Annotated in this window: 103 protein-coding genes (1 of these 103 running past the window's edge); 49 read left to right on the forward strand and 54 right to left on the reverse strand. The window is 73.1% G+C overall.

The features are described 5' to 3' along the window. Positions 1 to 499 precede the first annotated feature (499 nt). Positions 500 to 2,392: a sigma-70 family RNA polymerase sigma factor gene (locus tag IMZ35_RS20570; RefSeq protein WP_199442763.1), complete on the forward strand. Its 1,893-nt coding sequence runs from the start codon at positions 500 to 502 to the stop codon at positions 2,390 to 2,392. A gap of 108 nt (positions 2,393 to 2,500) precedes the next feature. Here IMZ35_RS20570 and IMZ35_RS20575 read toward each other — a convergent pair whose 3' ends face one another. Continuing rightward, on the reverse strand, positions 2,501 to 3,781 hold the full coding sequence (locus tag IMZ35_RS20575; RefSeq protein WP_199442764.1) for a glycoside hydrolase family 16 protein: 1,281 nt from the start codon (positions 3,779 to 3,781) through the stop codon (positions 2,501 to 2,503). A gap of 431 nt (positions 3,782 to 4,212) precedes the next feature. Here IMZ35_RS20575 and IMZ35_RS20580 point away from each other — a divergent pair, with 431 nt between their 5' ends. The 3 genes from IMZ35_RS20580 to IMZ35_RS20590 are packed head-to-tail and all read left to right on the forward strand — an operon-like array spanning position 4,213 to position 7,907. Beyond that, positions 4,213 to 6,504, forward strand: coding sequence for an AbfB domain-containing protein (locus IMZ35_RS20580; protein ID WP_199442765.1), 2,292 nt, complete (start codon positions 4,213 to 4,215; stop codon positions 6,502 to 6,504). A 60-nt stretch (positions 6,505 to 6,564) separates the two neighbouring features. Beyond that, a complete protein-coding gene (locus IMZ35_RS20585) occupies positions 6,565 to 7,164 on the forward strand; it encodes a sulfite oxidase-like oxidoreductase (protein ID WP_199442766.1) in 600 nt (199 codons plus the stop codon). A 26-nt stretch (positions 7,165 to 7,190) separates the two neighbouring features. Beyond that, a complete protein-coding gene (locus IMZ35_RS20590; protein ID WP_199442917.1) occupies positions 7,191 to 7,907 on the forward strand; it encodes a ferredoxin reductase in 717 nt (238 codons plus the stop codon). 5 nt (positions 7,908 to 7,912) lie between these two features. Here IMZ35_RS20590 and IMZ35_RS20595 read toward each other — a convergent pair whose 3' ends face one another. Next, entirely contained in the window at positions 7,913 to 8,488 is a 576-nt protein-coding gene (locus IMZ35_RS20595) for a DUF4232 domain-containing protein (protein WP_199442767.1), read from the reverse strand. Positions 8,489 to 8,697: 209 nt separating this feature from the next. Here IMZ35_RS20595 and IMZ35_RS20600 point away from each other — a divergent pair, with 209 nt between their 5' ends. Then, positions 8,698 to 9,591: a glycoside hydrolase family 16 protein gene (locus tag IMZ35_RS20600; RefSeq protein ID WP_199442768.1), complete on the forward strand. Its 894-nt coding sequence runs from the start codon at positions 8,698 to 8,700 to the stop codon at positions 9,589 to 9,591. Between the two features lie 72 nt (positions 9,592 to 9,663). Here IMZ35_RS20600 and bdeA read toward each other — a convergent pair whose 3' ends face one another. Further along, positions 9,664 to 10,575: a bis(hydroxyethyl) terephthalate hydrolase gene (gene bdeA / locus IMZ35_RS20605; protein ID WP_438816889.1), complete on the reverse strand. Its 912-nt coding sequence runs from the start codon at positions 10,573 to 10,575 to the stop codon at positions 9,664 to 9,666. 298 nt (positions 10,576 to 10,873) lie between these two features. On the opposite strand from bdeA, the gene IMZ35_RS20610 reads away from it, so the two are divergent. Further along, entirely contained in the window at positions 10,874 to 11,701 is an 828-nt protein-coding gene (locus tag IMZ35_RS20610; RefSeq protein ID WP_199442769.1) for an aldo/keto reductase, read from the forward strand. Positions 11,702 to 11,872: 171 nt separating this feature from the next. Here IMZ35_RS20610 and IMZ35_RS20615 read toward each other — a convergent pair whose 3' ends face one another. Next, positions 11,873 to 12,904, reverse strand: a complete 1,032-nt coding sequence (locus IMZ35_RS20615) for a GDSL-type esterase/lipase family protein (RefSeq protein WP_307868489.1) — start codon at positions 12,902 to 12,904, stop codon at positions 11,873 to 11,875. 198 nt (positions 12,905 to 13,102) lie between these two features. Here IMZ35_RS20615 and IMZ35_RS20620 point away from each other — a divergent pair, with 198 nt between their 5' ends. Together IMZ35_RS20620 and IMZ35_RS20625 are read left to right on the forward strand one after the other, a co-directional pair. Further along, positions 13,103 to 14,698 carry an MDR family MFS transporter gene (locus tag IMZ35_RS20620; RefSeq protein WP_199442770.1) on the forward strand — a complete coding sequence of 532 codons (1,596 nt, stop codon included), beginning with the start codon at positions 13,103 to 13,105 and terminating at the stop codon, positions 14,696 to 14,698. 79 nt (positions 14,699 to 14,777) lie between these two features. Further along, positions 14,778 to 15,779 carry an MsnO8 family LLM class oxidoreductase gene (locus tag IMZ35_RS20625; protein WP_307868490.1) on the forward strand — a complete coding sequence of 334 codons (1,002 nt, stop codon included), beginning with the start codon at positions 14,778 to 14,780 and terminating at the stop codon, positions 15,777 to 15,779. Positions 15,780 to 15,926: 147 nt separating this feature from the next. Here IMZ35_RS20625 and IMZ35_RS20630 read toward each other — a convergent pair whose 3' ends face one another. Beyond that, complete coding sequence (locus IMZ35_RS20630) at positions 15,927 to 16,850, reverse strand: proteasome assembly chaperone family protein (protein ID WP_307868491.1); 924 nt, start codon at positions 16,848 to 16,850, stop codon at positions 15,927 to 15,929. Between the two features lie 490 nt (positions 16,851 to 17,340). On the opposite strand from IMZ35_RS20630, the gene IMZ35_RS31815 reads away from it, so the two are divergent. The 3 genes from IMZ35_RS31815 to IMZ35_RS20645 all read left to right on the forward strand — a co-directional run bounded on the left by IMZ35_RS31815 (position 17,341) and on the right by IMZ35_RS20645 (position 20,582). Further along, positions 17,341 to 18,588: a chitosanase gene (locus IMZ35_RS31815; RefSeq protein WP_307868493.1), complete on the forward strand. Its 1,248-nt coding sequence runs from the start codon at positions 17,341 to 17,343 to the stop codon at positions 18,586 to 18,588. Positions 18,589 to 18,724: 136 nt separating this feature from the next. Further along, entirely contained in the window at positions 18,725 to 19,948 is a 1,224-nt protein-coding gene (locus IMZ35_RS20640) for a PP2C family protein-serine/threonine phosphatase (protein ID WP_307868494.1), read from the forward strand. 4 nt (positions 19,949 to 19,952) lie between these two features. After that, complete coding sequence (locus IMZ35_RS20645; RefSeq protein WP_199442771.1) at positions 19,953 to 20,582, forward strand: adenosylcobinamide amidohydrolase; 630 nt, start codon at positions 19,953 to 19,955, stop codon at positions 20,580 to 20,582. Positions 20,583 to 20,634: 52 nt separating this feature from the next. Here IMZ35_RS20645 and IMZ35_RS20650 read toward each other — a convergent pair whose 3' ends face one another. Then, on the reverse strand, positions 20,635 to 23,112 hold the full coding sequence (locus IMZ35_RS20650; RefSeq protein WP_199442772.1) for a M14 family zinc carboxypeptidase: 2,478 nt from the start codon (positions 23,110 to 23,112) through the stop codon (positions 20,635 to 20,637). A 133-nt stretch (positions 23,113 to 23,245) separates the two neighbouring features. On the opposite strand from IMZ35_RS20650, the gene IMZ35_RS20655 reads away from it, so the two are divergent. From IMZ35_RS20655 to IMZ35_RS20675, 5 genes are all read left to right on the forward strand, one after another. Beyond that, entirely contained in the window at positions 23,246 to 24,202 is a 957-nt protein-coding gene (locus IMZ35_RS20655) for an RluA family pseudouridine synthase (RefSeq protein ID WP_199442773.1), read from the forward strand. Between the two features lie 132 nt (positions 24,203 to 24,334). After that, positions 24,335 to 24,547, forward strand: a complete 213-nt coding sequence (locus IMZ35_RS20660) for a hypothetical protein (protein ID WP_199442774.1) — start codon at positions 24,335 to 24,337, stop codon at positions 24,545 to 24,547. Positions 24,548 to 24,882: 335 nt separating this feature from the next. Further along, positions 24,883 to 25,653: a bestrophin-like domain gene (locus tag IMZ35_RS20665; RefSeq protein ID WP_199442775.1), complete on the forward strand. Its 771-nt coding sequence runs from the start codon at positions 24,883 to 24,885 to the stop codon at positions 25,651 to 25,653. Continuing rightward, positions 25,650 to 26,411 (forward strand): hypothetical protein, encoded by a 762-nt coding sequence (locus IMZ35_RS20670; protein ID WP_199442776.1) that lies wholly within the window; start codon positions 25,650 to 25,652, stop codon positions 26,409 to 26,411. The genes IMZ35_RS20665 and IMZ35_RS20670 overlap by 4 nt, the downstream gene beginning before the upstream one ends. A gap of 153 nt (positions 26,412 to 26,564) precedes the next feature. After that, positions 26,565 to 27,875, forward strand: a complete 1,311-nt coding sequence (locus tag IMZ35_RS20675) for a DICT sensory domain-containing protein (RefSeq protein ID WP_199442777.1) — start codon at positions 26,565 to 26,567, stop codon at positions 27,873 to 27,875. 7 nt (positions 27,876 to 27,882) lie between these two features. On the opposite strand, the gene IMZ35_RS20680 is transcribed toward IMZ35_RS20675, so the two are convergent. Then, entirely contained in the window at positions 27,883 to 28,260 is a 378-nt protein-coding gene (locus IMZ35_RS20680; protein WP_199442778.1) for a DUF4267 domain-containing protein, read from the reverse strand. Positions 28,261 to 28,367: 107 nt separating this feature from the next. Here IMZ35_RS20680 and IMZ35_RS20685 point away from each other — a divergent pair, with 107 nt between their 5' ends. Further along, complete coding sequence (locus IMZ35_RS20685; RefSeq protein WP_199442779.1) at positions 28,368 to 28,973, forward strand: TetR/AcrR family transcriptional regulator; 606 nt, start codon at positions 28,368 to 28,370, stop codon at positions 28,971 to 28,973. An 11-nt stretch (positions 28,974 to 28,984) separates the two neighbouring features. Further along, complete coding sequence (locus tag IMZ35_RS20690; protein ID WP_199442780.1) at positions 28,985 to 29,713, forward strand: ThuA domain-containing protein; 729 nt, start codon at positions 28,985 to 28,987, stop codon at positions 29,711 to 29,713. On the opposite strand, the gene IMZ35_RS20695 is transcribed toward IMZ35_RS20690, so the two are convergent. Further along, on the reverse strand, positions 29,667 to 33,356 hold the full coding sequence (locus tag IMZ35_RS20695) for a glycoside hydrolase family 2 TIM barrel-domain containing protein (RefSeq protein WP_307868498.1): 3,690 nt from the start codon (positions 33,354 to 33,356) through the stop codon (positions 29,667 to 29,669). The two genes, IMZ35_RS20690 and IMZ35_RS20695, sit on opposite strands and share 47 nt — an antisense overlap. 321 nt (positions 33,357 to 33,677) lie before the next feature. Between IMZ35_RS20695 and IMZ35_RS20700 the strand changes: the two genes are divergently transcribed. Beyond that, complete coding sequence (locus IMZ35_RS20700; RefSeq protein ID WP_199442782.1) at positions 33,678 to 34,004, forward strand: winged helix-turn-helix domain-containing protein; 327 nt, start codon at positions 33,678 to 33,680, stop codon at positions 34,002 to 34,004. 14 nt (positions 34,005 to 34,018) lie between these two features. Here the strand turns inward: IMZ35_RS20700 and IMZ35_RS20705 are convergent, their stop codons facing one another. Both IMZ35_RS20705 and IMZ35_RS20710 read right to left on the reverse strand, forming a co-directional pair. After that, positions 34,019 to 34,930 (reverse strand): aminoglycoside phosphotransferase family protein, encoded by a 912-nt coding sequence (locus IMZ35_RS20705; protein ID WP_199442783.1) that lies wholly within the window; start codon positions 34,928 to 34,930, stop codon positions 34,019 to 34,021. Between the two features lie 16 nt (positions 34,931 to 34,946). Further along, complete coding sequence (locus IMZ35_RS20710; RefSeq protein ID WP_199442784.1) at positions 34,947 to 35,414, reverse strand: hypothetical protein; 468 nt, start codon at positions 35,412 to 35,414, stop codon at positions 34,947 to 34,949. A gap of 194 nt (positions 35,415 to 35,608) precedes the next feature. Here IMZ35_RS20710 and IMZ35_RS20715 point away from each other — a divergent pair, with 194 nt between their 5' ends. Then, positions 35,609 to 36,559, forward strand: coding sequence for a GlxA family transcriptional regulator (locus tag IMZ35_RS20715; RefSeq protein WP_199442785.1), 951 nt, complete (start codon positions 35,609 to 35,611; stop codon positions 36,557 to 36,559). A 36-nt stretch (positions 36,560 to 36,595) separates the two neighbouring features. Here IMZ35_RS20715 and IMZ35_RS20720 read toward each other — a convergent pair whose 3' ends face one another. Beyond that, on the reverse strand, positions 36,596 to 37,075 hold the full coding sequence (locus tag IMZ35_RS20720) for a nuclear transport factor 2 family protein (protein WP_199442786.1): 480 nt from the start codon (positions 37,073 to 37,075) through the stop codon (positions 36,596 to 36,598). A gap of 180 nt (positions 37,076 to 37,255) precedes the next feature. Here IMZ35_RS20720 and IMZ35_RS20725 point away from each other — a divergent pair, with 180 nt between their 5' ends. The 3 genes from IMZ35_RS20725 to IMZ35_RS20735 all read left to right on the forward strand — a co-directional run bounded on the left by IMZ35_RS20725 (position 37,256) and on the right by IMZ35_RS20735 (position 42,313). After that, complete coding sequence (locus IMZ35_RS20725; RefSeq protein ID WP_199442787.1) at positions 37,256 to 38,080, forward strand: TetR/AcrR family transcriptional regulator; 825 nt, start codon at positions 37,256 to 37,258, stop codon at positions 38,078 to 38,080. Positions 38,081 to 38,323: 243 nt separating this feature from the next. Then, the gene (locus tag IMZ35_RS20730) at positions 38,324 to 39,406 is read left to right on the forward strand and encodes a glycoside hydrolase family 19 protein (protein ID WP_199442788.1); all 1,083 of its coding nucleotides are present in this window, start codon (positions 38,324 to 38,326) and stop codon (positions 39,404 to 39,406) included. Positions 39,407 to 39,655: 249 nt separating this feature from the next. Further along, positions 39,656 to 42,313 (forward strand): glycoside hydrolase family 3 protein, encoded by a 2,658-nt coding sequence (locus IMZ35_RS20735; protein ID WP_199442789.1) that lies wholly within the window; start codon positions 39,656 to 39,658, stop codon positions 42,311 to 42,313. Positions 42,314 to 42,497: 184 nt separating this feature from the next. Here IMZ35_RS20735 and IMZ35_RS20740 read toward each other — a convergent pair whose 3' ends face one another. Further along, on the reverse strand, positions 42,498 to 43,199 hold the full coding sequence (locus IMZ35_RS20740) for a TetR/AcrR family transcriptional regulator (protein WP_199442790.1): 702 nt from the start codon (positions 43,197 to 43,199) through the stop codon (positions 42,498 to 42,500). Between the two features lie 169 nt (positions 43,200 to 43,368). Between IMZ35_RS20740 and IMZ35_RS20745 the strand changes: the two genes are divergently transcribed. The 3 genes from IMZ35_RS20745 to IMZ35_RS20755 all read left to right on the forward strand — a co-directional run bounded on the left by IMZ35_RS20745 (position 43,369) and on the right by IMZ35_RS20755 (position 48,023). After that, complete coding sequence (locus tag IMZ35_RS20745; protein WP_199442791.1) at positions 43,369 to 46,503, forward strand: AfsR/SARP family transcriptional regulator; 3,135 nt, start codon at positions 43,369 to 43,371, stop codon at positions 46,501 to 46,503. A gap of 279 nt (positions 46,504 to 46,782) precedes the next feature. Then, complete coding sequence (locus tag IMZ35_RS20750) at positions 46,783 to 47,403, forward strand: L-threonylcarbamoyladenylate synthase (protein WP_199442792.1); 621 nt, start codon at positions 46,783 to 46,785, stop codon at positions 47,401 to 47,403. A 92-nt stretch (positions 47,404 to 47,495) separates the two neighbouring features. Further along, complete coding sequence (locus tag IMZ35_RS20755) at positions 47,496 to 48,023, forward strand: hypothetical protein (RefSeq protein WP_199442793.1); 528 nt, start codon at positions 47,496 to 47,498, stop codon at positions 48,021 to 48,023. Positions 48,024 to 48,082: 59 nt separating this feature from the next. Here the strand turns inward: IMZ35_RS20755 and IMZ35_RS20760 are convergent, their stop codons facing one another. Together IMZ35_RS20760 and IMZ35_RS20765 are read right to left on the reverse strand one after the other, a co-directional pair. Beyond that, positions 48,083 to 50,209: a putative bifunctional diguanylate cyclase/phosphodiesterase gene (locus tag IMZ35_RS20760; RefSeq protein ID WP_199442794.1), complete on the reverse strand. Its 2,127-nt coding sequence runs from the start codon at positions 50,207 to 50,209 to the stop codon at positions 48,083 to 48,085. Positions 50,210 to 50,356: 147 nt separating this feature from the next. Then, positions 50,357 to 51,175: an SAM-dependent methyltransferase gene (locus tag IMZ35_RS20765; RefSeq protein WP_199442795.1), complete on the reverse strand. Its 819-nt coding sequence runs from the start codon at positions 51,173 to 51,175 to the stop codon at positions 50,357 to 50,359. 267 nt (positions 51,176 to 51,442) lie between these two features. Between IMZ35_RS20765 and IMZ35_RS20770 the strand changes: the two genes are divergently transcribed. From IMZ35_RS20770 to IMZ35_RS20785, 4 genes are all read left to right on the forward strand, one after another. Further along, positions 51,443 to 52,768 carry a cytochrome P450 gene (locus IMZ35_RS20770; RefSeq protein WP_199442796.1) on the forward strand — a complete coding sequence of 442 codons (1,326 nt, stop codon included), beginning with the start codon at positions 51,443 to 51,445 and terminating at the stop codon, positions 52,766 to 52,768. Between the two features lie 12 nt (positions 52,769 to 52,780). Beyond that, positions 52,781 to 53,794, forward strand: a complete 1,014-nt coding sequence (locus tag IMZ35_RS20775; protein WP_307868501.1) for an alpha/beta fold hydrolase — start codon at positions 52,781 to 52,783, stop codon at positions 53,792 to 53,794. 90 nt (positions 53,795 to 53,884) lie between these two features. After that, positions 53,885 to 54,487 carry a helix-turn-helix domain-containing protein gene (locus tag IMZ35_RS20780; protein WP_199442797.1) on the forward strand — a complete coding sequence of 201 codons (603 nt, stop codon included), beginning with the start codon at positions 53,885 to 53,887 and terminating at the stop codon, positions 54,485 to 54,487. A 122-nt stretch (positions 54,488 to 54,609) separates the two neighbouring features. Further along, on the forward strand, positions 54,610 to 56,007 hold the full coding sequence (locus IMZ35_RS20785; RefSeq protein WP_199442798.1) for an FAD-dependent oxidoreductase: 1,398 nt from the start codon (positions 54,610 to 54,612) through the stop codon (positions 56,005 to 56,007). Between the two features lie 373 nt (positions 56,008 to 56,380). Here IMZ35_RS20785 and IMZ35_RS32280 read toward each other — a convergent pair whose 3' ends face one another. Both IMZ35_RS32280 and IMZ35_RS20795 read right to left on the reverse strand, forming a co-directional pair. Next, positions 56,381 to 56,641 carry a hypothetical protein gene (locus IMZ35_RS32280; RefSeq protein ID WP_199442799.1) on the reverse strand — a complete coding sequence of 87 codons (261 nt, stop codon included), beginning with the start codon at positions 56,639 to 56,641 and terminating at the stop codon, positions 56,381 to 56,383. Positions 56,642 to 56,770: 129 nt separating this feature from the next. Then, positions 56,771 to 58,459, reverse strand: a complete 1,689-nt coding sequence (locus IMZ35_RS20795) for an alkaline phosphatase family protein (RefSeq protein WP_229372791.1) — start codon at positions 58,457 to 58,459, stop codon at positions 56,771 to 56,773. 152 nt (positions 58,460 to 58,611) lie between these two features. On the opposite strand from IMZ35_RS20795, the gene IMZ35_RS20800 reads away from it, so the two are divergent. After that, entirely contained in the window at positions 58,612 to 59,295 is a 684-nt protein-coding gene (locus tag IMZ35_RS20800) for a RibD family protein (RefSeq protein ID WP_199442800.1), read from the forward strand. Here IMZ35_RS20800 and IMZ35_RS20805 read toward each other — a convergent pair. Both IMZ35_RS20805 and IMZ35_RS20810 read right to left on the reverse strand, forming a co-directional pair. Next, the gene (locus tag IMZ35_RS20805; protein ID WP_199442801.1) at positions 59,292 to 59,684 is read right to left on the reverse strand and encodes a DoxX family protein; all 393 of its coding nucleotides are present in this window, start codon (positions 59,682 to 59,684) and stop codon (positions 59,292 to 59,294) included. The two genes, IMZ35_RS20800 and IMZ35_RS20805, sit on opposite strands and share 4 nt — an antisense overlap. Then, a complete protein-coding gene (locus IMZ35_RS20810) occupies positions 59,677 to 60,405 on the reverse strand; it encodes a CDP-alcohol phosphatidyltransferase family protein (protein ID WP_199442802.1) in 729 nt (242 codons plus the stop codon). The genes IMZ35_RS20805 and IMZ35_RS20810 overlap by 8 nt, the downstream gene beginning before the upstream one ends. Positions 60,406 to 60,449: 44 nt before the next feature. On the opposite strand from IMZ35_RS20810, the gene IMZ35_RS20815 reads away from it, so the two are divergent. Further along, the gene (locus IMZ35_RS20815; protein ID WP_199442803.1) at positions 60,450 to 61,430 is read left to right on the forward strand and encodes a zinc-dependent alcohol dehydrogenase; all 981 of its coding nucleotides are present in this window, start codon (positions 60,450 to 60,452) and stop codon (positions 61,428 to 61,430) included. Further along, positions 61,420 to 62,130, forward strand: a complete 711-nt coding sequence (locus IMZ35_RS20820; RefSeq protein WP_307868505.1) for a creatininase family protein — start codon at positions 61,420 to 61,422, stop codon at positions 62,128 to 62,130. The genes IMZ35_RS20815 and IMZ35_RS20820 overlap by 11 nt, the downstream gene beginning before the upstream one ends. Here IMZ35_RS20820 and IMZ35_RS20825 read toward each other — a convergent pair. The 4 genes from IMZ35_RS20825 to IMZ35_RS20840 are packed head-to-tail and all read right to left on the reverse strand — an operon-like array spanning position 62,053 to position 65,316. Beyond that, positions 62,053 to 63,030 carry a lysylphosphatidylglycerol synthase transmembrane domain-containing protein gene (locus IMZ35_RS20825; RefSeq protein ID WP_199442804.1) on the reverse strand — a complete coding sequence of 326 codons (978 nt, stop codon included), beginning with the start codon at positions 63,028 to 63,030 and terminating at the stop codon, positions 62,053 to 62,055. The two genes, IMZ35_RS20820 and IMZ35_RS20825, sit on opposite strands and share 78 nt — an antisense overlap. Then, positions 63,030 to 63,845: a class I SAM-dependent methyltransferase gene (locus tag IMZ35_RS20830; RefSeq protein ID WP_199442805.1), complete on the reverse strand. Its 816-nt coding sequence runs from the start codon at positions 63,843 to 63,845 to the stop codon at positions 63,030 to 63,032. Before IMZ35_RS20830 ends, IMZ35_RS20825 begins: the two co-directional genes overlap by 1 nt. After that, the gene (locus IMZ35_RS20835) at positions 63,842 to 64,915 is read right to left on the reverse strand and encodes a glycosyltransferase family 4 protein (protein ID WP_199442927.1); all 1,074 of its coding nucleotides are present in this window, start codon (positions 64,913 to 64,915) and stop codon (positions 63,842 to 63,844) included. The genes IMZ35_RS20830 and IMZ35_RS20835 overlap by 4 nt, the downstream gene beginning before the upstream one ends. Positions 64,916 to 64,917: 2 nt before the next feature. Next, on the reverse strand, positions 64,918 to 65,316 hold the full coding sequence (locus IMZ35_RS20840; RefSeq protein ID WP_199442928.1) for a 6-pyruvoyl trahydropterin synthase family protein: 399 nt from the start codon (positions 65,314 to 65,316) through the stop codon (positions 64,918 to 64,920). A gap of 91 nt (positions 65,317 to 65,407) precedes the next feature. On the opposite strand from IMZ35_RS20840, the gene ribA reads away from it, so the two are divergent. Continuing rightward, positions 65,408 to 66,055, forward strand: coding sequence for a GTP cyclohydrolase II (ribA, locus tag IMZ35_RS20845; RefSeq protein ID WP_199442806.1), 648 nt, complete (start codon positions 65,408 to 65,410; stop codon positions 66,053 to 66,055). A gap of 47 nt (positions 66,056 to 66,102) precedes the next feature. On the opposite strand, the gene IMZ35_RS20850 is transcribed toward ribA, so the two are convergent. The 4 genes from IMZ35_RS20850 to IMZ35_RS20865 all read right to left on the reverse strand — a co-directional run bounded on the left by IMZ35_RS20850 (position 66,103) and on the right by IMZ35_RS20865 (position 72,910). After that, positions 66,103 to 66,453 (reverse strand): DoxX family protein, encoded by a 351-nt coding sequence (locus IMZ35_RS20850; protein ID WP_199442807.1) that lies wholly within the window; start codon positions 66,451 to 66,453, stop codon positions 66,103 to 66,105. A gap of 261 nt (positions 66,454 to 66,714) precedes the next feature. After that, on the reverse strand, positions 66,715 to 69,036 hold the full coding sequence (locus tag IMZ35_RS20855) for an SseB family protein (protein ID WP_199442808.1): 2,322 nt from the start codon (positions 69,034 to 69,036) through the stop codon (positions 66,715 to 66,717). Further along, the gene (locus IMZ35_RS20860; RefSeq protein WP_199442809.1) at positions 69,033 to 70,007 is read right to left on the reverse strand and encodes a nucleoside hydrolase; all 975 of its coding nucleotides are present in this window, start codon (positions 70,005 to 70,007) and stop codon (positions 69,033 to 69,035) included. The genes IMZ35_RS20855 and IMZ35_RS20860 overlap by 4 nt, the downstream gene beginning before the upstream one ends. Further along, on the reverse strand, positions 70,004 to 72,910 hold the full coding sequence (locus IMZ35_RS20865) for a scabin-related ADP-ribosyltransferase (RefSeq protein WP_199442810.1): 2,907 nt from the start codon (positions 72,908 to 72,910) through the stop codon (positions 70,004 to 70,006). Before IMZ35_RS20865 ends, IMZ35_RS20860 begins: the two co-directional genes overlap by 4 nt. 1,099 nt (positions 72,911 to 74,009) lie before the next feature. On the opposite strand from IMZ35_RS20865, the gene IMZ35_RS20870 reads away from it, so the two are divergent. Beyond that, positions 74,010 to 74,612, forward strand: a complete 603-nt coding sequence (locus IMZ35_RS20870) for a hypothetical protein (protein ID WP_199442811.1) — start codon at positions 74,010 to 74,012, stop codon at positions 74,610 to 74,612. Between the two features lie 172 nt (positions 74,613 to 74,784). Here the strand turns inward: IMZ35_RS20870 and IMZ35_RS20875 are convergent, their stop codons facing one another. The 11 genes from IMZ35_RS20875 to IMZ35_RS20925 form a co-directional block, all read right to left on the reverse strand. Then, positions 74,785 to 75,618 (reverse strand): WXG100 family type VII secretion target, encoded by an 834-nt coding sequence (locus IMZ35_RS20875; protein WP_199442812.1) that lies wholly within the window; start codon positions 75,616 to 75,618, stop codon positions 74,785 to 74,787. A 7-nt stretch (positions 75,619 to 75,625) separates the two neighbouring features. After that, positions 75,626 to 76,120, reverse strand: coding sequence for a YbaB/EbfC family nucleoid-associated protein (locus tag IMZ35_RS20880; RefSeq protein WP_199442813.1), 495 nt, complete (start codon positions 76,118 to 76,120; stop codon positions 75,626 to 75,628). Positions 76,121 to 76,475: 355 nt separating this feature from the next. Beyond that, complete coding sequence (locus IMZ35_RS20885; protein ID WP_199442814.1) at positions 76,476 to 77,702, reverse strand: cytochrome P450; 1,227 nt, start codon at positions 77,700 to 77,702, stop codon at positions 76,476 to 76,478. 43 nt (positions 77,703 to 77,745) lie between these two features. Beyond that, positions 77,746 to 78,537: an ABC transporter permease gene (locus tag IMZ35_RS20890; RefSeq protein ID WP_199442815.1), complete on the reverse strand. Its 792-nt coding sequence runs from the start codon at positions 78,535 to 78,537 to the stop codon at positions 77,746 to 77,748. Beyond that, positions 78,534 to 79,490: an ATP-binding cassette domain-containing protein gene (locus tag IMZ35_RS20895; protein WP_199442816.1), complete on the reverse strand. Its 957-nt coding sequence runs from the start codon at positions 79,488 to 79,490 to the stop codon at positions 78,534 to 78,536. The genes IMZ35_RS20890 and IMZ35_RS20895 overlap by 4 nt, the downstream gene beginning before the upstream one ends. 19 nt (positions 79,491 to 79,509) lie before the next feature. Further along, on the reverse strand, positions 79,510 to 80,358 hold the full coding sequence (locus IMZ35_RS20900; protein ID WP_199442817.1) for a DUF4097 family beta strand repeat-containing protein: 849 nt from the start codon (positions 80,356 to 80,358) through the stop codon (positions 79,510 to 79,512). Positions 80,359 to 80,440: 82 nt separating this feature from the next. Then, positions 80,441 to 80,992 (reverse strand): type II toxin -antitoxin system TacA 1-like antitoxin, encoded by a 552-nt coding sequence (locus IMZ35_RS20905; protein WP_199442818.1) that lies wholly within the window; start codon positions 80,990 to 80,992, stop codon positions 80,441 to 80,443. A gap of 219 nt (positions 80,993 to 81,211) precedes the next feature. Next, entirely contained in the window at positions 81,212 to 81,886 is a 675-nt protein-coding gene (locus tag IMZ35_RS20910; protein WP_307868509.1) for a hypothetical protein, read from the reverse strand. A 153-nt stretch (positions 81,887 to 82,039) separates the two neighbouring features. Then, positions 82,040 to 83,800: an acetyl/propionyl/methylcrotonyl-CoA carboxylase subunit alpha gene (locus IMZ35_RS20915; protein ID WP_199442819.1), complete on the reverse strand. Its 1,761-nt coding sequence runs from the start codon at positions 83,798 to 83,800 to the stop codon at positions 82,040 to 82,042. Continuing rightward, positions 83,797 to 84,009, reverse strand: a complete 213-nt coding sequence (locus IMZ35_RS20920) for an acyl-CoA carboxylase subunit epsilon (RefSeq protein ID WP_199442820.1) — start codon at positions 84,007 to 84,009, stop codon at positions 83,797 to 83,799. Before IMZ35_RS20920 ends, IMZ35_RS20915 begins: the two co-directional genes overlap by 4 nt. Further along, on the reverse strand, positions 84,006 to 85,604 hold the full coding sequence (locus IMZ35_RS20925; protein WP_199442821.1) for an acyl-CoA carboxylase subunit beta: 1,599 nt from the start codon (positions 85,602 to 85,604) through the stop codon (positions 84,006 to 84,008). The genes IMZ35_RS20920 and IMZ35_RS20925 overlap by 4 nt, the downstream gene beginning before the upstream one ends. 152 nt (positions 85,605 to 85,756) lie before the next feature. Here IMZ35_RS20925 and IMZ35_RS20930 point away from each other — a divergent pair, with 152 nt between their 5' ends. Continuing rightward, entirely contained in the window at positions 85,757 to 86,269 is a 513-nt protein-coding gene (locus IMZ35_RS20930) for a flavin reductase family protein (protein WP_199442822.1), read from the forward strand. Positions 86,270 to 86,291: 22 nt separating this feature from the next. Here the strand turns inward: IMZ35_RS20930 and IMZ35_RS20935 are convergent, their stop codons facing one another. Continuing rightward, a complete protein-coding gene (locus IMZ35_RS20935; protein WP_199442823.1) occupies positions 86,292 to 87,212 on the reverse strand; it encodes an MBL fold metallo-hydrolase in 921 nt (306 codons plus the stop codon). Between the two features lie 388 nt (positions 87,213 to 87,600). Between IMZ35_RS20935 and IMZ35_RS20940 the strand changes: the two genes are divergently transcribed. Further along, positions 87,601 to 88,305, forward strand: a complete 705-nt coding sequence (locus IMZ35_RS20940) for an AfsR/SARP family transcriptional regulator (RefSeq protein ID WP_307868511.1) — start codon at positions 87,601 to 87,603, stop codon at positions 88,303 to 88,305. A 150-nt stretch (positions 88,306 to 88,455) separates the two neighbouring features. On the opposite strand, the gene IMZ35_RS20945 is transcribed toward IMZ35_RS20940, so the two are convergent. The 4 genes from IMZ35_RS20945 to IMZ35_RS20960 form a co-directional block, all read right to left on the reverse strand. Continuing rightward, the gene (locus IMZ35_RS20945; RefSeq protein WP_307868513.1) at positions 88,456 to 89,313 is read right to left on the reverse strand and encodes an NmrA/HSCARG family protein; all 858 of its coding nucleotides are present in this window, start codon (positions 89,311 to 89,313) and stop codon (positions 88,456 to 88,458) included. A gap of 124 nt (positions 89,314 to 89,437) precedes the next feature. Further along, positions 89,438 to 90,352 (reverse strand): NADP-dependent oxidoreductase, encoded by a 915-nt coding sequence (locus IMZ35_RS20950; protein WP_199442825.1) that lies wholly within the window; start codon positions 90,350 to 90,352, stop codon positions 89,438 to 89,440. A 29-nt stretch (positions 90,353 to 90,381) separates the two neighbouring features. Next, positions 90,382 to 91,989 carry an MFS transporter gene (locus IMZ35_RS20955; RefSeq protein ID WP_199442826.1) on the reverse strand — a complete coding sequence of 536 codons (1,608 nt, stop codon included), beginning with the start codon at positions 91,987 to 91,989 and terminating at the stop codon, positions 90,382 to 90,384. A 78-nt stretch (positions 91,990 to 92,067) separates the two neighbouring features. Then, positions 92,068 to 92,484: a DUF6069 family protein gene (locus IMZ35_RS20960; protein ID WP_199442827.1), complete on the reverse strand. Its 417-nt coding sequence runs from the start codon at positions 92,482 to 92,484 to the stop codon at positions 92,068 to 92,070. 100 nt (positions 92,485 to 92,584) lie between these two features. Between IMZ35_RS20960 and IMZ35_RS20965 the strand changes: the two genes are divergently transcribed. After that, positions 92,585 to 93,052: a MarR family winged helix-turn-helix transcriptional regulator gene (locus IMZ35_RS20965; RefSeq protein WP_199442828.1), complete on the forward strand. Its 468-nt coding sequence runs from the start codon at positions 92,585 to 92,587 to the stop codon at positions 93,050 to 93,052. A gap of 8 nt (positions 93,053 to 93,060) precedes the next feature. On the opposite strand, the gene IMZ35_RS20970 is transcribed toward IMZ35_RS20965, so the two are convergent. Both IMZ35_RS20970 and IMZ35_RS20975 read right to left on the reverse strand, forming a co-directional pair. Then, a complete protein-coding gene (locus IMZ35_RS20970; RefSeq protein ID WP_199442829.1) occupies positions 93,061 to 93,891 on the reverse strand; it encodes a DUF6081 family protein in 831 nt (276 codons plus the stop codon). A 40-nt stretch (positions 93,892 to 93,931) separates the two neighbouring features. Beyond that, positions 93,932 to 94,717, reverse strand: a complete 786-nt coding sequence (locus IMZ35_RS20975) for an SDR family NAD(P)-dependent oxidoreductase (protein ID WP_199442830.1) — start codon at positions 94,715 to 94,717, stop codon at positions 93,932 to 93,934. 177 nt (positions 94,718 to 94,894) lie between these two features. Between IMZ35_RS20975 and IMZ35_RS20980 the strand changes: the two genes are divergently transcribed. Next, a complete protein-coding gene (locus tag IMZ35_RS20980; RefSeq protein WP_199442831.1) occupies positions 94,895 to 95,323 on the forward strand; it encodes a nuclear transport factor 2 family protein in 429 nt (142 codons plus the stop codon). Between the two features lie 62 nt (positions 95,324 to 95,385). Here IMZ35_RS20980 and IMZ35_RS20985 read toward each other — a convergent pair whose 3' ends face one another. After that, positions 95,386 to 95,724 (reverse strand): antibiotic biosynthesis monooxygenase, encoded by a 339-nt coding sequence (locus IMZ35_RS20985; RefSeq protein WP_199442832.1) that lies wholly within the window; start codon positions 95,722 to 95,724, stop codon positions 95,386 to 95,388. Next, positions 95,721 to 96,872, reverse strand: coding sequence for an acyl-CoA dehydrogenase family protein (locus IMZ35_RS20990; protein WP_199442833.1), 1,152 nt, complete (start codon positions 96,870 to 96,872; stop codon positions 95,721 to 95,723). Before IMZ35_RS20990 ends, IMZ35_RS20985 begins: the two co-directional genes overlap by 4 nt. A 260-nt stretch (positions 96,873 to 97,132) precedes the next feature. On the opposite strand from IMZ35_RS20990, the gene IMZ35_RS20995 reads away from it, so the two are divergent. From IMZ35_RS20995 to IMZ35_RS21030, 8 genes are all read left to right on the forward strand, one after another. Further along, positions 97,133 to 97,822 (forward strand): hypothetical protein, encoded by a 690-nt coding sequence (locus tag IMZ35_RS20995; protein ID WP_199442834.1) that lies wholly within the window; start codon positions 97,133 to 97,135, stop codon positions 97,820 to 97,822. Between the two features lie 200 nt (positions 97,823 to 98,022). Then, positions 98,023 to 99,297, forward strand: a complete 1,275-nt coding sequence (locus IMZ35_RS21000) for a beta-ketoacyl-[acyl-carrier-protein] synthase family protein (RefSeq protein ID WP_199442835.1) — start codon at positions 98,023 to 98,025, stop codon at positions 99,295 to 99,297. After that, positions 99,294 to 100,511, forward strand: coding sequence for a ketosynthase chain-length factor (locus IMZ35_RS21005; RefSeq protein ID WP_199442836.1), 1,218 nt, complete (start codon positions 99,294 to 99,296; stop codon positions 100,509 to 100,511). Before IMZ35_RS21000 ends, IMZ35_RS21005 begins: the two co-directional genes overlap by 4 nt. Positions 100,512 to 100,536: 25 nt before the next feature. Next, positions 100,537 to 100,794, forward strand: a complete 258-nt coding sequence (locus IMZ35_RS21010; protein ID WP_199442837.1) for an acyl carrier protein — start codon at positions 100,537 to 100,539, stop codon at positions 100,792 to 100,794. Beyond that, positions 100,791 to 101,729 (forward strand): aromatase/cyclase, encoded by a 939-nt coding sequence (locus IMZ35_RS21015; protein ID WP_199442838.1) that lies wholly within the window; start codon positions 100,791 to 100,793, stop codon positions 101,727 to 101,729. The genes IMZ35_RS21010 and IMZ35_RS21015 overlap by 4 nt, the downstream gene beginning before the upstream one ends. A 105-nt stretch (positions 101,730 to 101,834) precedes the next feature. Beyond that, complete coding sequence (locus tag IMZ35_RS21020) at positions 101,835 to 102,212, forward strand: PPOX class F420-dependent oxidoreductase (RefSeq protein WP_229372793.1); 378 nt, start codon at positions 101,835 to 101,837, stop codon at positions 102,210 to 102,212. Between the two features lie 46 nt (positions 102,213 to 102,258). Next, positions 102,259 to 102,987, forward strand: a complete 729-nt coding sequence (locus IMZ35_RS21025) for an SDR family NAD(P)-dependent oxidoreductase (protein WP_199442839.1) — start codon at positions 102,259 to 102,261, stop codon at positions 102,985 to 102,987. A gap of 28 nt (positions 102,988 to 103,015) precedes the next feature. Further along, positions 103,016 to 104,047, forward strand: coding sequence for an LLM class flavin-dependent oxidoreductase (locus tag IMZ35_RS21030; protein ID WP_199442840.1), 1,032 nt, complete (start codon positions 103,016 to 103,018; stop codon positions 104,045 to 104,047). 29 nt (positions 104,048 to 104,076) lie between these two features. Here IMZ35_RS21030 and IMZ35_RS21035 read toward each other — a convergent pair whose 3' ends face one another. Both IMZ35_RS21035 and IMZ35_RS21040 read right to left on the reverse strand, forming a co-directional pair. Beyond that, positions 104,077 to 104,553 (reverse strand): SDR family oxidoreductase, encoded by a 477-nt coding sequence (locus IMZ35_RS21035; protein ID WP_199442841.1) that lies wholly within the window; start codon positions 104,551 to 104,553, stop codon positions 104,077 to 104,079. A gap of 39 nt (positions 104,554 to 104,592) precedes the next feature. Beyond that, positions 104,593 to 105,447 carry an SDR family oxidoreductase gene (locus IMZ35_RS21040; RefSeq protein ID WP_199442842.1) on the reverse strand — a complete coding sequence of 285 codons (855 nt, stop codon included), beginning with the start codon at positions 105,445 to 105,447 and terminating at the stop codon, positions 104,593 to 104,595. Between the two features lie 92 nt (positions 105,448 to 105,539). Between IMZ35_RS21040 and IMZ35_RS21045 the strand changes: the two genes are divergently transcribed. After that, positions 105,540 to 106,115: a TetR/AcrR family transcriptional regulator gene (locus IMZ35_RS21045; protein ID WP_229372794.1), complete on the forward strand. Its 576-nt coding sequence runs from the start codon at positions 105,540 to 105,542 to the stop codon at positions 106,113 to 106,115. Positions 106,116 to 106,190: 75 nt separating this feature from the next. On the opposite strand, the gene katG is transcribed toward IMZ35_RS21045, so the two are convergent. Both katG and IMZ35_RS21055 read right to left on the reverse strand, forming a co-directional pair. Then, entirely contained in the window at positions 106,191 to 108,464 is a 2,274-nt protein-coding gene (gene katG, locus IMZ35_RS21050; RefSeq protein WP_199442843.1) for a catalase/peroxidase HPI, read from the reverse strand. Then, the gene (locus tag IMZ35_RS21055; RefSeq protein WP_199442844.1) at positions 108,461 to 108,913 is read right to left on the reverse strand and encodes a Fur family transcriptional regulator; all 453 of its coding nucleotides are present in this window, start codon (positions 108,911 to 108,913) and stop codon (positions 108,461 to 108,463) included. The genes katG and IMZ35_RS21055 overlap by 4 nt, the downstream gene beginning before the upstream one ends. Positions 108,914 to 109,207: 294 nt before the next feature. Here IMZ35_RS21055 and IMZ35_RS21060 point away from each other — a divergent pair, with 294 nt between their 5' ends. Beyond that, complete coding sequence (locus IMZ35_RS21060; RefSeq protein ID WP_199442845.1) at positions 109,208 to 109,702, forward strand: hypothetical protein; 495 nt, start codon at positions 109,208 to 109,210, stop codon at positions 109,700 to 109,702. Between the two features lie 258 nt (positions 109,703 to 109,960). Here IMZ35_RS21060 and IMZ35_RS21065 read toward each other — a convergent pair whose 3' ends face one another. From IMZ35_RS21065 to IMZ35_RS21080, 4 genes are all read right to left on the reverse strand, one after another. Continuing rightward, complete coding sequence (locus IMZ35_RS21065) at positions 109,961 to 111,007, reverse strand: MerR family transcriptional regulator (RefSeq protein ID WP_199442846.1); 1,047 nt, start codon at positions 111,005 to 111,007, stop codon at positions 109,961 to 109,963. After that, positions 111,001 to 111,705, reverse strand: a complete 705-nt coding sequence (locus IMZ35_RS21070; protein WP_199442847.1) for a HEAT repeat domain-containing protein — start codon at positions 111,703 to 111,705, stop codon at positions 111,001 to 111,003. Before IMZ35_RS21070 ends, IMZ35_RS21065 begins: the two co-directional genes overlap by 7 nt. Positions 111,706 to 111,831: 126 nt before the next feature. Further along, complete coding sequence (locus tag IMZ35_RS21075; protein ID WP_199442848.1) at positions 111,832 to 113,166, reverse strand: DUF6297 family protein; 1,335 nt, start codon at positions 113,164 to 113,166, stop codon at positions 111,832 to 111,834. Further along, a protein-coding gene (locus tag IMZ35_RS21080) for an ABC transporter ATP-binding protein (RefSeq protein ID WP_199442849.1) crosses the window boundary here: on the reverse strand, positions 113,163 to 113,494 show its 3' portion. Its footprint extends 295 nt past the window's final position; 332 of the gene's 627 nt are visible here — the last part of the coding sequence; the start codon falls outside the window, past its right edge — the gene reads right to left on this strand; the stop codon is at positions 113,163 to 113,165. Before IMZ35_RS21080 ends, IMZ35_RS21075 begins: the two co-directional genes overlap by 4 nt.

The raw sequence follows: 113,494 nt of genomic DNA on the forward strand, positions 1-113,494 counted from the left end.
CCGACCTGCTGGCCCCTCCCCCCCCGCCCGCTCCCCCCCGGGGCCCTGTCACCCAACCCACCCCCCCCCCGGGGTGGGGGGGGGGGGGGGGGGCCGCCCCCCCCCCCCCCCCCCCCCCCACCCCGGGCTCCGTGGAGCTCGCGAACACCGTCGGGTCCCGGTCGCCCGGCGTCGTGACCGCGACGACCGTCCGCGCTCTCGCGGACCGGGAGCGTCACCCGACGAATCCGCACGGCGTGCCCGCCGTCCGGCTTTCCCGCGCCGCCGCGCCGGTGACGGACTCCGGGAGCCACGACGTCCGCCGGGAGCGGCCGTGCACCGCGCGCCCCGCACCCGGACGTCCTCCGCCGGCTCCCGCGGGGCGCTGACGCGGGACGAACCGCCGCTGTCGTCGTCGCGGACACCGGGGCTTGCGCGCCCGCGCGCCGGTTTGTTGTTATCGCCTGCACGCCGGGCCGTCTCCTGCGCGGAAGCACGAGAAGTGACGAGAGAGGTCGACATGCGGACACCGCAGGAGCCGGGCGTCGCGACGGTGGTCGCCGCGCGCGAGGGTGACCAGCGCGCCCTGGACGAACTGGTGGCGGGATACCTGCCGCTGGTCTACAACGTCGTCGGGCACGCCCTCAGCGGGCACGCGGACACCGACGACGTGGTGCAGGAGACGATGCTGCGCGCCGTGCACGGCCTGTCCGGCCTGCGCGACCCGGCCAGCTTCCGCTCCTGGCTCGTCGTGATCGCGATGAACCAGGTGCGCGACCGGCACCGCGAGCACCTGCACGCGCCCGTCGGCGACGACGCGCTGGCGGACCTGGCCGATCCCGGCGCGGACTTCGTCGACCTGACGATCGTGCGGCTCCAGCTCTCCGGCCAGCGGCGCGAGGTCGTCGAGGCCACCCGGTGGATCGGCGAGGACGAGCGCGAGCTGCTGTCGCTGTGGTGGCTGGAGGCCGCCGGACGGCTGACGCGCGCCGAGGTCGCCGAGGCGGTCGGTCTCTCGCCGCAGCACACCGCCGTGCGGGTGCAGCGGATGAAGGCTCAGCTGGACGCGGCGCGCACCGTCGTGCGGGTGCTGCGCCACACCCCGCGCTGCCCCGGACTGGACGACGTGGTCTCCGACTGGGACGGCCACCCCAGCGCGCTGTGGCGCAAGCGGATCGTCCGGCACAGCAGGGAGTGCGCGCGCTGCGAGCGGGCGTTCACCGACCTCGCCGCGGTGGAGGGCCTGGTGGCGCGACTGCCGCTCGTGCCCGTCCCGCTCGGCCTGGAGGTCCTGCCGCTGCCCGCCGACCCGGCCACGCTCACCGGGATCGCGGCGCAGGGCACGGCGGTCCGGGGGACGACCCACGGTCAGCTCACGGGGTTCGCGAAGTTCTGGGCGTCCTCGGCCGCCAAGCCGATCGCGGCGGCAGCGGCGGCGGCCGTCGTCGCGGGCGTGGTCGTGGTGGTTCCGCTGGTGAGGCAGGACGACGTGGCCACGGCTGCGGCCCCGCTCACCACGGCGTCGATCCCGTCCGCGCCACCGGCCTCGTCGCAACCGGTCAGCACCTCGCCCAGCGCGACGAGCAGCAGCAGCCCCGCGCCGGCGAGCACCACCACGCCCGTTCCCGCGACGACGCAGGCGCCCGTCGTGGCCGCGCCGCCGGTGCGGCCGGTGGCCCGGTCGGCGAAGAAGGGCGTCAGCACGTGGCACTTCGACGGCGTCACGAGGGCGATCGGCGACGTCGGCGCGGGCTGGTACTACAACTGGGCGACCAACCGGGAGAACGTGGCCGCGCCGGACGGCACCGAGTACGTGCCGATGATCTGGGGCGCGAAGACGGTCACGCGGGCGAACCTGGACACCGCGCGGCGCGAGGGCACGACGCTGCTGGGCTTCAACGAGCCCGACCTGGCCGAGCAGTCGAACATGAGCGTGGAGCAGGCGCTGGAGCTGTGGCCGCAGCTCCAGGCCACCGGGATGCGCCTGGGCAGCCCGGCCGTGGCCCACGGCGCCGACACCCCCGGCGGCTGGCTCGACCGGTTCCTCTCCGGCGCGAAGGCGCGGGGGTCGCGGGTCGACTTCATCACCCTGCACTGGTACGGCTCGGACTTCAGCGCGGCGGCGGTGGGACACCTGAAGAACTACCTGGAGGCCGTGCACGCCCGCTACGGCTTGCCGATCTGGGTGACCGAGTACTCCCTGATGGACTTCTCCGGCGGCTCGGTCCGCTACCCCACCCAGTCCGAGCTGGCCGCGTTCGCCCGCGACTCCAGCGCGATGATGGAGGGACTGTCCTACGTGGAGCGCTACGCCTGGTTCGCCCTCCCGGCCGACAAGCCGGGCACGGGCCTCTACCTGCCGGGCGGCACCCCGAACGCGGTCGGCGAGGCCTACCGCTCGACCACGAGTTGAGCGTTCAGGCACGGTGAGTTGAGCGTTCGGACACCACGAGTTGAGCGTTCCGGACACGCGAAAGCCCCCGGCCTCCTGCGGGCCGGGGGCTTTCGCGTCGGTGCTCGCTCAGGCGCGCGGAGCGGTCCACTTCTGGTTGGCGTTGCCCGAGCAGGTCCAGATCTGGAGCCTGGTCAGGTCGGCCGAGGACTGGCCCGTCGCGTCCACGCACTTGTTCGCCTGCGGGTTCACGATGTCGTTCGCACCGCTGTAGACCCACTTCTGGGCGGCACTGCCGTTGCAGTCCCAGAGCTGGAGCTTCGCACCGTCGGCGGTGGAGCCGTTGGGCACGTCCAGGCACTTGCCGAGAGCGCGCACGGAGCCGTCGGTCGCCCAGGTCCACTTCTGCGCGGCAGAGCCGTTGCACGAGTACAGCTGCACGGCCGTGCCGTTGGCGGTGCTCGCGGCGTTCACGTCGACGCACTTGCCGCCGATGCCGGCGATCTGCCCGGTCGGACCGGTGGCGCCACCGCCACCGGAGGTGTCGGTGACCCGGATGTAGTCGACCACGAGCTGCTGCGGGAACTGCGTGCTGCCGTCGGGGCTGCCCGGCCAGTCACCGCCGACCGCGAGGTTCAGGATCATGTAGAACGGCTTGTCGAACACCCAGCGGTCGCCGCCGAGGTCGGCGGGGGTGCGGGTCTGGTAGACGTTGCCGTCGACCGACCAGCTGATCCTGTTGGGCGACCAGTCGACCGCGAAGGTGTGGAACGCGTCGGCGAACGCCTGCCCGCCCGGCAGGGTGTAGCCCGCGCCGACGCCCTCGGCGCCGGAGTAGCCGGGGCCGTGCAGCGTGCCGTGCACGGTGCCGGGCTCCTTGCCGACGTTCTCCATGATGTCGATCTCACCGCTGTTCGGCCAGCCGACGCTGCCGATGTCGGTGCCCAGCATCCAGAACGCGGGCCAGATGCCCTGCCCGCGCGGCAGCTTCATGCGGGTCTCGAAGCGGCCGTAGGTCTGGGTGAACGTCTGCGCCGTGGAGAACTTGGCCGACGTGTACTCGCACTTGCCGAACCAGCAGTCGTACCCGGCGGGGTTCTCCCGCTTCGCCGTGATGACCAGGTTGCCCTGGCCGTCGAGCGCCGCGTTCTTGGTGCCGTCGGTGTAGTACTGCCGCTCGTGGTTGCCCCAGCCGTTGGTCCCGTTGCCGATCTCGTGCTTCCAGCGGGAACCGTCGACGCCGGAACCGGCCGGTCCGTCGAACTCCTCGGTGAACGTGGCCGCCGCCGCGGAGGCCGTGTTGGTCTCCGCGTCGCGGAGACCGACGAAGGCCGTGGCCCCGACGATCAGGGCCGCGACGGCGACGGCGTACGCCACGCGCGACCTGCGCGCCGTTGTCTGCTTCGACATGTGGTGCTCGCCTCTCGTGCAGGGAAGGTGCGGTCGCGCCCGCTCGGCCCGGCGCGGTGCAGGGGAGGCCGGGACGGCGGGTGGCGCGACCGCGCCGGTGGCGACACCACCCGAAGGGGTGGTGATCTCGATGCGGTGCAAACCCTGACTCACGGAATGCGCTTCGGTCAAGCCGTGCGCGGAATTTGCGATCGTGATCTGCGCGAGATAATCAGCGGCGAAAAACCGTTATCCACCGACACCCCCGCGGTCGTACCGGGAAATTGCATTCGCACAGCACCCGACCAGGTGTGATGCGGTTGAAGACCGAGTGATCGGGCACGCTGCGACAACGAGGTCACTTCCGGTCGATCCGTTGACCGGGCATCGGCGGCGGGACTACGGATGAGGTGCGTCTCCAGCGACAACGACGTCCCCTGCGAGGAGCCACGATGGTCACAACCCCGGCGCGGCGATCACCCGCCGCGCTTCTCCTGCTCGTCACCGCACTCCTGCTGGTTCCCCTGGCGCAGCCCGCGGCCGACGCCGTGGAGCCCTGGCGACCGGGCACACCTCCCCTCAGCACGCCGTGGACCTCGCAGGTGGGTCCGGCGAACGCGCTGCCCGAGTACCCGCGTCCCCAGCTCACCCGGCCCGACTGGCAGAACCTCAACGGCGTCTGGGAGTGGGCGCCCGCGTCGGCCGGTGAGCAGCCGCCGATCGGCCGCGCGCTCGACCGCTCGATCCTCGTGCCCTACCCGGTGGAGTCCGCCCTGTCCGGCATCCAGGAGCACCACGACCGCATGTGGTACCGGCGGGCGTTCGCGGTGCCCGACTCGTGGGCGGGACGGCGGGTGAAGCTCAACTTCGGCGCGGTGGACTGGCAGGCCGACGTGTGGGTCAACGGCACGAGGGTCGGCGGCCACACCGGTGGGTACACCGAGTTCTCCTTCGACGTCACCCCGCAGCTGCGCGCCGGGTCCAACGAGATCGTGGTGGGCGTGTTCGACCCGACCGACGCGGGCGGTCAGCCCGTCGGCAAGCAGCGCCTGTCCCCCGGCGGGATCTTCTACACCGCGTCCTCCGGCATCTGGCAGACCGTGTGGCTGGAGCCGGTCGCGACCGCCCACGTGACCAGGCTCGACATCACGCCCGACGTGCCGGGCAACCGGGTGAACGTGATCGTGCGCGCCACCGGCGGCGCGACCGCGACCGTCGCCGTCAGCACGGCCGCCGGCGTGGTCGGCACCGCGAGCGGCGCACCGGGCAGCACCATCTCCGTGCCCGTCCCGAACGCGCGGCTGTGGTCGCCGGACGACCCGTTCCTCCACGACCTGCGGGTCACCCTGACCGGCGGTGACGCGGTCGGCGGCTACTTCGGGATGCGCTCGGTGGGCCTCGGGGTGGTCGACGGCGTGCTCCGGCCGCTGCTCAACGGACGGTTCGTGTTCCAGATGGGCACGCTCGACCAGGGCTTCTGGCCCGACGGCCTGCACACCGCGCCCACCGACGCGGCGCTGCGGTTCGACGTCCAGGCGCACAAGGACCTCGGGTACAACACGATCCGCAAGCACGTCAAGGTCGAACCGGCCCGCTGGTACCACTGGGCCGACCGGCTGGGCGTGCTCGTGTGGCAGGACATGCCGTCGATGACGACCACCCGCGCGCCCGACGCCGCGGCGAGGAGCAACTTCGAGTCCGAGCTGCGCCAGGTCGTCGACCAGCTCCGCAGCACGACCTCCGTCGTGCAGTGGGTGCCGTTCAACGAGGGCTGGGGCGCCTACGAGCCCGCGCGGATCGCGAACCTCGTGAAGGGCTGGGACCCGTCGCGGCTGGTGAACAACAACTCCGGGCGCAACTGCTGCGGCAACGTCGACGGCGGCAACGGGGACCTGGTCGACGACCACACCTACGTGGGGCCCGGCGACACCGTCCGGCCCACGGCCACGCGCGCGGCCGTGCTCGGCGAGTACGGCGGCCTGGGCCTGCGCGTCGCCGGGCGCGAGTGGAGCCCCGGCAACGGCGGCAGCTACGAGATGGAGCCCGACGGACCGAGCCTGGAGAACCGCTACCTCGGCCTGCTGTCGCAGGTGCAGCGGCTGATCACCAGCAACGGCCTGTCCGCGGCGATCTACACCGAGATCACCGACGTGGAGAACGAGGTCAACGGGCTCTACACCTACGACCGCGCGGTCCTCAAGGTGAACGGGACGCGGCTGCGGGACGCGCACCGGGCGCTGCTGGCCGGGACACCGGTCTACGGGCGGGCGGCCGTGCCGGTCGGCGAGCTGCGGTCGTTGCAGGTCACGACGCCGGGCTTCACCGACCGCTACGCGCGCCACCAGGACGGGCGCGGCCTCACCGAGCACGTGGACGCGGCCAGCTCCGCCCTGCTCAAGGCGGACGCGACGTGGCGGCTCGTGCCGGGGCTGGCCGACTCCTCGTGCACGTCGTTCGAGTCGCGCAACTTCCCCGGCGAGTACCTGCGGCACCGCGACTGGGCGGTGCACCGGGAGCGCGACGACGGGTCGGCGCTGCTGCGCGGGGACGCGACGTGGTGCGCCCGGCCCGGCCTGACCGGTTCGGACGTGTCGTTCGAGTCGCTCAACCACCCCGGCAGGTTCCTGCGGCACGTCGACGCGCGGCTGTGGCTCGCGGACAACAGCGGCAGCGCCCCGCAGCACGCCCCCGCCTTCTACGGGCAGGACGCGACCTGGCGCCTGGCGGCACCCTGGGCGCCCTGAGCAGGCACTACGACGTGGCCCCGGCGGTCGTCCGGGGCCACGTCGGCGATACTGACCTGCATGGCGATCGTGTCGCGCGGCTTCCGCGGCCGGCCGAGCAGCGAGGACAAGCCGCTGCCGCCCGGCCAGTACCTCACGCAGGACTTCCCCGTCCTGTCCGCAGGGCCCACTCCCAAGATCGACCCGGAGCGCTGGAGCTTCACCGTCACCACCGAGACCGGTGAGGACACGTCGTGGTCCTGGCGGGAGTTCCAGGCCCTGCCGATGGAGACCCCCACGGTCGACATCCACTGCGTGACGAAGTGGTCCAAGTTCGACACCACGTGGAGGGGCGTCTCGCTGGACACCCTGCTCGCGGGCGTCGACACGGCTGCTGACCACGCGCTGGTGCACTCCTACGGCGGGTACACCACCAACCTGCCGCTGGAGGACCTGCTCGACGGGCAGGCGTGGCTGGTCCACTCCTACGACGGCGAGGAGCTGCACCCCGAGCACGGCGGTCCCGTCCGGCTGCTGGTCCCGCACCTGTACTTCTGGAAGTCGGCGAAGTGGGTGCGCGGCATCCGGCTGCTGCTGGAGGAGGAGCAGGGCTTCTGGGAGAACGTGGGCTACCACGACCACGGCGACCCGTGGCGCGAGCAGCGCTACCAGGGCGACTAGTGGCGACCACCCGCACCCCGGTGAAGATGACGTGGCGCGTCGCCACCGTCGCCGGGTTCCGCGACGAGACGCCGGCGGCCCGCACGCTCGAGCTGGACGTCCCCGGCTGGCCGGGGCACCTGGCCGGGCAGCACGTGGACGTGAAGCTGACCGCCGAGGACGGCTACAGCACCCAGCGCAGCTACTCCGCGGCCGCGCCCGCCGACGGCGAGCGGATCGAGCTCACCGTGCAGCGGGTGCGCGACGGGGAGGTGTCGCCCTACCTGACCGAGGTGGCCGAGGTCGGCGACCAGGTCGAGGTGCGCGGGCCGATCGGCGGCTGGTTCGTCTGGCGGCCGGAGGACACCGCGCCGGTGCTGCTGGTCGGCGGCGGCTCGGGGATCGTGCCGCTGATGGCGATGATCCGGGCCCGCCGCGCGGCGGGCAGTCTCGTGCCGTTCCGGCTGATCGTGTCGGTGCGCACGCCCGAGGACCTGTACTACGCCGACGAGCTGCGCGTGCCCGACCCCGGTGTGGACGTGACGGTCCTGCACACCCGCTCCGCGCCGGAGGGGTCGCGCAGGCCGCCGGGCCGGATCGGGGTGGCCGACGTGAACACGCACGGCTGGCCCGCGGTGCTGGAGCCGACGTGCTTCGTGTGCGGTCCGACCGGGTTCGTGGAGACCGCGGCCGACGTGCTGGTCGCGCTGGGCCACGACCCGCGCCGCGTGCGCACGGAGCGGTTCGGTCCGAGCGGGTCCTGACCCGCTCAGCCGGCGACGACGGTGCCGACGTGCAGCAGCGGTTCGCCCACGTCGGCGCCGCACGTCCGGTTCGCGTCGGGCAGGAACAGCGCAACGGTGTCGCCCGGCGGGTAGATCCGCAGCCCGCCGGTGTCCACGACCCGGCACTCCTGCGCGGGGTGGGGCGCGAAGCTGGTGATCAGCAGCGGCGCGGCGGCCGTCTCCCCCGGACCCAGCCGCACCGGCGCGCCCACTTCCCCGTCGCGCGCGGCGGCCGGGCCGATCTGCTGGCCGTTCTCCCCGGTCACGAAGGACACGCCGGGAAATCCCACCATCGTGCAAGTGCGGTTCCCCGTGTTGGTGAACACGACGGCCGTGGCGAGGCCGCCCGTGCCACCGCTCTGCTCGCCGAGGGCGACCGACAGCTCGGCCGCGTGGCAGGTCTCGTCCAGCGGGGCGGAGGAGGTGGACGGCGCGGCGACCGGTTCGGCGGAGGGCGTGGGCGCCGGGGACGGGGACGTGGTGCCCCGCGAGGCGCGCTGGTAGCCGTCGCACCCGGCCAGCAGCAGCGCGGTGACCACGAGCAGCGCGGTCGTGCGCATCTCCTCCACCCCCTCGCACCGTGCGGTCGGTGACCGTTCGGTCACCGACCGCACGCTAGTCCAGGGGTGTGGGACGCGCAGGGCGACAGCGGCCGTCCGGAGCGGCCCTCGGGGTGACACCCCTCGATGAGAGCGCTTTCACAGCGCTACCCTCGCTGGGCCGCACCACCCTGTCCCGGTGCGGTGACACCTCGCAGGAGGAGCACCACGTGAACAGAACGACCGCGGTCGGACGGATCGCCGTCTTCGCCGCGACCCTGTCGGCCGCCCTGCTCGTCACAGCCAACTCCACCGCCGCGCCGGCGGGTCCCAGGGAGAACTGGACGTCGGCCACCTCCCCGCACTTCTACAAGACGACGTCGCTGAACGCGCTCGGCCGCGTCGCCGACTCCGCCGCGAACGACGGCAGCGCCCTGCGCCTCACGCTCAAGGCGGGTGCCGCGGCCAACCCCGGCAACGGCATCGAGATCGCGAGCCGGAACAACTACGGCTTCGGCAGCTACAGCACCCGGATGAAGGCGGCGGACTGCTCGGCCCAGCCCCGCGCGGGCGTGGTCACCGGCGCGTTCACCTACGCCACCGACCACTCCGACCGCAACGGCAACGGCCTGCCGGACAACGACGAGATCGACGTCGAGTGGCTGTGCGCGCAGCCCGAGGTGATCTACCTGACGCTGTGGACGGACTACAACGCGTCGAACGACCAGCTCCGCAAGGTCTCGCGGGTGATCGACCTGCGGGCCGGGCGGATCATCTCGACCTGCTTCTCCACCACGTTCGGCGAGTGCGTGGCCGTCAGCTCGGCGGAGAACCAGCCCACGAGCGTGGCCGCGATCCCCGGCTACAACAGCTCCACCCAGTACTACGAGTACGGCTTCGACTGGAGCGCCACCGGCGTGCACTTCTACCTGGTGAACGCGAGCGGCGCCAGGGTCACGCTCTGGGACTACCGCGGACCGGCCTCGCGCATCCCCACCAAGCAGAGCATCTTCATGCAGAACGCCTGGCACACCACGAACTGGGACCCGTACGGCTTCCAGGCGCGTGAGAGGCCCAACCGCGACCTGCACGCGCACGTGGACTGGACGCAGCTGCCCGGCTGACGGCTGCGGACCTCCGAGCACGGCACGACGACCCGGTGGCCACGCTGCCACCGGGTCGTCGTCCGTCCGGCACTAGGAGTGCGGACAGGTGTCGCGGTACTCGGAGATGTTGCGGTCACCGCGCGGGGCCGGGCAGAGGAACTGCTCGTAGCGGGTGTCGTCGTCGACGAACCTCTTCATCCAGGACAGGCTGTACTTGGCGATCGTCGTGTTGGAGATGTTCGGCGCGAAGTGGCTCGCGTCGTCCAGCTCCAGGTACGCCTTGTCCAGGGTGGACGGCAGGCTGTTGTAGAACGGCACGGAGTGCGAGTACACCGGCGCGATCGTGTCCGCCTCCGCGCCGATGACCATCGTCGGAACCCGGACGCGGGACCAGCTCTTCGTCAGGTTCCAGCCCGTCAGCGGAATCGCGGCCTGGAGGCTGGGCCGCTCGTTCGCGGCCTCCAGGGAACCGCCGCCGCCCATCGAGTGACCCGCGACGGCGAGCCTGCCGGCGTCCACCCTGGAGCGGACCGCACTGCGCTGGGTCAGGTGGTCCAGCGCGGCCAGGAGCTGGTCGCCGCGGCTGTCCGGCTGGTCGCTCGTCGTGATGGTGTCGATGTTGAACACGACGAACCCGTGCGACGCCAGGCGCTCGGCCAGCCACGCCATGCTGGACTGCGTGGCGGTGAAGCCGGGCGAGATGGCGATGCCCCCGAACGTGCCCTGGCTGGTGCTCGTCGGGTAGTAGATCGTGCCGCCGCCGAAGCCGGTCGCGCTCAGTCGCGAGACGGAGGTCTCCGAGACGGCGAACGGTCCGCGCACGGCCTCGATGCTGGAGTTCGTGGGTGCCGGGCCCCGCTCGTAGGGGTTCGCGGCGCCCGAGGCGGCGGGGGCGGTGGTGGCCACCGCGCCACCGATCAGAGCGGCGGTCAGGGCGAGCTTCGCCAGTGTCGTGCCGCGTCGGCGCCGGGCCGGACGCGTGGTGTCGCTGGAAGGCTGCACGTCGTTGCTCTTCCTGTTCGCAGGGGGGAAACCACGGGTGCGGCGGTGCTGGTTCCCGAGTGGGTTGACGTGACTCAGTGTTTCCGTCCGGTGACGGTGGCGCATCGGCGCAACCACCCGTGTCAGCGCGTCTTGATCGATGAACGACGAAATTCCGTGCTCACCGCGCGCGGAGACGTCGTGGCGGGCACCCGAGTTGCAGCGCACCCGAGCGCGGTGCAGTATCGAGCGTGAACAACATCAGGCGTCTGCAACTACTGTGTGCGGACGCGCACCCGCTGTTCGGAGGCAATCCCGCATGACCGGTATCCCGACCACCACCCTGAACAACGGGGTGACCATGCCCCAGCTCGGCTTCGGCGTCTTCCAGATCCCCGACGACGAGACGACCACCGCCGTGACGACCGCGCTGGAGGCCGGCTACCGCAGCATCGACACGGCCGCCCTCTACGGCAACGAGGCCGGTGTCGGCACGGCCATCAGCCGGTCCGGCATCCCGCGCGACGAGCTGTTCGTCACCACCAAGCTGTGGAACACCGACCAGGGCTACGACAGCGCCCTGCGGGCGTTCGACGCCAGCGCGAGCAAGCTCGGCCTGGAGCAGGTCGACCTGTACCTGATCCACTGGCCCACCCCGGCCCGCGACCTGTACGTGGAGACGTGGCGGGCGCTGGAGAAGCTGCTGGCCGACGGCCGCGTCCGGGCCATCGGCGTGTCGAACTTCCAGCCCGCCCACCTGGACCGGCTGAGCGCCGAGACCGACGTCGTGCCCGCGCTGAACCAGGTCGAGCTGCACCCGTTCCTCCAGCAGGCGGAGGTGCGCGCGGCGCACGCCGAGCGCGGCATCGCCACGGAGGCGTGGGCTCCCCTGGCCAAGGGCGGCGACCTGCTGTCGGACCGGGTCGTGACGTCGATCGCCGACAAGCACGGCCGCACCCCGGCGCAGGTCGTCCTGCGCTGGCACCTCCAGCTCGGCAACGTCGTGATCCCGAAGTCCGTCACCCCGAAGCGCATCGCGGAGAACATCGCCGTGACCGACTTCGAGCTGGACGACACGGACCTGAAGGACCTGTCCACCCTGGACCGCGACGGACGCACCGGCCCGAACCCGGACGAGTTCAACTGACGCGAGTTGAGCGTTCGGGCACCACGAGTTGAGCGTTCGGACACCACGAGTTGAGCGTTCGCGACGCACACCGTCGGGTGGGGCGTCGCGAACGCTCGTGCCACCGTGCTCGAACGCTCAACTCACCGTGCTCGAACGCTCAACTCGGCGTGCTCGAACGCTCAGCTCGCGCTACGGCACGGCGTGCAGCGCGCCGTCGGCCCCGATCAGGCAGCGCGCGCTGCCCGCGCCGCCGGTGACGAACTCCGTCACGCAACGACCCAGCTGATCGTGCGCGTCGGCGTTCGGGTGGAACGACTGCTGAGCGAGGTGGACGCCGACCGCGTCGAGACCGCCGTGGACGAGCGCCTCGGGGTCGACGGTCAGGCGGCGCTGCCACTCCCCGAACGGCAGGACACCGCGGTTGCTGCACGCCTCGCGGCCCTCCGTGGCGCGGGAGAGGTCGAGGAACCTCACCCCCGCGCGGGCGGCGACGCCGCGCAGCGCCTCGGCGAGCTGCGGCACGGCCGTGGTCCGGCCGTACCCCGCGTCGGCCAGGCGCAGCGGACAGCCCTGCGGACCGTGCAGGACGGGGTCCATCCGCTCGGTGACCGGTGAGGCGTAGGACGTCAGCACGAAGGAGTAGGACGACGGGGCGTACCCGGCGGTGCTCATGGCGGTGCGGACGTCGGCCACCGCGGCCTCGACCTTCGGCGCCATCGCGGCGAGCCTGGCCGGCCACTCGGCGGCCAGGGTCGAGCGGCAGTCCGGGCCGAACGGGTTCAGCCAGGCCGCGACGCAGCTGACGATCGTGTCGGCGAACCGCGGGTCGTCGTTGGCCCCGACCTGGAGCACGACCGCGGTGACCCGGTTGGCCCGCGCCACGTCGATCAGCCTGCGGGCCTGCGACCCCTCCGTGTGGTGGGTGGTGTCGGCGAGCGACACGTTCGCGGAGTTCGCGCCGGAGCAGGCGAGGTTGATCGTGCGCTGGGCGAGCCGGGTGCGGTGCACGAGCGCCCGCGTGGAGCGGTGGCACCAGTTCCCGTTCTCTCCCCGCGTGCCCGGTTCGTAGGACCCGGCACCCTCTCCGGAGATCGCGCTGTCCCCCAGGGACACCACGGCCGTGGGCCGGTCGTCCACCGGTTCGGCGGTCGCCGGTGCCGCGGTGAAGCCCGTCGCCACGAGCAGCAGCGCTGCCACCGCGGCCTTGTGCCTTCGTGACACGTGTCCTCCCACGGCAGGGAACCGGAGAACAGACCGTAACCAGCGGGTGGTGGCCGAACAATCGGCCGATCGGATCTCCTCGTCCGGGGGCTCATCTCACAGCGAAACCGATTGCCGCCGGGAAACATCGCCCCTTACGGTGTACGAGCACTGTGCGTGCATCCGCGCCCGTGCCATCACCTGGAAGAACGAGGGATCATGACGAGTACGACCACGTCCGGGGCCGGATCGGCCGAACCGGTCGGGGAACCCGCCTCCAAGACGTCGCCCCGCGAGGTCGTGCAGGCGATGTCCGGCCTGATGATGGGCATGTTCGTGGCCATCCTGGCGTCGACCGTGGTCTCCAACGCCCTGCCGCGGATCATCGCCGACCTGCACGGGTCGCAGTCCGTCTACACCTGGATCGTCACCACCGAGCTGCTCGCGATGACCGCGACGGTGCCGCTGTGGGGCAAGATGGCCGACCTCTACAGCAAGAAGCTGCTGATCCAGCTCTCGCTCGGCCTGTTCGTCATCGGCTCGCTCATCGCCGGGTTCGCCCCGAACGTCGAGGTCCTCATCGTCAGCCGGGTCGTGCAGGGCCTCGGCGCGGGCGGCATGTCGGCGCTCGCGACGATCGTGATGGCGGCGATGATCCCGCCGCGCGAGCTGGGCCGCTACGCGGGCATCTTCGGCGCCGTGTTCGGCGTCGCCACCGTCGCCGGTCCGCTGATCGGCGGTCTGCTCGTGGACACCTCGTGGCTCGGCTGGCGCTGGTGCTTCTTCATCGGCGTGCCGTTCTCCCTGGCCGCGATCGTGCTGCTCCAGCGCACGCTGAACCTGCCGGTCGTGCGCAAGAAGGTGCAGATCGACTACCTCGGCGCGTTCCTCATCACCGCCGGCGTGTCGACCCTGTTGATCTGGACCACCCTGGCGGGCAACCAGTTCGAGTGGGGCTCCAGCACGTCGATCGCGATGGCCGCCGGCGGTGTCGTGCTGCTGGCGCTCGCGGTGTGGGCCGAGTCCCGCGCGGCCGAGCCGATCGTCCCGCTGAAGATCTTCCGCAACCGGACGGTCGCCCTCACCACCCTCGCCAGCGCGCTGGTCGGCGTGGCGATGTTCGGCGGCACGGTGTTCCTGTCGCAGTACTTCCAGATCGCGCTCGGCAAGACGCCCACCGTCGCGGGCCTGATGAGCCTGCCGATGATCTTCGGGCTGCTCGTCTCCTCGACCGTCGCGGGCCAGATCATCACGAAGCGGGGACGCTGGAAGGCGTTCCTGGTCGCCGGTGCCGCGATCATGACCGTCGGGATGCTGCTGCTCAGCACCATCGGCGCGACCACCAGCACACTGCTCCTGTCGATCTACATGGTGGTGCTCGGCGCCGGTGTCGGCATGCTGATGCAGAACCTCGTGCTCGCCGCGCAGAACGACGTGCCCGCGCAGGACCTCGGGACCACGACGTCGGTGCTGACCTTCTTCCGCAGCATGGGCGGCGCGGTCGGCGTGAGCGTCCTGGGCGCGGTGCTCGCCAACCGGGTCACCTCGCTGATGACGGAGAAGCTCGGCCCGCTCGCGAGCGCGGGCGGCAGCGGCGAGACCTCCAGCGTGCCGAACATCGCCGACCTGCCGCCGGAGGTCGTGGTGATCGTGCAGGACGTCTACGCCACGGCGACGGCGAACCTGTTCCTGATCGGTGCGCCCATCGCCGGACTCGCCCTGCTGACGGTGCTGTTCGTCAAGGAGAAGCCGCTGAACACCCTCAGCGGTGACGAGCGGCTCGTGCAGGAGCAGGCCGCTCTCGGCGGTCACTGACGGCTCCGCGGCACCCCGGTTCCCCGGTGAGGTCCGCCTCGCCGGGGAATCTCCGCCGGTCGGAGGCGTTGCACCCGGTGTGACGCTGCCGACCAGGTTCTCGGTGCTGGACCGCTCGCGCACCCGCGGGGGTCAGCCCGACGGGCGCGCGCTGCGCGACACCGTGGAGTTCGCCCGGCAGATCGAGGCGCTGGGCTACCACCGGTTCTGGGTCTCCGAGCACCACGGCGTGCCCGGTGTCGCCGGATCGGCCCCCACCGTCCTGGCCGCGGCCGTCGCCGCCGCCACGTCGCGCATCCGCGTCGGCACCGGTGGCGTGATGCTGCCCAACCACCGGCCCCTCGTGGTCGCCGAGCAGTTCGGCGTGCTGGAGGCGCTGCACCCCGGACGCGTCGACATGGGACTCGGCCGTTCCGTCGGGTTCACCGCCGCCGTGCGCGAGGCGCTGGGCCACGACCGGGCCGACGCCGAGCGCTTCGGCGAGCAGCTCGAGGAGCTGCTGGGGTACTTCACCGGCGCGCACCGCGTGCACGCCCGTCCGGCCGAGGGTCAGCGCGTTCCGGCGTTCGTCCTGTCCACGGGGTCCGGCGGTGATCACGCGGCGCGCTTCGGGCTGCCGCTGGTGATCGGTCCCGTCCGCGGTGAGGAGCCGATGCTGGAGGCGATCGGGCGCTACCGGGAGCGGTTCGAGCCGTCGCCGTGGGGCGAGCGTCCGCACGTCGTGGTGTCCACCGCCGTGGCCGTGGCCGAGACCACCGAGCGCGCGCGCCGGTTGCTGGTGTCCGAGGCCTGGTCGGCGGCCTGGTCGCGCACCAGGGGCGAGTTCCCGCCGCTGGAACCGGAGGACGACGTGCTGGCCCTGCGGATGACCGACCGCGAGCGGACCCTGTTCACCGAGGCGCAGCGCGACCAGATCGCCGGAACGGCCGAGGAGGTCACGTCGGCGCTGGAGGGACTGGTGGGCCGCAGCGGGGCCGACGAGGTCCTGGTGACCACGAGCGCCCACGACCGCACGGCCCTCCTGGACTCCTACCGCCGCCTGTCCGCCCTGTTCCGCGAGACGCCGGTCCAGGCACCGTGAGGTGACCTCTCCAGCACCGCGGTTCGCCCTCTCGCACCCGGCTCCACGTCGCCGGAGCTCCACTCGCGGTGCCTGAACGGGCAGCTCGCGGTGCTGGAACGGACACCTCGCGGCAGCGGGCCGGTGCGCGCTGCCGCGAGGTGGACGTCAGTGGTCCTGGGGACCCGAGCGGCCCTGCTGCTCGGCGAGGAAGCGCTCCAGCTCGGCGCCCAGCTCGTCGGCGCTGGGCATCGGCTCGTCCTGGGCGAGCAGGAGGTTCTCCTGCTTGTCCTCGGCCTCGGTGAACGCGTCGTACTGGCGCTCCAGCGCTCCGACGACCTGCGCGACCTCGTCCGACTCCGACACCTGGCGGCGGATCTCCGCGTCGGCGCGGCGCGCGGACTCCCGCAGCGCGTCGGAGGGCAGCACGAGGCCGCTGATCCTGGTGACGGCGTCGAGCAGGGTGATGGCGGCCGACGGGTAGGTCGACTGGGCCAGGTAGTGCGGCACGTGGGCGGCGAACCCGGCGGCGTCGTGCCCGGCCTCGCCGAGGCGGAGCTCCAGCAGTCCGGCGACGTTGCCCGGCACCTGCATCCGGTTGAACACCGACGTGTGCCCGGCGATCAGCTCGGGCCGGACGGCGTGGGCGACCACGCCGAGCGGGCGGGTGTGCGGCACGCCCATCGGGATGCCGTGGAAGTTGACCGCCAGCCGGACGCCCCAGCGCTCGATCAGCGTGCGGACGGCCGCGGTGAACCCGTCCCACCTGCGGTCGGGCTCGGGCCCCGTCAGCAGGAGGAACGGCGTGCCCACGCCGTCGTGCATCAGGTGCACGACCAGCTCGGGGGCGTCGTAGTCCTCCCAGCGGTCGGTCACGTAGGTCATCGTGGGACGGCGGGAGCGGTAGTCGATCAGGTCGTCGACGTCGAAGCGGGCGACGACCCTGCTCTCCAGGGTCTCCAGCAGGTGGTCGACGAGCAGGCGACCAGCCGACCCGGCGTCCATGAAGCCGTCGAAGTGGTTCAGCAGCACCGCACCGGTCAGGTCCGGCACGTCCGAGTCCACCTCGTACAGGTTCTCCGGATCCAGCACCTCGGCCTCCAAGCGTCGTCAAGCCCTTCTCCGGTCCCAACACACCGGTCCGGTGATCCATTCCCCCGTTCGGGCAAGTCGTCCGAAGTTCCCGCGTCACCGCTCGCGCCGTCGGCGTCGACCGGACGGTGCGGCACCCCCACGACGCTCCGCCCCCATTCCCGTCTGCCGCGACGCGCACCCCCGTCCGGCGCCGGGGAGAACCGGGTCGACGCGCGGGCACCTGACCTACCAGCAGCGGCCCGCCGGGCCGGACCAGCCGCCCGTGGCGCGGGAGGGCCCGACCCGCGCGAACGACCCGACCCGATCCTCCTGCGGAGTGCCGTGGAATTCGTTAAGAAACTTGCCTGATTCCACGGCGCTCTGCATACTCCGATCTCGCACGACCCACCCACCGACCCCACCGCGTCCGCACGCCCGGAGCCACGGCCCCCCTGCTCGGGCATCCGGCACGCCGCGGACCGGTGGCCCTGCACGAAGTGGACACCTCGTGAAGCGTCACAACACGATCCGGCTCACGGCCGTGGCGGCGGTCACCGCGCTGGCCGCGGCGGGCACCGCACTGGTCCTGATGCAGACGGCCTCGGCCGCCGCCGGGACCGGACCGATCACCGGCCTCGGCGGCAAGTGCCTCGACGTCGCCGCCGCCAACAGCGCCAACGGCACCGCCGTGCAGCTCTACGACTGCAACGGCACCGCCGCGCAGACCTGGACCGTCGACACGACCGCGGGCACCGTCACGGCCCTTGGCAAGTGCCTCGACGTGAGGGACCACGGCACCGCGAACGGCGCGGCCCTCCAGATCTGGAACTGCGCCGGCAGCGCCAACCAGAGGTGGACGGTCAGCTCCGCCCGCGACGTGGTCGGCACCGGCAGCGGCAAGTGCCTGGACGTCACCGGCGGCTCCTCGGCCAACAGCACTCCGGTCCAGCTCTGGTCCTGCACCGGGACCGCGGGCCAGAAGTGGTCCACCCCGGTCACGGGCGGCTCCCCGACGACCACCACCACGCGGACCACCGCGCCCGCCTCGTCCGACCTCGCCGACCCGGCGAAGAAGGACGTCGCCATGCGGCTCGTCTCCAGCGCGGAGAACTCCTCGCTGGACTGGCGTGCCCAGTTCGGCTACATCGAGGACATCGGGGACGGCCGCGGGTACACCGCCGGCATCATCGGCTTCTGCTCCGGCACCGGTGACATGCTGGAACTGGTCGAGCACTACACCTCGGTCGAGCCCGGCAACGCGCTCGCGCCGTACCTGCCCGCCCTGCGCGCGGTGAACTGGACCGACTCCCACCGGGGTCTCGACCCCGGTTACACCTCGGCGTGGCGGACCGCCGCGGCCGACCCGGTGTTCCAGCGGGCGCAGGAGCACGAGCGGGACCGGGTCTACTTCGGCCCGGCCGTGGACCGGGCCAAGCAGGACGGGCTGCGCGCCCTCGGCCAGTTCGCCTACTACGACGCGACCGTCATGCACGGCGGCGGCTTCGACGAGGCCGGGTTCGGCACCATCCGCAGCAGGGCGATGGCTCGCGCGAAGACCCCGGCCCAGGGCGGTGACGAGGTCGCCTACCTGCACGCGTTCCTCGACGAGCGCGTGGCGGCGATGAGGCTGGAGGACGCGCACAGCGAGACCAGCCGCGTCGACACCGCCCAGCGGGTGTTCCTGGACGACGGCAACCTCGACCTGAGCACGCCGCTGACGTGGAAGGTCTACGGCGACAGCTACCGGATCGGCTGATCGGCCGCGCACGAGGCCCCCGTCGCACCGGCGGGGGCCTCGTGCCGTCCGGGGACGTTCCGCCCGGCCGGGCACGGACCGGACACGGCCTCCACCGGTCGTGCGGGACCGGCCGGGCCGCCGTTAAACTCCTGCGGTGATCGATCGGCTCGAATCCTGGTACGCGGTGCTGGCCGAGATCGTCAACAGGTCGCACACGGCGAGCGCCGACGACTTCGTCGCGATCGTCTCCGCCGCCACCGCCTCGCGGGTGGGCGTGCACGCGGAGGTCTACCTGGCCGACCGCCCCCAGCGCCAGCTCCGCCCGGTGCGGCCCGAGGGCGGCGCTCCGATGCCGATCGACTCGACGATCGCGGGCCGCGCGTTCCGGCTCATGGAGTTCACCGAGGCCGAGGAGCTGCCCGGCGAGCGTCCGGTGGTCTGGATGCCCGTGCTCAACGGCACCGAGCGGCTGGGGGTGATCCGACTGGAGCTGCCCCTGGGCACCGACGTGCGCGACGGCTGGCTGCGGGAGCAGTGCTGGGTGCTCACCGGGCTCGTGGGCCACCTGATGATGACGAAGTTCGCCTACAGCGACCTGCTGCACCGGGTGCGCCGCCCCGATCCCCTCACCGTCCCGGCGGAGCTGCTCTGGCAGCTCCTGCCGCCGCAGACCTTCGCCTGCCACCAGCTCGTGATCACCGCCACGATGGAGCCCTACGACCGGGTCGGCGGTGACGGGTACGACTACGCCGTGGACGCCCGGACGGCGCACCTGGCGGTGTTCGACGCCGTGGGCCACGACATCGAGGCCGGTCTCACCTGCGCCCTCGCGCTGGCCGCGACCCGCAACGCCCGCCGCGCCGGCGCCGGTCTGATCGAGGCTGCGACGCTGGCCGACGAGGTGATCCGCGGTCGCTTCGACGACTTCCGGTTCACCACGGCCGTGCTGGCCGAGCTGGACCTGGAGACCGGTGTGCTGAGCTACCTCAACGCCGGTCATCCGCCACCCGTGCTGCTGCGCTCCAGCCGGGTGGTGAAGACCCTGGACGGCCCGGCGCGCCCGCCGCTGGGCCTGGGCCACCTGAAGCCGGAGACACCGGTGGTGCGGCAGGAGCAGCTGGAGCCCGGCGACCGGGTCCTGCTGCACACCGACGGCGTCACCGAGGCGCGCGGCTCCAGCGGCGAGGAGTTCGGCCTGGCCAGACTGGTCGACCTGACCGAGCGGCAGGACGGCGCCGGGCTGCCGCCGCCGGAGACCCTGCGCAGGCTGACCCACGCCGTCCTGGGCCACGAGACCGGCGGTCTCCAGGACGACGCGACTCTCCTGCTGGTGGAGTGGACCGCCGGACGCCCGCTCGACCTGCTCCCGCACGGCTGAGCCCGTGCACCCCGAGCTGCGCACCGCCGACGGCACGCCCCTGCTGCTGTGGCGCCCGCCCGCGCCGCTGCTCGCGATCTCCTCCGGCCCGCACGGCGGCGGCATCGGCCACCGCGCGTGGGCGCTCAACGCGACCGTCGACCACCTCTACGACCGCGACGACCCCGACGAGCACGTGCGGGAGCTGGCCGACGCGCTCGGCCTGCCCGACGGCGGGACCGGACTGCTGACCGCCGTGGACGTCCGCACCGCCGTGCACGTCACCGACGACGGCGTGCGCGCCTGGGTCACGACCGGCATCGGCGCGCACCCGATCTGGGCCGCCTCCCCCGAACCTCCCCGGTCCGTCCCCGCGGTGGGCACCGTCAACGCGGTGTGCGTCCTGCCCGTGCGGCTCTCCGACGCCGCGCTGGTCAACGCCGTCGCCACCGCGGCGGAGGCCAAGGCGCAGGCGCTGGGCGAGGCCGGGGTGCCGGGCACCGGCACGGTCACCGACGCCGTCGTCCTGCTCTGCCCGACCGGCGGCCCGGTCGAGCGCTACGGCGGGCCGCGCTCGCCGGTCGGGTCGGCGCTCGCCCGCGCCGTGCACGCCTGCGTGCGCGCGGGGCTGGCCACCGACACCTCCCGACGCTGACGGGCCCGCCCCCCCGCAGAGCGGAGGACGGGCCCGTCGTGCTCGGGAGGAGCTACCTGCCGCGCCTCTTGGTGTCGCGCGCGGAGCTGGTGCACACCGAGCCCACGTCCACGGTCTGCCCGCGGTCGACGTACACGTCGGTCACGCCCACCAGCTTGCCCTTCCGGTTGGTGCAGGTCAGCTGGTACGCCTCCTTCGGCCCGTACGTGGTGGGCGTCGGCGAGGCGAAGTCCACCCGGCCGGCGCTCCAGTCGTCCACGGCGTTCGGGTCGGCCTGCGCGAAGTTCACGACCAGCGCCGTGTAGTCCCCGGCGGGCGGGTCGTGCATGACCGCCGTCTCCGAGTTCGTCCCGCCGGTGGCCGACGAGGCGACGACCGCGCCGGTCGAGTCGACGACGTAGAGGTCCCAGTCGGTGTCGACGGAGCCCCACCTGATCGAGACGGCCGCCTTCCCGTTGTCCGCGTCCGGGAGTCCGGCGATGCGGAACGGGATCGCCTCGGCGGTCGAGTCGGCCGGGTAGTTCGTGTTGATCGCCGGGACGCCCTCCGGGTTGGCGAGGGTCGTGCCCACCTGCGGCGGCGCCTGCGGATCGCGCCCGAGGCGACCGGCGACGTAGGGCCGGGTCGAGGCGTTGACCGCCCACGCGAACCGGCCACCGGTCGTGCCCAGGGTCGAGTTCAGGTCGTCCCGCACGTAGATCGGCGGGGTCGTCGAGCCGTCGGGCTGCAGCACCGGCGAGGTCGGGGTCTGGAACGTCTTGTGCAGCTTCAGCGTGTGCCCGGCGGGGGCGGTGCCCACCAGCGTGGAGTGCGCAGACGGGTCGGCCGCGTTCTTCAGCATCTCCAGGAACGCGCCGCGGTTGCCGCCCTTGCCCGCGCCCGCCGCGGGCGCCTGGCCCAGGTACTCGGCCACGACCCCCTCCGCGAACGGCGGGTGGAACTCGCTCGGGCCGATCTCCAGCGTGTAGCCGAGACCGCCGGTCGCCCAGAACGACCAGTCCTCGGTGGTGCCCGTGGTGTCGTACAGCGCCCACGACGGCTGGCTGGTGTAGCCGTTGCGGGACGCCATCGCGTCTCCCAGCGCCTTGCTGGCCGCCTCCTCCAGCGGGGGACGCACGTCCAGCACGCCCGGCACGCGCAGCACCAGGTTCGAGTAGGTGTGCAGGGTCAGCAGGTTCGTCACCTGGCGGTCGGACACGATCGAACGGACGTTGCGGGTCTCCGGCTCGGAGAACGGGGCCGACCCGCGGAAGGTGTCGCTGCGCCAGTTCGGCGACGCGCCGGAGCCGCCCCAGAAGCCGCCGTAGTTGCGGTTGAGGTCCGTGCCGCGCTCACGACCGGCCGGGTTCGCGCTGCACACGCCCGTGCGCAGCTCCGGCGGCGAGTCCTCGACCCGGCAGTTCTTGCGCTTCATCTCGTAGTCGAACCGGGAGAAGTCGCCGCGCGGTTCGGCCTCGCGGGAGATGGTGAAGCCGTCGGGGTTCACCACCGGCACGACGACGTTGCGCGTCCGGTCGACCAGGCCGCGGATCTCCGCGTCCTTCGCGTAGCCCCGGACCAGCTCGTACGCCCACTCCATCGCGTGCTCCGCCGCGGGCCACTCGCGCGCGTGGTGCAGGGCCAGGGTGAGGTTGACGGGCTTTCCGTCGGCGGTGTTGCCGACGTTCTGGGCGATCTCCAGGGCGACGACGTCCTTGCCCTCGATCGTCGGGTGCGGCAGCGTCACGGCGCGCGCGATCCTCGGGTTCGTGCGCGCGAGCTCCTTCACCTCGTACTCGTAGTCCCACAGGTGGCGGTAGCTCGTCCGGCCGGACGGCAGGCCGGTGCTCGCCGTCCTGGCGGCGTACTCCCGGTCCTCCGCGGCGTTGGCGCGCGACGTGGCCGACAGGTCGGGGTTCAGCACCTCGAAGGTGAACCCGCTCTCGCGCAGCGTCCGGCGGTCCTCCTCACCGGCGAGCACGACCTCGACGCCGGTCGCGTCGGCCTTCTCCGTCACGTCCAGGCCGAGGCCCAGGAGCGTCGACTTGTCCTGCTGGCTCGCGGTGGACACCCGCACCAGCTCCGCGCGCTCGGTGGGCCCGCCCTGACGGTCGATCGCGAGGAAGTCCACGCCCAGCACGACGCTGCGCGCGCCGCCGCCGTAGCGGCAGCCCTGGACCACGAGCTGCTGGCCCTCGCGCACGAAGCTCTCCGCGAACTCCCGGTTGGCCAGCGCGGCGGACGCCGCGACCAGCTCGCCGGTGGCCTTGTCGAACACCGCCACGTCCCAGTCGCCCGGGGCGCCCTCGTGATCGGTCAGCCGCGCCTGCACCAGGCCGTCGACCGAGGAGGTGACCTCGCGCCGGTCCACGCCCGCCGCCGTCGCGGGCAGCACCTCCTGGAAGCAGGACCGCGCCACCGCGCGGTCGGCGCGCAGCACGTTCTCCTGCGCGGACGCGACCGGCGCGTTCAGTCCGAAGATCACCGCCGCGCCCACCCCGAGCGCGGCCACCGCCCTGACGCTGCTCGTTCTGGAAGGAGAAGGTGTCATCAGAACCCCCCGTTCGTCCGTCGACGGGTGTCGACGGACGTCGACGGTAACGACGCGGAGGCCCCGTGGTAACCGCAATTCGTCTGATGTCGAGCGGGCGAACGCGGCAGCGCGGCGACTAGGCTCCCCCGCGATGAGACGCAAGCTCAGGCCACCGCTGCCGCAGCGGCACGGACTCGACCCCGCTCGGCTGCGGATGCCCGCCGAGGGCACGTGGGCCACCCTGCGCGACCACCTCGTGGAGCGGTTGCCGCGGGCGGCCCCGGACCGCATCGACGCGATGCTGCGCGAGGAGCGGATCGTCGACGCCGACGGCCCGCTCGCGCCGGACGCGCCGTTCGTGCCCAACTCGGTGATCTGGTTCCACCGGGACCTGCCGGAGGAGTTCCCGGTCCCGTTCGACGTGCGCGTGGTGCACCGCGACGAGAACCTCCTGGTGGTGGACAAGCCGCACTTCCTCGCGACCATCCCGCGGGGCAAGCACGTCGTGCAGACGGCGCTGGTGCGGCTGCGTCAGGAGCTGGGCCTGCCCGACCTCAGCCCGGCGCACCGGCTGGACCGGGTCACGGCGGGGCTGGTGATGTTCGTCGTGCGCCGCGAGCTGCGCGGCGCGTACCAGACGATGTTCCGGGACCGCCTGGTGCACAAGGAGTACGAGGCCGTAGCGCCGCACGACCCCGCGCTGGAGCTGCCGCGCGTGGTGCGCAGCCGCATCGTCAAGGAGCGCGGGGTGATCACGGCGCAGGAGGTGGCCGGCGAGCCCAACGCCGAGACGCTCGTCGAACTGCTGGAGCACCGCGACGGCCTGGGCCGCTACCGGCTGCTGCCGCGCACCGGGCGCACCCACCAGCTGCGGCTGCACATGAGCGGCCTGGGCGTGCCGATCCTCGGCGACGACTTCTACCCGCTGCTCACCGAGAAGCCGCTCGACGACTTCACCCGGCCGTTGCAGCTGCTCGCGCGGGTGCTGGAGTTCACCGACCCGGTGAGCGGCGAGCACCACCGGTTCACCAGCGGCCTCGGGCTCACGGCGTGGTCCGCCCCCGAGGAGTGGGCCCGCGGTCCCGCCGAGGACCGGGACGCGTCGTGACCGGGTCCGTCCACCTCGACCACGAGGTGCGCGCGGCCGTCGTCGACCCGATCGCCACCGCGCGCGGTGCGATCTCCTGCGCCAGCTGAGACAGGAGTAACGCCGGGCGGCGCGCGCACCGACAAGGTGGGCGTGGAAGAGCAGACCCCCGGCCGCGGAGACGGTCGTTCCCGGATCGTCGTCGCGCTGGCGCTGGTGTTCGCGGCCGTGGCCGTCGTGCACGCGGTGTGCGCTCTGGTGGACCGGACCTCGTGGCAGTGGGTGGTGGTCGTCCTCGCGGGCGGCGCGTCGGCGGGCCTGCTGCGCCGGGCGGTCCGCGCTCGCCGCTCGACGCCCGCGGCCTGATCTCCGACCGCTCCGGACCCTCACCTTCTCGAAAGAGGAAAAAACCACCCTGAGGAATGACGCTCGGCGTGTTTGATCATGTCGACTTGCACATTCATCCGCGTTGCAATCACGGACAGTCACCTGCGGTTTCTCGGTCGGGTGAAAAAGGTCGGCATTAGTTGGCCAATGGTCAAGATGGTTCCCGTGCACCGCTCGCGACGCGTTTGTGAATATCGGTCGGCTGCTCGTACGTTTGCCGCGGCGCAGCACCTCACACCGTCGCGCCGAGCGGGAATCCGACCAGTTCCGGACACGGCCGGTCCGTGTCCGTCAGTGCTCACCAGAGGGTCCGCATGAACATCTACCTCGCCGGAACGCTGTGGGTCGTCGGCGCGGCCCTCGTCACGGCCGCCGTCGCCTACACCGTCCGCAGGTTCGGCACCGCCACCGGACGCGCGGAGAACAACGAGGCCGCCGGGATGGTGTTCACGATCGTCGGCGGCCTGCACGCCGTGCTGATCGCGTTCGTCCTCATCGGACTGTTCGACGGCGTGAACACCGCCTCGGACAGCGCCTACCAGGAGGCCGACGGGCTGGTCGCGCTGACCTGGGCGGCCGAGGCGCTGCCCGACCCGGCGCGCGAGGAGATCAGGGAGCTGGCCCGCGACTACGCGACGACCGTCGTGCAGCGCGAGTGGCCGGTGATGGCCGCCGGAGACGACGTCGACGCCGTCGACGACTCCGCGTGGTCGACGCTGGCGACCCTGCGCACCACCGTCGACGGCGCCGACGCCTCGACCGCGTGGCAGGAGGAGCGGCGCACCGAGGCGGCCGACCAGCTCTGGAGCGTCTACGAGGCGCGTCAGCAGCGGCTCAACGCCTCCGCCGGCGACGGGGTGAGCACCGTGATGTGGTTCGCGCTGGTCATCGGCAGCGTCCTGTCGCTGGCGCTGCCGATGATGCTGGGCGGCCCCAGGGTGCGCAGCCACGTCGTCATCGTCTCCGTGCTCGCGGCGGCGATCACCATGCTGATCTTCGCCATCCAGCAGTTGCAGAACCCGTTCGGCGGTGGCGCGTCCATCGGCCCCGAGGCGTTCACCTCAGCCCTGGACCGGCTCGGGTGAGGCGCTCCGCCGCCGCCGTGCCACCCGTGGCGGCGCTGTTGCTGACGGTCGCGCCGCTGACCGGGACCGCTCCCGCCGCGGCAGCCGCCGGGGCGTGCGCGGAGGTGCTCCAGCTGGACAGCTCCGCGATGCACCTGGAGTTCACCGGGGGCCGGATGACGCTCGTGGGCCCCGGCCACGGCGGACAGCACGGGGACGGCGCGCTGCGGCTCGTCCACCGCGACGACGACGGCAGGGTCACCGTGCTGCGGACGGGCCCCGACGGCGTGCACGCCGTGGTCCGGGAGAACGCCGTGGACTGCACGGACCCCAGACCTCCCACCACGACCACGTCCGCCCGGCCCACGACGACGCCACCCACCACGCCGCCACCCACCACGCCGCCGACGACGACGCAGCCGACGACGACCGCACCACCGGCGACCACGACGTCCCCGGTCGCGGCGAGACCCGCGGTCGGGCCGCCGCTCGCACCGGTGGTGGTGCCCCGCGGCGAGCAACCGCCGCCGCCCGCACCGGCCCCCGCCGTCGTCCCGCCTCCCACCCCTCTCGTGCTCCGGAACGCCGAACAGGTCGCCGCGCCGCAGCCGCAGCGCAGTGCCCCCGTCACCCGGCAGCGCAAGGCGGTCGAGCGCGACGAGGTGATCGAGCTGCCGTTCTTCCTCCGCAGCGACGACAAGCGTCGCTGGAGCCTCGTCGTCCTGCTGCTCGTCGTGGCCGGCGGCGCGGCGACCACCCGGCGGGTCCACCGCGGCTGAGCTCCCGCACCACCTCTCACCCTGACGTGTCACCGGTGACCGTCGCTCCGTCTCACACCGTCGATCGTCGGTGATCCGCACCGGCCGCGGTTCAGCCCGGCGGGTGCGGACGTCCGGTCGGACGCGTCGCCCACGTCACCTGGAGTTCCCTGGATGAACACGCGACACTCGCCGCCACGAGCGGGACTGCTGACCAAGCGCGCCCTGGTGATCGTCTCCCACGCCGTCGAGCGCGCCGCGCTGGCCGGTCTGCGCGGCGAGCCCTCCGTCGTGATCGCGATGTTCCAGCGGTTGCCGTACTTCGAACGGGAGCGCGAGGTGTACGCGCGGATCGCGGAGCTGGCCACGACGACCGTGGTCGGCCTGGTCGACGGGGACCGGTCCGACCTGCCGCACGGCGTGGTGCCGGTGGTGCTGCGGGAGGACGAGGCGCTGGCCCGCGAGTGGTCGGTGGTCGTGCTCACGCCGGCGTTCGGTGCGACGGTCGTGGCGCAGGACCTGGAGGACGTCGGCGACGCGGGCGGCTCGATCGAGGCGTCCCGGCTGTTCCACGGCCGCTGGGGCTTCCGGCGCGACGAGGCGTACGCCGAGGTGGTGCGGCTGCGCGACACGCTGGGCGACCGGCTGGCCCCCTCCACGCGGGCGGCGGTCGACGAGGTGCTGCGGCGGGTCACCGGCCCGGCCGCGATCCAGACGGAGCTGCGCGCGGAGGCCGCGCTGCGGCACGTGACGGGGCGGCTGGACCGGCAGCGCGGTGATCTGCTGCGGCTGCGGGAGCAGGTCGACGACGAGCGCGGGCACCTCCGCGACCCGCTGACCGGGTTGCACACCCCGGAGGCGATGGACTCGTGGCTCGGCACGTCCGCGCCGGGCACCCTCCCGCTGGGGCTGGTCTTCGCCCGGATCGAGGAGCTGGCCGACCTGGAGGAGCAGCACGGGTCGCGGGTGTGCGTGCACACCGAGATCAACATCGCCGACCTGCTGCGCGAGGACCTGCGGCCGGTCGACCGCGCGGTGCGACTGTCGAAGACGGAGTTCCTCCTCGTGCGGCCCGCGCTGTCGGACGCGGAGCTGAGCGAGGCGGGCCGCCGGCTGGCCCGCCGGCTGGCCGTGCTGCACGACTCCTACCCGTTCGTGGAGGTCACCCCGGCCGTGTCCACGACCCTGACGCGCTCGCGTCCCCTGCCGGTGCGGGCGCTGGGCACGCAGCTGGCCGACCCGTGGACCACGTGCACGGGCACGCTGCGCGCGGCGCCCGCCGAGGACCGGCCGGTCGACGAGCACCTCGTCGACCACCGGGAGGTCGACGGCGCCCCGGACGACGACCCCTGTCCCACGGACCACCACGGGATCGACCAGTTGATCGGCTGCTCCACCCGCGAGTGGGAGACGGCGATCACCGAGGTGCTGCCCGTCGCGAGCGGGCGCCGCTTCCACCACGTCCCGGTCGGCCTGCTCCGCTAGCCCGCGGTCACGAGACGAGCAGGAGCACGCTGCTCACCAGCGCCACCGCGGCGGTGGCCCCGTGGATGCCGTAGGCGGCCGACTTCGGCCCGTGGCTGCGCAACACGATCAGCGCGTCGCCGGCGGGGATGCCCGCGGCGGCCAGCATGAACCAGCCCAGCAGGTGCGGGGTCGCTCCGGCCAGCAGGACGAAGACGAAGATCCCCGAGGCGATGTCGCGCACGGCCTTGACGGACAGCCAGGCGTGGAAGGTGCGGTCCTCGGTCGGCGTGTCGGGGATGCCGAAGCCGATCGCGGCCCGCGGCGACCGGAGTGCGCGCACGCCGATGACGATGATTCCCAAGCCGATCAGTCCGGCGAGCACGCTGGCTGCGGTGACGAGCACGAGTCACTTCCCTCTTCTGCTGACCGCGCCGCTTGCTAGCAGCGCTAGTAGTACTAGCGACGGTATTCTATCTCCGGCAGGATGTCTAGCGTTGCTATGCTGAGGTCGTGTCAGCCCTCAGCGAGCGCCGTGAACGCGACCGCGCCCACCGCCACCGCCTGATCGTCACGGCCGCGCGCGAACTCGCGGAGACCGAGGGCTGGGAGGCGGTCACGACCCGGCGGCTGGCCGAACGCGTCGAGTACAGCCAGCCGGTGCTCTACAGCCACTTCAACGGCAAGGACGCCATCGTCGGCGCCGTCGCGCTGGACGGGTTCGGCGAACTCGCCGCCCACCTGCGCCGCGCGCGGCAGGACGCCCCCGCGCCCGGAGGAGCCCTGCGCGCCGTCTGCCGCGCCTACCTGGCGTTCGCGGCCGAGCGCCCCGCGCTGTACCAGGCCATGTTCGTCCTGCCCACCGACCTGGCGTTCGCGCACGCCGAGACGCCGCCTCCGCTGCGGGCCGCCTTCGACGAGTTCGTCCGCTGCTTCCACCGGGACGACGAGCGGCGCGAACTGTTCGCCGAGGTCGTCTGGAGCGCGTTGCACGGCATGGCCGTCCTGTCCGACGGCGGCCGCATCCCCGCGGACGGGCAGGAGGAGCGGCTCGACCTCCTCGTCGCCGGGTTCGCCGGCGTCCCGGCCGCGCCGCGTGAACCCGAGCGGGACCGCTAGGGTTTCCGTCCGTGTCGGGTGACGGGCGAGCGCTGGTCCTCTGCGGGCACTCCCGCTACTCCGACCCGTACCACGACTTCCCGGCGACCTCGCAGCAGATCGCGGAGGCGCTGGCGGACTGCGGCGTCGAGGCGCGGGTGCGCGGCGACCGGCCGGAGGCGCTGCGGGACCTCGCTCCGGACGACCTGCTCGTGGTCAACGCCGGCGGCGGCGTCCCGGTGCACCGGCTCGGCGAGGCCGGTCCGGAGTGGCACGAGTTCCGCCGGGCGCTCGTCGCACACCTGTCCGCCGGTGGTCCCGTGCTGGGGGTGCACACGGCGTCCGCCGCGTTCGCCGACGTGCCGGAGTGGTCGCGGGCGCTGGGCGGGCGCTGGGTGCCGGACGTGTCGTGGCACCCGCCGATCGGCCGGTTCGCGGTGTCGGTGCGAACGGGTGAGCACCCGATCACCGCGGGGGTGCCGGACTTCTCACCGCACGACGAGCGCTACAGCGGTCTGGAGGTGACGCCGGACGTGCGCGTGCTGGCGCACCACGACCTGAACGGCACGGCCGAGCCGCTGCTGTGGGTGCGGGAGACGGGCGGCGCGCGGGTCGGGTACGACGCGCTGGGGCACGACGTCGAGTCCTACCGCGACGCGACGCGCCGGGTGCTGCTCCAGCGCACGGCGCGCTGGCTGCTCTCCCCGCCCGTGCTCAGCCCGCGCCGCGGGGCAGGCCGGTCCGCACCTCCTCGCGGCTGAGCGGGCGGATCACCAGTTCCCGGTCCACGTCGGCGTCCGCCGCGACCCGGTACCGCTCGCGCACCGGGTTCGGGGTGTCGCCGACGCCCGTGACGGCGTGGTCGGCGTGCAGCGTCACCCAGCCGTCGTTGCGCCGGAGCTGGAAGTCGTGCTCGGCCCGGTCGAGGTCGTCGTGGGCGCTGACCCTCACGTCGGGCGCTCCGGACACCAGCAGGCCGCCGGTGCGGCCGTCGGTGAGCAGTGCCCACCGGGAGTCGGTGTGGTTGCCGTTGTCCTGCGGCCGGTCGTAGGCGACGTACTGCTCGTCGACGGTGCTGGAGAAGACGCCGACCGGCGTGCCGTCCCTGCGGTCGACGTAGCTCTCCTGCTCGCGCCCGTACCAGGCGAACCGCTGGAAGTCGTCGGGCACGGCGAGCCGCACGCCGATCCCGGGCAGGTACGGCAGGGTGCGCACGTCGCCCCGCGGACCGACGTGGTGGGCGAGCCGGATCGTCCCGGCCGCGTCGATCCGGTAGGTCATGACCTGCTCGAACGAGGCGGTGGGCCGGTCGGGGGCGGCGACGGTGCTGCGCACCTCGATCACCGCGTCCGCGCCGTCGGACCGGGAGGTCACCGCGTGCACGGTCGTCTCCAGCCGGTCGAGCCCGGCACGCCGCCAGTCCTCGCCCTCGGCGCGGCCCCAGTCGTAGGTCTCGTTGCTGATCGGCGCGCGCCACGCGTCCAGCTCCGGTCCGCTCGCCAGCAGCTCGGTGCCGCGCACCCGCATCGACCGCAGCGTGCCGGTCCGCTCGTCGAGGGTGTAGCTGAAGTCGCGGCCCGACGCGGTGGTGGTGTCGCCGCCGTCGGTGAGCGACACCCGGCCACGCGCGTCGGGTGCCTCCCCGCCGGGCACGCGGGTCCCGCCGAGGGAGAACTGGTCGTGCGCGAGGACGTGACCGGCGGGCAGCGACGGGGTCGCGGAGGTGGTGACGGCCTCGACGGTGAGCCAGCGCTCGGTGTCGCGCGGGTTGGCCGGGACGCGCGGGCGCAGCGTCGTGGTGCCGCCGGGCGCGATCGAGAGCGGTCGTACGTCCTCGTCCAGGGTTCGCGCGCCCTCGACGACCCGCCAGCGCAGCCGCAGGCCGTCGGTCCCGGCGAAGCTGCGCTCGTTCAGGACGGACAGCGTGCCGTCGGCGTAGGAGAAGCGCAGCGGCTGGTGCGTCCAGGCGAGCTGGGCCGTCTCGGGTTGCAGCGTGCGGTCCGCGCGGATCAGACCGTCCACTCCGGACAGGCTCTCGCCGTGGGACAGGTGCTCGCCGCGGTCCTCGATCCGGTCGAGGTCGAGCGCGAGCACCGCGTCCGCCACGGGGTCGGCGGCGAGCCGCTCGGGGGTGAGGCCCTCGTCGTAGACGCGGACGTCGTCGATCGCGCCGTGCGCCATGCGCCCGGCGTACTGGTCCTGCATGGTCTCCGGGTTGCGGCCGACGTTCACCGGGTGGGAGGAGGCGTCGATCGCGCCGGTGAACGGGGTGCTGCCGACCTCGACGCCGTCGAGGTACAGGCGCAGGGCGGTGCCGTCGTAGGTGCCGGTGACGCGGTGCCAGTTCTCGTAGAAGTCGGCGGGCACCGTCGCGTGCACGACGCGCCACGTCCCGCTGTGCACGAAGAACTCCAGGGTGTTCTCCGTCTTCATCTTCAGCGCGTACTGGTGGTCGCCCTTGGCGATGATCGTGAAGTCGCCGGTCCACGGTCTCGCCGGCCTGACCCACGCGTCGAGGGTGAGCCCGGTGCCGGTGATGTCGAGCGCGCGGTCGCGGTAGACCTCCACGAAGTCGTCCAGGCCGGAGAGCTCCAGCGCCTTCCCGCGGTGCCCGTCCACGACCTCCGGCGCCCCGGACAGCGTGGCGAGCACACCGGTCGGCGAGGTGTCCGGGGTGACGCGCACGCGCTGGGTGATGTTCTGCTCGGCCCAGTCCCAGACGAAGCCGCCCTGGAGGTTCGGGTTGGCCCGGATCACCTCCCAGAACTCGCGGAAGTTGCCGAGGCTGTTGCCCATCGCGTGGGCGTACTCGCCGAGGATCACCGGCTTGGTCGTGGTCGCCGCCTGCTCGGCGAGCCTCTCCGGCGACGGGTAGCGCGGCCCCCACACGTCGGCGTGGGGCGCGTCCCCGTCCGGCCAGTTGGACTGGTGGTACAGCGGCCTGCTCGGGTCGTTGGCCCGCGCCCAGTCGGCCATCGCGACGTGGTGCGCGCCGAGCCCGGCCTCGTTGCCGGTGTCCCACAGGAACACGCTGGGGTGGTTCTTGTCCCGCTCGACCATCGCGACGAACCGGTCGAGGTAGGCGTCGCGCCACTCGGGCCGTTCGGCGAGGCAGTCCGTCGGGCAGTTCTCGTGGTTGTGCGTCTCGACGTCGACCTCGTCGGCGATCCACAGGCCCCTGCTGTCGGCGAGGTCGTAGAAGTGCGGGTCGGACGGGTAGTGCGACGTGCGCACGGCGTTGACGTTGAGCTGCTTCATCAGCGCGACGTCCTGCTCCTGGCGCGAACGCGGCACGTGCCGTCCCCCGTCGGGGTCGGTCTCGGCGCGGTTGACGCCCTTGAACAGGACTCGCTCGCCGTTGATCAGCAGCTGCTCGCCGACGACGGCGATCTCGCGGAAGCCGACGGCCTCGCTGGTGATGTGGGTGGTGCGACCGTCGGGTCCGGCGAGCGTCAGCACCAGCGAGTACAGGTCCGGCGTCTCGTCGGACCACTTCGCCGGGGCGCGCACGGGGATCTCCAGCGGCACGTCGGCCGCGGCGCCGGTCAGGTCGGCGCTCACCGCGGCGCGGGCCACCTCGCGGCCCGCCGCGTCGCGCACGCTGCCGGTGACGGTGTGGCGTCCGGCCGGGGCGGCGCCGGTGCGGGCGAGGGACACGTCGGCGCGCAGCACGGCGTCGGTGCGGGTGTCGTCGAGGTCGGTGGTGACGGCGACGTCGCGGACCCCGGCGGCGGGGGTGGAGTACAGCCACACCGAGCGGAAGATGCCCGCGTAGCGCCACTGGTCGTAGTCCTCCAGGTACGACCCCGAGCCCCAGCGGTGCACCTGCACGGCGATCCGGTTGCCGCCGGGGTGCAGCGCGCCGGAGACGTCGAACTCCGCCGGGGTGTAGCCGCCCTGGTCGTAGCCCACGTACGTCCCGTTGACCCAGACGAAGTAGCCGGAGGTCACGCCCTCGAAGCGCAGCAGCGTGGACCGCTGCTCCCAGTCGACCGGCAGGTCGAACGAGCGCACGTAGGCGGCGGTGGGGTTGACGTCGCGGGGCACGCGCGGCGGGTCGTCCGGGTGGATCTCGGTGGGCACGTTGCGGAACACCGGGTGGTCGAGCCCGTCGGTCTGCCAGGTGTGCGGCACGGACACCTCGCGCCAGCCGGTGACGTCGAAGTCCTCGGCGTAGAACCCGGCCGGCACGTCCTGCGGGCGGTCGGACACGTCGATCTTCCAGCCGCCGTCGAGGCTGCGCGTGTACGGCGTGGCCTCCTCGCGGCGCGCGGCGGCGGCCTCGTCGGCGTAGGGCCGCAGTTCGGCGTGCGGCGCCTGCTGCCCCTCACCGGTCATCCGGGGGTCGTCGAGGTAGGCGTAGACGTCCGGCGCGGCACCGGCCACCGGTGCGCCGAATCCCACGGCCGTCGACGAGAGCAACACGATCGGAAGCAGCAACCGAAACCAACGCACCACGAACCTCCACGTCCGCGCACAGTCCAACAACATCTGACTGCCGGGCCGGGCGGCCGGTCAATAGACCAAAGGTCGGGCGCGGGCAGCGGAGGGTGATCGGACGGTCGACAGAACCGACACGAGACACTGCCCGTAGTTCACAGCGGGGGTCCGCCGCAAGGATGTGCACTCTTTCGGCCCAGTAGTGTTCTCCTCGCACGGCGTGGTCGCGCAGCGCGATCACCCGCACGCCTTCTCCCCGGCGGTACGACACCAGACGGACAGAGCATGATCACCACTTCGTTCCACCCCGGCTCCGCCACGGCCGTTCCGGGTCTCGTCCTGCACACCACGACGCACCGGGTGCAGGTCCACGACCAGCCGGTACAGCTCTCCGACATCCAGTTCCGCACGCTCAGCTACCTGACCCACCACCACGGCCGCGTGGTCACCAGCGCCGAGCTGCTGGCCTTCGTGTGGGGGCAGGACTTCCAGGGTTCCCGGAAGCTCGTGCGCAACTGCGTCGCGCAGCTGCGTCACAAGCTGCGGGGCTCTCGCGGCCCGACGATCGAGAACGTGCACAGCGTCGGCTACCGGCTGGTGCCGTCGAGCTGAGCGTCCGGTTCCGGTCAGGGCACGAGGGCGCGGAACACGGCGGCGTGCACGGGGTGCACGGCCGCGGCCCCGTCGTCGAGGTCCCAGAGCACGTCCTGGAGCACGCGGCCGAGCGTCCAGCCCGCGGCACGCCGCCGGTCCAGACCCGCGACCCCGGTCAGCAGGTCGAACCGGCGGCGCACCGCCCGCGGCGCGTCGCCGGTGGCGACGGCCTCCGGCCAGCGGTCGCGCAGCGCGGGCAGCAGCTCGAAGCACGGGTCGCCCGCGAGCGGTTTGGGATCGATCGCGAGCCACGGCTCCCGCTCGGCGGCCAGCACGTTCTCGTGGTGCAGGTCCCAGTGCAGCAACCGGTCCCCCGGCTCGTCGGCGAGTTCGCCGACGGCCGCCGCGCAGGTGCGCAGCAGTTGCCGGTCCTCGGCGTCGGCCACCGCGGCCAGCGCGGGCGGCGTGCGCGCGAGGAGGCCGCGGGCGATCGTCCCCAGATCGCGCAGCCCCGGCGGGGCTGCGACGGCCGAGAGCCGGGCCAGCAGCCCGCCGAGCACCTCCAGCGCGGCCTCCTCGCCGAGCGCGGTCAGGTCGCGCGCGCCGTCGAGCCGCTCCAGCAGCATCGTGCCGGTGGCCGGGTCGTGGCCGAGCAGACGCACCGCGCCGTCGCCGTCCCACGTCCGCAGCGCGAGCGGTTCGCCCGCGGTCTCGTCGTCCACCGGCTGGAGCTTCAGCGCGGCCGGTGCGCCGTCGCGGCGCAGCACCGGCAGGACGAGCGCGACCGCGCCGACGCGTGCTCCGCCCGCGACGCGCACGTTCCAGCGGTCGAGCTGGTCGGCCACGAGAGCGGGCAGCGCGGCGATCCAGGCCCGGCCCGCGTCGCCGAACCAGCACGCGTGGGAGTCGGCGAGCGCGGGCGGGACGTCGGCGGCGGTGAACACACGACGACGGTAGCGATCACGCGCCCGTCGTGGAGCCGGGCCGGACGATCATCAGCACGGTGACGGTCGCCCACAGCAGGTTGAACACGCCCGCCGTTGTGCCGAACGCCCGGAGCCGACCGGTGATCCGCTCGGGCGCGTCCGCGCCGAGCCCCGCCAGGACCTCCTCCTGCACGGGCAGGACCGCGAACACCAGCACCAGCGCGGCCGCGGCCGTGAGGGCGAGGGACACCGACAGCCACGTGTCGCCGAGCACGCCCATGCTCAGCGCGGTGGCCACCCCCAGCACCGGCACGGCGACACCCAGCGCCCCGTAGACGCGGCAGATCCGCCGCAGCGTGAGCACCACGGCCAGCGCGTGCGGATCACCGGGCGCGGCCAGCGCCGCGCGGGCGGCGCGGGGGAACATCCCGGTCGCGACGGTGACCGGTCCTATCGCGACGATCGCCGCGATCACGTGCAACGACAGCAGGAACTTCGTCACGGGGCACTCCCCGCGGACACGACTCGCACGCGCACATCCCCTCGACGGTGGTCCGCGCAACGCTAGGCGGCCCTCCCGGACGGAAGAAGTGGCGAAAGTGCCACCTACCGCCTGGTTCTGGCCACGGCGGCTCACCCGTTCCGACCTGCCCCTCCGCGCCCGCGGGCCGGTCCGCGACGGGGTACGTTCCGGACGTGCACAGCGTCCTCGTCCTCGCCCTCGACGGCGTGGTCCCGTTCGACCTGTCCGTGCCCGTCGAGACGTTCGGCCGCGCCCGGCTGCCCGGTGGAGGGCCCGCCTACCGGGTGCGGGTCTGCGCTCCGTCGCCCGACGTCGAGGCGGGCGCGTTCACGCTGCGCGCGCGGCACGGCCTGAAGGCGCTCGCCGACGCGGACACGATCGTCGTGCCCGGCGTCACCGACGTCTCGGCCCCGGTGCCGCCCGAGGTGCTCGACGCGCTGCGCCTGGCGGCCGGTCGCGGAACCCGGATCGCGTCGGTGTGCTCGGGCGCGTTCACGCTCGCCGCGACCGGACTGCTCGACGGGCTGCGCGCCACGACGCACTGGGCGTGCACCTCGGCGCTGGCGGCCGCGTACCCGGCGGTCGACGTCGACGCGAGCGTGCTGTTCGTGGACAACGGCTCCGTCCTCACCTCGGCGGGCGCCGCGGCGGGGCTGGACATGTGCCTGCACATGATCCGGCGCGACCACGGGTCGGCGGTCGCCGCCGACGCGGCCCGCCTGTCGGTGATGCCGCTGGAGCGCGACGGCGGGCAGGCGCAGTTCATCGTGCACGAGCCGCCCGCGCCGGACGGCGCGACGCTCCAGCCGCTGCTGCTGTGGCTGGAGGAGAACGCGCACCGCGAGCTGACCCTGGACGACATCGCCGCACACGCCGCCCTGAGCACCAGGACGCTGAACCGCCGGTTCCGCGAGCAGACCGGCACCACACCGCTGCAGTGGCTGCACCGCGCGCGCCTGCGACGCGCGCAGCACCTGCTGGAGACGACGGCGCACCCGGTGGAACGCATCGCCGGTCAGGTCGGATTCGGTTCCCCCACCACGTTCCGAGACCGCTTCAAGCGGCTCGTCGGCACCAGCCCGCAGGCGTACCGGCGCGCGTTCCGCGGCGCGGCGGCCTCGTGAGGCGGCGTCCGGCCCGTCCACCGGCGCGGTCCACGGCTACTTCCCGGGCACGAACGACCCGGTCGTCTCGGCGGCCTCGATCGCCGACGAGAAGTCGGGGCTGGCCCCGAGCTGGGCGAGCATCACGTTCGTCGCGTTGTAGCAGTTGAACCTCTCGATTCTTCCCCCGCGGAGGTACCAGAGATCCGCCGTCGGCACGTCGATGCGGTTACCGGTCGGGCGGATGTCGCCGATCGGAGTCGGGAACGCGCCGAGATGCGTTCCCCGAATTCGCAGTTCGACGGCGACGACGTCACCGACCGCATGCACTTCGAGCAGCTCGCGGTGGACGTCGGGAAAGACGCCGGCGAACCCCGTCAACGCCAGAGGGATCTCGTCCCCGCGGAAGGTCTGCGAATTCGGCACGTCGTTGAACGTTCCGTCCTCGGTGAACAAGGCGCGAAAACCGTGCCCGTCGAGGACGTCCCCCTCCGACAACCGGTACGCCTCGCGAACGACCTCTTCGTTGCTCTTCACTTCTGCCCTTCCTCGATCCTCGGTGTCGCTACGGGAAATGCGGTGCCCGCCGCCCGGCAGGGGTCGAACGGCGACGCCGTCCACCGGGTCGACGACGCCTCCGACGTGGTCTCACCGATGCGCGCCCCACCCAAGCTAGCGAGTTTTTGACCGTACGGTCAATAACGTAAGCTCGCTCACGTGCCGCGTCCCCGCGAGTTCCTGGAGAGCGACGTCGTCAGCAGCGCCGGCGAGGTGCTCGCCGTGCGCGGCCCCGCCGCCGCGACCCCGGACGACCTGGTGCGGGCGACCGGCCCGGGGAAGCAGAGCTCGTACAACGCGTTCGGCGGGAAGCGGGAACTGTTCTTCCGGGCGCTGCCCGAGGACCGGGAGGAGGCGACGCGCGCCGTCTCGGAAGCGCTCGGACACGACGACGCTTCGCCGCTGGAACGAATTCGTGGTCACATGCTCCTGATGGCGATCGAGTTCGGCAGCACTGATCGGCGGGTCTCGCTCACCACGCGTGCGCTGGTCGAGTCGACCGGTGAGCAGGACCCGCTCTCGACGGCCGCGAAGACCGGCATCGAGCAGCTCGCCGGTGTCCACGCCCGCTGCCTGGAACACGCGCGGGAGAACGAGGATCTCCCGGAGGACGCGAACGTGCAATCGCCGGCGGTCTACTTCGTCGCCACCACCAGGGGGATGGAACTGCTCGGCCGCGCCGGTGTCGGCCGCAGCGTTCTCACCGCGGTCGCACTCGACGCGCTTCGCGTGCTGCACGGCCGGCGGATGGAAGAGGCCGACGACCGTCCGTCCGCGCGGGAACGACTGCCGACGCCCGACCACCGCCGAGACGAACCCTCTCCAGCAGGTCCGCACACCCGCCGCCGGATCGCTCCGCGATCACGTGCGCGCAAGGTGAACGGGCCGGGGAGCCGACACCGGCGGCCGGGACGGTCACCGCGGCGGTGCGCGCGCGGTCACCTGCCGACGCGGCCCCGTCGCGCGGGACGCGGCGCGGAGTAGTACCGTTCGGCCCCACATGATGAAAGCGCTCTCATCATGGTCGCGGGCAGTCACGCGTCACGAGTCCTCACGAACTGCCCGCTCCACCCTTCTTGACTGGTGTAGACCAATCCGGTTGAGTGGGAGAGGTCTCGTGGCGAACGTCTTCCCTGAGGCGTTCGTCGTGGCGTGACAGCTCGTGTGCGGATCGAACCCCTGTCATCGATCTCGTGCGGATTGTGCTGCACGAATTGGAGTGATCGAATGTCGAGACAACGCCTCATGGCGGCAGTGGCCGCCGCGGCGGCCGTCGGCACCCTGGCCGTCGTCCTGCCGCTGGCCTCGGCGTCGGCGGCGACCTGCGCGACGGCGTGGAGCTCGGCCACCGCGTACACCGGGGACACCACCGTGTCCCACGGCGGCCACAACTGGCGCGCCAAGTGGTGGACCCAGGACGAAGCCCCCAGCACCGGTGGCACCGGTGTCTGGGAGGACAAGGGCACGTGCGGTGGCGGCACCACCACCCCGACCGCTGCCTGCGACCACCCCGCGTGGGTGGCCGGGCAGTTCTACGCGGTCGGCAGCATCGTCAAGTACACCGACGGCAAGTACTACGTCGCCGAGCACGAGAACCCCGGCTACGACCCGGTCATCAGCACCTGGTTCTGGGAGCCGCACACCTGCACCGGTGGCGGCACCACGCCGCCCACGAACCCGCCGGGCAACTCCGGCTTCGTGGTCAGCGAGGCCCAGTTCAACCAGATGTTCCCGAGCCGGAACTCCTTCTACACCTACAACGGCCTCACCGCCGCGCTGAGCGCCTACCCCGGTTTCGCCGGGACGGGCAGCGACACGGTGAAGAAGCAGGAGGCGGCGGCGTTCCTGGCCAACGTCAACCACGAGACCGGCGGTCTCGTGCACATCGTCGAGCAGAACACCGCGAACTACCCGCACTACTGCGACACCGGCCAGCCCTACGGCTGCCCCGCGGGACAGGCGGCGTACTACGGTCGCGGTCCGGTCCAGCTGAGCTGGAACTTCAACTACAAGGCCGCGGGCGACGCACTGGGCATCGACCTGCTGCGCAACCCGCACCTGGTCCAGCAGGACGCCTCGGTGGCCTGGAAGACCGGTCTCTGGTACTGGAACACGCAGTCCGGTCCGGGCACGATGACCCCGCACAACGCGATGGTCAACGGCGCCGGCTTCGGTGAGACGATCCGCAGCATCAACGGCAGTCTGGAGTGCGGGGGCCGCAACCCCGCGCAGGTCCAGAGCCGGATCGCCTCCTACCAGCGCTTCGCCTCGATCCTGGGCGTGACGCCGGGCAACAACCTGAGCTGCTGATCCCAGCGGTTCGACGAGGGGGCGCGACCGCACCGGTCGCGCCCCCTCCGCCGTGTCCGGACCCCCCACCCGCGGCGGCCTTCGTCACGCCCCGCAAGGTCGGGGGCACTTCCATCACCGTCCGGAACCAGTTGCGACCGTTCGAGGGAGCGCTCCCACGGATTTGTTGACCCGACGGTGTCCAGCAGTCACGATCGGTGCGGCGCAACGACGAAGATGCGTCAGGCGCACCACGAGAACGGACCGTTGATGAGCAGATCCTCCGCTCGACCGCCCGCGCGCCGCCGCGCGCTCGCGGCACTGGCGAGCGTCGCCCTGCTGGCGGGGCTGACGGGCGGGACTCCCGCCGCGACCGCCGACCCGAAGCACTCCCGGCAGCCGGTGATCGGCAAGCCCGCTGTGGACTCCCACGGCTGCGCGCGCATCGAGAACAAGCTCCCCACCCTGTCGGAGTGGCCGAAGGTCGACAGCAGGATCGACCGCAGCCCGTCCGACGAGCGACGCGTCAGCGCGATGGTGGCGGGCATGACCCTGGCCGAGAAGATCGGTCAGATGACGCAGCCCGAGATCGCCGCGATCACCCCGGACGAGGTGAAGCAGTACGCCATCGGCTCCGTGCTCAACGGCGGCGGGTCGTGGCCGAACAAGGACAAGCACGCCTCTCCGCAGGCGTGGCTGGAGCTCGCCGACGCCTACTGGCAGGCGTCCGTGGACACCCGCACGAAGGTCCCCGTCATCTGGGGCATCGACGCCGTGCACGGCAACAACAACGTCTACGGCGCGACGATCTTCCCGCACAACATCGGCCTGGGCGCGGCGAAGGACCCCTGCCTGGTCCGCGACATCAGCGAGGCGACGGCGAAGCAGATCCGCGCGACCGGCCAGGACTGGGCGTTCGCCCCGACCCTCGCCGTCGTGCGCGACGACCGCTGGGGCCGCACCTACGAGGGCTACTCCGAGGACCCGCGCATCACCCGCGCCTACGGCTACGAGGCCGTGCGGGGTCTCCAGGGCGGCGGTTCCCGGCGTCTGGACGACGACGGCGTGCTCGCGACCGCCAAGCACTTCATCGGTGACGGCGGCACGATCAAGGGCCTCGACCAGGGCGTGACCCCGTCCTCCGAGGCCGAGATGATCAACTTGCACGGTCAGGGCTACTACGGCGCGCTCGCCGCGGGCGCGCAGACCGTGATGGCGTCGTTCAACAGCTGGACCAACGAGGAACTCGGCATCACCGAGGGCAAGCTGCACGGCAGCAAGAAGGCGCTCGACGAGATCCTGAAGCGCAAGATGGGCTTCGACGGGGTCGTGGTGTCCGACTGGAACGGCATCGGCCAGGTCCAGGGGTGCACGAACTCCAGCTGCGCGCAGGCGATCAACGCGGGCATCGACGTCGTGATGGTGCCGAACGACTGGAAGGCGTTCATCGCCAACACCACCGCGCAGGTCGAGAGCGGCGAGATCCCGATGTCCCGCATCGACGACGCGGTGACGCGCATCCTGCGCGTCAAGCTGCGCGCCGGGATCTTCGACGCCCCGAAGCCGTCGCAGCGCGACCACGCCGGGTCGCAGCGGGCGCTGGAGGCGCGCGAACTGGCGCGCAAGGCCGTCCGCGAGTCCCAGGTCCTGCTGAAGAACGAGAAGCGGGTCCTGCCGCTGTCGCCGCGCTCGAAGGTCCTCGTCGTCGGCAAGAGCGCCGACAGCATGCAGAACCAGACCGGCGGCTGGACGCTGAGCTGGCAGGGCACCGGCAACACCAACGCGGACTTCCCCAACGGCACGACCGTCCTCGGTGGCCTGAAGGAGGCCCTCGGCGAGGCGAACGTGACGTTCAGCGAGACCGCCGAGGGCGTCGACCCGGCCGCCTACGACGCCGTGATCGCCGTCATCGGCGAGACGCCGTACGCGGAGGGCGTCGGCGACCTGACCCGCAAGACGCTGGAGCACGCCAAGCTCTACCCGGCCGACCTCGCGGTGCTGGACCGGGTCAGCGGCAAGGGCGCCCCGGTGGTGACCGTGTACGTCGGCGGTCGCCCGATGTGGGTCAACAAGGAGCTCAACCGCTCCGACGCGTTCGTGGCGGCGTGGCTGCCCGGCACCGAGGGCGGTGGCGTGACCGACCTGCTGGTGCGGGGCCGCCACACCGGTCGCGGCTACACCGGCGTCCTGTCGTACTCCTGGCCGCGCGAGGCGTGCCAGACGCCGCTGAACCCCGGCGCCGAGGGCTACGACCCGCTGTTCGCGCTGGGCTACGGCCTGCGCAACGGCCAGACCGGCGAGGTCGGCCGGCTCGACGAGACGTCGCCGGAGTTCGGCTGCGGCGGAACGGGCGGCGGTGGTGACGCCACCGAGCCGCTGGAGATCTTCAACCGCACCGACGCGGCTCCCTACAAGAGCTTCATCGGTTCGGCGGAGAACTGGGGCGGCACCGAGATCGGCGCGGACGGCACCGCCTCCCACGCCGAGATCGACGTCGTGCAGTCCGACGTCACCGTCCAGCAGGACGGCCTGAGGGGCACGTGGACCGGCACCGGGCCCGCGCAGCTCTACCTCCAGGACCCGGCGGGCGGCAGCGACCTGCGCGGCTACCTCAACACGAACAGCGCGCTGGTGTTCGACACGATCGTCCACCAGGCGCCGACGTCGAACACCGTGATCAGCACGCACTGCACCTACCCGTGCTTCGCCGAGGTGCAGGCGAACTCGCTGTTCAAGGGGATGGAGCCGGGGGTCAGGACGACGGTGAAGATCCCGGTCTCGTGCTTCGCGAGCCTGGACTTCGAGGCGGTCAACACGCCGTTCCTGGTCTACACCGACGGCCCGTTCTCCGCGTCGTTCGCGAACGTGCGGTGGGTGCCGCAGGCCGCGGGTGACGCCGACGCGAAGAAGTGCGCCGATCTGACCTAGATCGGCCGGACCACGCCGCGGAGGGCCGCGGGGGCGCACACCGCCCCCGCGGCCCTCCGTGCTTCACCGGGACACCCGTTCCGGCCGCGGTCGGAGAGCCGTGCCTCCCGGACGCCGCAGGCGGACGTGGTGCGCGACGAGGACCGGGCCGTGCTCCTCGCGACGCCCTCCGGCGCGACGGCGCTCAGCCCGCAGTCGGCGCGTCGGACAACCTGGTCAGCCACTCGCGCAGCAGCGCGGCCTCGGCCGCGGTCAGCGACGGCGCGGGGTCGCGGCCCAGCAGCGCGGCGAGCCGGGCCGCCGACGACGCGACGCTCCCCGCGCCGGCGGGCGGCTCCGGGACGTCGGGCACGAGCACCCGCGCGTGGATCGCGTCGCGCACGCGGTGGGACAGGCCGGGGTCGACGTAGGTCTCCGGCCTGGTCACCAGCATCAGACCGATGCCGACGGTGGCCGACATGATCATCTGGGCCGCCGCGTCCGGTGAGATCCGCAGCCGACCGGCCGCCGCCGCGCGTTCGAGGTCGGCGGTGAGGATGCGGTGCGCCTCGGCGGCCGACGCGGGGACGGCGCGCATGGCGGGCGAGTGCATGAGCCGGTAGAGGTTGGGGTTGGCCACGGCGAAGGCCACGTGGGTGTCCCACCCGGCGCGCAGGTCCTCCACGGGGTCGGTGGACCCCGCGCGGTCGCGCTTGGTGGCGAGGTAGCGGTCGAAGCCCCGGTCGACGACGGCCGCCAGCAGCCCCTCCTTGTCCCCGAACTGCCGGTACAGCACGGGTGCGCCGACCCCGGCCGCCTCGCACACCGCCCTGGTGGAGATGTCCGCGTTCGGCGATCGGGCGAGCAGGTCGGCCGCGACGTCGAGGATCTTCTCCCGCACACTCATGCGAGAAATGCTAACAGATCACTGTTAACAGCGTTAGCGGAAGCGGATCGAGCCCCGCCCGGGCGCGCGCGACCGGTCGCGGTGCGGTCCGCGCAGGTCCCCGCGCCGTCTCGCCACGTGCCCTGGAATCGATAGGGTCGAACGGATCGGCAGGCGATGGGGAGTGTGCGTGACGCAGCAGTGGGAGTTCTCCGTCCTCGGCGCGCTGGAGGTCCGCTCCGGGGGCGAGGTCGTCGCACTGCGATCGGTCAAGCAGCGGGTGCTGCTCTCCTCCCTGCTGCTGCGGGTGAACCGACCCGTGCCCGCCGACGAGCTGATCGACCACCTGTGGGGCGACGACCCGCCGGGCGGCGCGCGCTCCACGCTCCAGACCTACGTGATGCGCCTGCGCGCGGCCCTGCGCGAACCGAACGACCCGCCGCTGGTGCGCACCGAGCCCGGCGGCTACGCGATCCACCTCGCCCCCGAGCAGCTCGACCTGACCCGCTTCCAGCACCTGCTCGCCGAGGCCGGTGCCGCGCGGCGGGCCGACGACCTCGCGGGCGAGGCCGCGCTGCTGACCGAGGCGCTGAGGCTGTGGCGCGGCCCGGCGTTCGCGGACGTGCGCTCCCGCGGCATCCAGTACGGCACGGCGCTCGCGCTGACCGAGCAGCGCTGGGAGGTCGTCGCCCGGCGCAACGACGTGCTGCTGCGGCTGGGCGAGCACGAGCGGCTCGTCGGCGAGCTGCACGCGCTGGTCGCCGAGCAGCCGTTGCGGGAGCGGTTCTGGGCGCAGCTCGTGCGCGCCCTGCACGCCGACGGCCAGCAGGCGCAGGCGCTGGCGGTGTACCGGCGGGCGAGCGCGGTCCTCGCCGAGGAGCTGGGCGTCGACCCCAACGAGGAGCTGCGCGAACTCCACCGGCTCGTCCTCGCCGCGTCGACCGCTCCCCCGGTCGCCGCGACCGCCCCAACGGACACCGGCACAGCGGACATCAGCACAGCGGACACCAGCGCGGCGGACACCGTGCCCACCGCGGCGCACTGCCGCCTGCCGCCCGCGCTGCCCGAGCTGGCCGGGCGGGACGACGAGGTGCGGGCGCTGAGCCGCGATCTGCGCGGCACCGCCACCGGCAGCCGGGCGTGGGTGATCACCGGGGCCGGTGGCGTGGGCAAGACGAGTCTCACGCTGCACGTGGCGCACCTCGTGCGCGGCGGATACCCCGACGGTCAGCTCTACCTGAACCTGCGCGGCACCGACCAGGAGCCGGTCGACGCCGCGACGGCCCTGGACCGGCTGCTGCGCGGTCTGGGCGTCGTCCCGGCGGCGATCCCCGCGTCCCTGGAGGACCGGATCGACCTGTACCTGGGGCGGCTGACCGACCAGCGCGTGCTGATCGTGCTCGACAACGCCGCCGGCGAGGCGCAGGTGCGCCCGCTGCTTCCCGGCACGTCCGCCACGGCCGTCCTGGTGACCAGCCGCGTCGCACTGGCGGGACTGGAGACCGCCCGCGTGGTGTCCCTGGACGTGCTGCCTCCCGCCGACGCGCTGGCGCTGCTGGACGGGGCGCTCGGCGCGCAGCGGGTCGCCGCCGAACGCGCCGCCGCCGCGGACATCGTGCGCTACTGCGGCGGTCTGCCGCTCGCGCTGCGCGTCGCGGCGGCCCGCCTGGTCGCCCGGCCGCACTGGCGGCTCTCCGAGCTCGCCGACCGGCTGTCCGACGAGCGGCGCCGGTTCGACGAGCTGAGCCTGGGCGACCTCGACGTGCGCGCCAGCCTCGCGTGCAGCTACGACGGGCTGGACGAGCTGCACCGGCGGGCGTTCCGGTCGCTGGCGCTGCTCGACGTGCCGGACTTCCCGGCCTGGGTGGCCGCGCCGCTGCTGGACGTCGGCGTGGACCGCGCCGAGGACGTGGTGGAGTCCCTGGTGGACGCGCGGCTGGTCGAGTTCGTCGGCCGGGACGCGCTGGGACGCTCCCGGTACCGGCTGCACGACCTGCTCCGGACGTTCGGCAGGGAGGCCGCGAGCGAGGACGACGTGCGAGCGCTGCGGGCCCTGGTCGACCTGTGGCTCGCCCTGGCCCGCGCGGCCGACCGGGAGCTGCCGCACCAGGGGGTGCGCCCGCTCCCGGCCGACCGCGCGCCCGGTCCTCTCGCGACCGAACTGGCGTCCCGGCTGCTGGGCGACGCGGCGACGTGGTTCGACGTGGAGTGGCCGAACGTGCGCGCCACGGCCGACCAGGCCGCGGCGCTGGGGCTCGACGAGCAGGTCTGGTGGCTCGCGGCGTCCTCCGCCGCGTTCTGCGACCTGCGCGCCCGCTTCGACGACTGGGAGCAGATCAACCGGCTGGGCCTGGCACGGGTGGCTGAGCTGGACGGCACAGACGGCACAGACGGCACGGACGGCACGGACGGCACGGTGCGGTGGGCGGAGGCGGTCCTCGTGCAGCAGCGCGGCCTCCTGCGCTGCCGTCAGCACCGCTTCGCCGACGCGGAGGCCGACTTCGACCGGGCCCGCGTCGGCTTCGAGCGCACCGGTGACGCGCAGGGCATCGGCTACTCCTGGCACGGTCTCGGCTGGATGCACGAGTGGAGCGGCGACGTCGTGCGCGCCCGCGAGTGCCACCAGCGGGCGATGACGCGCTTCCGGGCCGTGGGCGACGGGCACGGCGAGGTCGAGGTCCTGTGCTCGCTCGGCGCGATCGGGCGGCGCGCGGGCGACCTGGCCGCCGCCGGTGAGCACCTGGCCGCCGCCGTCGCCCTGGCGCACGAGCTGGGCGACGACCTGAGCGTCCTCGGCGCGTCGTGGGAGCTGGGCAGGTTGGCGCTGGCCCTCGGCGACCTGGTGCGCGCCGAGGAGCTGCTGCGGACGAGCCTGAGCACCGCCGTGCGGCTGGGTGATCCCGACCTGGCTGCGCACATCCGGCTCTCGCTGGCGGAGACGCTGCTCGACGACGACCGGCTCGACGCCGCGCACCACGAGGTGCGGCGGGCACTGGTGTTCTTCGAGGAGCGCGACGACCGCACCGGCCTGGTGCTGGCGTGGCGGTTGATCAGCCGCCTGCACCTGTCCACCGGCGACACCGACGCCGCGCTGGAGGTGGCGCGGCGCGCGCTCGCCGCGGCGCGCACGCTGTCCGTGCCCCGGCAGCACGGCATCGCGCTGCGCCAGCTCGCCGAGGTGCACGCCGCGCGGGGCGAGACGGCCGAGGCGCTGCGCCACCGCGAGCACGCCGCGGAGCGGTTGCGCGCGGCCGGGCTGCACGCCGAGGCCGACGCCCTGGAGTTCGACCAGTCGCGCCCCGGTGTCCCGTCCCCCGCGGAGTAGGACGGAACACCCCCAGCACCGCCACGGTCCACCCCGCACAACGCCCACCGTCCCGACCGAACGGTCCCAGGAGTCCACAGCTCGGCTCGCCGTGCCCGAGAGCTCAACTCGCGGTGCCCGAACGCTCAACTCGCGGTGCCTGAACGCTCAACTCGCGCCGGGTGGTGGGTGAGGGGCGGCGAGGCGGGAAACGGCTGGATCAGAGCACCCGAACCTCCGTCTCGGGAGAGCGGCGATCCGACACGGCACGTCCAGCACGCACCCCATAAGCTGCCCCGCATGGCGAGGTACTTCGACGTGCACCCGGTCAACCCGCAGCGGCGAGCGGTCGACCAGGTCGTCGACCTGCTGCGGTCGGACGGCCTGATCGCCTACCCGACGGACTCCTGCTACGCGCTGGGGTGCCGCATCGGCAACCGGGACGGCATCGACCGCATCAGGGAGATCCGGCACCTGGACGAGCGGCACCACTTCACGCTCGTGTGCCAGGACTTCGCCCAGCTCGGGCAGTTCGTGCACGTGGACAACACGATGTTCCGCACGATCAAGGCGTCGACGCCGGGTAGCTACACGTTCATCCTGCCCGCGACGAAGGAGGTGCCGCGCCGGCTGCTGCACCCGAAGAAGAAGACGGTGGGCGTGCGCATCCCCGACCACGTCGTCGCCCAGGCGCTGCTGAGCGAGCTGGGCGAGCCGCTGCTGTCGAGCACGCTGCTGCTGCCCGACCAGGAGGAGCCGATGGTCCAGGGCTGGGAGATCAAGGAGCGGCTCGACAACGCGGTCGACGCGGTGATCGACTCGGGCGAGTGCGGCACGGTCCCGACGACGGTCATCGACTTCTCGCAGGGTGAGCCGGAGATCGTCCGGTACGGCGCGGGCGACGTCTCGCGCTTCGAGTAGTCGGCGGCGCGGCGGGGTTCCGCGGTTGTTTGAGCGGCCCGCAACCGGGGCAGCCGTGGAGCGTCCGCGCCCCCGTCCGCACTGGAGTGACCGTGCCGCAGTCCGCTCTGCCCGCGACCGGAACCGAGTTCGTCCTGCGCTGCCACGCGCCGGAGACCGCTGTGACCGTGCGCGCCAAGCCGGTGCTGGTCGACTTCACCGGTGAGTGCACCGTGCAGGTGCGGGAGCGCTCCGGCGACGGCGGCACGGCCGTGGAGCTGCGCGTGCTCGCGCTGTCCCTCTCCGCCGAACTGCCCGACGCGGGCGGCTCGGAGGACGGCGGCACCGTCGTGCTGGAGCAGGACGACACGTCCGGCGGGGACTCCGGCACCGTGCGGCTCGTGGGCGACCGCTACGAGGTGCGCCTGGTGACCGGCCTGGCGATGACGCTGCGCCAGCCCGGTGGCACGGTGCGGCTGACCGCGCGGGGACCGGTTGAGCTGACCGCCGACGCGGCGCACTTCCCGCCGCGCGCGGACGGTCTCGCGCTCACCGAGCCGGTCCGCTTCGTGCTGGGGGACAACGACGACGTCACCCCGGCGCAGATCGACGAGCTGGTCGTTCGCCTCGACGAGGTCTGACCGGCCCTCGGCGTCCCGGTCCGGCGCCAACGGGACCCGCCGTGGGGCGTCGCTCCGCGTCAGGGGTGGGCGGCGGCGTGCGCGAGGACGTCGCCCGGCGGGAGGGCGGTGCCGAAGAGATCGCCCGTGGCCGTGTGCGCTCCGGCCGCGCGCCACCGCCGCGCCCGCTGCGGCGTGTCGACGCCGTCCACGACGACGGTCGCGCCGGTCGCCAGGACCAGGGGAAGCAGCGCGTCGACGGACGCCGCCTCCGAGGAGACGCGGCGCTCGACGAGGCCGCGCGCCAGCCGCACGGCGTTCACCGGCAGGCGTTCCAGCGCCGCCAGGTCACCGGGCCCGAGGCCGAAGCCGTCGAGCGCCGTGGAGATCCCCATGTCGGCGAGGACCGCGAGGTTGTCGACCGCCTCGGCCTCGGGCAGCACCTCGGAGGGCATTCCGATCATGAGCCGGTCCGGGGGCAGACCGGTCTCGCGGAGCACCCGGACCAGGCGGGAGACCAGGTCCGCGTCGGTGGCCTGGTGCGCGGTCAGGCCGACGGTCAGCGGGAGGTCGACGCCTCGCGCGCGCCACCACTGCGCCTGCCCTCCGGCGATGCGCAGCACGGACTCCCCGAGCGGGAGGATCAGCCCGGTCCGCTCGGCCAGCTCCACGCACCGGTCGTGCGGCAGCGGGTCGGACCCGGGACGGCTCCACCGCAGCACCGCCTCCACGCCAGCGGTCGCGCCGTCGGCCAGGCGCACCACCGGCCGGTAGAGCACGTCGATCTCGCCGTCCTCCCACGCGCCGGGCATCGCGGCGGCGAGCGCGTGGCGGCGGCGGTCCTCGGCGTCCTGGTCCGGGTGGAACAGCTCCCACTGCCCGCGGCGTCCCGTCTTGGCCCGGCGCAGCGCCACGTCGGCGGCGCGCAGCAGCTCGTCGGGGTCGACGTCGCGCGCGGGCCGGTGCACGACGCCGACGCTGACGGACGGCGCCAGGCCGACGTCGTCGACGTAGAACGGTTGCGCGAGTTCCTCGTTGACGGCAGCCACGATCGTGGCGACGTCCGGCGTGGTGGCGCTGTTCTCGACCAGGACGGCGAACTCGTCGCCGTCGAACCGGGCGACCATGGCGCGCTCGTCGGCGACGACGGTCCTCAGCACGTTCCCGACGTGGACCAGCAGCCGCTCGGCCGCACGTCTGCCGAGACCGTTGCGGACCACGCCGAACGCGTCGACGTCCAGGTGGAACAGGGTCACGCCGTGCGCGGGGTCGGCGCGGCGCAGCGCGCTCTCCAGGTTGGTGCTGAAGAACTGGCGGTTCGGCAGCCCGGTCAGCACGTCGTGCAGCGCCTGGCGGTTCAGCTCGCCCTGCAGCAGCACGAGTTCGGTGCCGTCCTCGACCACCGCGACGAAGTTGCCCGGCCGCTCGTCGGCGCCGCGCAGCAGCGACGCGGTCAGCGAGACGCGCGCGACGTCGCCGTCGTCGCGCAGCAGCCGCTGCGACTGCCGGATGCGCTCCTCGGTGCCGTCGAGCAGGGTCCGCAGCCCGTCGCGCAGGACGGCGGCGAGGTCCGGGTGCACCAGGTCGACCAGCGGGGTGCCGGTGAGGTCCTCCGCCGAGCGCCCGAGCATGTCGCCGATGGCGGCGTTGACCCGCACGATGCGCCCGTCCACGTCGGTGATCACGACGCCGCTGGTGGACGACGTGATCACCTCGTCGAAGCGCGCCTCGCTCTCCCCGAGCCTCCACCTGGCGTCCCGGACGGCCTTGAGCAGGGACTGCTGGAGGCTCTCCTGCTGGTCGAGGACGGCGTTCTGGTTCGCGGTGACGAAACCGCACGCCAGAGCGCCCAGTCCGAGCACGATCCGCTCGGCGAACCGCTCGACCGGCTGGAACTCCGGCAGCGCGAGCAGACCACGGCCGAGCACGGTCCCGGTGCAGCGCAGGCCGGCCTCGCCGACGTTCCCCAGCGCCACCAGCCGTTCACCGACCCGCTCGCACCGCCGCGCGTCGAGCTGCTCGCCGTGCAGCGACTCGCACAGGACGTCGAGCTGGCCGGTGAGTTCGCGGTCGAGCTCCTCGGTGCTCAGCGGAACGACCACGACACCGCTGAGCAGGTAGGCCCACTTGCGGGCGAGCGCGGCGCGGCGGCGAGCGCCGTCGCCGGGGGACGGCGTGGTGTCCCGTCGAGGGTGGGAATTCGACATCCGTGCCGCCTGCCGTGGTCAGAAGAGTGCGCGGCAGCTTATCCACCAGCGGCCTCCGCACGCTCCGCTGTCCGTGTGAAAGAACCGCCGTGGTCGATCGTCGGGAACCGCCGGAAAGGCCGTCGTCCCCCGCACCGGCTGTGCCGGCTACGGTTTGCACCCCACACCCGCGTAGACCAGCATGTTCATGCTCGGCGAATCGGATATGTCGCCCGGTCCGCGGGGCCTCCACTCGCCACATCCGACCAGTCCGGGTTCGACCAGTTCGCACTCCCCGAACAGCGCCGATATCTGCGCGTGCGTCCGCAAGGTCACCTGATCGGGGCTCTTGCTCCGCTCGATCACGTCCGTCGCGCGCGTGAGCTTCTCGTCCTGGTGATCACCGGAGACGTGCGTGATCGCGACGCAGCTCCCGCTGGGCACCGCGTCGAGGTAGCGGGCCACCAGTCCGGCCGGATCGGAGTCGTCCGGGACCCAGTGCAGCATCAGCAGCATCAGCAGCCCGACCGGTTCGTCGAGGTCCAGCAGGCTCTTCACCTCCGGACTGCTCAGGATCTCCTCGGGGTGCCGCATGTCGGCGCGGACGACCGCCGCCCGGTCGTTGCCCGTCAGCATCAGCTCGCTGTGCGCGACCGCCACCGGGTCCCGGTCGACGTACACGACGCGGCACTCCGGGTCCTCGGCCTGGGCGACCTGGTGCACGTTGGACACGGTGGGGATGCCCGAGCCGAGGTCGAGGAACTGGCGGACGCCCCGGTCCGTCATGAAGCGCACCACCCGCCCGAGGAACGCCCGGTTCACCCGTGCCGCGTGCCGCAGACCGGGCATGGCCCGCTCGATCTGGAGGCCCACCTCGCGGTCGACCGCGAAGTTGTGGCCGCCGCCGAGCATGAAGTCGTACGTGCGCGCCATGCTCGGCACCGAGATGTCGACGCTCTGCGGAACCCAGTCCCGTTCTCTCACCACGACCCACCTCACTCGTCCGGTCGAGCGAGCAGGGTAGTGCGTTGATCGATCAAGTTCATCGAGTCGAACGGACACCGCAATTCACCCCCGTCCCGGTCTTCCACGCGCGGCGGAATATTTTCCACGATCACCGGTAATCTGTGTCGACGACTTCTCCAGAGCAACAACACACCACCCCTTCGGGTGATGTCACGTTCCACCGAACGGCACCTAGGGTGGGCCGTCGCCTTCACCCCGTCCCCCTTCGGCGCCCCCTCGGGAGTTCGGATGTCCGTTCCGGTCGCTCCTCGTCGCTGGCCCTTCCTCGGGCACACGCCGTCCATGCTGCGGAAACGTTTCGAGTTCACCTCGTCGCTGCGCGACCGCGGCGAGATCGTGAAGGTCTACCTCGGTCCGAAACCGGCGTACTTCGTGACCAGTCCGCGACTGGTCCACCGCGTTCTGGTGACCGAGGGCGCGCATTTTCGCAAGGGGGCGATGTTCGACAAGTTCCGGCCCTACCTCGGCGAGGGGCTCCTGCTGTCCGACGGCGCGTTCCACCGGCGTCAGCGGCGGTTGATCCAGCCCGCCTTCCACCGCGACCGCATCGCCCGCTACGCGGAGACGATGGCGGCGGCGGCGGAGGAGCTGGTCGCGCCGTGGCGTCCCGGCGAGGTGCGCGTCGTGGACGAGGACGCGCAGAGCCTCGCGGTCACCGTCGTCGGCCGGGCCCTGTTCTCCACCGCGATGGGCGAGCGCGTGATCGAGGAGGTGCGCCGGTCCGTCTTCGTGGTGATCAAGCAGGGCATGGTCCGCGCGCTGTCCCCGAACTTCGTGGAGAAGCTCCCCGTTCCGGGCAACCGCCGGTTCGACGAGGCGACAGCGCGGATGCGGGCCGTGGTGCTGGAGGTCATCGCGAGCTGGCGGGCCGGGGGCGTCGACCACGGCGACCTGCTGTCGACGCTGCTGCTGGCGCAGGACGAGGAGACCGGCGCCGGCATGACCGACCAGCAGACCTACGACGAGGTCCTCACCCTCCTCACCGCCGGGATCGAGACCACCGCCCTGGCGCTGGCGTGGGTCTTCCACGAGATCGGCCGCCACCCCGAGGTGGAGCGGCGGCTGCACGCCGAGGTCGACGAGGTGCTGGGCGGTCGTCCGGTCACCTTCGCCGACCTCCCGCGGCTGGTCTGGACGGCACGGGTCGTGAACGAGGTCCTGCGGACCTACCCGATCTGGATCCTGATGCGGCGGGCCACCGAGGAGGTCGTCCTCGACGGCGTGCGGCTCGCGCCCGGCACCGAGGTGATCGTCAGCCCGCACGCGCTGCACTTCGACCCGCGCTCCTTCGACGACCCCGGCCGGTTCGACCCCGACCGCTGGTCGCCCGAGCGCGCCGCCACCGTGCCGCGGGGCGCGTTCGTCCCGTTCGGCGCCGGCGCGCGCCAGTGCGTCGGCAACGTGTTCGCCCAGACCGAGCTCGTCATCGCGGTGGCCACCGTGGCCGCGCGCTGGCGGCTGGTCCCCGTGCCCGACGAGCCCGTGCGGGTGCGGTTCACGTCCGCCCCCTACCCCGGCCGCATGCCCATGACGGCCGTTCCCCGACACCCCTAGGAGTCGTTCCCCGTGCGTTGGTCCCGTTTCCGCCGGTTCTGCGCCACCGCGCTGCTCGCCGCCGGAGTCTGTCTGCTGCCCACCCCCGTTCCAGCGGGCGCGGCACCGGTGACCTGTCAGGACCTGCGCGTGCCCGTCACGATCGCCGGAACCGCGCAGACCGTGCACGGCACGCTGTGCACGCCGCGGGGGGCGAAGACCGTCCAGGTCCTCGTGCCCGGTGGGACGTACAACAGCTCCTACTGGGACATCAGCTTCACCCCCGAGGTCCGCTCGTTCCGGGCGGCGATGAACAAGGCGGGGTTCGCCACCCTCGCCGTGGACCGGCTCGGCACCGGCAGCAGCTCGAAGCCGCCGAGCGCCCTGCTGACCGCGACCACCCAGGCGCACGCGATGCACCAGGTGGTCGGGGCGGTCCGTCCGCAGTTCGAGAAGGTGATCATCGGCGGGCACTCCATCGGCGCCGCCATGGCCATGATCGAGGCGGGCACGTTCCACGACGTCGACGGCGTGCTCGTGACCGGGATGACCCACCGGATGAACCTGACGACCGTGCTGCCCGTCCTCGCGAACATGATCCCGGCCCCGCTCGACCCCAAGTTCCTCGGCCGGGGGCTCGACGTCGGCTACCTGACCACCGGTGGGGGCACCAGGTACTCGGCCTTCCACAGGCCGGGGCCGAACGTGCCGGGGGCGATCTCGTGGGACGAGTCCACGAAGGACGTCTTCGCCGCCACCGAGTCGGTGGACACCCTGGTGCTCACGAACGCGCTGATCCCCGCCACCAGGCTGATCGACGTGCCGGTCCTGCTCGTCGTGGGCGACGACACGCACTTCTGCGGGCCGCCGCTGGGCAGCGACTGCTCGTCGGCGGAGGCGCTGCGCCGGTCGGAGGCCCCGTACTTCTCCGCCGCGGCCGAGCTGCGCACGCACGTCCTGCACGGCTACGGACACTCGATCAACTACGCGCCCAACGCCCCCCAGTACCACGGGGTCGTCGCGCAGTGGGCTGCCTCGCTCGGCTGACGCGCCCGGCCGGGCCGGGGGGCCGTTCCCGCGGGAGCGGCCCCCCGGCCTCGGGTGACGACTTGACAAGGTGTGTTGCCGGGGTGGCAAATGAGGGGTGTGGACGACGAGCCCGACGAACTGGACGGCGTGCTGAACGCGGTGGGACCGCGGCTGCGCTCCCTGCGGCAGCGGCGCGGGGCGACGCAGGCGCAGCTCTCCAGGGCGACCGGAATCTCGATCAGCACCCTGTCCCGGCTGGAGTCCGGGCAGCGGCGTCCCACCCTGGAACTCCTGCTCCTGCTGGCGCGCGCCCACCAGGTGCCGCTGGACGAGCTGATCGGATCGCCGGTCACCGGCGATCCGCGGGTGCACCCCAAGCCGGTCGTGCGCAACGGCGTGACCTTCCTGCCCCTGACCCGCCGGCCCGGCGGTCTCCAGGCGTACAAGCAGATCTTCCCGCCGCGGCCCTCCGCCGAACCGGCCCAGCAGGTCCACGAGGGCTACGAGTGGCTCTACGTGCTGTCGGGGCGGATGCGGCTGGTGCTGGGCGATCACGACGTGGTCCTGATGCCCGGCGAGGTGGCGGAGTTCGACACCCACGTTCCGCACTGGTTCAACAACCCCGGCCCCGGCCCCGCCGAGGTGCTGAGCCTCTACGGCCCGCAGGGCGAACGCCTGCACGTCCGCGCCCGCCCCGCGGGCTCCGGCTGACCGGACGGGCGCAACCCGGTCGGGCGATGAACGGGCGAACACGGCCGGATCGCCCGCGATCGGGACGCACCGGCTCGTACGGTGGTTCCTCCGCACCGACCGGCCACCCCCGGAGGACCGCCATGCCCGAATCCGCAGCCAGGACGTTCCACCGCCTCGGCACCACGGAGGCGCCGACGGACACGAGGAGGCTGTTCGGCACGGCCGTGGTGCTGGGCGGCAGCATCGCCGGACTGCTCGCCGCCAGGGTGCTCGCCGACCACGCCGAGCGGGTCGTCGTCGTCGAGCGCGACGAGATCACCGGCTCACCCGCGCCGCGTCCCGGCGTTCCGCAGTCCGCCCAGGTGCACACGCTGCTGCCCGGTGGCCGCAGACAGCTCGACCGCTGGTTCGACGGCTTCTCCCACGAGGCCGTCGCCGCGGGCGCCGTGCTGACCGGACCGGAGAACCTGCGGTCGTACTACAACGGCCGGTTGAAGGTGCGCACGCCGGACATCGACTTCCTGTCGAGCAGCAGGCCGTTCCTCGAAGCGCTGGTCCGCCGCCGCACGACGAGCCTGCCGAACGTCGTGCCGGTGCGCGGCCGGGCGCTCGGCGTCGACCTCGCGGACGGCCGGGCGACCGGCGTGCGCTACGAGACCCCCGAGGGGGAGACCGTGCTCCAGGACGCCGACTTCGTGGTGGACGCGATGGGCCGGTCGAGCAGGCTCGGCGACTGGCTGGCGTCCGCGGGCTGGCAGAAGCCGGAGATGCGGCGGATGAACATCGACATCAACTACACGACGGCTCGCTTCCAGCGGAAGGAGAGCACGCCGGGCGTGACCACGGCGCTCGCGTTCTGGGAGCTGGACCGGTTGCCCGCCGGGCTCGCCCCGGCCATGTGCAGCGCGATCGAGGACGACCAGTGGACGATCATGTTCGGCGGGTTCGGCGACGACAAGCCCGGTCGCACGCCCGAGGAGTTCCGCCGGATCTGCCGGGCGCTGCCGCAGGCGTTCGCCGACGCCGTCGAGGGCGAGATGATCGGCGAGATCCAGCCGTACAAGCAGGCGGACAGCAGGAGGAGGGACTACCACCTGCTCGACCGGTTCCCCGCGCGTCTGGTCGGCGTGGGCGACGCGGTGGCGGCGTTCAACCCGATCTACGGGCAGGGCATGTCCTCGGCCGCCCTGCACGCGTCCTGCCTGTCCGAGCACCTGCGGTCCACCCCCGACCTCTCCGCGCCGGCACGGCACTTCTTCGCGCTGCAACGGGTCGTCGTGGACGCCGCGTGGCAGACGTCGGCGACCCCGGACCTGGCGCTGCCGCACATCGACGGCCCGTACCCGCGCGGCTACCACCTGACCCGGTGGGTGACCACCCGGATGATCGACGCCACGGTGACCGACGTCGAGGTCTCCAGCCGGTTCAACGCGGTGACCGAGATGCGGACCCACCCGTCGACCCTGCTCACGCCGGGCGTGCTCGTGCGCACCCTCCGGGCCGGCCTCCGGGACCGCCGCACCGCGGCGCGGTCGTAGCGGCTGGACGCAGCACCTCCCGGAGACGACGTCCGTCTTCGACCAGGCCAGCCTGGTTGAAAACCATTGTCGTTGGGGGTTGATGTGCGAACACCGTTGGCACTGGTGGCGGGCCCGGCGGGCGACGCCGGTGCCGCCGTGGCCGAGCGCGTGGGGTACGACGAGCCGGGGGCCGTGCTCGCGCTGTGGCTGGAGTCCGCGGGCGGCGGCCTGCGGGTCGGTCACGCCGGGCCGTGGCTCGCCGCCGTCGAGGACTGGTCGGGCGTCGACGCCGAGCGGCGCGCGACGGCCTCGCTGCACCGGGACCCCCACTACGGCGACCGGGCGCAGGACCTCGTCGTGATCGCGCACCTCGCCGCTCCGGACGAGATCGTCACCGCGCTGCGGGGCGCTGCTGACCGACGAGGAGCTGGCGCAGGGCTCCGAACTGCTCCTCGACGACCCGTTCGGCGAGTGGCACGAGGACCCGTGCGTCGACGCGGAGGTCGACGACCTCGCGCGCACCACCGAGAAGGAAGAGCGGTGAAACCGGGAATCCACCCCGACCACCACCCGTGGTGTTCCAGGACTCCTCGACGGGCGCGACGTTCCCGGCGCGGTGGAAGGCCACCGCGCCGGGCCTCGTCCCGGTCACCGCGCCCGACGGTCGCGCGCTGCGGGTGCCGCGCCGTATCGTGGCCGCACACCGCCGCGGCCTGCTGTGATCAGTCCACTGCGGACGGACACACCGGACCGATCCGGGTGACCTCCCCCTCCGGAGAGGTCACCCGGCCTCCGGGGAGCGCGGCCCGAAGGCCGTCAGGAAGTCGTCGCGGAACGTGCTCATCGGCCGCACCGGGGCGTGCGGGCCCGGCTTGAGGCCGTCGTCCCAGTTCCACCCGGAGACGCGGTCCAGGACGGCGGGGTCGCGGGCGACGATCGAGATCGGCACGTCCCGGCTCGCCCCCTCCCCGGTGACGAGCTGGTTCGGCTGGTGGTCGCCGAGCAGGACGAGCACGAGGTCGTCGCCGCCGAAGGTCTCCACGTAGGACACCAGGGTGTTCAGCGAGTACTCCACGGAACGTCCGTAGTCGGCGCGCACCACGGCCGGGTCGCGGCCGAAGATCGCCTGCGGCGCGTCGTTGCCCGAGGGCATCGTGCGGTAGACCGAGCCGTCGCCGACCTCGTCCCAGCCGAGCGGGCGGGGCAGCGGCGACCAGGGCGCGTGACTGGTCAGCAGCGGGATCGTCGCCATGACCGGCGCGTGGTCCGGGTCCGCGCGCTCCAGCCGCTGGAACGCGGAGAGCGTGTACTGGTCGGGCATGGTGGCGTAGCTGAAGCGCGGCCCCCGGTAGCCGAGGTCGTTCGCCGTGTAGACCGGGTCGTAGCCGAAGAACTCGCTCTCCGGCCACGCCTGCGTGATGCCCGGCACGACGCCGACCGACCGCCAGTTCGCGCGCCGGAAGGCCTCGTTGAGGGTCAGCCGGTCGCTGGCGACGGTGCTGCGGTAGCGCTGCTGGTTGTCCACCCACAGACCGGACAGGAGCGTCGTCTGGGCCAGCCAGCTGCCGCCGCCGGTCGTCGGCGAGGTGAGGAAGGCGCTGCGGGAGTCGTACCCGGCCGCGCGCAGCCGCCGGGTGCCGTCGTCGAGCACCGCGCCGACGCCCGGCGCCAGCTCGGGGTGCTCGACCGCCACGCGCCCGTAGCTCTCGACGAAGGCGAGCACGACGTCCTTGCCGCGCAACGCGGTGAGCAGCTCCTCGCCCGGGGTGTCGCGGAACGCGTCGACGGCGGACTCGACCGCGAAGTCCTCCCGGTCGTGCAAGCTCGCGCGGACCTGGCGCGCGTGGTCGCGGACGAACAGCGCCGCGCTGTCGGAGGCCACCGGAACTCCGGGCGCGAGGTGCAGACCCGGTGCCGCGCAGGCGGTCCAGGCGACCGCGAGCACCACGAAGGCGCGGGTCGACGCCAGCCGGTGCCGGGTCGCGACCCGGCTCAGCCGCAGCACCGCCAGCGCCGTGAGGACGATCACGGCGAGCACCAGCAGCACGGCCGCGCCCACGGTGCCGACCGCGGCGGCCTCGCCGACCGTCACCGCGACGTAGTCCACTCCCGGTGCGAGCAGCGGCCAGTCCAGGACCAGGTCGAACGGCCGGTAGAGCACCACGTCGAAGCCCGTGTCCACCACCTTGACCACGATCAGCAGTCCGAGGGCCGCGCCGATCAGCAGCGCCACCACGTGCCGCAGCCGCGCCGGGACCACGAGGACGAGCCCCAGCCCGAGGAGGGCCTCCACCGGGATGCGCGCGAACGCCGCCGGCGTGAAGCGCTCCAGGTCGCTGGGCGCGACGAGACCGAACAGGACGAGCAGTCCGGCCAGGACGGTGGTCGTCCACGCCGCGACCAGGTGCCGCCGGCCGCCGCGTCCGGCGACGCCGTCCACCACGTCGCTCTGGATCTCGTGCGTCGTCATGCCGTCCTCCGTGATCACCCGCCGACGAGGAGGCGTCGGCGGCACTGACCGGGTAAACGCGCCGACGGCCGGGGTGGTTCAGCGCACACGTGCGGCCACCGTCCGGTGGGTACCGTGTCGGACAGATCTCACCACGACGAAACGGAGAGCCCGTGCCGCGCCCGTACGTCCTGCTCAGCGTCGCCGCCAGTGTGGACGGCCACATCGACGACCGGAGCGAGCAGCGGTTCCCCCTCTCCAACGCCGGCGACTTCGACCGCGTCGACGAGATCCGCGCGGAGTCGGACGCCATCCTCGTCGGCGCGGAGACGGTGCGCCGGGACAACCCGCGCCTCCTGGTCACCAGCGCCGAGCGGCGGGCCGCACGGGTGGCGGACGGGCTGCCCGAGCACCCGCTGAAGGTGACCCTGACCAGCAGCGGCGACCTCGACCCGGAGTTCAGGTTCTGGCACTGCGGTGGTCAGAAGCTGGTCTACAGCACGGACTCCGCGCGCGACGCGGTATCGGCGGGGCTGGGCGGGCTGGCCGAGGTCGTCCCGCTGGGACCGGTCATCGCCTTCGACGCCCTCCTGGACGACCTCGGCGGCCGCGGTGTGCGGCGGCTCATGGTCGAGGGCGGCGGCGGCGTGCACACCGCGTTCCTGTCCGCCGGCCTGGCCGACGAGATCCGGCTCGCGGTCGCGCCGCTGCTGATCGGCCAGGCCACCGCGCCGCGCTTCCTCAACCCCGCCGAGTTCCCCGGCGGACCCGCGCGGCGGTTGCACTTGGAGGACGTCACGCGGATCGGGGACGTCGCCGTGCTGCGCTACTTCCCCAAGCGATCGAGCGAGGTCTAGGACCGCAGGCGGGCCAGCAGGTCCAGCACGGTGTCGCGGCGGAAGAACGCCACCACCGCGCTCAGCGCCAGCAGGATCGCCGGCAGGCTCGCGTCCCCCCTCGCCACCAGGAACAGCTCGGTGACGACGGCGCCCGCCATCACGCCCACCAGCCCGAGGGCGGCCAGCCCCGCCAGGCGCGGGATCAGCAGGCCGAGCCCACCGGCGATCTCCAGCGTCCCGGTGACGTACCGCAGCCACTGCCCGACGCCGATCTCGTCGAACTTCCGCACGAAGCCGTCGCCGAACAGCGAGTACCCGCTGTGCACGAAGTAGGCGGCGAGCAGGATCTGCACACCCCACAGCACGATGTTTCCGACGGTGCGCACGGCACCCGCTCGATCAGACATGGCGGCATCCTGTCACCACTGCGGCTCCGTTCCGCCACAACCAGAGGACGTCCCGCCCGAAGGACCACACGAGTGTGCCCAGTGCGAGCGCGACCAGCGCGGTGCTGCCCGGCACGATCCCCGACGCGGCGACGACGAGCACGACGCCCTGCACCGCGGCCACGGTCTTGCGGGCGAAGCTCGGCGGCAGGTCGGCGCGCAGCCAGCGCAGCCGGCGCGCAGCCACGACGAAGGCGTAGCGCATCAGGCCGATCGCCAGCACCCACGGCCCGAGCGCGAAGGCCAGGTGCACGCTCAGCACCAGGATGAGGAAGGCGTCGACCTCCATGTCGAAGCGCGCGCCCAGCGGGGACGAGGTGCCGGTGCTCCTGGCGACCCGGCCGTCCACGAAGTCGAGCGCGAGCGCGACGGCCGCGAGCGCGACGAGGAGCGCCGTGGGCACGTCGTGACCGGCGCGGTCCACGACCAGCGCGGTGACACCGCCGACGAGCACCCCCCTGGCCAGCGTGACCCGGTCGGCCGGTCCGAGCGCGGCGCCCGCCCGGTTCAGCGCGGCGCCGAGCAGGGTCCGCGTGGCGAGGGCGTGCGCGACGCCGACGAGCGCGCCCAGCGGGCCCAGCCCCACCGCGGCCGCGAGCGCGCTCAGCAGGAGGACCTGGGCGGCGGCCCACACGACGGGTTCCTGCACGGCCGGTGTCGTTCTGTGCTGAAGTGTGATCATCGTGCCCCTCGGCGACGGCCCCCTCAGACGGAGGTTCTCTACCCATGACACGTGCGGACAGGGCCCTGTGGTTCACCTCGGCGGGAAGAGCCGAGATCAGGCCGGTCGAGCTGCCCGAACCCGGACCGGGCGACGTCCTGGTCCGCGCGCTGCACTCCGGAGTCAGCCGGGGGACGGAGACGCTCGTCCTGCGCGGCGGTGTGCCGGAGAGCCAGCACGACGTGATGCGGGCACCCTTCCAGGAGGGCGACTTCCCGTGGCCGGTCAAGTACGGCTACCTCAACGTCGGCGTGGTCGAGCGCGGACCGCAGGACCTGCTCGGCCGCACGGTCTTCTGCCTCTACCCGCACCAGACCCGGTACGTCGTCCCCGCGCGGGCCGTGACGCCCGTGCCGGACGCGGTGCCCGCGGCGCGGGCCGTGCTGGCCGGGACGGTGGAGACCGCCGTGAACGCGGTGTGGGACGCGGCCCCGCTGGTCGGCGACCGGATCGCGGTCGTCGGAGGCGGGATGGTCGGGTGCAGCGTCGCCGCGGTGCTGGCCCGGTTCCCCGGTGCGAGGGTGGAACTGGTCGACGCCGATCCCGCGCGCGCCGCCGTCGCCGACGCGCTGGGCGTCGGCTTCGCGCTGCCCGAGCACGCGAGGGGCGGCTGCGACCTCGTGGTGCACGCCAGCGCCACCGCGGCCGGACTCGCGCGGTCGCTGGAGCTGCTCGCGCCGGAGGGCACCGTCGTGGAGCTGAGCTGGTACGGCGACCAGCGGGTCGCCGTGCCGCTGGGCGAGTTCTTCCACTCCCGCCGGCTCACCGTGCGCAGCAGCCAGGTGGGCACGATCGGCCGGGCGGGGCGCACCTTCGCCGAGCGGATGTCGCTCGCGCTCGACCTGCTCGCCGACCCCGTCTTCGACGCGCTGATCACCGGGGAGAGCGGCTTCGACGACCTGCCCGAGGTGCTGCCCCGGATCGCGAGCGGCGAGCTCCCGGCGCTGTGCCACCGGATTGATTACGGTCACACCCGTGAACGGTGACGAGTACCTGCTCCCGCTGACCACCACCGTCGACGTGCGCGACCGCGCGGCGGCGGTGGCGGTGCTCCCCGTCGGCAGCCTCGAACAGCACGGCGCGCACCTGCCGCTGGTGACCGACACCGTGATCGCCTGCACCATCGCCGCGGAGATCGCCGCGGCGCACCCGGTGCAGCTCCTGCCGCCGGTGACGATCTCCTGCTCGCACGAGCACGCCGCGTGGCCGGGAACGGTGAGCATCTCGGCGAGCACGCTGTACGCGGTGGTGCGCGACGTCGCCGAGTCGCTGCGCCGCTCCGGGGTGCCGCGCCTGGTCGTCGTCAACGGGCACGGCGGGAACTACGTGCTGTCGAACGTCGTCCAGGAGTCCGGCGGCGCGATGGCGCTGTTCCCCGCCTCGCGGGACTGGGCCCTCGCGCGCGCCGCGGCGGGGATCGAGACGCCGAGCAACAGCGACATGCACGCCGGTGAGGTGGAGACGTCGATCCTGCTGCACGCCCACCCGGCCCTGGTGCGGCCGGGCCACGACACGGGCGACCACCTCGCCGACGACCGGCGGCACCTGCTGACGACCGGCCTGGCCCCGTACACGGAGTCCGGTGTCGTCGGGCGTCCCTCGCTGGCCTCAGCCGGCAAGGGGAAGGAGCTGCTCGCGGCGCTGGTCGAGTCGTTCGGGGAGCACCTCGCGGTCCTGCGCGGGTAGCCGGCGGCGGAACAGCACCAGGACGCCGGGCAGTCCGGCGATCGTGGCGAGCACCCCGTAGACCACGCCGGTGGTGAGACCCTGCGCGGCTCCCAGGCCGACCGCGCCGAACGCCACCGCCAGGAACGCCTCGCGCGGCCCCCAGCCGCCGACGTTGACCGGCAGCGCCATGACCAGCAGCGCCAGCACGACCAGCGGAACGAGCGTGCCGAGCGGCGCCGACGACCCGGCGGTCCTGGCCGCGACGAGGAACAGCGCGACGTGCCCGGCGACGGTCGCCGCGGACAGCAGCACCACCGGGGGCAGCGTGTCGCGGGAGAGCAGGCCGCGACGGGCGTCCGCACCCGTCGTGAGCAGGGCGCGGCGCAGCGCGGGAACGCGTCCCCGGCCGAGGACGGCGAGTCCGAGGACGGCGACGAGGAGCACGGCCGCGGCCGCGAGCAGGACGCCGCCGCCCGTGACCAGCGTCGGCAGCAGCTCGGGGTGCGCGAGCAGCACGACGACCCCGACGGCGACGAGGACCACCTGGCCCGCGCCCCGCTCGAAGACGACGGCGCGGACGCCCCGGCCGACGTCACCCGACCGCTGGCCGTGGTGCACCGCGCGGTGCACGTCGCCGAGGACCCCGGCGGGGAGCACCGCGTTGAGCAGCAGGCCGCGGTAGTAGTCCGCCACGGCGGTGCGCAGCGGCAGCCGCAGGCCGAGCCCGCGCGCCACCACGCACCAGCGCCACGCGCTGAACACCGTGGTCAGCAGGCCGATGCCGAGGGCGGCGAGCACCGACCGCGCGTCGATCGCGCGCAGCCCGTCGGTGAACGCGCCGGTGCCCAGCCGCCAGCCCAGCGCCACCAGGACACCGGCCGCCAGGAGCAGTCGCAGCCACGGCCAGAGCCGCCGCATCACGCCGCTCCGGGCAGGGCCAGCAGGTCGGTGTGGTGGACCACGGCCCCGAGGTCCCCGGCGAGCCGTCGCTCCAGGTAGGCGGGTGCCTCCGCGGCGAGGTGCGGCTCCTGCTCGCAGGCCGCGCCGACCCAGCCGCGCAGCCACTCCCCCGTCAGCGCGGCGTCACCGGGACCGAGCCGCCACGGGCTCGACCGCGTGATCACCGCGGCGCCGAGGGCCTGGAACGCCGCGGCGGTGACCTCGACGGCGTCCGGTCCGAGCAGGCGGCGGCCGTCGTCCGTGCGCCGCTGGTGGGCGTTGAAGGCCGCGGTGAACTCGGCGTCGAGCGCCTCGGCCGGGTCGAGCTCCACCCGTCCGGCGACCGAGAGCGTCAGCAGCGCCGGACAGCCCGCGCCGACGCACGCCTCGGCCAGTCCGGCCACCTCGTCCGCGGTGAGCAGGTCCAGCAGCGCGGACGCCGTGACCAGCGAGGTCCCCGCGAGGTCGTCGGCGCGCAGCGCGGTGAGATCGCCCTGCCGCGTCTCGACGGTGACCCCCTCCTCGCGCGTCATCGCCGCACCGGCCAGAGCGAGCAGGCGGGGGTCGCGGTCGTGCAGCACCCAGTGCTGCGGACCGTCGAGCCGTCCGGTGAGCCATCGTCCCATCGATCCCGTTCCACACCCGAGGTCACGGACGACGAGGGGGGTTCGGTTCATCCCGATCACCGCCGGGGCCCGGCCCAGGGTCTCGCGCAGCGGGTCGAGCAGGTCCGCCGCCCGCGCCTCGGCGTCGGCCCTCTCGCGCAGTGCCAGCCATTCCGGAGCGAAGGTCATCGGCGCAGCCTAGCCAGGAGGGTCGCCGCGGCGTGCGTGGATTCGTCCCAGGTGGACAGGGAGTCGCGGCGTCGCCGCGCCGAGCTCCGCAGGTCGCGCCGCAGGGAACCGTCGGTGAGCCAGCGCCGCAGCGCCTCGGCGAGCGCTCCGGCGTCCCCCGCGGGCACGAGCAGTCCGGGGACGGTGCCGTCGTCGTCCCGCCCGAGGGTGTCCGGGACGCCGCTGACCGCCGTGGCCAGCACCGGGACTCCCCGCGCGAGCGCCTCGGTCACGACCATGCCGAAGGTCTCGGCGCGCGAGGGCAGCACCAGCAGGTCGGCGGCGGCGTACGCGGCGGCCAGCGGTGCGCCGGTGAGCGGGCCGGACCAGCGCACCCGGTTGCCGAGGCCGTGCCGCTCGACCAGACCGCGCACCCGAGCCACGTGGGCCGGATCGCGGCTGTGCGGACCGGCGAACTCGCAGCTCCACGGCAGGTCGGCGACGGCCGCCAGGGCGTCGACCAGCAGGTCGTGGCCCTTGCGCGGTGTCACCGAGGCGACGCAGAGCAGTCGCGCCGGGGCGTTCGTCCCCGGCGCGAGCGGGGCCGGGTCGGTGCCCGGCGGAACCGTGTGCACCCGGCTCGGGGCCAGTCCGTGGTGCTCGACCAGCCGCCGCGCCGCCCACGGGCTCGTCGCCACGACCGCGCTCGCGGCGCGCAGCGTCTCCCGCTCGGCGGCGTCCAGCTCCGCGGCGAGCGCGGGTGCCAGTCCGGTCTCGTCCGCCAGCGGCAGGTGCACCAGCACCACCAGCCGCAACCGCTCGGCGTGCGGCGCCACGACGTCGGGAACACCGCAGGCCACGAGGCCGTCGAGCAGCACGACCGCGCCGTCCCGGCACTCCGCGAGCACCCGGCCCAGCTCGGCGCGAGCGGCGGTGCCGGGGCGCGGCCACGCCCCGGCGAGCGCCGTCTCGCGGACCGGGACACCCAGCGCCACCAGGCCGTCGCAGATCCGGCGGTCGTAGACGTTGCCGCCGCTGGGCACCGTCGGATCGTCGACGTCACCCGGCAGGACGACGTGCACCGGGTCCACGGTCACAGGGCGCGTTCGTAGCTCGCCCACGCGACGTGCGACTCGTGCAGCGTGACCGCGATCCCGGACAGCCCGCGCGCGCCCTCGCCCAGCGCGCCCTCGTGCACGCGGTCGGCGAGCCGGTCGGCGATGAACTTCGCCAGGAACTCCGTCGAGGTGTTGACACCCGCGAAGGCGGGCTCCTCGTCCAGGTTGCGGTAGTTGAAGGCCGACAGCACGTCGCGCAGCTGCTCGGTGGCGAGTCCGATGTCGACCACGATGTTGTCGGAGTCCAGTTCGGTCCGGTTGAACCGTGCGTCCACCACGAACGTTGCCCCGTGCAGGCGTTGCGCAGGACCGAACACGTCACCGCGGAAGCTGTGGGCGACCATCACGTGATCACGAACAGTGATGCTGAACAGGGTGACCTCCACGGTGTGAGCGAGTTACGGTACGTCGTCGGACCGAAGCGTAGTGAACGATCAGAACGCGCGTGGGTGATGAGGGGACCGGATGCACGAGCAAACCATCAGTCACGAGCACATCGCCGAATCCGATCTGGTGACGCGTCGCGGCACGTTCCGCGCCGTCGCGTTCCGAGCGGACGGACACGAGCACATGGCGCTCGTCCACGGCAGGACGAGGATGCGCGAGAACGTGCTCGTCCGCGTGCACTCGGAGTGCATGACCGGTGACATCTTCGGCGCGATGCGCTGCGAGTGCGGTGAACAGCTCGACGCGGCGCTGGACCGGATCGTCGACGAGGGCAGCGGTGTGCTGGTGTACCTGCGGGGACACGAGGGCCGGGGCATCGGTCTGGTCGCCAAGGTGCGCACGCACGTCCTGCAGGACGAGCAGGGTCTGGACACAGTGGATTCGGCGACGACGCTGGGTCTGCCCGTGGACACGAGGGACTACTGGCCGGCGGCAGCGGTGCTCAAGCACCTGCAGATCCGGTCGGTCAGGCTGATGTCGAACAACCCGGACAAGGTCCGGGCGTTGGAGGAGCACGGCGTCGTGGTGGCGGCGCGCGTGCCGATCCTGGTTCCGGCGAACGACCACAACGTGGGATACCTGACGGCGAAGCGCAACCGGATGGGCCACGACCTGCCGCAGGTGGACGTCTTCACCCCCGACCTGCCGAGGACGGCGGAGCGCTGACGAGGGCCGGGCACCTCGCGACGCGGGTGCCCGGCCCTCCGTTCCGATCAGACGGTCCGCACCCCGAGGACCAGCGCGGCGACGGCGAGGAGCAGCAGCACCGCGGGCACGGGCAGTCCCTTGACGTCCTTGACGCGCAGGTGCGCGATGACCGCGCCCACGAAGTAGAGCACCACGCCGACCGCGGCGGCGATGCCGAGCGGCCGGTAGGCGATGCCGACCAGCAGCCCCACCGCACCGGCGATCTCCAGCGCGGCGAGCCGCGGGAACCAGGTCAGCGGCACGCCGGCCCCGGTCAGGCTGGCGACGATCTTCTCGTCCCGGACGAGCTTCCCGCGGCCGGAGACGAGCAGCACGAACGCCAGCAGAACGGCGACGACCACGTAGGCGGTGAACATGGTTCTCCTGAGTGAGAGTGCGTGACGTGGACGGTGCGGCATCCGGTGTGGACGGCCGCGCTCCCGCTCGGCCGGTGAGCCGAACCGTCGCCAGCATTCTTACTCTCAGATGATCTGCAAAGCAACTCATTCCACGTGACGGTCCTCGCCCGAGCCGTCGAGCGCCGGTCGACGGCGGGGAGCGCGGTGGACGTCGCGGACGAGGAGCGGACCGCACCCCGTCCGGTCACGGCACTCTGTCCCCGTCCGGATCAGCACCGATCACGTGGTGCCCGCGGCCACCTGCGCCAGGTGCTCGCCGCGGATGTCCGCTCCGACCGCTCCCCCCGCGTTCACCAGCACCAGAACACCCGGCAGCACGGACAGCAGCGACCGCAGCGACACCTGACCGGGCTGGACGTCGGGCGGGAGGTGGCGGAACGAGCTGTAGACCGGGAGGACGCGGTTGCCCTGCGCGTCCAGCAGGATCTCCGGGTCGCCCTCGGACGTGGTCCAGAAGACCGCTTCCAGCGCCGGTGCCAGCAGGGCCTCGTAGGGCAGCCATCCGGCCGTGACCAGGTTGAGGACCTCCTCGAACTGGGTCTCCGGCTCGGGCAGGCCCAGGCGGCGCGGGCCGGGACGGTACTGGTCGTTGCGCCACGTCTCGCCGGTCAGTTCGCCGTCCGGACCCACCGCGTACGCGCCGAACAGGGTCGGCGTGGGCGCGCCGTCGACGTAGCGCGGATCGATCTCCGGATCGGCGCACCACAGCCAGCCACCGGGGAACTTCTTCGCCTCGGCGCGCATCGCCTCCGTCACCGGCGGCAGACCGGGGTGGGGCGGTGCGGCGGGGGTGTACTGCGGGTCGAACATCCTGTGCACTTCGGCGGCCGCGCGCTCGACCAGGTCCCGGTCGCGCGGCAGACCCGGCAGGCCGGGAACTCCGTGCCTGGCGCCGATCAGGGCGCCCACCAGGGCCGCGGTGAGCGGATCGGACGACGCGGCGGCCAGTGCCGCGGCCGGGTCGTGGCCCAGCTTCGCCGCGATCAGCAGCACCCGCTCCCACGGGTCGTCCAGACCGCTCAGCTGCTCCCGCAGCGGGACCTCGCGCTGTTCCCGCAGCGCGACGACGTGCGGGTACACGCCCAGCTCCGCCAGCGCCACGTGCGTCGCCCTGGAGAACGCCCCGCGGTCGAAGACCCGGTCGAACACCGGGCTGATGCGGTCGTCCCAGCCCTCTCGGGCCATCCACGGGTCGCCCGACACGGCCGCCGCGACGAAGGCGATCACCTCCGGCACGGGCTCGGCCGCGGGCACGAGCGCGTCGAGCCAGCCCGCGGGGCGAACTATCCAGCTGAGGCTCATCGGCACCTCGTCGAACCGGTCGGCGGCTGCCCGCACGAGGTCGTCGCTCAACCTCACCAGGCCGGCGGTGAGCGTGCCGTCGCCGCCCGCGGCGGACTCGCCGAGCGCGAAGCCGACGTACGCGCCCACGACCCACGTCCAGCTGTGCGGCTGGGTGCCGAGGTAGTCCCACTCGCCGGCCCGGCCGAGCGTGGGCACCTGTCGCATGGGCTTGCCCTGGTCGTCCCAGGCCAGCTGGGCGGAGGGCGGCGGCGGCTCCGGCCTGTGCAACGCCTGCCACGTGATCGCCTCGGTGAGCGCTTCGCGATCGCGGCCCTCGATCGCGAAGCCGCTGGCCAGGGCCTCGTCGTGCCGCTCGAAGATGCGCACCCGGACCACCTTCGACGTGTGGGGCGGATTCTGGGCACCCAGGGCCGTGGCGGCGGCGATCACCGCGTCGGTCCACGCGGGATCGAACTCGGGAACTTCGCGGACCACCGCGGCCGGCTGCGGGAACGGCTCGGGCCACCGGTGCAGGAAGTCGGCGATCTCCTTGTTCAACCCGATCTCCATCGGGTGGCCGGGGTTGATCCGGACCTGGTCCGCCTGCATCGTGGTGAGCAGCTCGCGGACACCGGTCTCGCGCCACCTCCAGGTGCGGGGCGGGAACCGCAGCCGGGAGCTGTACGCCTCCACCCAGCTCCGTCCCTCCTCCTCGCGCGTCCCCAGGACGTACACGGTGATGTCGAGGAGCCCGGCGAAGAGCGCGGGGTCGTCCCCCAGCCAGCCGCAGTGGTGGTAGGCGAGCATCTTGTCCGCGGGGGTCTGCGGGGCGGGCCACCCGAGCCACACCGGGCCCGGCAGGTACTCGGAGTTGCGGCGGAACTCGTCGGAGCCCTCGGCGCGCAGCCAGCCCAGCACGGCGGCGGGCGGAACTCCGAGGTGCGCGAACGTCTCCCGGTCCCACTCCGGGTCCACGACCGCGAGGTCCGGCCCCGGCGCGGGCCAGAACTCCGGCACGCCCCGCGACCACGGTGACAGCGGGCCGGGGTGGACGAACCGCCGGGGCTGCCCGCCGTCGTCGGGCACCTCGACGGCGGGCAGGGGGACGAGGACGTCGTCCACGGCGTCGTACGGCACGTACCACTGGCCACGCACCAGGACCACGTCGTCGACGAGGATCCGGAGCCGCTCGGCGTCGGCTCCGTGGGTGCGCCGGATCCAGTCGTGGGCGGCGGAGATCGCGTTCTCGCGGTTCATCGGACCGTTCCTCGTGTCAGTGCGGCGTCGAACCCGCGGCCGAGCCAGCCCAGGAAGGCCGGGTAGTCGGCCTTGACGCTGAGCCGGACCAGGTGGCCGTCGGGCGCGGTGGTCATCCTGCCGATCTCGTCGAGCACGACCCGTTCCCGCAGCAGCCCCACGTGCGGCAGCTGGAGCGCGGCGGCCAGGGTCAGGGCGTCGTGCTGGATCGTGCCGGGGTGGAAGCGCTGGAACCACCGGTCCAGGTGTGCGGCGACCAGCCGGGCCCACTCGGGCGCGGCCGGGTCGGCGAGACGGCGGTGCAGGCCGGAGCCCTCGGTGATCTCGATCTGCGGGGTGAACGTGGTGTCCGACAGGACCAGCTTGGGCAGCACGGCGGCGCGCAGCAGGACGGCGGCGGCGGCGGGGTCGACGCGGAAGTTGTGCTCGGCGCGTTCGGGGTCGCGGTAGTTCAGCGCCCCGCCCATCTGCGTGACGACGAGCCGTCCGGCGAGGTCGGGTCGCGTGGTGAGCACCTCGGCGAGGTTCGTCACCGGTCCCAGACCGGCCCAGCGCACCCGCCCGGAGGCCGCCGCGCACACCGCGGCCACGGCGTCCACGACACCGGTCGGCTGCGCGGGAACGGAATCCGGCACGAGCCCGTCGACGCAGTCCAGCCGCGTGTTGCCCAGGTCGGCTCCGGCCACCACCGGCACGTCGGCGCGGCCCAGCAGGTCGAGCAGGTGCCGCACGAACCTCGCCCGCCGCCCGCCCAGCTCGTCCACGGTGGTCACCAGCGCCAGGGTCGGCTCCGCGGCGGCCAGGACCAGCGCGACCGCGTCGTCCGGATCACCGCCCGCGTCGGTGTCCACGATCAGCGGCGCACCGGCCTGCGACGGCGGGAACGGATCTCCGGACACGGTCTGCGGCAGCCCGGCCCGGCCGGCCAGGTCGATCAGGGCCCGGCGCTCCTCGTTCAGCTCCTCGCTCACGGCGTCCCCTCCCGCAGTCGTTCGGCGAACTCGACCCGTTCCCGGATCGTCGGCAGTGCCGCGAACTCCGTCCACACGCGACGTCGCTCCTCCGGACCGAGATCCCGCACGGCGCTCTCGACCACCGTCACCGCGCCCTTGTCACCGCGGCGCACCAGCGAGTCCAGCACCTCGCGCAGCCGCGGATCGGTGTCCGGGTCGCCCGCCACCCAGGACCGCACCCGGTCGCGACCGCGCTCGGCGGAGGCCGCCAGCTCCTCGCGCCACGGCCCGCCCCCGGCCCGCCGCGCCGCCGCCTCCTCCGCCACGTCCACGACCGCGCGCAGGCTCACCGCCTTGGCGCCCTCGCGCACGGCCGGGTCGGTGAACGGCTCGGCCACCACGACCGGGTTGAGGCCGGACAGCGGGTCCGGTTCGAACCGCTGCGGCTGCTGCACGGGCCCGTGCTCGTCGATCCTGCGCGGACTGGACATGGTGCCGTGCAACGTCTCCTCGACGACGCCGATCGCGTCCTGGTGGGCGAAGGTGCGGCCGGGGTCGCCCGGCAGTTCGGTCAGCGGCCGGCCACCGCCGTCCTCCGGCCCGAGGTCGACCAGGTACCCCTTCTTGGCGTCCGGGTGCGGATCGCCGGGCGACTGCCCGTGGAAGGCGTAGTGGCCGCGGAACTCCGGGTCCGGGTAGGCGGCGGTCAGCATCTCCTGCACGGTGCCCTTGTAGCTGGTGTCGACCAGGCTGATGCCGCCCTCGCGCAGGACCGGCACCCCGGCGGCGTCGAGGTAGTCGGTCAGGCGGTCGAACGCGCCGGGCACGTCCTCCTCGGCGACCTTCTTGCGCAGCCGGTAGTCGTCGATCGCGCTGAGGTCGCGGGCCGGGTCGTTGCGCTCGACGTCGCGCAGCGCGGCCTCCACCACGGCGCGCGACAGCACGACCTCGCTGGCGTGCCCGTCGAAGAACTCCGGGTCCAGCGCGCGGCTGGCCAGCGCCAGGCTGTGCCCGTCGCGGCCCAGGAAGACCACCCGGTGCGACGGGTCGGCGGCCACCAGCGCCGTCAGGTCGTCGTGCATGCGCGCGGCCACGTCGACGACGATCGGCGCCGTGCTGTCGCGCGCCACGTCGTAGGTGTCGGCCAGGGCCTGCCGCTGCGCGGGATCGGTGATGCCCAGCCCGTCGGCCACCTCGTCCACGGCCGCGTCCCGCTGCTCCTGCCGCTCCTGCGGCGACGCGCCGTAGCCGCCGTCGTCGGCGACGTCCGCGTGCGCGGTCTCGTCGACGTGGTCGGCGGACAGCAGCCGCACGTCCGTCGCGTCCGGAGGAAGCACGGCGAGCCGGCCGGTCTGCGGGTCCGCGTACACCACGCCGTCCTCGGTGTGCGCGATCCGGACGACGTGCCCGAGCGTCCGGCCCTCCTCGTCGGTGTGGCGGAACGCGACCGCGCCGCGCGAACCGACCGGGGTGTCCGCCATCGCCGTGCTGACGGCGTCGAAGTCGCGGTGACTGGTCCACAGACCGCCCAGCGCCTCCCGGACGCGGCTCAGCGTGCCCAGGGTGGCGACGTCCTCCGGCTTCGTCGGCTTCGCCTCGACCGGATCGCCCTGGTGACGGCGCTCGTCGGCGATCATCGCTTCGACGCAGTTCGTGGCGTAGCCGTCCTCGTACGGCCTGTGCGCGTTGTGGGCGTTGACCTGCTCGATGCCGGGGAACGCCCGGTCCAGGACCTCCCGCTGGCGCGCTTGGTCGCCGGTACCGGCGTGGACCACGGGCGGCGGCGGTTCCACGGGCCTTCCGGCGAGCAGCCGCACGGTGCGGCTGTTCGGGTCGACGGGGCTGTCGTCCCACGCGGGCACGGCCTGGTGCGCGTCCTGGTCGGGGACGTGCTGGTCCCGATCGGGTTCCGGCTCCGGTTCCGGCTGCTCGTGGTCGTCAGCTGCCCGCTGGTCGTCGGCCCGAGGGGCGTCGTCTCCGTGCTGCTCGTCGGGTCTCGGGTCCGGGAAGTCGGGATCGTACCGCCGCAGGCTCTCGGGAATCTCGGGCGCGGTGTCGCGACGACCGCCGATGTAGTGCTCGTTCGGGATGAACGGTCCGAGGTAGCGCTCCCCCCGGTGGTTCAGCTTGACCTTGTGCCAGCCCTCGACGTACCGGTGGTCGACACCACCGGCGAAGAGGACCTCGTCCTCCTGGTAGCGCGGCCCGGTGTCGCCGGCGCGGTTCAGGCTGGCGTCGCCGAGGATGCCCTCCGGTGCCTTGATCCGGTACACGTAACCGCTGATGGGGGAGCCGAAGATGATGGCGGTGTCGGCTCTGGTGGAGGTGCTGACGAACGTGTTCGTGCCGCCGTGGACGTGATCGCGCAGGCCCACGGGCACGGGCTCGCCCTTGGAGTCCGACCGGTCCACGGGCCGGAACCCGCCGTCGGCGAGGATCTCCTCGGGCGAGCGGGAGTCGCCGCGGAACAGGACGTTCGCGTCGTCCCGCCAGTCGTCGACCTTCCGCACGACGGGGGTGACGCCGAAGGTCGCGGGGTCGACGCGCTCCAGCGCGACCGGCGGCTCCGTGCGCCCGTCCGGCCGGACGGGGTCGGGCTGCGGCACCTGATCCGGCCGCTGCCGGGGCGGTGCGCCGACCTGGTCCGGCGACTGCCGGGAGGGCGGCAGCACGCCGCGGCCAGCGGGCGTCGACTGGTGGACGGGCACGTCCGACCGCGTGACGGGCGGCGGCTGGTACACCGGCACGTCCGACCGCGCGGCGGGCGGCGGCTGGTACACCGGCACGTCCGACCGCGCGCTGGGCGCAGGTGCGACCGGGTGCTGCGGCGGCGGCACGTACGGCGTGAAGCCCCCGTCGTGCCGCGGTGCCGGTGTCGGCCGGCCGTGCTGGCGCGGCGGCGGACCGCTCGGCTGCGGCACCGGGGAAAGCGGGCGGCCGTACTGCGTCCGGGGGTCGACGGGGGGCCGGGCGGAACCGTTCTGGGGGTTCCCGCCGACCCACGGGCCGGGCCCGTTCCCCGGCGTGCCGGGGAACGGGCCACCGGGGTGCGGTCCTCCGGGGTGCGGTCCTCCGGGGTGCGGCCCACCGAGGTGCGGTCCTCCGGGGTGCGGCCCACCGGGGTGCGGCCCACCGGGGTGCGGCCCACCAGGGTGCGGCCCACCGAAGTGCGGCCCACCGGGGTGCGGCCCCGGTCGCGGGGCCGGTCCGGTGCTCGGCTGCCCGTTCGGACCGGTCCACGGCGCGGGGCCGTTCGTTCCCGGCCGAACTGATGGCGGCGGTGCGCCACCGGGGGTGCCCGTGTGGCGAGGTGCGCCGTACCCGCGCGGGTCGCCCTGCGGCACGCCCCGGTCCGGGCGGTACCAGCCCGGACCGACGGCCTGCGGCGGACCCGGAGGGAATCCGCCCGTCGGACGAGGCGCGCTCCCTCCGTGCCCCGGCGCTCCGGCTGGACGAGGCGCTGTCCTCGGGTCCGGCGCTCCGCTCCCGGCGCGGGGAGCGCCGGACGCCGTGCCCGGCGCGTCGCCCCCGGCCCTCGGCGCACCGGGCGCTCCGCCCGGTACGGTCTGCCGGCCCCGCGGCGCGACGCCGCCGTTCGGCGGGCCGGAAACCGAGCCCAGCGCGGTGTGCCCGGCGGCCGGAGCTGGCCTGCCAGCTCCGGCCGCCCACCCGGCCATCGGGGCACCGGAGGTCGTACCGGGCGCGGTCCTCCCGGCTCCCGGTCCGCCAGGAGACGCGCTCGGCGCAGCCCTGCCAGCGGTCGGCGCACCGGAACTCGCACCAGGCCCGCTCTGCCCGACGGTCGGCGCACCGGACGGCACGCCCCTCCCGGCACCGGGCCCGCTCTGCCCTGCACTCGGCACACCGGAAGCCGCACCCGGCGCAGGCCTGCCCACCCCCGGAGCACGGGAACCCGCACCCGGCCCGCTCTGCCCGGCGCTCGGCACACCGGAAGCCGCACCCGGCGCGGGCCTGCCCGCCCCCGGAGCACTCCACCCGGCACCCGGCGCACCGGGTGCCGTGCTCGGCGCCGTCCTCCCCGCAGTCGGCACGCCGGGGTTCGCGCCCGGCACGGCTCTTCCGGCGACCGGCGTGCCGGGTGCCGTGATCGGCGTGGCCCTCCCGACGACCGGTGCGCCCGAGGGCGCGCTCGGCGTGGTCCTCGCGGTGACCTGCGCACCGGGAGCGGGCCGGGCGCTGCCGGGTGCTCCGCTCGGCGGAGCGGCGGCCCTCGGTCCGGGGGGAAGCGGTGCCCCGGCGCCGGGCGGCAGACCCCCAGGGCCTCCAGCGGCGGTCGGTGCGGCGGCCCGGCGGCCACCCCCGCCGGTGGTGGTCGAGGACGACGGCGCGCTGGAGGGGCGGTTCGCCGGGGCGGGATCGCCGACCTGCCCCGCGACGCCCCGCAGCGACGTCGCTCCGGCCCGGTCGTTGTCGCGGGCCGTCCGGGCGGCCGTCCTGGTCTTCTCGCCCGCGTTGTCCGCCGCGGTGGCCGCCTTCTCCGCACCGCCGCGCGCGGTCGCGATGGCCCGGTCGGCCTGGACCATCGCGACCTGGCCGAACACACCTGCGCCGCTCTGGCTGGCGTTGATGTTCAACCTGGCCGCGACGCCGGTGCGCACCTGATCACCGCGTCCGGCGATGCGACCGCCCAACGTCTCCACGGCGTCCGGGTCCATCCGGAAACCACGGCCACCGGTCCCGCCCGGAGAGCCCGAACTCGGGGTCTGCGACGACGACCTGCCGCTGTCACCGCCGTGGTGCGAGGACGAGCCGCGGTCACCTCCGCGCCGAGACATCAGGCGTTGGCCGGCGGCATCTCGTAGGGCGTGACCGCGTCGTAGGCGGTCTTGGCGTGGCCGCCGTGCTCGGCGAACCTCTCCAGGCCCTTGATCAGGCCGTTCATCTTCTCCGCGAGCTGGGCCATCCGGCCGCCCATGCGGGCCATCGCCGCGCCCAGCCTCGTGAGCCGTCCCGCCATCGTGGTCGCCAGCATCGCCGCCCTGGTGCCCGCGAAACCGGCGAACGCCGCCACGGAGCTGCCCAGGGTGACCACGGCGGACGCGGCGGCGATCAGCGCACCCGCGATCAGCTCGCCCAGCAGGTCGGAGATCCAGCCGAACACCAGGGAACGCAGCTCGCAGACCAGCGCGCCGGACAGGGCGTAGATCGCGGCGGTACCGTCCATCGTGGACCCGAGGGCCTCGTACTCGGCCGCCATCTGCTCCATCTGGGCGCGGAACGCGTCACCGGCGTCGCCCTCCCAGTCCTCGGCCCCCCGCACGTCCTCCTGGTGCTCCCTGGCGAGGAGCTTCATCTCCAGCGCGGCGGTCTTGAGCTGGTCCACGTTGGCGTTGATCTCGTCCGGGTCGCCCAGCAGCGCGTCCAGCGGCTCGCGGACGAAGCTGACGTGCTCCAGCAGCCAGCCCACGCCCGCCGACGCCAGGGAGCCGAGCGGGTTCGCCGCGGTGGACACCAGGTCCACCACCACCCCGGCCCCGCCGAGAGCGACGTCGATGACGTCGACGCCCTCCCCCTCCGACTCCGCGGTCAGCGAGTCGACGAGACCGTTGACGCTGTCGACCACACCCGCGCCCGTGGACCAGGTGGTGGTGCTCGCCTCTTCGGACACGATCGTCTCACCGGTCCCTGAAGATGGACTCGTCGCTGAAGTCGCCGTCGTCGGAGCCGGGACGCGGCGCGGGCTTGCGCGGTGGCGGGTCGCGGCGGGCCCGCGCCTCCGCGTCGAGCTCCTGCTCGAACGCGTAGCGCGGCCGCTCGGGCTCGTCCTCGGCGGGCGGCAGGTGCTCGGTGATGAGCCGGTAGGTCTCCGAGTCGGTTCCGTTGACCGCCTGGAACGTCTCCGCCACCTGCACCGCGGCGGACCGCTGGGCCTGGCGCGCGACGGCCACGATCTCGGTCGCGAGCTGGGTGTGCGACTTGCGCATCGCGTCGGCGCTCAGCCGCACGTCCGTCAGCGCCCCGTTGGGTGCGACGGTCACCGCGACCGCCCCGTCCTTCGAGACCGCCGTGCCCTGCGCTCCGGCCAGTCCCCGCTGGACCGCTTCCGCCTTCTGCTTGGCGTCGGCGATCTTCGCCTCGAACTCGCGCATCCACTCGTCTGGTGTCTTCACCCGCACTCCACCGCCCCCCGACCGCTGCACAGGATGCCACAGGGCGATCCCGCGGACCGGCGAAGCCCCGAACCCCGCCGGGGCGACCGCAGCCGCCGGTGACGAGCCCGGTCCGGCTCGACCTGATCGGGTCGGCGTGATCGGGTCGGCGTGATCGGGTCGGCGTGATCGGGTCGGCGTGATCGTGCGCGACCCGGCGAGCTCCCACGAGCCCGGAGCGACCGCGGCCGCGATGAGCTGAGCGGCGGACGAGGCCCGGCCCCGGATCGCTCGATCCGGGACCGGGCCTCGCGGTCCGGACCACCACCAGGACCGCGGGAGCTCGCGGGCCGTCCGGCCTGCCGGGCCGACGGCGCTACGGGGCCGTGTCCGTCCAGGTGACCGGCAGTTCGTGGACGCCGTAGATGTTCATGTCGGTCTTGAGCCTCACCTCACCGGCGGGAACGGCCAGCTCCAGGCTCGGGAAGCGGCGCAGCAGCCCCTCGAAAGCGGCGTGCATCTCGATGCGGGCCAGTTGCTGACCGAGGCACTGGTGGACGCCGTGGCCGAAGGACAGGTGCCCGCGCGCCTTGCGGTGGACGTCCAGGGCGTCGGGGTTCTCGAAGCGCCGGGGGTCGCGGTTGGCCGCGAGCAGCGAGACGATCACGGTCGATCCCGCCGGGATGGTCTCGTCGCCGAGTTCGACGTCCTCCGCGGCGTAGCGGAAGAAGACGTCGGCGATGGACAGGTAGCGCAGGAGTTCCTCGACGGCAGCGGGCAGCAGCTGCGGATCGGCGCGCAGTTCGGCCAGCTGCTCGGGGTGCTCCAGGAGCGCGAAGGTGCCCAGCCCCAGCACGTTGGCGGTGGTCTCGTGACCCGCGAACAGCAGCAGGAAGGCGATGCCGGTCAGCTCGTCGACGCCGAGGTCGTCGTCGCGGGCCAGGTCGGACAGGATGTCGTCGTCCGGAGCGGCGCGCTTGCGCGTGACCAGCTCGGACAGGTAGCCCGTCAGACCGGTGTAGGCGGCCATCTTCTCCTCCAGCGTCACGTCCTTCTTCACGAACGTGGCGGAGTGGGCCTGGAAGTTCTCCCGCTCGGAGTAGGGGACGCCGAGCAGTTCGCAGATCACCAGCGACGGCACCGGCAGCGCGAACTCCTTCACCAGGTCGACCGGCGGGGTCAGGCGTGCCATCTCCGCCAGCTGCCGCTCGGCGATCTCGACGATGCGCTCTTCGAGCTGCTTCACGCGTCTGACGGTGAAGGCGCCGGTGAGCTTGCGCCGCAACCGGGTGTGGTCCGGCGGGTCCATGGAGATGAACACGCCCGGTTCCGGCGGCGACGGTTCGGTGAAGGTCGGCATGCCGGGGGTCTCGTACGGCACGTGGAGGACGCCGAGGTCCTGGCGGGAGCTGAACCTGGTGTCCGCCAGAACCCGGCGGACCTCGTCGTAGCCGGTGACGAGCCAGCCCTCGTGGCCGTCGGGGAAGATCATCGGGCTGACGGGACGGACCTCGCGCAGCCGGGTGATGGCGCGGGGCGGGTCGAAGGGGCCGGCGTCGCGCTCCATCGGCAGGCCGTGCGGGACCGGAACCGTGTCGCTCATCGGATTTCCTCTCGTGGTGGTGGGGCGATCGGGTGGAGACCGGTCAGCGGGTGGACTCGCGGTTGAACAGCTTCTTCGACCAGAGGTAGCCGACGAGAGCGATCAGGAGGCCCCAGCCGAGCGCGAGGACGCCGTTGTTCCCGACGGGAGTGCCCATCAGCAGGCCGCGCAGGGTCTCGGTGAGCGGGGTGAAGGGCTGGTACTCGGCGAACCAGCGCAGCGCGGTGGGCATCGAGTCGGTGGGGACGAACCCGCTGCCGAGGAACGGGAGCAGGACCAGCGGCAGGCCGACGTTGCTCGCCCCCTCGACGGTGCCGCTCGCCAGGCCGAGGGCCACGGCCAGCCACACCAGGGCGAAGGACATCAGCACCAGCACACCGGCGAGGAGGAACCAGCCGCCGACGCCGGCCGACGGCCGGAACCCGACGAGCAGCGCGACGCCGAGGACGGCGGTGATGGCCAGCACCGTCTGGACGACGCTGCCGACGACGTGTCCGGTGAGGACGGACGTCCTGGCGATGGACATCGTGCGGAACCGGTCGACGATGCCCTCGGTCATGTCCATGGCGACGGAGACCGAGGTGCCCTGGACCGCGGAGGTGATCGTCATCAGGAGGATGGCCGGAGTGACGTAGTCGACGTACTCCGCGCGCCCGCCGGAGGGGCCGCCGATCCCGGCGCCGAGGGTGCCGCCGAAGACGTAGACGAACAGCAGCAGGAAGACGACCGGCATTCCGATGAGCGTCAGCGTCATGGACGGGTAGCGCACCATGCGCTTGAGGTTGCGGCGGAGCATCGTCGCCGAGTCGGTCAGGGCGAGGGCAGCGGTGCTCATCGCGCGGTCACCTTCTGGTTGTCGGGGTTGCCGGTGAGGGCGAGGAAGACGTCGTCGAGGTCGGGGGTGTGCACGCTCAGGGAGTCGACCTCGACCACGTTCTCGTCGAGCCGGCCGAGCAGGGACTTGAGCGATCGGAGGCTGCCGTCGTGCGGCACCCGCAGTGCGAGCGCGTCGCTCTCGCGGGTCGTCCGGCCCACGACGCGCGCGGCGGACTCCAGGGCGCGGGGATCGGTGAACCGCAGCAGGACGTGACCTCCGGGGACACGTCGCTTGAGCTCCTCCGCGGTGCCCCTGGCGACGATCTTCCCGTGGTCGAGCACCGCGATCAGGTCGGCGAGCTCGTCGGCCTCCTCCAGGTACTGGGTGGTGAGGAAGATGGTGACGCCGCTCGCGACGAGTTCCCGCACGATCTGCCAGGTGTTCCGGCGGCTGCGCGGGTCCAGGCCGGTGGTCGGTTCGTCGAGGAAGATCACCTCGGGCGAGCCGACCATGGTCATCGCGAGGTCGAGCCGGCGCCGCATCCCGCCGGAGTAGGTCGCCGCCGGTTTCCCGGCGGCGTCGACCAGGTCGAACTGTTCGAGCAGTTCGGTGGTCCTGCGTCTGCCGGCCACCCGGCCGAGGTGGTGCAGGTCCGCCATCAGCTTCAGGTTCTCCTGGCCGGTCAGCAGGTTGTCGACCGCGGAGAACTGGCCGGTGACGCCGATCGCCGCGCGGACGGCGTCGGGATCGGTGGCGACGTCGTGGCCCGCGATGCGCGCGCTGCCGCCGTCGGCTCCGACCAGGGTGGACAGGATCTTGACCGCCGTGGTCTTGCCGGCGCCGTTCGCGCCGAGCAGGGAGAAGACGGTTCCGGCGGGGACGTGCAGGTCGATCCCGTCGAGCACGACGTGGTCGCCGTAGGACTTGCGCAGTCCGGTGACGGCGATCGCCTGTCGGGGTGGCGTGGTCATGGAAGGTCTCCTTCGGACGTCAGGGACGGCGAACGGTGATGTCGCCGTAGGAGGTGTGCGCACGGACCTCGACCGTCTTCTCCTGCTGGCCCGGCGCGCGGTCGGCGGTGCCCAGCGAGTCGCGCACCCGGCCGTGCCCGGTGTTCAGGTCCAGCCACGTCGCGACGTCGTCGGCGACGGCGATCTCCAGGTCGCCGCAGCCGGTGTTCAGCACGACGACGCCGCGCGCGACCCCGCCGACGCGGATGTCCCCGTTGGCGGTCTTGGCCTCCACCTCGCCGCACGCCCGGTCGACGGAGATGGTGCCGTTGCCCGTGCGGACCCGCAGGTCGCCGGTGACCGTGCCGATGTCGGTGTTGCCGTTGGAGTTCGTGACGACGGCGCCGCCGCCGACCGAGCCGACGCGCACGTGTCCGCTGCCGGTGGCGATCTCGGCGTCGCCACCGATCTCGTCCACGGTGACGTGGCCCGCGGAGGTGTCCAGGCGCAGCGGCCCCGTCCGGTCGAGGCGGACGTGGCCCACCGAGGTCTTGAACCGGCACTCCCCCAGCACGCCGGTGCCGCTGCAGTCGCCCACGGCCATGTCGACGTGCACCCGCGAACCGGCGGGAAGCTCGATCAGCACGTCGACCGACCTGGTCTTCCTGGAGAAGTCGAGCATCCTGGACCGCGGTCCGCGCACCGTGACCTCGCCGCCGGCGAAGTCGACGCGAGTCGCTCGCGCCGCCTCCACGTCCGAGTCGTTCGACTCGTCGCTCGGCCGCACCTGGACGACGGTGTCCGTCCGGTCGCTCGCGACGACGCGCACGTCCCCGACGGCGAGTTCGATCGTCGTGGAGATCGGTTCAGGAGTGGTGAAGACCGGCATGGCTGTCCCCTCAGAACGAGTCAGAAGCTGTCCCCGCGGGTCGGGCGGGGCGAAGAAGAAGAACGGGTGGAAGCCGTGCGCGCTAGCGCGCCCAGCCCGTGTGGTGCTGCCTGGCGCGCTTGCCGCGCCGGGCGGGGTCGAGAGCGTGATCCGGGACCCGCAGCGCGGCGGCGGCCGTCCGGACCAGCCACGCGTTGACGGACCGGCCCTCCGCGGCGGCCGCGTTCTCGATCGCGGCCTTCAGCCGTTCCGGGAGGCGGACGTTGATCCGCACCGCGGGACCGCCCTCGACGTCTGCCGCGGCGTCGCCGACCGGCTCCGGGGTGCGGTCCGAGGTGTCGGCGAGCGGCTGCCCCGCCCCCGGAAGCGTCACGACGAACCGCGCTTCGCGTCCGCTGGAGCACACCCGCACCGAGCCGGGAGCCAGTTCGCGGGTGATCTCGTCGGCGGCGACCGACAGCGCTTCGAGCATCGCGAGCCGGATCGCCGACTCCACCGCCACGGCCTGCTCACCGGTGTCGTCCCCACCGTTTTGAACGACACCGTTTTGAACGGCACCGTTTTGAACGGCACCGTTCTGGACGACGGTCAGCAGCTCGCGGCCGAGGAACTTCACGTGCGGTGCCAGGTTCATGGCATCACTTTGGCACACAGTGGTGCCATACACAAGCCACATGACTCAACACGGCTCAGATTGGCGTCACGCTGGCACCGTGCGCCTCGGCGGCGCCCCCCGGCCGCGCACACGCACGACCGGTGGGGGCCGGCACGACGTGCTGGCCCCCACCGGTCGCACCTGGCGCACGACGCCCGCCGAGGAGAACGCTCCCGGACGCGCGAGCCCTCCGCGTTCCTACGACCGCCGGACGGCGATGTCGGCGGGGAACCGCGGGTTCACCTCGTAGTGGGTGTCGAACTGGCTGCTGAAGCCGGTCACCCGGACGGTCCGCCCCACCGCCAGACCGCTGAGGTCGATGCCGGTCTGCACGTTGACGAAGATCATCAGCTCGCCGGAGCCGTCGTCGACGAAGAACGTGGACCCGTACGGCAGGTCCGACTCCGGAGCGCGGGTGATCCGGCCGGTCACGCGCACCAGCAGCCCCTCCACGGCCTCGCCGACGGCACCGGTGAGCAGGGGCTCGGCGTGGATCGCCGGGCCCCTGCCGCGCACGTGGACCGCCGCCGGATCGGCGGGGACGAGGACGCGCAGCCCGGAGCTGTCGCGCAGCACGCCGGTCACCCGCACCCCCGCGCGGGGCGCGACGCCGAGGTCGACCGCGACGCTCACGTAGATCCCGGCGCTGCGGTCCTGGACGGCGAAGCCCTTGTCGAAGAGGCTGGACTCGAACGCGCCCGACGGGGTGGTGGCCGTGCCCGCGACCGTGACCACCGTGCCGAGCGGCAGGGTCCGCGCCCTGGCGATGGACACCACGTGGTGCGAGGCATCCGCGAGAGCGGGTGGTGCCACACCGGCACAGGCGAGTGCCAGGAGGAGCACCGGGACGACAGCGCGCAGTCGGGAGATCACGGGTCGCTCCAGAGGGGTGACGATGCCGGACCGTTCTCCTGTGACGTCGGCCACCACGCGCAGCGCGTTACCGTCGCGTCCCCGGCCGCGCAGCGGGTGGACCACCGCGCTCGACGTGATCTCCGAGCTGTCGGAGGACGTTCCCGCACGAGGTCAGTCGTGGATCTCGCAGACGGCGGCACCTCCCGGAACCGTCGCCCCGACGAGAGCGGTCAGGCCCGTGATCGTGCCCGCGCGGTGCGCGTGCAGCGGCTGCTCCATCTTCATCGCCTCCAGGACGGCGATCAGATCGCCCTCGGTCACCCGATCTCCGTCTCCGACCGCGACCCGCACCACCGTTCCCTGCATCGGTGCGACCACGGCACGCCCGTCGGCGTCCGCTCCGCCGCGACCGGTCGCGGGCCGGGGAAGCCGTCGGCGGGGAACGGCGGCAGCACCGAGGGTGGCCGGCAGCGACACCTCCAGCCGCTGTCCCCCGACCTCCACCACCACGGTCTCCCTGGGCTCCGCCTCCACCTGCTCGGCGGGCGTGCCGTCGAACGGCGGGACGTCGTTGACGTACTCGGTCTCGATCCACCGCGTGTGCACGTCGAAGGCGGTGTCGTGGCCGTGCACCTCCGGGGCGAACGCCCGGTCCCGCACCACCGACAGGTGGAACGGCAGGGTGGTCGCCACGCCGCCCACCTCGAACTCCAGCAGCGCGCGCCGCGCGCGGCGCAGCGCCTGTTCCCTGGTGCTGCCGGTGACGACGAGCTTGGCCAGCAGGGAGTCCCACGCCGGGCCGATCACCGTGCCGGACTCGACACCGGTGTCGACGCGCACCCCGGGACCGCCGGGGAGCACCCACCGGGTGATCGTCCCCGGCGCGGGCAGGAAGCCCCGGCCGGGGTCCTCGCCGTTGACGCGGAACTCGATCGAGTGGCCGCGCGCGGCCACCTCGTCGTAGCCCAGCGGCTCCCCGTCCGCGATCCGGATCATCTCACCGACGAGGTCCACGCCCGTGACCTCCTCGGTGACCGGGTGCTCCACCTGCAACCTGGTGTTGACCTCCAGGAACGAGACGGTGCCGTCCTGGCCGATCAGGAACTCGCACGTCCCGGCCCCGACGTACCCGGCCTCGCGCAGGATCGCCCTGGACGCCGAGGACAGCTGGTCGCGCTGCTCGTCGGTGAGGAACGGCGCGGGCGCCTCCTCCACGAGCTTCTGGTGCCTGCGCTGGAGGCTGCAGTCCCGCGTCGAGACGACCACCACCGTCCCGTGCCGGTCGGCGAGGCACTGGGTCTCGACGTGCCGCGGCCGGTCGAGGTAGCGCTCGACGAAGCACTCGCCGGAGCCGAACGCCAGGGTCGCCTCCCGCACGGCGGAGTCGTACAGCTCGGGGACCTCGGCCATCGTCCGCGCGACCCTCAGGCCCCGGCCGCCACCGCCGTGCGCCGCCTTGATCGCGACCGGCAGTCCGTGCTCGCGGGCGAACTCCAGCACCTCCTCCGGCCCGGAGACCGGACCCGGCGTGCCCGCGACCAGCGGTGCGCCGACGCGCTGCGCGATGCGCCGGGCCGCGACCTTGTCGCCGAGGGCGCGGATCGCGTGCGGCGGCGGGCCGATCCAGATCAGGCCGGCGTCGAGCACGGACGCGGCGAACTCGGCGTTCTCCGACAGGAAGCCGTAGCCGGGGTGGACCGCGTTCGCGCCGGACTCCGCCGCCGCCCGCAGCAGCTTCGCGCCGTCGAGGTAACTGGTCGCCGGCACGTCGCCGCCGAGGGCGAAGGCCACGTCCGCGGCACGTACGTGCGGTGCGTCGCGGTCCGGGTCCGCGTAGACGGCGACGCTGCGCAGCCCGGCGTCGCGGCAGGCCCTCGCCACGCGCACAGCGATCTCCCCGCGGTTGGCGATCAGGACGGTGTGCGCGGTCATCGGTGTCCCCCGGTGCGACGGTGGACGGGGCGCGATCCCCAGCCGGGAAGCGGTGCCGACGCCCAGCCCCGCTCGTGGCCGCGCGGCCACGACGCCGCGGCGGCCGGAGGCGGGTCGGTGCGGGTGCGGAGGGCGGCGAGCACCACGACGGTCAGCGCCGCGACCTGTTCGGGCGTCGGGTCGCCGCGCAGCACGCGGATGCCGGTCACTGCGGCTGGTTCCCGTGCTTGCGGACGGGCAGCGGCACGTGCTTGGCGCGCAGCATCGCCAGTGCGGCGACGAGACGGGGCCGGGTCTCGGCCGGGTCGATCACGTCGTCGACCAGACCGCGCTCCGCGGCGTAGTAGGGGTGCACGAGTTCGTCGCGGTACTCCTCGACCCGTTCCCGCCTGGTGCGCGCGGGGTCGTCCGAAGCCTCGATCTCGCGGCGGAACACCACGTTCGCCGCGCCCTCCGCTCCCATCACGGCGATCTCGTTGACCGGCCAGGCGAGCGACAGGTCCGTCCCGATCGACCGCGAGTCCATGACGATGTAGGCGCCGCCGTAGGCCTTGCGCACGATCACCTGGACGCGGGGTACGGTCGCGTTGCAGTAGGCGTACAACAGCTTCGCGCCGTGCCGGATGATCCCGCCGTGCTCCTGGCCGACGCCGGGCAGGAACCCCGGAACGTCCACGAAGGACACCAGCGGGACGTTGAACGCGTCGCACGTCGTCACGAACTTCGCCGCCTTCTCCGAGGCGGAGATGTCGAGCACACCGGCCATGGCCGTGGGCTGGTTGGCGACGATGCCGACGACGTGTCCGTCCAACCGCGACAGTGCGCACACGACGTTCGTCGCCCAGTTCTCGTGCACCTCGAAGAACTCGCCGTGGTCGACCACCTCGGCGATCACCGACCGGATGTCGTAGGCCCGGCTCGGGTCGGCGGGCACGAGGTCGAGCAGGGCGTCGCCGCGCCGGTCGGCGGGGTCGGTCGACGGCACGTGCGGCGGCAGCTCGCGGTTGTTGGCCGGGAGCATCGACAGCAGGTAGCGCACGTTCTCCAGGCAGCTCTCCTCGTCGTCGTGGGCGAACCCCGCCACCCCCGAGACGGTCGCGTGCACGTCCGCGCCGCCGAGTCCGTCGTGGCTGATCACCTCGCCGGTCACCGCCTGCACGACGTCCGGGCCGGTGATGAACATCTGGGAGGTGTCGCGGACCATGAAGACGAAGTCGGTGAGCGCCGGCGAGTACGCCGCGCCACCGGCGCACGGCCCCATGATCACGCTGATCTGCGGCAGGACACCGGAGTTGCGGACGTTGCGGGTGAAGATCCCGCCGTACCCGGCCAGCGCCGTGACGCCCTCCTGGATGCGCGCGCCAGCGCCGTCGCAGAGCCCGACGATCGGCGCACCCGCCGCCTCGGCCAGGTCCATGACCTTGTGGATCTTCTGCGCGTGCGCCTCGCCGAGCGCGCCGCCGAAGATGCGGAAGTCGTGCGCGTAGACGAAGACCGTGCGTCCGTGGACCAGGCCCCAGCCGGTGACGACGCCGTCGGTGTGCGGCCTGCGGTCCTCCAGGCCGAACCCGGTCGCGCGGTGCCTGCGCAACGACTCCACCTCCGTGAAGGTGCCCTCGTCGAACAGCAGGCCGATCCGCTCGCGGGCGGTGAGCTTCCCCTTGGACCTCTGCGCCTCGGTGGCCCGTGCGCTCGGCCCCTCGTGCACCCGCTCGCGCAACCGTGCCAGTTCCGCCGTCCGCTCCCGCAGGTCCGGGCGGCGCGTGGTGGTGTCCGCGGAGGACCTGTCGTCGAGGATCGTCATGTCCACCTCTTCTGATCGCACGTGGGTCCGTGGTGCCGCCGAGTCTCACGCGGGCCGCTCCAGGCGGACTCGACGCCGCCTGGAACCGAGCGCGGCTCCACCGGTGTTCCAGCGGGGCCGCCGACACTCGGTCGCACGTCGAGCAGAGAGCGGTGATCAGGGTGGCGATCAGCAGCGCGGTGTTCCGGGACCTGTTCGGGTCCTTCCCCACGCCGGTGGCGGTGGTGACGACCACCGCCGCCGACGGCACGCCCCGCGGCTTCACGTGCAACGCGTTCTCCGCGATCTCGGCCGATCCGCCGCTGCTGCTGGTGTGCGTCGACCGCCGGTCCAGGACGCTGCACGCGCTGCGGTCGTCGAAGGGCTTCGCGGTGCACGTCCTCGGCGACGGCGGGCAGGCGATCTCCGAGTTGTTCGCCGAGCGCTCCGACCACAAGTTCGCCGGTCTGGCGTGGCGGCCGTCGGCGGTCGCCGGGGGTGCGCCCGTGCTCCTGGAGGGCACGCGGGCGCACGCGGAGTGCACCGTGGAGCGGATCGTCGAGGCCGGGGACCACAGCGTCGTGATCGGCCTCGTCGAGAACGCCGAGGTGCTCGCCCGTGACCCGCTGCTGTACCAGCGGCGGTCGTACGCGGTGTGGCCCGGCGTGCCGACGCCCGTGCGGTGATCCGCCGGGCGTCGGCGCGTCGTCAGGCGTGGCAGGCGGGGAGGGACCCGTGGTACTCGACCAGGTCGCCGAACGCGGTGGCGACGTCCAGTGCCGCCCCCTCCGCCGCGCCCGCCGCCTCCGCGTACGCGCGGTGCAGGTTCGCCACGAGCCGTTCGCCGTCGAGCAGCGCGGCGAACTCGCCGAGGTCGGCCTCGCGGGCGACCTCCAGGGGCGTCGCGCCCGCCGCGACGCCGTCCTCCGCGAGGGCGCGGACCCACACCAGGTAGCGCTCCGCGGTGTCGAACACCTCCGGGCCGCTCACCGGCCCGTGTCCCGGCACGACGGTCCGCGCGCCGAGGGCGCGCAGCCGTGCCGTCACGGCGAGGGACCCGGTGATCGAACCCATCATCACGAACGGCGTGACGCCCGCCATCACGAGGTCGCCGGTGAACAGCACGCGGTGCTCCGGCAGCCAGACGGCGGTGTCGTTGGTGGTGTGGGCCACGCCGAGGTGCATCAGCTCGGCGGTGGTCCCGCCGACGGTGAGCGTCAGCCGGTCGCGGAAGGTCAGGGTCGGCAGGACGACCTCGACGTCGCCCCAGCACACGTCCGGCCACAGTCCAGTCAGGTGCAGGCCGATCTCCGCCATCTCCGCGCGGGTGCGTTCGTGGCCGACCACGACGGCCTCCGGGAACACGAAGTTGCCGAACGTGTGGTCGCCGTGGGAGTGGGTGTTGACGACCACCCTCGGCGGGGCGGGCGCGACGGCCAGGACGGTGTCGCGCAGCCTTCTCGCCCGCGCCTCGGTGGCGGCGGTGTCGATCAGGGCGGAGTCGCCGCCGGAGGTGATCAGTCCGGCGTTGTTCAGGCACCAGCCGCCGTCCGGCTGGACGTGGGCGAAGACGCCGTCGGCGATCTCGTGCAGCCGGGCGTTCGCCGCGGCTCGGGATTCGGTGGTCATCCCCGGAGCGTCGCCGGAGGAGATCGTGATCCGCTCGAACGCCCCTGGAACCAGGAACGCGATGATACCGCACCGAATTCGTCCGATCGGGCGAATTCGGACACGATCGCGTGATTTCAGAAATCTTTTCAGGTTCTTTGTGCGCCCTGAGAGCGCTTCCGCACCACGACCGACGACATTAGCGGATGATGAGTCCACCAACAGTTCGTGATCATTCATAAATGCTCGTTGCGGAATTGAGCACCCGAAGCTACTGTGACACTGCGGGTGTCCTGGGGGAATCCGCTGAGTCGGCTTCGGGGGAATCCGGCTCGCACGACACTTGGGGGGACGTGTGTTTCAGTTCAGGCTGCTCGGACCTGTTGACGTCGTACTCGCCGACGGAAGGGTGATCGAACCGGGATCGGAGAAGATCTGCAAGGTTCTGGCGCTGCTGTCGTTGCGGCACGAGGTGACCAGCGTCGATCTGCTGGTCCGCGAACTGTGGGACGACAGACCGCCGCGCAGTGCGCTGACCACGTTGCAGACCTACGTCTACCACACCCGTCGCATGTTCGAGCGCGAGTCCTTGACCAGGAGCGGAAGGCCGTTGCTGGTCACCAGGCCGCCCGGTTACGAACTGCGGGTCTCGGTCGACGAGGTCGACGCCGCGCTCTTCGAACGATCCGTCGCCGAGGGCCGTGCCCTGCTCGACGCGGGGCGGGCCGAGGATGCCTCGAAGATCCTCCGCGAGGCGCTGGCCCTGTGGCGGGGACCCGCACTGGCCAACATTTCCGGCGGTGACGTCCTGCGCGGGCACATCAGCCACCTCGAGGAGTTGCGAATCCGCGCGCTCGAACTCCGCATCGAAGCGGACTGCGCGTCGGGAAGGCGCCGGGACCTGATTCCCGAGTTGCGCGCGCTCGTGGTCGCCTATCCGCTCAACGAGTGGTTCCACTGCCAGTTGATCGACGGACTCCGGCACGGGGGCAGGCGGGCCGAGGCGTTGCGGGCTTATCAGGACCTGCGCCGGATACTGGACGAAGAACTGGGCCTGGAACCCATGGCCGAAGTCCGCCGGCTGCACCTCGACCTGCTGGCGTCGACCGCGTGATCCACCGGCCGGGCGACCCGCGATCGACCTCCGGGAAACAGAACGGCGTCGTCCGGCCGGGACGTTCGGAAGTGATCTGTCACGCGTGGGCGGCGGCACCGTCGAGAACTGCTCGACGGTGCCGCCGCCAGGTGGCGGTGGGACGACCGGTCAGCCGCCGCGCGGGGCGGGCGTCCAGTTCACCTTCTTCAACCAGTGCTCCAGCGTGGTCAACCCGGGGTGCTGGGCGCGCAGCGCCGGGATGTCCGCCGTGTAACCGATCCGGTTGAGCCAGTCGTAGGCGACGGCCTGCCACGGGTTCGTCTTCTCCAGTTCCGCCATCGGGATCGACTCGAACCGGGTCGGCACACCGGTGTGGCGCTGGAACACCGCGGCGATCTCGTCGCCCGTCAGCTCGTCACCGGCCAGGTCGATGCTCGCGCCCAGGTGGGTGTCGGGGTCGTCGAACGCGTCCGCCGCGAAGAACCCGTTGTCCGCGGCCGAGATCATCTGGAGCGGAACGCCGACCGCGAGCCCCCGGCGGTAGACCAGCTCGTCGCCGACGAGCGTCGGCGGGAACATGTCGTTGGCCAGGTTCTCCATGAAGTACGCGGGCCGCAGGAAGGTCGCGGGCAGCCCGTTCTCCCGGATCCGCTCCTCGATCCGCAGCTTCGCCTCGCGCCAGTGCACGCCCTCCGGCCGTTCGGCGCCGCCGACCGAGCTGTGCACGAAGTGCTCGACGCCGACCTCCGCCGCGACGTCGGCGACGAGCTTGCCGTGCCGCTCCTCACCGGGCACGCCCGCCTCGCCGAGCGGGGTCTGGACGCTGAAGACGCCGTGAGCGCCGGACATCGCCGCGCGCAGCGAGTCCGCGTCGTCCATGTCCCCGCGCACCAGGGTCGCTCCCCCGGCCCGCAGGGCCAGGGCGGCGGGGTGCTCGGGATCGCGCACGAGCGCGTGCACGGCCCAGCCGCGCTCCAGCAGGTGCCGGGCGGTCGAGCCACCCTGCTTGCCGGTGGCGCCGAACACGAGGATCCATCTCTGGTCTGGTGGCAACGGTCTGTCCTCCATCGGTGGGCACGTCCGCCTTCGCACGTCGTTCCACCGTGTCACCGGCCGCTGGAAGGCCGGTGGAACACCGGTCGACGTGGCCTCAGTCGGCGACGAGCACGACCTTGCCGCGGACGTGCCCGGTCTCGACCTCGCGGTGGGCCAGGGCGGCCTCCGCGAAGGGGTACGCCCGCTGGACGTGGATCCGCAGCTTGCCGTCCGCGTAGAGCTGGGTCAGCTCGGCCAGCCGCGCCGCGGTGCGGGTGCCGCCGAGCATGGCCACGCCGTGCTGACGGCTGCCCACGTAGTCGCCGATGGTTCCGACGCGGCCCCGGTCCTCGACGAGCTCCAGCGACGGGGCGATGGCGTCCCGGCCGGCGGCGTCGAGCGCCGCGTCGACTCCCTGCGGCGCCAGCTCCCGAACCCGGTCGACGAGCCCGGGACCGTACGCGACCGGGACCGCGCCCAGGTCGCGGAGGTAGTCGTGGTTGCGCTCGCTCGCCGTGCCGACGACCGCGGCGCCCCACTCGCGCGCGAGCTGCACGGCCATCGTGCCGACGCCGCCCGCCGCGCCGTGGATCAGCACGGTGTCGCCCGCGCCGACCTTCAACGCGGACAGCGCGATGTGCGCGGTCTGCCCGCAGACGGACAGGACACCGGCGTGCTCCCACGGCATTCCGGGCGGCTTGGCGACCACGTTCTGATCGCTGACGGTCACCACCTCGCCGCAGGCGTTCATCGAGGTGAACGCAATGACCTCGGCACCGGCCTCCCAGCCGGTCACACCCTCGCCGACCTCGTCGACCACACCGGCGAACTCGTTCCCGACCGTCTGGGGGAAGCTCACCTCGACGTACCCCTTGACGTCGCCGCGGCGGACGGCCGTGTCGAAGGGCTGCACCCCGGCAGCCCGCACGCGCACCCGCAGTTCGCCGGGGCCCGCGTGCGGCTCCTCGATCTCCACCGTCTCCAGCACTTCCGGTCCCCCGTAGCGGGAGAAGGCGACCGCCTTGGACATGACTCTCCTCGTGTTGTCGTGTTCCCGGTTCATCGAGCCGACTCGGCGCTCCGCACGGGCACGTCCTCGGGCTTCCACGGCCGATCGGCCTTCTGCTCTCCCCCGCTCCAGGCGTTCGCCGCGCCGGGCGGCGGCTTGCCCGGCAACCACCGGAACACCACCGCCGCGCCGATCAGCGCCACGATCGCGGCGCACAGCGAACTCACGTGCATCGCGGCCACGAACGAGTCCTTGGCGGAGCTGATCAGACCGGCCGCCTGATCGGGAACGTCGTGCGCCGCGGCGAACGTCGCCTCGATCGACTCACCGGCCGCGGCACGCCGCTCCACCGGGAGCGCGTCGAGCGCGCCGCCGATCTCGGACCGGTAGGCGGCGCCGAGGACCGAGCCGAGGACCGCCACCCCGAGCGCCTGCCCGACCTGGCGCACGGTGTTGTTCATGGCCGAGCCGACACCGGCCTTCTCCCTCGGCAGCGACATCATGATCGACACCGCGGCCGGTGGCATGACGTTGGCGATCCCCGTGCCGAGCACGAAGAACACCGGCAGGATCGCCCACAGCGGGGTCCGCTCCTCGACGAGCACGAGCGCGCCCAGCGCGGCCGCGACGACGAGCAGTGCGGTCGAGCACACCGCCCTCGGCCCGAACCGGGCCGAGATCCGCGCGCTGAGCGGCCCGAAGATCATCATCGCCACGGCCAGCGCCAGCGTGCACGCGCCAGCCCGCAGGGGCGTGTAGCCACGCACCGACTGCATGTAGAACGCGCTGAAGAAGAGGAACCCCGCCATCGCGAACGAGACGAGCCCCACGGCCGCGACGGCGACGCTGAAGGCGGGGCGGCGGAAGAAGGAGACGTCGAAGGCGGGCTGGACGGTGCGCTTCTCGTGCAGCACGAACAGCACCAGCACGGCGATCCCCGCCACGATCGTCAGCCACGTGGAGGGCGCGGTGAACGACGCCAGGCGACCGCCCTCGATGACGCCGTGCACGATCAGCGCCAGGCCCACGACGGACAGCGCCATGCCGCCCACGTCGAGTCCGCGGGTCCGCGGCGCGCGCGACTCCGGCACGACCACCGCCACCGCGACGAGCGTGGCCGCCACCAGCGGCACGTTGATCAGGAAGATCGAGCCCCACCAGAAGTGTGCGAGCAGCACGCCGCCGGTGATCGGGCCGAGGGCGAGGGCGACGCCGATCGCCGCGGTCCAGACGCCGATCGCCCTCGGCCGTTCCCGCTGCGGGAACACGGCGGCGATGACGGCCAGCGTGCACGGCATGACCGCGGCGGCCCCGACGCCCATCGCGCTGCGCGCGACGATCAGCTGGAGCGCGTCCTGCGAGTAGGCCGAGGCCACCGAGGCCAGGCCGAACAGGGCCAGCCCCAGCGAGAGCACCCGCTTGCGCCCGACCCGGTCGGCCAGGACGCCCCAGCTGAACAGGAGCGCGGCGAAGACGAGGGTGTAGGCGCTGAGCGCCCACTCCAGCTCGCTGTGCGTCGCACCGAGCCCCGCGGCCGGGTCGGCCAGGGTCGTGAGGGACACGTTGAGGATCGTCGTGTCGATGACGATCGCCATCAGGCAGCCGACCAGCACGGCGAGGATCCGCCACCGCCTCGGATGACCGGGGTCCTGGTTCACTTCGTCGCCTCGTTTCCGTTCCTGCCCGCCGCGGCGGGGACGCCCGTGCGGGCGGGTGGTTCGCGCGGTCCCCCCGGGTCAGACCCCGGCGCGCGCGGTCCGGCGCATGCCGACGACCAGGACCAGGGCGAGCGAGAGGTGGACCAGGCCGAGCAGCAGGCGCTCGGTCGTGGTGAAGCCGGGCATGTACGGCAGGGTCCCGAGGAACACGATCACGGCGACCGCGGTCCAGATCGTCAGCGCCCTGGCACCGGCGAACCGTTCGAGCAGGGCCAGCGACGCCCAGCCCGCCAGCACCGCCGCGACGGCGGTGCCGAGGACCGGGACCGGTTCGAGCGCGGTGCGGGCGTCCGAGCCGAAGCTCTCCGGGACCGTGATGTCGAACCCGAACACGTAGGTGATGAGCGCCCAGAGGAGCACGGGTGTCGCGATCGCCGCCGCGGCGACCACGGCGCGGTCCCGCTGTCTGGTGCTCCGGGCCTGGGTGGTGGTCATGTGCGCCTCCGTCGACTGCTGTGCGCAAGTAGGTGAGTTCAGCAACTGTATGCTCGACGCAGACAAATGGCAACGCGCATGTTTCGGGTAGCCTGATCGTATGAACGACCCGTCTCTGGCCCTCATCGAGCAGGCGCTGGGCCGGTTGCGGCGCAACCAGGTCCGGCGCAGCCTCGGCCAGATCTCCGAGCACCGGCCCGCGGAGCGCGTCGACCTGAGCCTGATACCGGTGCTGTACGCGGTGGAGGAGGGCGCCGAGAACGACGGCGAGGGGGTCACCGTGGGCCTGGTCGCCGACCGGATCGGCCTCGACCCGTCCAGGGCCAGCCGGATGGTGGGGTCCGCCATCCAGGCCGGGTACCTGGAGCGGGTGGCCTCGCAGACGGACGGGCGGCGCATCCAGCTCAGGCTCACCGAGGCGGGCGCCGACCTCGCCGGGCGGAGCCACGAGTTCCGCCAGGCGTTCCTCGGCCGGACGATCGCGCACTGGTCCGAGCACGACCGCTCCGAGCTGGCCCGGCTGTTCAGCCGGTTCGCCGAGGAGCTGACCAGGATCGATCCCTGCTGACAGCGCGGTCACCCGGTGGTGGTGACCGCGGCGTGCCGTGCGCGGAGCCTGACGCCCTGCCCGAACGACCGCTCGGTGAACACGCCGAGGCCGAGGCTCAACTGGCGCGGCAGGATCTCCTCCTCCGGGCCGTCCTCGTTCTTCTTCAGGTACCGGGGGTCCAGCGAGCGCAGCCCGATCCGCTCGACGGCGAGCACGTCGGTCCCGTCCAGCCGCCACCGGACCACGCCCGCCGCCGCGTCGAGGCGGACGACGAGGTCGTGGAGGCGGCCCGGCTCCCGCGCGGCCACCGGGACGGCGTAGGAGAACGCCGCGTGCGTCCCGCCCGGCCGGGGCAGCCGCTCGTAGAGCGCGTACACCCTGCGCCGCGTCAGCACGAAGTCGAACACCAGTCCCGACTCCAGGTCGACGCAGATCATCCCGGCCATGCCCAGCCGCAGGTCCGAGTCGGGGTCGACCCCGCAGTCGGCGAGGTCGTGCTGGTCGAGCCCGAAGAACTGCGCCGACATCCGCACGCACGCGGCGAACACCTCCCCCGGCCGCACGTCGAAGCCCTGCACGCCCGCCGACGAGGTGTGCTCGGCGAAGGCCGCCCACCGGATGTGCTCGACCGGTTGGCCGGGGGCCGTACCGGCGAACGCGGGATCGCCGGTGCCGGGGTGGACACCGGGCGGCTCCACGACCAGGCCCGCGGCCGAGGTGCGCGCGACGCCGTCCCCTGCGGGCAGGGAGCCGGACGGGCGCAGTCGCCACCGGGGCTCGGGGAACCCCGTGCTGAAGTCGTCCTGGAACACCGGGCCGCCGCGGACGGCGGAGCGGGTCTCGTCGGTGGATGTCATCGTCGGCTCCTCCTGGAGTCTCGTGCCTGGCCGGGGCGGCCTAGTAGTTGCCGAGGCCGCCGCAGACGTTGAGCGCCTGCGCGGTGACCGCGCCCGCGTCGTCGCCGATCAGGTACTCGACCATCGCCGACACCTCGCGCGGCTCCACGTAGCGGCCGATCGGGACCCTGGTGGTGATCCGCGCGCGCGTCTCCTCCTCGTCGACGCCCCAGATGCCCGCGTAGTGGGCGCGGACGCGCTCGGCCATCGGCGTCTCCACGAAGCCGGGGCACACCGCGTTGACCGTGATGCCGGTCTTCGCGAGCTCCAGCCCCCACGCCTTCGTCAGGCCCACGACGCCGTGCTTGGACGCCGAGTACGGTGCGCCGTGCAGCACGCCCTGCTTGCCGCCGGTGGACGCGATGTTGACGACGCGTCCGGCTCCCCGGCCGAGCATCCCGCCGGCCGTGAGGACCTCCTTGGTCACCACGAACACGCTGTTGAGGTTCGTGTTGACCACGTCGAACCAGAGCTCGTCCTCGATCTGCGCGGTGATCCCGCCGCCGTTGCGGCCCGCGTTGTTGACCAGCACGTCGATCGGGCCGAAGCGGTCGACGGCCGACCGCACGAGCTGGCGGACCTGCTCGGGAACGCTCACGTCACAGGTCCGGCCGTCCACGTCGAGGCCCTCGTCGCGCAGCTCCTCGACCGTCGTGGCGAGCACGTCGTCGTGCCGCGCGCAGATGTAGACGCTGATGCCCGCGCGGGCCAGGCGCCGGGTGATGTCCAGGCCGATCCCGCTGGTGGCCCCGGTGACCAGGGCCACCCGCCGGGTCTTGTCCGTCATGTTCTTCCTCCGTTGCTCCGGCCGTCGCCGAGATGGCCGAATGCTCGCCGGAGCCGCTCGACCACCGGTCGAGCACGCCTCGACGCACCGCGGCACGTGCCGGCGTCGAGCGGGCGTCGAGCCGCGCGGTCCACCGTGGAGCCGGCTGACCGACCAGCTGCCCGCAGGAGGAGTCGCATGACCAGCACGGTTTCCCGCACCGACCTCTACGCCGAGGTCCAGCAGTTCTACGCCCGGCAGATGCAGCTGCTCGACGGCGGCGCGTTCGAGGCCTACGCCGAGACCTTCACCGAGGACGGCGAGTTCCGGCACACCCCCGGACGCGATCCCGCCCGCACCAGGGCGGGCATCAGCGCCGAGCTGCACGACTTCCACCGGCGGTTCGACGGCGACCCGGTGCAGCGCAGGCACTGGTTCGGCATGATCGACCTGGAGCCGCAGGACGACGGCAGCGTCCGGTCCGCGGTGTACGCCCTGGTGATCACCACCCGGCCGGGCGGCAAGCCCGACGTCGCTCCGAGCTGCGTGGTGCACGACGTGCTGGTGCGGGTGGACGGCGAGCTGCTCACCCGGTCCCGGCGGGTCGAGCACGACCAGCTCGTCTGATCCGCGCGCGAATGCGGTGGCGGTGACCGGTCCGGGTCGCCGCCACCGCGTTCGCGCGGGTGTCAGCTCGCCGCGATCGACCTGGCGAGCGTGTACCCGACCATCTCCAGGCCCTCGACGCCCTCGACGGCGGTGATCGCCGACCGGAGGGAGCCCGCGCCGGGGTTGTCGCGGAACGACTCCCGGTAGTCCTCCTCGCTCGCCCACTGCGCGTAGTTGACGATCCGGGAACCGTCGAGGCTCACGTGGTAGTTCGCCGAGACGAAGCCCGGCCGGTGCCTCACCCACTGCTCGACCTCGCGCGAGAGCAGGTCGAGCAGGGGCGCGTGCGCGGCCGGGTCGTTCACGGTGATGGTGACCAGGGCGACGAAGCCCGTGCCCGGCCGGGTGACGTCGATCATCTCTCCTCCGAGGGGTGGTCCGCGAGCAGCTGACCGGCGTACGCGGCGGCCGCCGGCTCGAACTGGAGCACGACGTGGCTGGACGCGGCGTTGACGTCGCGCCAGAAGCGCTGGATCGAGTTCGTCGAGGACTGGCCCGAGGTGCCCGCCGCGCGGAACAGCCGGTTCACCGCGGTGACGAGCAGGTCGACGGCGACGGCGCAGTCGCGGGTGTTGCGGGCGACCAGCGCGGGCGGGACGACGCCCCGGTCGGCGACGCCAGCGGCGCGTTCGAGCAGCAGCTGAGCCGCGTCGATCTCGGCCGACGCGCGGGTCAGCGTCAGCTCGTGGGTCTGCGGGCCACCGGTGGTCCCGGTCCGCGGCGGGGCGTTCCTGGTCTTCTCCCTGACGTACCCGGTCCACGCGGCGAGCGCGCCGCGGGCCGCGCCCAGCACCGGAGCCGCGAACGACAGTCCGTTGACGGCCCGCAGCGGTGCCGTGCGGCACGCCGCGGCCGATCCCGCCGCCAGTCCCGCCGCGAGCCGGTCGCGGGCGAACGAGTGCGTCGAGGGGACGAAGACGTCCTCCAGCACGAGGGTGTTGCTGCCGGTCCCCCGCATCCCCACGGAGAACCAGGTGTCCTCGATCCGGTACGCGGCACGGGGGACGGCGAAGAACCGCGCTTCGGGCGCACCCGCGGCGGCGACCGTCCCGCACACCAGCGCCCAGTCGGAGAAGTCGACCGCGCTGACGAAGCTCCAGGTGCCGGACAGGCGCCACCCGCCGCCGACCGGTTCGGCGCGGCCGACCGGCACGAGCGCGCCGACGATGAGCGCGTCCGGTCCCCGCGACCAGACGTCGGCCTGCCCCTCGGCGGGCAGGAACGCGGCCATCCGGCCGAGGCTCGCCGTCAGCGAGGCGAACCAGGCGGTCGACGCGCACGCTTCTCCGAGCGCGGCCACCGCCAGGGTGAGTTCGAGGAAGCCGCCGTCGCGGCCGTGCCACGCGGCGGGCACGAAGTGCCGCGCGTACCCGGCGTCGAGCACGGCGCGCACGACGTCCGGAGCGAGGCGGCGGTTCGCCTCCGCCTCGTCGGCGCACCGGGCCGCGACGGCGGCGACCTCCTCCGTCGTGGTCGGACTGTCTTGCGCGAGCGGGTGGTCCAGCACTCCGGCCGCCTCCTTCGTCAGGCAGTGGTCTTTCCCGGAGGATCGCCCGCCCCGCTCGACCCGAACTCGACTCCCGCTCGGCCCGCACGGCGGTCGCCGGGGCGCGGAAACCGCCTCGCCCGCGTTCGACCGGCTTTCGAGCGCAGCTCGATCACCCCCGCTTAGAAATGCCCGACCGCACCGGCCGAAGTGGACCGGACCGCAGGGGCCCGGTCCACCGACCGCCACCGAACAGCTCCACGACAGCAGAGGAACGACGCATGACCCTCCACTCGACATGGGCCACCCGTCTGGTCGCAGTCGGCGCCATCGCGCTCGCGGGCATCGCTCCGACCGGCGTCGCGGCCGCGGCCGCGACCGGTCCGGCGACACCGGGCGTGGAAGCGCTCGCCGGGCCGGGTTACCGGAGCACCGCGACCACGGTGGACTACGACTGCCTGGTGACCTTCCCCGGTGGCAGCGCCACCATGCCGTACAGCCTCACCTTCACGGTGACCGCGCCGACGTCGGTGGCGCCGTACGGCATCTTCGGCATCGCCTTCGACCCACCGGCGATCACGCCGAACCCGGCGTTCCAGAGCGACGTCCGCGGCGTCGAGCTCCAGTTCCGGCTGCCCGCGAACGCGACGCTGCTCGGCCACGTGCTCCACGGCGGCAGCAACCTCGGCGGCAGCACGCCGACCGTGGAGCGCAGGGGGAACGTCCTGGTGCTCAAGGCCCCGGGTCCCTTCCAGGCGAACGCGCCGTTCGAACTGCCGACCCTGGCGGTCGGTCTCCTGGCGGGCAGCGGCGGCGTGCTGCTGTCCTCGACCGGCGGCACGGGCGTCGACAACCCGTCCTTCCGCTGGACGCGGAACAGCGTGAGCCCCGGCGACCCGCCCGGCACGCTCCGTCCGCTCCTGTGCGAGCCGCCCGCGCCGGTGACGTTCTCCACGACCGCGATCGGCTGATCCGCCGGTCGCGAACGCCGGGCGGGCACCGCGGGGAAGTCCGCCGCCCGCCCGGCACACCGATCGTCGAGCCGCGTCCGAGCGCAGCGCGCCACGCTGCTCCCACCACCGCACGACCAGCAGGAACCGTTGTCCGCGTTCGAGCCGAGAGGTGCCGACATGCTTCGTCCGACCATTTCCCACGCCACCGGCGGTGTCCGGTGACGCGCCGGGTCGTGATCACCGGTATCGGTGTGCGAGCACCGGGAGGGGCGGGCACGGCGCAGTTCTGGGACCTGCTGACCTCCGGCCGGACGGCCACGCGCCGGATCTCCTTCTTCGACCCGTCTCCCTACCGCTCGCAGGTGGCGGGCGAGACCGACTTCGACGCGTCGGCGGAGGGCCTGAGCCCCCGCGAGATCCGCCGCATGGACCGGGCCACCCAGTTCGCCGTGGTCTGCGCGCGCGACGCCGTCCGGGACAGCGGGCTGGACGTCGGCGCGCTCGACCCGCACAGGACCGGTGTCTGCCTCGGCAGCGCGGTCGCCGCAGCCACCAGCCTGGAGAACGAGTACCGGGTCCTGTCGAACGACGGGGAGAAGTGGCTGGTGGACCCCGAGCACCTGTCGCCTTACACGTTCGACCACGTGGTGCCGAGCGTGATGCCAGCCGAGGTCGCCTGGACCGTCGGCGCGGAGGGCCCGGTGACCATGGTGTCCAACGGCTGCACGTCCGGGCTCGACTCGGTCGGCCACGCGGTCGCGCTGATCCGCGAGGGCAGTGCGGACGTGGTGCTGGCGGGCGCCTCGGACACCCCGATCACGCCGATCGTGGTGGCGTGCTTCGACGCGATCAAGGCGACCAGCACCTACAACGACGACCCGGAGCACGCCTCGCGCCCGTTCGACGCCTCCCGCAACGGGTTCGTGCTGGCGGAGAGCGCCGCGATGTTCGTCCTGGAGGAGCACGGGAGCGCGCGCCGCCGCGGAGCGCACGTCTACGCGGAGATCTCGGGCTACGCGACCCGCTGCAACGCCTACCACATGACGGGGCTGAAGACCGACGGCCGGGAGATGGCCGAGGCGATCAGGGCGGCGCTGGACGAGTCCGGAGTGGACGGCACCGCCGTCGGGTACGTCAACGCGCACGGGTCCGGCACCAAGCAGAACGACCGGCACGAGACGGCGGCGTTCAAGCGGAGCCTCGGCGAGCACGCGCGCCGGACGCCCGTCAGCTCGATCAAGTCGATGGTCGGGCACTCGCTCGGCGCGATCGGCTCGGTGGAGATCGCCGCGTCCGCGCTGGCGATCGAGCACGGCGTGATCCCGCCGACGGCGAACCTGCACACCCCGGACCCCGAGTGCGACCTGGACTACGTCCCGCTGGTCGCCAGGGAGCAACGGGTGGACACCGTGCTGACGGTCGGCAGCGGGTTCGGCGGCTTCCAGAGCGCGATGGTGCTCCGCCGCCCCGGCACGGCGGGAGCGAGCGCATGAGGGTCCACGTGACCGGCCTCGGCGTGACCGCGCCGAACGGCCTCGGGGTGGAGGCGTACTGGGACGCCGTGCTGGAGGGGCGCACGGGCATCGGGGAGCTGACCCGGTTCGACGCGTCGGCCCTCCCCGCGCGACTGGCCGGGCAGGTCCTCGACTTCGCGGCCGAGGAGCACGTCCCCAACCGGCTGCTGCCCCAGACCGACGTGTCCACCAGGTTCGCGCTCGCGGCGGCGGAGTGGGCGCTGGCCGACGCGAAGGTCGACCCGGCCGCCCTGACCGACTACGACATGGGCGTCGTCACCTCCACCGCGTCGGGCGGCTTCGAGTTCACCCACCGCGAGTTCCAGAAGCTGTGGTCGCGGGGACCGCGGTACGTCAGCGTGTACGAGTCGTTCGCCTGGTTCTACGCGGTGAACACCGGCCAGATCTCCATCCGCCACGGCATGCGCGGCCCGAGCAGCGCGCTGGTCGCGGAGCAGGCGGGCGGGCTCGACGCGATCGGGCACGCGCGGCGCACGGCCCGCCGCGGCACCCCGCTGGTGCTCACCGGTGGCGTCGACTCCGCGTTCGACCCGTGGGGCTGGCTGGCGCACGTCTCCAGCGGGCGCGTCAGCACCGGCACCGACCCCGGCCGCGCCTACCTGCCCTTCGACACCGGCGCGCGCGGGTACGTGCCGGGCGAGGGCGGCGCCGTGCTGGTGCTGGAGCAGGCCGAGGCGGCCCGCGCCCGCGGCGCGCACCGCGTGCACGGCGAGATCGCCGGGTACGCGTCCACCTTCGACCCACCGCCCGGCTCCCCGCGGCCACCGGGGCTCCGGCGTGCCGCCGAACTGGCGCTGGCCGACGCCGGTCTCACCGCGGCCGACGTGGACGTGGTGTTCGCCGACGCCGCTGGCGTGCCCGCGCTCGACCGCGCCGAAGCCGACGCGATCACCGCCGTCTTCGGCCCGCGCGGAGTCCCGGTCACCGCTCCCAAGAGCCTGACCGGCCGGCTGCTCGCGGGCGGCGGCCCGCTCGACGTCGTCACCGCGCTGCTGTCCGTCCGGGACGGCGTGATCCCGGCGACGGCGGGCACGACCGACGTGCCGGACGACTACCGGCTCGACCTGGTGCACGGGTCGCCCAGGGGAGCCGCGGTGACCACGGCCCTGGTGCTCGCGCGCGGGCGCTGGGGCTTCAACTCGGCGGTCGTGGTCACCGCCGTTCCCGACTGATCACACCGACTGAGAGGAGACGGGGATGAGAACCATGACGATCGACGACCTCCGCACGATCCTGGTGAGCTGCGCGGGCGAGGAGGAGAGCGCCGACCCGCGGGCCGACATCTCCGACGTGCCCTTCGACGATCTCGGCTACGACTCGCTCGCGCTCATGGAGACCGGGGCGCGCATCGAGCGGGACTTCGGCATCAGCCTGCCGGACGAGGTGGTGGCCGAGCTGAGGACGCCCCGCGCGCTGCTCGACCTGATCAACGAGAACCTGGCCGGGGCGAGGTGAGCCCGGCACCCCGGCACACCGCGCACTCCCTGGTCGTCGCCGCGCCAGCGGACAGGCTGTACGCGCTGGTGGCCGACGTGACCAGGTGGCCGGTGATCTTCGAGCCGAGCGTGCACGTCCAGCACCTGGAGCGGGGCGAGCGCGCGGAGCGGTTCCGGTTGTGGGCGCTGGTCGGCGGGGAGGTCCTGTCCTGGACCTCCCGGCGCGAGCTGGACCGGGCGGCGTCGCGGATCGCGTTCCGGCAGGAGCGCAGCCAGGCGCCGGTGGCCTCGATGGGCGGTGTCTGGCGGTTCACCCCGCTGCCCGGCGGACGCACCGAGGTCGTGCTCGAACACGACTTCACCGCCGTCGACGACGAGTCCGCCGAGCGCGTCGCCCTGGCCGTCGACGGCAACAGCACCGTCGAACTGGCCGCCCTCGCCCGGATCGCCGAGCAGGACCACGCGGTGGACGACCTGGTGTTCTCGTTCGAGGACACCGTCCGGTCGCCCGGCTCCGCGGCGGACGCCTACGAGTTCGTCCAGCGCGCGGACGCGTGGCCCGACCGGTTGCCGCACGTGCGCCGCGTGGACCTGCGCGAGGACGTGCCGGGAGTCCAGCACGTGGAGATGGACACGGTGACCGGGGACGGGGCCGCGCACACGACCAGGTCCGTCCGGTTGTGCTTCGAGCCCTCGCTGATCGTCTACAAGCAGCTCGTGCCGCCGGCGATCCTCCGGGGGCACAGCGGGTCCTGGGCGTTCGAGGACACGCCGGACGGCGTCGTGGTCACCGCCCGGCACACGGTCGCCGTCGACCCCGCCGCCGTGCCCGAGGTGCTCGGGTCCGGCCGGACGGTCGCCGACGCCGCGCGGTACCTCCGCGAAGCGCTGGGCAGGAACAGCCTGGCCACGCTGAACGGCGCGGGCGCTCACGCCGGGGCGCGGCGGTCGTGAGCCCGCCCGTCCCCCGATCGTGCCGTGCGGCGTCGTCCCGCGGTCGGTTGGATCGGGGGGCAGGACGACCGGGCGAACCCGGACCACCCACGACGGAAGGCCACCATGGGCATCTTCACCGAGGCCGAGAGCGACTACCTCCGATCGGGTCCGACCCGCGAGCTGCTGGCCAGGATCGCGACGGTGGGCGAGGACGGGACGCCCCACGTGTGCCCGGTGGGCTGGCGGCTCGACCCCGACACCGAGGCCATCGAGATCGGTGGTCGCGACATGGAGCGGAGCAAGAAGTTCCGCGACGTCGGCCGCACGCACCGGGCCGCCGTCGTCGTCGACGACGTGCTGCCGCCGTGGGTGCCGCGCGGCATCGAGATCCGGGGCCGCGCCGAAGCCGTCGACGGGCCCGAACCGCTCATCCGCATCCATCCCGAGTGGGTGACGTCGTGGGGCATCGACGGCCGTCGGCACACCCGCACGACCGGTTAGAACCGGGGACCGGACCGACCGGCTCCCCGCAGACAGGAGGTTCGGCGTGAGCGAGAAGAGAGTCGCCGTCGTGACCGGCTCCTCGTCCGGGATCGGCAGCGCGGTGGCGCGCGGCCTGGCCGCGGACGGGGTGCGGGTGGTCGTGAACTCGGTCCGGTCGGTCGACGCCGGGCGGCGGCTGGCCGAGTCGCTGCCCGGCGCGATCCACCTGCGGGCGGACGTGGCGGACGAGGAGCAGGCGCGGGGGCTGGTCCGTCGCACGGTCGAGGAGTTCGGCAGGCTCGACGTGCTGGTCAACAACGCCGGTACGACCCGGCGCATCCCCCACGCCGACCTGGCGGCGGTGACCCCGCAGGTCTGGCGGGAGATCCTCGACCTCAACGTCGTCGGCACCTGGCAGACGTCGGTCGCCGCGATGCCGCACCTGCGGGAGTCGGGCGCGGGCTGCATCGTCAACGTGTCGTCGGTGGCCGCGAGCAGGCCGGTGGGCAGTTCGATCCCGTACGCGGTGAGCAAGGCCGCGATCGAGCACATGACGCGCCTGCTGGCAGGCGCGGTCGGCCCCGAGGTCCGCGTCAACGCCGTGGCGCCCGGCCTGATCGAGACACCGTGGACGAGGGACTTCACCGAGATCGCCGAGATGACGAAGCGGCTGACCCCGTTGAAGCGCGTCGGGCTCCCCGAGGACGTCGCCGACGCCGTCCTCGGCCTGATCAGATCGACGTACGTGACCGGACAGGTGCTGCTCGTCGACGGCGGCGCCCACCTCGTCTGAAGGCCCTGCGGGAGGAGAGGACGGACCGATGGAGCTGGGTGTGAACCTGGTGTACCGGGGCGCGGGCGCCCTGGCGCGGGAGGCCGAGCGGTTGGGGTACGCCATCGCACTGGCGCCGGAGGGCTACAAGTCCGACGCGCCGAGCGTGCTGGGCCACGTGGCCGCGCTGACCGAGCGGATCGCGCTCGCCTCCGGCGTGATGCAGATCCCCGGCCGGACGCCGGGCATGGCCGCGCTGACCGCGGCCACCCTGGACAGCCTGTCGGGCGGGCGGTTCCGCCTCGGTCTCGGCGTGTCGAACCCCGACGTCGCCGACGGCTGGTACGGCGCGACGTTCGACAAGCCGCTCGCCCGCACCCGCGAGTACGTGGAGATCGTCCGGGCGGCGCTGCGGGGCGGACCGGTCCAGCACCGGGGCGAGCACTACCCGCTGCCGCGGTCGGGGCGAACGCAGGCGCCGCTGCACCTGTTCACCGAGCCGCTGCGCCCCGACCTGCCCGTGTACCTCGCGGCGGTGGGCCCGAAGAACCTGGAACTCGCCGGTGAGATCGCGGACGGCTGGATCGGCGTCTTCACCTCGCCGGAGCGGGTCCGCACGGCGGTCGGCCACCTCGCGGCGGGACGGGCCAGGGCCGGGCTGGGCATGGACACCTTCGACGTGCTCCCCTGCCTGGCGACGTCGTTCGCCGAGGACCCGCGCACCGCCGCGGACGCGCTCCGCGCGCACTACGCGTACCTCCTCGGCATCGGCGACCCGGAGCGCAACTTCTACTGCGGGATGGCCGTCCAGCTCGGCTTCGAACACGCGGTCGCCGAACTGCACGACCGGCTCCGCGCCGGTGACCGGGACGCGGCGGCCGCCTCGCTCCCGTTCGAGTTCATCGACGCGACGTCCCTGGTGGGTCCGGTCGACCGCGTCGCGAGCCGGATGGCGGACTACGCCGCGGCCGGGGTCACCACCCTGGGGATCATGGTGTCGGCCGCCGCCACGACGCTGGAGGGCCGCTTGTCCGTCATCGGCCGGGCGGCACTGGCGCTGGAGCGCTCCAGGCGCGGTTGACCGTCCACACGCGACGCCGCCGACGCGGCTCAGGCGACGGCTCCGAGCATGAAGCCGCCGTCGGCGAGGATCTCCGATCCGGTGGCGAAGCGGGCCTGGTCGGAGGCGGCGAACAGGACGAAGTCGGCGGTGCGCATGGAGGGAGCGGCGGCGCGGATGCCCAGCAGCGCGCCGGTGAGGTTGGTCTCCAGCACGCGCCGGAACTCCGGCAGCGGGATGCTCTCGGTGGTGCCGACGCCGAGGTGGGCGGCGTTGTCGACCAGCACGTCCGGGGGTCCGAAGCGGTCCTCCGTCCGTGCGATCGCCTCGGCCCACTCGGTTTCGCCGGTGACGTCCAGGCGCACGCCCAGCGCCGGGCCGGGCAGGGTGGCGGCGAGCTGGTCGTACCCCGTGCGGGCGGCGACGACGACGTTCGCGCCCGCCACGGCGAACTGGACGGACAGCGCGGTGCCCAGAGTGCCGGAAGCGCCGGTGACGATGACGGTCTTGCCGGTGAAGTCGAACACGGGAAGCTCCTTCGAGCTGGTGGTGGCGGGGTTCGGACCTCAGCGGGCGACGAGGGCGTCGTCGGCGTCGGTGGAGCGGGCGAGGTCGCGTCCGGCTTCCAGCGCCGCGAGGCGGTCGCGCAGGGCGGAGGTGGCCCACGCGTGGGCGTCGGAGCCCAGCGTCAGCCGCAGCGGCGCGTCTGACTGCTCGGCGGAGGCGATGATGGCGGCGGCGATCTTGGCGGGGTCGCCGGGGGCGGGGAGCGGCGGCAGTTCGCCGGAGGCCACGCGGCGCAGCTGCCCGGAGGGGCCGTCGGCGTAGGCGGGCAGCGGTGCGCCGAGGACCGAGCCGCTCCCGGCGAAGCTGGTGCGCGACATGCCCGGCTCGACGATGGTCACGCCGATGCCGAAGGGGGCCAGTTCCGCGGCGGCGGACTCCCAGAAGCCCTCGACGCCCCACTTGGTGGCGTGGTACAGGCTCATGGCGGGGAAGGCGATCTGTCCGCCGACGCTGGCGATCTGCACGAAGCGTCCGCCGTTCTGGGCGCGCAGGTGCGGGGTGGCGGCGCGGGCGAGCTGGATCGAGGCGGTGAGGTTGGTGGCGATCTGCCGGTCGATCTGCTCGTCGGACAGCTCCTCCGCCGCCCCGAACAGCCCGTACCCGGCGTTGGACACCACCACGTCGACGCGCCCCAGCTCGGCGAACGCCCGGTCCACGACCTGACGCAGCTCGGCGGTGTCGGTGACGTCGAGCGCGGCGCGCCACAGCTGCCCGCCGTACTGGCCGGCCAGGTCGTCGAGGGTCTCGGGGCGGCGCGCGGTGGCGGCGACGCGGTCTCCTCGTCGCAGGAGCTGCTCGGTGAGCTGGCGGCCGAAGCCGGAGGACGTGCCGGTGATGAACCAGGTGCGGGTCATGTCTGCTCCTCAACGTATGTAACTAACTGGATGCATTTCTACACGACCGCCGCCCTCCTGTAAACATCTGGATGGTTATGTACGATGCGGGCATGCCACCCGACGCCACGGAGACCAAGCGGCGACTGATGAACGCCGCGGTCGCCGAGTTCGCCACCCACGGTCTGGCCGGTGCCCGCGTCGACCGCATCGCCGAGACCGCCGCGGCCAACAAGCGGTCCATCTACATGCACTTCGGGACCAAGGAAGAACTCTTCGACCTGGTCGTCGCCCAGAGCATGTCCGAACTGGCGGACGCGGTCGTGATCGACGCGGGCGACCTGCCCGCCTACGCGGGTGCCCTGTTCGACCGGCTGCGGCAACGACCGCACATCACCCGGCTCCACCTGTGGGCCGGCCTGGAGCGGCAGCGGCCCGTCGACGCCGAGGTGCACGAGTACCGCCGCAACGTCGCCGCCGTCCAGGCCGCCCAGGACGCGGGCCGGGTCCGCGCCGACATCCCCGCCACGGAGCTCGTGGCCATGGTCATCGCGCTGGTCATCAGCTGGGACACCGCCTCCTGGTCGCTCAAAGCGCTCCAGGAGGAGATCGGCCACGACCCCGGCGCCGACCGCAGGACCACCGTCACCACCGCCGTCGCCGCACTCGTCCAGCCACGTCGGCCCTGAGGCGTCCGCGCGACCGCCCACACGGGACGAGCCCGGCCGATCGTCGGATCGGCCGGGCTCGTCGGTGGAGCGGGATCAGGCGATGTCGAACCGGTCGAGTTCCATGACCTTGGTCCAGGCCGCGACGAAGTCCGCCACGAACTTCTCGCGAGCGTCCTGGCTGGCGTAGACCTCGGCGAGGGCGCGCAGCTGGGAGTTGGAGCCGAAGACGAGGTCGACCGCGGTGGCGGTCCACTTCACCTCGTCGGTGGCCAGATCGCGGATCTCGTAGACGTTCTCCTCGGACTCCGACGCCTTCCACCGGGTACCCGGCGAGAGCAGGTTGGCGAAGAAGTCGTTGGTGAGCACGCCGGGCCGGTCGGTGAGGACACCGTGCCGGGCGTCGGCGTGGTTGGCGCCGAGGGAGCGCAGACCGCCGACGAGCACGGTCATCTCCGGCGCCGTCAGGTCGAGCATGTAGGCGCGCTCGACGAGCAGCACCTCCGGCTGGAGCTTCTCACCGGAACGCACGTAGTTGCGGAACCCGTCGGCACGCGGCTCCATGACCTTGAACGACTCGACGTCGGTCTGCTCCTGCGAGGCGTCGGTGCGACCCGGCCGGAACGGCACGGTCACCTCGACGCCGGCGTCGCGCGCCGCCTTCTCGACGGCGGCCGCACCGGCCAGCACGATCAGGTCGGCGAGCGAGATCTTCGCGCCCCCGGCCTCGTTGAACTCGCGCTGGACGCCCTCCAGGACCTCCAGGACCTTCGCGAGCTGCTCCGGCTGGTTGACCTCCCAGCTGCGCTGCGGCTCCAGGCGGATGCGGGCGCCGTTGGCGCCGCCGCGCTTGTCGGTGGACCGGAAGCTCGCGGCCGAGGCCCAGGCGGTGCCGACCAGCTGGGCGGTCGTGAGGCCGGACTCCAGCACCTTCGCCTTGAGGGCGGCGACGTCGGCGTCACCCACGAGCTCGTGGTCGACGGCCGGCACCGGGTCCTGCCACAGCTGCGGCTCGGCGACCCACGGCCCCAGGAAGCGGCTGACCGGACCCATGTCGCGGTGCAGCAGCTTGTACCAGGCCTTGCCGAAGGCCAGGGCGAACTCGTCGGGGTTCTCCAGGAAGCGGCGGGAGATCTTCTCGTACGCCGGGTCGACGCGCAGCGACAGGTCGGTCGTGAGCATCGTCGGCCGGTGCTTCTTGGACGGGTCGTGGGCGTCCGGGATGATCTCCTCGGCGTCCTTGGCGACCCACTGCTTGGCACCGCCGGGGCTCGTGGTGAGCTCCCACTCGTAGCCGAAGAGGATCTCGAAGAAGCGGTTGCTCCACTGCGTCGGCACGTCGGTCCACGTCACCTCCAGACCGCTGGTGATCGTGTCACCGCCCTTGCCGCTGCCGTGGCTGCTCAGCCAGCCCAGGCCCTGCGCCTCCAGCGGAGCGCCCTCGGGCTCCGCGCCCACGTGGCCGTCGGCGACGGCGGCACCGTGGGTCTTGCCGAAGGTGTGGCCACCGGCGATGAGGGCGACGGTCTCCTCGTCGTTCATCGCCATCCGGCCGAAGGTCTCCCGGATGAAGTGGGCCGCCGCCAGCGGGTCCGCGTTGCCGCGCGGGCCCTCGGGGTTGACGTAGATGAGGCCCATCTCGGTCGCGCCGACCTCGGGAGCCATCTCCTTGTCGCTGACGTAGCGCTCGTCGCCCAGCCAGGCGTCCTCGGGACCCCAGAAGATCTCCTCGGGCTCCCAGACGTCCACGCGGCCGAAGCCGAAGCCGAAGGTCGTGAAGCCCATCGACTCCAGGGCGACGTTGCCCGCGAGCACGAGCAGGTCGGCCCACGAGATCTTCTGGCCGTACTTCTGCTTGACCGGCCACAGCAGTCGACGCGCCTTGTCGAGGTTGGCGTTGTCGGGCCAGCTGTTGAGCGGGGCGAACCGCTGACCGCCGTCACCGGCTCCACCGCGGCCGTCGTGGATGCGGTAGGTGCCCGCGGCGTGCCAGCTCATGCGGATCATGAGACCGCCGTAGTGGCCGAAGTCGGCGGGCCACCAGTCCTGCGAGCTGGTGAGCACCTCGGCGATGTCGCGCTTGAGCGCGTCGACGTCGAGCTTGCTGAACTCCTGGGCGTAGCTGAACTTCTCCCCGAGCGGGTTGCCCTTCGAGGAGTGGGCGTGCAGCACCGAGAGGTCGAGCTGGTTGGGCCACCAGTCCCGGGTGGTGCGCGGGCGACCGCCCGTCTTCGGGGTCGGCGAGTCGATCGCCGGGTTCTCGCTCTCACTGCCGTGCGCGGTCGCGGAGTCGTGCGCGACCGGGCAACCGGCTGCGGCCTTCTGGTCCACGCCCTGAGCACTGGAGGGCGTTGTCCTGGGGTCGCTCATCTACTTCCTTCCGGTGGTGAAACGTTGGCCGTGCGTTCGGTCGAGCAGTCGGGGCAGGTGCCCCACCAGACGACCTCCGCCTCGTCGACCGCGTAGCCGTGGTCTTCCGAGGGGGTGAGACAGGGGCTGTGCCCGACGACGCAGTCGACGTCGGCGATCGTGCCGCAGGAGCGGCACACGACGTGGTGGTGGTTGTCCCCCACCCTGGACTCGTAGCGGGCGTTGGCACCGGCGGGCTGGATGCGCCGCACCAGACCGGCGTCGGTCAACGCCCGCAGCACGTCGTAGACCGCCTGCTGGGACACCGTCGGGTGGGTCTCGCGCACCAGCGAGAGCACGGTCTCGGTGTCGACGTGCGGGTGGTCGTGCAGCGCCGCGAGCACCGCCAGGCGGGGGCGGGTCACGCGCAACGAGACCGCTCGCAGCCGCGCCTCGTGGTCGGACGTCACCCGCTGATCTTAGAGCGCTAGTCTGGAACAAATCCAAATTAGTTTGGTCACACCGCGCTCGCGGCACGGGTGCCGGGCGACTCGCGGGGGCGTCCTCACCCCGTGCCGCGTTCCGCGAGGGCCGCCACGTGCCGGACCGCGCCACCGTCTCGTCCGGCTGGAGCTGCCGGTGCCGGAAGGTTCGAGTTCCGACGTCGGCGGGGCGGTTCTCGCTGTAACCTTCCGCGACCGGTCGACGACTAACCGTTGTCAGGTGGTGTGCGCCCGTTGCTCGCAGAACCCGGGGTGGTTGTCATGGCGAGGCCGAAAGACACGACTACGACGAAGAGCCGCACGAGGACGATCGGCGCGGCCGTGGCCGCGATGGCGTCGGTCGCCGGAACGGTTCTCGCGGCGGCGCCCGCCGCCGCGACCGTCGCCGCCTACCCCACCAGCACCTTCTCGATCGAGGTCGGCGCGAGCTACTACCGGGGCACGGTCACCTGGTACAACCGGTCGGTCGGCGTCGACGGAGCGTTCAAGGCCACCGGGTACCGGCGGATCTACGCGCAGGCGTGGGCGAGCACGACCTGGCTCGGCTGGCAGAGTTCCAGCACCTGGTACAACACGTCCGGACCAGCCGCCCTTCCCCTCACCGCGGACGTCGAAGGCGGGGCCACCGAGGTCGACGTCTGGATGACCAGCGGAGACGCCTACGACGGCCTCGAGTTCTTCACCTGCTACCGCGGCGTCAGCGTCTGCTCCGGTCCCTACGTCGGCAGGCCCTACGCGCCGCCCCTCGACGGCTGACCTGCGGTTGCGGCACCGTCCGGCCCGAACCCGTGATCGGCGACCCGCCGTCCTGACCTGCACGGACGGACGGCGGGTCAGCAGCACGGTCCCCCGCCATCGCCACCGGGGCCGGACGGGCGCCGCACCGGGCGCGTCGAGGACGCGCGGCGCCACGAACGACGCCTCGCGGCCGGTGGGCCGGGGCGGCGCACGGGGTTCGGGTGGTCCCGGACGCGCCCGCCGGGACCGAGGACGTCGATCGGCCAGGACACCCGCTCACCCGCTGCCGACGTCGTCTCCGCCGCTCTCGTGCTGATCCGCTGGACGCGGCCGGGCGACGAGGGCCGAGGCGACGAGGGCGACAGCGCGGTCGTCGTCGTGCGTCAGCCGGCGCAGCACCTCCTGGGCCGTGGCCCCCGGCAGCTCGACCAGCGCCTGGGTCAGGCGTATCCGCACCGCGGAGTCCGCGGTGCGCGCGGCGAGTTCGGCGACCAGCGCCGCCACGATCCGGTCGGCGCGCGCCGGGTCCCGGGACAGCGTTCCCAGGACCTCGGCCGCCTCGACGTCGTTGCCCCCCTCGACCACCACGCCGACGAGCGCCGGCACGGCCGCGGTCTCGTCACGCCTGCCCAGCGCCAGAGCGGCCTGCCCGCGCACCGTCGTGTCCGGGTCCGCGAGCGCGTCCGCCAGCGCCGCGGTCGCCTCCGGGGACTCGGGCACCGCGGTGAGCGCCAGCACCGCGCGCCGCCGGACGTCGACGTCCTCCGAGCGCACGCCGGCGGCCAGCACCTCCACGCCGTCACCGTCCGACCGGGCGAGCGCCCAGCGCAGGGCGCCCGCGACGTGGGGGTCGGATTCGGCCAGGACCGCCCCGGCGAGCAGTTCGGCGGACACGGGCACGCCCTCCGGCCTGGTCAGGACGGCCTGCTGCCTGCGTGCGGCGCTGGTCGAGTCGAGCCCCTGCAGGAGTTCGACCACGCGCAGGACGTCCTGCCAGCCGCTCGGCGCCGACGCGTCGATCGCGCGGAGCCGGTCGAGCAGTTCCCGTTCCCGCTCCAAGCGGTCTTCCGTCCACCGGATGAGGTCGCCGACCAGAGCGGACGGCGTGAAGGCCGGGTCCTCCAGCGCGCGTCCGACCTGCTTGAGCGAGAGCCCGAGGGACCGCAGGCTCTCCACGTGGAAGATCCTGCGGACGTCCTCGGCGGAGTACTCGCGGTAGCCGCCGACGGTGCGACCGGTCGGCCGCACCAGCCCGAGTGCGTCGTAGTGCCGGAGCATCCGGGTGCTCACACCCGCGCGGCGGGCCACGTCGCCGATCAGCAATCCGCGGTCTCCCCGGCGCCTGCCGACGCGCGTAGCGGACCGAGTGCGACGATCCGCTTCGCCTCCTCGACCGCCGCGTCGAACCCGGTCTCCGGGTCCCGCAGGAGCAGCTCGGTGGCACGGGCGTGCGCGGCCACCACCGGGTCCGGGTGCGTCGCGGCCCTCCGCAGGGCGGGCTCGACGACGTCGCCGAGGTCGACGAGGGCCCGGCTCAGGCTCAGCCGCACGGTGCGGTCGCCGCGCCCGAGCTGCGTGATCAGCGCGTCGGCCAGGTCCTTCTTCTCGTCCTCGGTCGGCACGAGGGCGACCGCGACGCGCCACGCGGTCCGCGCGACCTCGTCGTCGGCGTCGTGCAGCACGTCCCGCGCGATCCAGGCCCACGCGCTCTTGTCGCCGATCTTGGAGAGCGTGTGCAACGCCTGCCCGCGGGCCCGAGCGCGCTCGGAGTCGAGTTCCCGGCGGATCCGGGGCAGGGTGATCTCCGGCGAGAGACGGGTCAGCACCCAGGACAGCATGTCCCGCACGAAGAAGTCCGGCTCGACCGCGCACCGTTCGACCAGCGTCTCCAGGAGACCGGGGTCGGGGTTCGAACCGATCGCCAGGGCCGCCCGGAGCCGGACCGACGAGTCCGCCGCGCTCAGGGCGTCTACCACTCGGGTGTTCTGCGAGGTTCCGTTCACGGTGTTGATCGGGACCACCTCCTGCGCACAGTGGACACGTTGTCACCGTGTCAAGGTCAAGCCCGTGACCGGCGAATCAGAAGATCGACCGGCTTCGAGCCGCCCGCTCGAAGCACCACCAGCGGCTCGCGCTTCCGGTCGAGCTCACGGCGTGCCGGTCAGCAGGTGCATCAGGACCGAGAACAGCAGCAGGACTCCCAGACCGCGCGACGTCTGACGAAGCAGTCCCCACGGGGCCGTCACGCCGAGACCGACGTCGAACGGGGTCGCGTGGTAGTCCATCGGCGGGCGGGTCGCCAGCCGGTGGGTGACCACGACCGCTCCCACCGCCGCGACCGGCCACGCCAGGGGATGAGCTCCCCCGGTCGCCGGAGCGGTCAGCGCGCACCACACGAGCGTCCCCGCCGCGGGGACGACGAGGTGCGTCAGGCGCAGCCCCGCGTCGGTTCCGCCCAGGGCGCGGCGCATCGCCGCCGACCGGCACACCGCGCGCAGGCCCCCGGCGAGCCGCTGGCTCGCGACGCTCGCCGCCACGAGCTGCACCTGCGCCGTCCACAGCGGCGCTTCCACGGCCACCACGTACGGGACGAGCACCAGCAGCAGCCACGGGAGCACGACGCCGGGCGAGCGGAACACCCGGCGCAGGTCGGCCACCAGGAACGCCCGGACGCGCCCCGCGGGGAGGCCCCTGGACCGCACTCGCCCCCGCCGCTGCCAGCGCCGCACCTCCAGCACTCCGGTGAGCAGGGTGACGTCCAGGAACGTGCCCGCGGTACCGGCCGCGGCGGCGACCGACGCGCCGGACGTCAGCTCGGGGCGGGCCAGTCCGCCCAGCCCGCGGTCGGCGGCGGCGATCAGCACGACCGCGGCAAGAGCCACCGGGGTGGTGAGGAGCGGGCCCGCGTCGGCACCGATCCGCCCGACCAGCTCGTGCGCCGCACCTCCCAGCCGCTCCGCGACGACGCCCGCCAGCGCGCTGAGCACACCGATCCCGAGCACCGCGGCGGACAGCGACCGCGGGGACCTGCGCCGGGTCTGGGCGAGCACGGCCAGGGCGACGAGCCCTCCGCCCACGGCCGCACCGAGCAGCGCGGCCCACTCCACAGCCGTGCGGAAGAGCAGGGCGGACGCCAGCCCGAAAGCCGCACCGGCCGACGCGCCGACCGCCGTCAGGCGCCGGTACCAGGACGTCAGCGCCGTGCGGCGGTCCAGCGGGGTGGACAGCACCCAGGTGACCGTCGCGGGACTCGCCACCAGCGGACCGATCGCGGCGAGGACGAGCATCGCGGCGCCGCTCACCGAGGCGGCGGCGGCGATCGACAGCCAGCCGGGCGGGACGTCGGTCGCGTGCGAAGCGGTCGAGGACCGCTCCACCGCGGAGCGCACGAACTGGACGACGAGTCCGGACCCCACGAAGACGAGGCCGATCAGGACCGCCCGCTGGTCCCGGTCGCGCCAACCGGCACCGAACCGGATCACCGGTCGGCCTGCGCGGGCACGGAGACATCGACCGACCGGTCGGCCACCGCGTCGATCAGGTCGCGGTCGTGCGACGCCAGCACGATCGCGACACCGGCGTCCTTCTCCGCGCGCAACCTGTCCGCCAGCCAGCCGCGCGAACGCGCGTCGAGGCGCTGCTCGGGCTCGTCGAGCACGAGCAGCCGCCGGGGGCGTGCCAGGACCGACGCCAGGACCAGCCGCTGGCGCTGACCGCTGGACAGGCTCGCCGGCACCTGGTCGGCGGCTCCGGCGAGTCCGACCTCGGCGATCAGGGCGTCGACGTCGACCTCGGCCGAGTGAACACGGG

The organism is Umezawaea beigongshangensis, from assembly GCF_016464305.1.
Classification (GTDB): Bacteria; Actinomycetota; Actinomycetes; order Mycobacteriales; family Pseudonocardiaceae; genus Umezawaea_A; species Umezawaea_A beigongshangensis.

Excerpts from the sequence above, each read along its gene's own strand:
- IMZ35_RS20570 (WP_199442763.1), top strand. The coding sequence starts at position 500 with ATGCGGACACCGCAGGAGCCGGGCGTCGCGACGGTGGTCGCCGCGCGC.
- IMZ35_RS20575 (WP_199442764.1), bottom strand. The coding sequence starts at position 3,781 with ATGTCGAAGCAGACAACGGCGCGCAGGTCGCGCGTGGCGTACGCCGTC.
- IMZ35_RS20580 (WP_199442765.1), top strand. The coding sequence starts at position 4,213 with ATGGTCACAACCCCGGCGCGGCGATCACCCGCCGCGCTTCTCCTGCTC.
- IMZ35_RS20585 (WP_199442766.1), top strand. The coding sequence starts at position 6,565 with ATGGCGATCGTGTCGCGCGGCTTCCGCGGCCGGCCGAGCAGCGAGGAC.
- IMZ35_RS20590 (WP_199442917.1), top strand. The coding sequence starts at position 7,191 with ATGACGTGGCGCGTCGCCACCGTCGCCGGGTTCCGCGACGAGACGCCG.
- IMZ35_RS20595 (WP_199442767.1), bottom strand. The coding sequence starts at position 8,488 with ATGCGCACGACCGCGCTGCTCGTGGTCACCGCGCTGCTGCTGGCCGGG.
- IMZ35_RS20610 (WP_199442769.1), top strand. The coding sequence starts at position 10,874 with ATGACCGGTATCCCGACCACCACCCTGAACAACGGGGTGACCATGCCC.
- IMZ35_RS20620 (WP_199442770.1), top strand. The coding sequence starts at position 13,103 with ATGACGAGTACGACCACGTCCGGGGCCGGATCGGCCGAACCGGTCGGG.
- IMZ35_RS20650 (WP_199442772.1), bottom strand. The coding sequence starts at position 23,112 with ATGACACCTTCTCCTTCCAGAACGAGCAGCGTCAGGGCGGTGGCCGCG.
- IMZ35_RS20655 (WP_199442773.1), top strand. The coding sequence starts at position 23,246 with ATGAGACGCAAGCTCAGGCCACCGCTGCCGCAGCGGCACGGACTCGAC.
- IMZ35_RS20665 (WP_199442775.1), top strand. The coding sequence starts at position 24,883 with ATGAACATCTACCTCGCCGGAACGCTGTGGGTCGTCGGCGCGGCCCTC.
- IMZ35_RS20675 (WP_199442777.1), top strand. The coding sequence starts at position 26,565 with ATGAACACGCGACACTCGCCGCCACGAGCGGGACTGCTGACCAAGCGC.
- IMZ35_RS20700 (WP_199442782.1), top strand. The coding sequence starts at position 33,678 with ATGATCACCACTTCGTTCCACCCCGGCTCCGCCACGGCCGTTCCGGGT.
- IMZ35_RS20730 (WP_199442788.1), top strand. The coding sequence starts at position 38,324 with ATGTCGAGACAACGCCTCATGGCGGCAGTGGCCGCCGCGGCGGCCGTC.
- IMZ35_RS20735 (WP_199442789.1), top strand. The coding sequence starts at position 39,656 with ATGAGCAGATCCTCCGCTCGACCGCCCGCGCGCCGCCGCGCGCTCGCG.
- IMZ35_RS20740 (WP_199442790.1), bottom strand. The coding sequence starts at position 43,199 with ATGAGTGTGCGGGAGAAGATCCTCGACGTCGCGGCCGACCTGCTCGCC.
- IMZ35_RS20750 (WP_199442792.1), top strand. The coding sequence starts at position 46,783 with ATGGCGAGGTACTTCGACGTGCACCCGGTCAACCCGCAGCGGCGAGCG.
- IMZ35_RS20760 (WP_199442794.1), bottom strand. The coding sequence starts at position 50,209 with ATGTCGAATTCCCACCCTCGACGGGACACCACGCCGTCCCCCGGCGAC.
- IMZ35_RS20770 (WP_199442796.1), top strand. The coding sequence starts at position 51,443 with ATGTCCGTTCCGGTCGCTCCTCGTCGCTGGCCCTTCCTCGGGCACACG.
- IMZ35_RS20780 (WP_199442797.1), top strand. The coding sequence starts at position 53,885 with ATGAGGGGTGTGGACGACGAGCCCGACGAACTGGACGGCGTGCTGAAC.
- IMZ35_RS20785 (WP_199442798.1), top strand. The coding sequence starts at position 54,610 with ATGCCCGAATCCGCAGCCAGGACGTTCCACCGCCTCGGCACCACGGAG.
- IMZ35_RS20795 (WP_229372791.1), bottom strand. The coding sequence starts at position 58,459 with ATGACGACGCACGAGATCCAGAGCGACGTGGTGGACGGCGTCGCCGGA.
- IMZ35_RS20805 (WP_199442801.1), bottom strand. The coding sequence starts at position 59,684 with ATGTCTGATCGAGCGGGTGCCGTGCGCACCGTCGGAAACATCGTGCTG.
- IMZ35_RS20810 (WP_199442802.1), bottom strand. The coding sequence starts at position 60,405 with ATGATCACACTTCAGCACAGAACGACACCGGCCGTGCAGGAACCCGTC.
- IMZ35_RS20815 (WP_199442803.1), top strand. The coding sequence starts at position 60,450 with ATGACACGTGCGGACAGGGCCCTGTGGTTCACCTCGGCGGGAAGAGCC.
- IMZ35_RS20825 (WP_199442804.1), bottom strand. The coding sequence starts at position 63,030 with ATGCGGCGGCTCTGGCCGTGGCTGCGACTGCTCCTGGCGGCCGGTGTC.
- IMZ35_RS20830 (WP_199442805.1), bottom strand. The coding sequence starts at position 63,845 with ATGACCTTCGCTCCGGAATGGCTGGCACTGCGCGAGAGGGCCGACGCC.
- ribA (WP_199442806.1), top strand. The coding sequence starts at position 65,408 with ATGCACGAGCAAACCATCAGTCACGAGCACATCGCCGAATCCGATCTG.
- IMZ35_RS20850 (WP_199442807.1), bottom strand. The coding sequence starts at position 66,453 with ATGTTCACCGCCTACGTGGTCGTCGCCGTTCTGCTGGCGTTCGTGCTG.
- IMZ35_RS20855 (WP_199442808.1), bottom strand. The coding sequence starts at position 69,036 with ATGAACCGCGAGAACGCGATCTCCGCCGCCCACGACTGGATCCGGCGC.
- IMZ35_RS20885 (WP_199442814.1), bottom strand. The coding sequence starts at position 77,702 with ATGAGCGACACGGTTCCGGTCCCGCACGGCCTGCCGATGGAGCGCGAC.
- IMZ35_RS20890 (WP_199442815.1), bottom strand. The coding sequence starts at position 78,537 with ATGAGCACCGCTGCCCTCGCCCTGACCGACTCGGCGACGATGCTCCGC.
- IMZ35_RS20895 (WP_199442816.1), bottom strand. The coding sequence starts at position 79,490 with ATGACCACGCCACCCCGACAGGCGATCGCCGTCACCGGACTGCGCAAG.
- IMZ35_RS20900 (WP_199442817.1), bottom strand. The coding sequence starts at position 80,358 with ATGCCGGTCTTCACCACTCCTGAACCGATCTCCACGACGATCGAACTC.
- IMZ35_RS20905 (WP_199442818.1), bottom strand. The coding sequence starts at position 80,992 with ATGAACCTGGCACCGCACGTGAAGTTCCTCGGCCGCGAGCTGCTGACC.
- IMZ35_RS20915 (WP_199442819.1), bottom strand. The coding sequence starts at position 83,800 with ATGACCGCGCACACCGTCCTGATCGCCAACCGCGGGGAGATCGCTGTG.
- IMZ35_RS20925 (WP_199442821.1), bottom strand. The coding sequence starts at position 85,604 with ATGACGATCCTCGACGACAGGTCCTCCGCGGACACCACCACGCGCCGC.
- IMZ35_RS20935 (WP_199442823.1), bottom strand. The coding sequence starts at position 87,212 with ATGACCACCGAATCCCGAGCCGCGGCGAACGCCCGGCTGCACGAGATC.
- IMZ35_RS20950 (WP_199442825.1), bottom strand. The coding sequence starts at position 90,352 with ATGTCCAAGGCGGTCGCCTTCTCCCGCTACGGGGGACCGGAAGTGCTG.
- IMZ35_RS20960 (WP_199442827.1), bottom strand. The coding sequence starts at position 92,484 with ATGACCACCACCCAGGCCCGGAGCACCAGACAGCGGGACCGCGCCGTG.
- IMZ35_RS20965 (WP_199442828.1), top strand. The coding sequence starts at position 92,585 with ATGAACGACCCGTCTCTGGCCCTCATCGAGCAGGCGCTGGGCCGGTTG.
- IMZ35_RS20970 (WP_199442829.1), bottom strand. The coding sequence starts at position 93,891 with ATGACATCCACCGACGAGACCCGCTCCGCCGTCCGCGGCGGCCCGGTG.
- IMZ35_RS20975 (WP_199442830.1), bottom strand. The coding sequence starts at position 94,717 with ATGACGGACAAGACCCGGCGGGTGGCCCTGGTCACCGGGGCCACCAGC.
- IMZ35_RS20980 (WP_199442831.1), top strand. The coding sequence starts at position 94,895 with ATGACCAGCACGGTTTCCCGCACCGACCTCTACGCCGAGGTCCAGCAG.
- IMZ35_RS20985 (WP_199442832.1), bottom strand. The coding sequence starts at position 95,724 with ATGATCGACGTCACCCGGCCGGGCACGGGCTTCGTCGCCCTGGTCACC.
- IMZ35_RS20995 (WP_199442834.1), top strand. The coding sequence starts at position 97,133 with ATGACCCTCCACTCGACATGGGCCACCCGTCTGGTCGCAGTCGGCGCC.
- IMZ35_RS21005 (WP_199442836.1), top strand. The coding sequence starts at position 99,294 with ATGAGGGTCCACGTGACCGGCCTCGGCGTGACCGCGCCGAACGGCCTC.
- IMZ35_RS21010 (WP_199442837.1), top strand. The coding sequence starts at position 100,537 with ATGAGAACCATGACGATCGACGACCTCCGCACGATCCTGGTGAGCTGC.
- IMZ35_RS21020 (WP_229372793.1), top strand. The coding sequence starts at position 101,835 with ATGGGCATCTTCACCGAGGCCGAGAGCGACTACCTCCGATCGGGTCCG.
- IMZ35_RS21030 (WP_199442840.1), top strand. The coding sequence starts at position 103,016 with ATGGAGCTGGGTGTGAACCTGGTGTACCGGGGCGCGGGCGCCCTGGCG.
- IMZ35_RS21040 (WP_199442842.1), bottom strand. The coding sequence starts at position 105,447 with ATGACCCGCACCTGGTTCATCACCGGCACGTCCTCCGGCTTCGGCCGC.
- IMZ35_RS21045 (WP_229372794.1), top strand. The coding sequence starts at position 105,540 with ATGCCACCCGACGCCACGGAGACCAAGCGGCGACTGATGAACGCCGCG.
- katG (WP_199442843.1), bottom strand. The coding sequence starts at position 108,464 with ATGAGCGACCCCAGGACAACGCCCTCCAGTGCTCAGGGCGTGGACCAG.
- IMZ35_RS21060 (WP_199442845.1), top strand. The coding sequence starts at position 109,208 with ATGGCGAGGCCGAAAGACACGACTACGACGAAGAGCCGCACGAGGACG.